Here is a 114,248-nt window from a genome sequence, read left to right as displayed (position 1 = left end):
GGGCTGCGACGCGTGGTGATCGCGGTGACCTGCAGCACCGGAAAGTTCTCGACGGCGTTGTAGTAGCCGGTGTGATCGCCATAGGGCCCCTCCGGCGCGGTTTCGGTGGCCGACACGACGCCCTCGATCACGATCTCGGCGGCCGCCGGCACCGTCAGGGGCACGGTGAGGCATTCGACCAGCTCGGGGCGGTCGCCGCGCAGGATGCCGGCGAAGCGCAGCTCGGAGATGGTCTCGGGCAATGGCAGCACGGCGCTGAGGATGGCGGCGGGATCGGCGCCGATCACGATCGCGATCGGCATGTCGCGCCCCAGCGCCTGCCACTGCTGGTGGTGGCGGGCGCCGCCGCGATGAGCGAGCCAGCGCATGATGGCACGATCGCGGCCGAGCACCTGCATGCGGTAGACGCCGACATTTTCCTGCTCGCCGGTGGATGCGTCCGGCGGGACGGTGATGACGAGCGGCCACGTCAACAGCGGCGCCGGCTCGCCCGGCCAGCAGATCTGGGCCGGCAAGGTGGTCAGGTCGATGTCATCGCCCATGGTGACACATTCATGCACCGGCGCGGCTGATCGCAGCCTCGGCCGGGTCGACAGCGCCGCGCGCGCCAGCGGCAGCTTCTGCAGCGCTTCCCTGATGTCGCGCGGCGGTTGCGGGGCGCGCAGCTCCGCCATCATCTTGCCGAGCTCCGCCAATCGTTCGGGCTGCACGCCCATGCCCCAGGCCACCCGCTCCACGGTGCCGAACAGATTGGTGACGAGCGGCATTGCCGAGAGTGAGCCGCACGCCTTGATCGGCCGTTCGAACAGCAGCGCGGGCCCTTCGGCGGAGATGACGCGGCGATGGATCTCGGTGATTTCGTGGACGACCGAGACGCTGTCGCGAATGCGTCGCAGCTGTCCCCGCTCGTCGAGAAAGCGCAGGAAATCCGACAGCTCGCGGAAGCGAGGGACATCACGTCGCAACGATAGGCTCCGTTCAAAAAACGCCTCGTAGCTGGAACAATCAGTATGATCTTTGTTCCGGGTCAAATACTTCCCCCGCCGATCCGGCCAGAGCTTGTGCCATGAGTTCTCTTCAGGACGCGTCTTCGACCTCACTGCCACTGTTGCCGCCGCTGCTCAGGCAGGCGCTGCGTCCGTTGCCGTTGCTGCCGCTGCAGATTGCGCTCGGCGCTTTCCTGCGCGGGCTTCTGCGCCGACATCCGCATCTGCTCGACCGGCTCGGGTCGCATCGCGGAAAGCGCTTTGGCATCAAGCCGACCGATCTGCCGTTCGCATTCGTGATTCAGGCGGGCCCGCAGCAGCCGCAACTCGTGGCGGTGCGCGAGCTGCCCACCGGCCTCGATGCCTCCATCTCCGCATCGATCGTGAGCCTGCTGGCGCTGGTCGAGGGCCGGCTCGACGGCGATGCGCTGATGTTTTCGCGTCAGCTGGTCATCGAAGGCGATATCGAGGCGGTGCTGGCGCTCCGCAATGCGATCGACGATGCCGGTCTGGATCTGGTCGCTGAGATCGCGACGCTTTCGGGGCCGTTCGGCGTGCCCGCGCAACGCCTGCTCGCGGCCGCGCGCGACTCGCTGCTGAGATTGACGACGAACGAAAGCGGGATGCGACGATGGAGCTGATCTGTCCGGCAGGGACGCCGGCGGCGCTGAAGAGCGCGGTCGAAGCCGGTGCCGATGCCGTCTATTGCGGCTTCGCCGACGAGACCAACGCCCGCAACTTTCCCGGGCTGAATTTCAGCCGCGCGCAGATGCGCGAAGGGATCACGTTCGCGCATCGGCGCGGCGCCAAGGTGCTGGTCGCGATCAACACCTTCCCGCGCGCCGGCGCCGTCGAGCTGTGGCGTCGCGCGGTCGATGATGCCGTCGAGGCCGGGGCTGACGCGCTGATCCTTGCCGATGTCGGGCTGATGGACCATGCCGCGCGGCGCCATCCCGAACAGCGACTGCATGTCTCGGTGCAGGCGGCGGCGGCGAATGTCGACGCGATCGCGTTCTACGTCGAGAATTTCGGCGCCCGCCGCGTGGTGCTGCCGCGCGTGCTGAGCGTGCCCGAGATCGCCGAGATCACCCGTGAGACGGCCTGCGAGACCGAGGTGTTCGTGTTCGGCGGACTTTGTGTGATGGCCGAGGGCCGCTGCTCGCTGTCCTCCTACGCCACCGGCAAGTCACCGAACATGCAGGGCGTGTGCTCGCCGCCCAGTCACGTCGCCTATCAGGAGACGCCACAGGGAACGACCTCGCGGCTCGGCGGCTTCACCATCAACCGCTTCGGCCGCGACGAGCCGGCCGGCTATCCGACGCTGTGCAAGGGCCGCTTCTCGACCACGCAAGGCGCCGGCTACATCTTCGAGGATCCGGTCAGTCTCGATGCCACGACCCTGCTCGAGGGTCTGCGCGAAGCCGGCGTCACCGCGCTCAAGATCGAGGGCCGCCAGCGCGGCCGCGCCTATGTCGACAGCGTGGTGCGGCATTTTCGCAGCGTGCTGGCAGCGCTCGATGCCGGCAGGTCCACCGAGGCGGCCGACCTCACGGCGTTCACCGAAGGGCAGGCCACCACGCAGGGCGCCTACCGCAAGACCTGGCGTTAGACGACATGACAATGGCGGATCAAGGCGTAGAGCGAATGCAACTCACTCTGGGGCCCGTGCTCTACAATTGGCAGCCGGAGCGCTGGCGTGATTTTTACTTTCGCATCGCCGACGAGGCCCCGCTCGACCGGGTCGTGGTCGGCGAGGTCGTCTGCTCGAAGCGCGCGCCGTTCTTCGAACCCCATTTGCCTGAAGTCATCGAGCGGCTTATGGCTGCCGGCAAGCAGGTGCTGCTGGGGTCGCTGGTCCTGGTGTCGTTGCGGCGCGAGCGCCGGCAGACGGCAAGCCTCGCCGAGTTCGGCCACGGTCTGGTGGAGGTCAACGACCTCACCTGCCTCAAATCGATCGCCGGCCGGCCGCATGCCATCGGGCCATTCGTCAACATCTACAACGAGGCCAGCGCCGCGTTTCATGCCGCCCAAGGCGCCACCCGGATCTGCCTGCCGCCGGAGCTGCCGCTGTCCTCGGTTGCCGCCATCGCCGGCGCCGTGCCGGAGGTGGCGATCGAAGTATTCGCCTTCGGCCGTGTGCCGCTCGCGATCTCCGCGCGCTGCTATCACGCCCGCCTGCACAAGCTCGCCAAGGACAATTGCCGCTTCGTGTGCGAGCAGGACCCCGACGGCCTCGTCGTAACGACGCTGGACAACCAGGCGTTCCTCACCATGAACGGCGTGCAGACGCTGTCGCATGGGTGCTCAAACCTGCTCGGCGATCTCGATCGTCTGAAGCAGAGCGGCGTGACATCGCTGCGGCTATCACCTCAGGCCTGCGACATGGTCGCGGTGTCCGAGCATTTCCAGGCGGTCCTGGCGGGGCGCGTGGAAGCCGAAGCCGCAACGGGCCGCCTGCGCGAGATCTATCCGGACGTTCCATTCGCCAACGGCTTCCTGCACGGCGCCCCCGGGGCGTCCTACGTCTCGGGATAGGTACTGCCGCGTCCTTTCGAGGTGAACTCAGATGTGCTCAGTCTGCATGTTGACTGACCACGGATGGACGACGTTGCGAGACGACGCGCAGCCCGTTCTTGCCGGCATGCTGCAGATTGCTGACCGCGCCAAGGCGGAAGCCCAGGAAGCCGGGGAAATCGTGGTCTGTCCCCGATTTCCCCTCCCAAGCCGGCTGACGTCCTACACGCCGACCGCAGAGCCCAGCTGACGGCCGGCGCCTCATCCCGACTTGTCGCTGAACGTGGCGGGAAGCGTCGCGAGGAACGCCATGACGCGCTGCGTGCGCAGGGGCGGCCGGCGGTTGGAGGTGCGCAGCATCCATAGGGGCTCCGCCGGCGCCCGCCAGGGCATAAGCACTTCGACCAGCTGGCCGGTGCGCAGGTCGTCATGGAAGAGCCACGCCGGCCCCCAGCCGATGCCGAACCCATTCGCGATCAAAGCGACCGACGCGTGCGCGTCGTCGCAAATGTGCTTGGGCTTGGGCGCGACGCGAACGAGCTTTTTGCTGCGCGGATCGGTGAAACGCCAGGTCAGGATCTGCCCGCTCGCGGGATTGCGGAAGCCGACGTGGTCATGTTCGGAAAGCTCGTATGGAGTCGCCGGCGCGCCGCGCGCGTTCAGATACGCGGGCGAGGCGCAAGCGATCCAGGAGAACGTGCAAAGCCGCCGCGCCAGATGACCGGGCGCGCGATCGAGGGGGCCTGAGCGGATGGCGATGTCGACGCCTTCCGCCGCGAGATCAAGAATCTCGTTGCGGAACTTGATCTCGATCTCGATTTCCGGCCGCTCCCGCAGGAACGCGGGAAGTCTCGGCAGGATGCAGGCACGCGCGAACGAGGCGGGGGCGGTCACTCGCACCCGTCCGCCATCGTTACGCGTGGCTTCGCCGAGCGCGGATTGGACGCGATCGAGACTTTCGGCCAGCGCGCGTCCCGCCGCCATCAGCCGCTCGCCCTCTTCGGTCAGCGCCAGCGAATGGGTGGTGCGATGCAAAAGCCGTATTCCGCGAGCCTGTTCGAGGCGGGCGACCGCCTTGGACATCGCCGAGGTGGTCGTCCCCGCCCGCCGCGCGGCTTCGGCGAAGGAGCCCGCCTCGACGACGCGGACGAAGGCGAGGAGACGCGAGAGGTCGGGAGGCAAGGCTGTTGTGGACATTCAGTCCACATAGTCATGGCGACGGGGTCGCTACAAGAGGCCGTTCCGATGGGCCAAATGGGGAGCGTCAGCGCGCATGCTGCGCCGCTAGAAACCGCGAGAAGTCCCATGAACGCCATCGAAATCACGCTGCAAGCCCTCGACGCCGCCGAGCGCGCGATTCCCCCCGGCCAGCCGGTCTACATGCTCAATCTGCTGCGCTACCGCGCGTATGCGCGTTACGAGGACGGCTTCGACGCCGCGCCCTGTTCGGGCCGCGAAGCCTTCAACGAACGCTATAGACCGGCCTTCCGGCGTCTCGCAGCCGGTAAGCCGCTGGTGCGGATGTTTTCCGTGCCGGTCCTGGCGAGCCTCGTCGGCCCGCAAGGCGAACGCTGGGACGAAGCGGCGATCAATGAATACGGCGATTTCGCCGCCTTCCGCTCGATCGTCGACACCGAGACCTACCAGCGCGAAGTCGCCCCGCATCGGCACGCGGCGCTCGAGGATTTCCGGTTGTTCGCGCTCGCCAAGGCGATGTGAACGCATCGGGGCGCCGGCCTTCATTTGGCATCTCAGGACGTGGTTGGATCGCGCGCAAATGCGGTATTGGCGGACTATCCAACCGCCGCGAGGCCAGTTGGGCCGTTCGCAGGCAAAGAAGCAGAGCTTCCAAAATAGTGGGTCTCGCGATGTAGCGGACCCCCGCTACCCGCTTTCCTCGCATTTCCCTTGCTGGCGTGATATGCCTCTGCGTCGATCAGCAGGTTGAGATGGTGAGACTGAGTCCGTTTCCACCAGGTCCGGATTGCTCCAGTTGGCTCTGAAAATCTTACTTGCCGGCTTTGCCGTGTTTCCCTTGGTGCTGCTCTGGTTCGGAGGTCCAATTGTCTGGACCGCCCTGCGAACCGGGCGGCTGCTCGCTCGTGGAGCCGTCTACGATCGCGAGGTGCAGCCTAAGATGTACTTTTTTGGGTTGGTATTCTGGTTTTGCATATTTTTCGTTATGGCAGGGATTAGCTCATCCGTGCTCGTGCATGTCGACGACTGGATTCTCAATTAGACGCTATCCTGCGATTCTTCGTTCCTTCCGCCGCGCTGCCGCGCATCGCCCCGGAATGACGGCGAGGCACCGAAAAAAAACGGCGGCCCGGGGGGGGCCGCCGTTGGAGTCGAGACCACGCGAAGCTAAGCGTGGTGCTCAGGAGGCTCGGAGCTGGACGCGCTGGATCTTGCCGACGATCAGCAAGTAGGCGCACGCCGCGACCAGGGCGTTGAGGCCGACGAACACTAGTGCGCCGTTGAAGGAGCCGGTGGCCGACAGGATGTAGCCGATCACGATCGGAGTGGTGATGCTGGAGAGGTTGCCGAAGGTGTTGAACAGGCCGCCGGAGACGCCGCCGGCTTCCTTCGGCGAGGTGTCGGAGACCACAGCCCAGCCGAGCGCGCCGATGCCCTTGCCGAAGAACGCCAGCGCCATCAGGCCGACCACCAGCGCCTGGCCGTCGACATAGTTGCAGCCGATGATTGCCATCGACAGCAGCATGCCGCCGACGATCGGGATCTTGCGGGCGAGCGTCAGCGATCCCGTCTTGCGCAGGATGGCGTCGGAGATGAAACCGCCGAGCACGCCGCCGATGAAGCCGCACAGCGCCGGCAGGGTGGCGACGAAGCCGGCCTGCAGGATCGACAGGCCGCGCTCCTTGACCAGATAGACCGGGAACCAGGTCAGGAAGAAATAGGTCAGCGTGTTGATGCAGTACTGGCCGATATAGACGCCGAGCATCATGCGGTTCGACAGCAACTGTCCGATATGCGACCAGGTCGGACCACCGGAGGTAGCCTTGGCGTCCTTCGCGCCCTCCATGTCGACCAGCGCGCCGCCGTCCTTGATGTAGTCGAGCTCGGCTTGGTTGACGCTCGCGTGCTCCTTCGGTCCGTACATGGTCCTGATCCACATCAGGCCCATGAGGATGCCGAGCGCACCCATCACTGTGAAGACGTGGCGCCAACCGAACGCATGCGCGATCCAGCCCATCAGCGGCGCGAAGATCACGGTCGCGAAATACTGGCCCGAGTTGAAGAAGGCCGACGCCGTGCCGCGCTCGTTGCTCGGAAACCAGGCGGCGACGATGCGGGCATTGGCCGGGAAGCTCGGCGCTTCGGCGAGACCGACCAGGAAGCGCAACGCGAACAGCGCGGTGACCGCGGCGGCGCCGGAAAAGAAGCCGATCCAACCCTGCATCATGGTGAAGATCGACCAGATCACGATGCTGCAGGCATAGACCCAGCGCGAACCGAAGCGGTCGAGCAGCCAGCCGCCCGGCACCTGCGCGAGCACATAGGACCAGCCGAAGGCGGAGAACACATAGCCCATCGCGACGGGATCGAGATGCAGCTCCTTGGACAGCGAAGGTCCTGCGATCGACAAGGTCGCCCGGTCGGCGTAGTTCACGGTCGTGACCAGGAACAGCATGGTCACGATAAACAGCCGCACGCGTGATCGGCGCAATTCGGCCGTGGTTACGATAGCGCTCATGCGCTCCACCTCTCTTGTACGTTCCTCGATGACTGTCCTAGAGGAGAGGGAGGGCCGGGGTCCAAACCGAAGCCTGTATCAATCGATGCAAATTTTGGATCGATCCCCGGGGTCTCCATGCCGGTTGAAGCCTGGGGCTCGTCACCAGCCGCGGCTTGCGATGCATGAGCTGGTCAGGCTTGCGCGCCGAGGTTTTGCAGATTTCGTGGCGCAGTCGACCGCCGTCGCGGCGGATCTCTCCCCACATCCACCGCGCCTCACGCGCCGGATCGCCTGGATCCCGACGCACTCGCTGCCGAGAAGATACGATGCACAGCGTACCGTTCCGCCGGTTGGAAGCTGCCGGCACGGACCGATCGACGTGCGAACCATCCGTGCTTGTATCCGTCGTGACTGCGTGCACAATCGTCGGTGCGAGCGAACAGGAGCCATTGCGCGTGAAGGCCGTCTACACCGAGCTGCATCGCAGCCATGATCCGCAATTCTATCTGGTGCGTGGCGTCGTCAAGCGCACCACCGAGCAGCCCGAGCGGGCGGATCGTTTGCTTGCGGGATTGAAGGCCGGCCATCACGAGTTGGTCGCGCCGCTTCATTTCGGCCAGGAAGCTCGCGCGCGCGTGCACAGTCCGGAATACCTCAATTTCCTGGAAGAGGCGTGGGACGCCTGGGCCGCGCTCGGCGATGCCGGTGCGGAAATGATCCCGAACATTCATCCCGTTCGCAATGCCGCCACCTATCCGACGCACATCGTCGGGCGGCTGGGCTGGCACACGACCGATACCTCAGCGCCGATCGGGCCGGGGACGTGGGAAGGCGCCTGCGCCGCGACCGACGTGGCTGCGACCGCAGCGCAACTGCTGCTCGACGGCGAGGATGCGATGTACGCACTGTGCCGGCCGCCGGGCCACCATGCGTATCGGGACATGGCCTCGGGCTTCTGCTTCATGAACAACTCCGCCATCGCGGCCGCGCATCTGCGTCAGCGCCACGAGCGCGTCGCCATCCTCGACGTCGACGTCCATCACGGCAACGGCACGCAGGGCATCTTCTACGAGCGGCCCGACGTGCTGACCATCTCGATCCACGCCGACCCCACGCATTACTATCCGTTCGTCTGGGGCTATGCGCATGAGCGCGGTGCAGGCGCCGGGCTTGGCGCCAACCTCAACATTCCGCTGCCGCTCAAGAGCGGCGACGACACCTATCTCAAGGCGTTCGAGACCGCGGCCAAGACGATCCATGCGTTCGCGCCCGGTGCGCTCGTGGTGGCGCTCGGCCTCGATGCCTCCGAGCACGATCCGCTCAAGGGGCTCTCCGTGACCACGCCGGGTTTCCGTCGCATCGGCGGCGCGATCGCGCGGCTCGGCCTTCCCACGGTGTTCGTGCAGGAGGGCGGCTATCTCTCGGACATTCTCGGGCAGAACCTGACCGCGGTGCTCGGAGGCTTCGAAGCGGCGCGGTAGGCCTTCATCTCGTCCTCGCGATCTCTTCCTGGTGTGCCTGCAGAACGCCATCGCAAATCATTCGCATGGCGGCGCTTGACGTGCGGAGGCGAGCCGCGACGCGACCACGCGAGGCTCGACAGAGCAGGTGACTGGCGAAACATCCGGCTCCAATTGCTGCACCATTTAGCAAGTGCTAGGCTTTGCGAACTACCCTCGGCTGTAGTCGGCTCGGAGGGACGTGATGAAGCGGCGAATGATCGGCCTGGATACCCTGGTCGGGGGACCCGAAGAGGCATTGGCCCAGCCGACGGCCAAGCTGACCCCGTCGGAGCTCAGCTCCGCAGCCTCGGCCGGCCGGCCATCCCGCCGAAGGCTGCTGGCCTCAGCCGGCCTCGGCGCTGCGGCATTTTCTTTTTCCTCCGGCCCGTCTTTCGCGCAGCCACGTGACGGCGCAAGCCTCGGCCGGCCGGTGCGCGTCAGCAAGGATCGGCTCGATGCGCTCGCAGCGAAGCTTCACGCCGTCTTCAATGAGCAGAATATCTTGCCGCCATTCTCGGCCGACAAGCACGGGGCGCGGGTCGACGTCGAACTGCGCCGGCTGACGACCTACACGCGCATCCCCGGCACCGGTGAGCGCGTCAAGGTCAGCGGCCTGCTCGCGCTTCCCGCCGATCACAAGGGCGCACTGCCGGTCGTGTCGTGGCAGCACGGCACCATCCTGTCGTTCGACCAGGTCCCGTCCAATCTCGTCAAGCTGGCCGATCCGAACTACGAGCCGCGCGACAATGTCGATTCGATCGAGACGCTGTTCAACGTCCAGCGCCTGGTCGGCAACGGCTTTGCGTTGATCGCGGCCGACTATCTCGGCAAGGGACCGTATCGCCAGGGGCGCGGCGAGGCCTATGCGGTGAAGGACGCGACCGTGCAGTGCTGCCTGGACGTGTTGAACGCGGGTCTGCTCGCGCTCGATCACCTCGGCCTGCGAAAGACCGGGCTGTTCCTGAACGGCTGGTCGCAGGGTGCCTTGAACACGCAATGGCTGCGCCAGGAGCTGCAGCGGCGGCGCGTCGCGGTGGCGGCGAGCGCCACGCAAAGTCCGTTCAACAATCTTGCGGATTCGATGCGCTATTGGGTGTCCGCCCAACCGGGCAGCGCGTCGACCGACAGCACCTATCCGAAGCAGCCGATCTGGATCACGCCGTGCGTCATCGTCCTCCTGGGCAGCTATCGCCAGTATTACCGGCTCGGCGACCTGTTCAAGACTGCGATCAAGCCGCAGCACGTCGCGCTGGCCGAGAAATACTGGGCCGGCTATAGCATGGACGAGACGTTCGGCAAGTCGGTGCCGCAGCCCTCGGATCTGCTGGTCGACGGCTTCTTCGAGCGCTTCACCCACGAGACCAACAGCCGCTTCCTCCGCCGCCTGGCCGGCAACAGCTCGACCTATTGGGACTATGACGCCCCGATGCGGTTCTACTACGGCCTTCTCGACGAGGCGCTGCCGCCGAGCCTCGTCAAGATGCCGCTGGCGGCCGACGGGCGCTTTGCGCAAGGCATCGCGGTCGCCGGCGCCAGCCATCGCGGCACGTTCCTGGCAAGCCTCTATGGCGGCGGCGACGTCATCGGCGGCGCTTCGACCGTGCTGGACTTCTTCAAGACCAGTTCCTGAATTTCGGCGATGATCAGCTTGCCAGCGCCTGCGGCCTGTGGGTCGCGAGCTCCCGCTCGGCGGTGCGGACGATCTCCATGGTGCGCACGACGCTCGCCGGATTGACGCTGATCGAATCGATGCCGAGTTCGGCCAGATAGCGCGCGACTTCCGGATAGTTGGCCGGCGCCTCGCCGCAGATGCCGACATGGCGATGGTTGCGGTGCGCGCCCTCGACCGCCATCCGCAGCATCGCCAGCAGGCCGGGATCACGCTCGTCGAAATCGAAGGCGACGATGTCGGAGTCGCGGTCGACGCCGAGCGTGAGCTGGGTGAGATCGTTGGAGCCGATCGAGAAGCCGTCGAAATGTTTGGCGAACTCGTCGATCAGGATGACGTTGTTCGGGATCTCGCACATCATGTAGATCTCGAGCCCGTTTTCGCCTCTCACGAGGCCATGCCCGGCCATCGCCGCAATCACCCTGCGTGCCTCCTCCACGCGGCGGCAGAACGGGATCATGATCTTCAGATTGGAGAGCCCCATCGTGTCGCGCACGCGCTGCAACGCCGCGCATTCCAGCGCGAAACCGGCGGCGTAGGCGGGATGCGCATAGCGCGAGGCGCCGCGGAAGCCGAGCATCGGGTTCTCTTCCTTCGGCTCGAAATCGGAGCCGCCGATCAGGCTGGCATATTCGTTGGTCTTGAAGTCCGAGAGGCGCACGATCACCGGCCGCGGGTAGAATGCCGCGGCGATGGTGCCGACGCCTTCCGACAGCCGCTCGACGAAGAAGTCGGCGGGCTTCTTGTAGCGCGCGGTCAGGCGCTTGATCGTCGCGCGATCTTTTGCCGTGGTTACCTTTGCGGGCGTCGCCAGCGCCATCGGGTGGATGCCGATCGCCTGGTTGATGATGAACTCCATACGCGCAAGGCCCACGCCATCGTTCGGCAGCAGCGCGGTCTTGAAGGCCAGTTCGGGGTTGCCGAGATTGACCATGATCCCGGTGCGCGGCTTCTCCAGTCTGTCGATCGCCAGGCGCTCGACATCGAACGGCAGTGCGCCGTCGTAGACATGGCCGGCATCGCCCTCCGCGCAGCAGACGGTGACCGTCGTTCCGGTCTTCGCGCGCTTGCTGAAATCCTCCGTGCCGACCACGGCCGGCACGCCGAGCTCCCGAGCGACGATCGCGGCATGGCAGGTGCGGCCGCCATGATCCGTGACGATCGCCGCCGCGGTCTTCATCACCGGCTCCCAGTCCGGACTGGTCGACGCGGCGACCAGCACCTCGCCGGGGCGGAACGCGTTCAGATCCTTGGGATTGCGGATCAAGCGGATCTTGCCGGTGGCGATCTTTTCGCCCACGGCGCGGCCGGTTGCCAGCGTCCTGCCGGTCTTCTTCAGAACGTAGGTCTCGATCGCCTCGGGCCGCCGCTGCGAGGCCACCGTCTCCGGCCGCGCCTGGATGATGTAGAGCGCACCGTCGCGACCGTCCTTGGCCCATTCGATGTCCATAGGTGTCGGCCTGCCGGCCTTCTGCGAGTAGTGCGCCTCCACGACGATGGTGGCCTGCGCCAGCTCCAGCACGTCGGCGTCGCTGATGCAGAATTTCGCCCTGTCGGCCGGCGGCGTCGTCTCGGTGCGCGTCGTGGGGCCGCGGCTTCGTGCGCCGGCCTTTACGCCGGCTTTGGCATAGACCATCCGCTTGTCCTTGGCGCCGAGCCGGCGCGACAGCACGCTGCGGAAGCCGGCCGCGAAGGTCGGCTTGTGGACGTAGAACTCGTCCGGATCGACCGTGCCCTGCACGATGGTCTCGCCGAGGCCATAGACCCCGGTGATGAAGGCGACGTCGCGAAAGCCGCTCTCGGTGTCCAACGAGAACATCACGCCGCTCGCGGCGCGGTCCGAGCGTACCATCTTCATCACCGCCACCGAAAGCGCGACCTTGTCGTGGTCGAAACCGTTGTCGATGCGGTAGGAGATCGCGCGGTCCGTATAGAGCGAGGCGAAGCAGCGGCGGCACGCCTCGAACAGGTCCTTGGCGCCGCGAATGTTGAGAAAGCTCTCGTGCTGGCCTGCGAAGCTCGCATTCGGCAGGTCCTCGGCGGTGGCCGAGCTGCGCACGGCAACCGCGACGCCGCGGCCATACTCCTGCTCCAGCTGCTTGTAGGCCTCTGCGACCTCGTAGCGCAGGTCGTCACGGTCGGTCGCCGCGAAAACGATCGCGCGCGCCTTCGCCGCGCGTTTGGCGAGATCGGCGATGCGGCGCTTGTCGAGGCCTGCGAGCAGCTTGCGCAGCTCGTCGTCAGCGCCGGTCGCGCGCAAGGCATCGCGATAGGCGGCGGCCGTCAGTGCGAAGCCGTTGGGTACGCGCACGCCCTGCGACGCCAGCGCCGAATACAGCTCGCCGAGCGAGGCCGTCTTGCCGCCGACCCCGGGCACGTCCTCGATACGAAGGTCCTTGAACCAGCGGATGTAGCCGGGTGCCGTCATCGGTGATCTCCCGCATCGCAGCGCGAGCTTCAGTTTGTCGCGACGGGCGGCGGCTGCCTTGCGCAAGATCAAGCAGGGCGCTCCGCGAGCCCCTTAAATCGCGAGATGACAACGGTTCCACCATAGGCAAGGATGTTTGGTAAGACGCATCAATCGCACCCATCCGGATCACCAATGATCTCCGACGACGAGAACGAGGACGGCAATCGCGAATGGTCGCGGTTCTGGCTCACGGCGCGGCAATTCTGGCTCGGATCGACGGCATGGCGGGTCTGGCTGCTCTGCGTCGCCCTGATCGTCCTCGTGGTGCTTCAGCTCTACGTGCAGTTTCGGTTCAATTACTGGAACAGGGATTTCTTCGACGCATTGGAAGGCCGCGATCCGACGCGGCTGCGGCAGCAGGCCACTCTGCTCATTCCGCTCTGCCTGGCGAGCGTCGTGCTGGCGATCGTCTCGGTGTGGGGCCGCATGGTGATGCAGCGCAACTGGCGGCAATGGTTGAGCACCAAGGTGATCAACTATTGGGTCGAGAACGATCGCTATGCGCGGCTCGCGACGGTGCAGGGCGATCTGAAGATTCCGGAGTATCGCATTGCCGAGGACATCCGCATCGCCACCGATGCACCGATCGACTTCGTGGTCAGTGTGATCTCCTCGCTGCTGACGGCGGTCGTGTTCGTCCAGGTGCTGTGGCAGGTTGGCGGATCCATCGGTTTTGCCGTAGCCGGGCACCAGTTGTGGATTCCAGGCTATCTGGTGGTCAGCGTCGTCATCTATTCCGGGCTGGTGACCGGGGCGATGCTGTGGGTCGGTTCGCCGCTCACGCGCGTCATCCAGACCAAGAACCAGGCCGAATCGGAGCTGATTACCGCAGCACATCACTTGCGCGACATCGGCGAAGGCATCGCGCCCAAGCAGGAAGAGCGCAGCGTCATTGCTGGGCTGTGGATGGCGCTCGACCGCACGATCCGGCAATGGAAGCGGCTGTGCTGGCAGCTGATGCGCAATACCCTGGTGTCTCATCTCAATTCGCTGCTCGCGCCGATCATCGGTCTCGTGCTGTGTGCGCCGAAGTTCCTCGATGATCAGATGACGCTGGGCGAACTCACCCAGGCTGCCGCCGCGTTTACGCTGGTGCAGGGGTCGTTCAATTGGATGGTGGACAATTTCAACCGCCTCGCCGAGTGGATGTCGTCGCTGGAGCGCGTCGGCGGGTTGCTGCTCTCGCTGGATCGGCTCAACGGTGATACGGCGAGCGATGTCACGCCGTCTCGAGCCGCACATCAGCCAGCAGACGGCTGACGTCGGCGGGATCGGACAGCGCGGTGCCGGTGCGCAGCAGCGCCGCCGCACCTGCGGCGACTGCAAAGCGAAACGCTTCGTCCAGCAGCTCGCCCGCGGCGAGCTTCGCGACCAGCGCGCCGAGAAAACTGTCGCCGGCGCCGACTGCGTTGACCGGCACCATCGTCAGCGGCTGAGCGCGCAGCACGCGGTGGCGGGTGACCAGCAGGGCGCCGAGATGACCCATGGTCAGCGCGACGGCGCCGGCCTTGCCGCTCGCGACCAGCGCGTGGGCGGCTTTCTCCCAGGCCGTTGCATCGGGCAGCGCGCCGCCGACCAGCTCTTGCATCTCGTGCAGCGACGGCTTGATCAGGTCGACCCCGCCGGCAACCGCCGCAGCCAAAGCTGGTCCCGAGGTGTCGAGCACGAATTGCGCGCCGTGTGATCGTGCAAGCGTCGCAACGCGCGCGTAGAAGTCGGCCGGCACGCCACGCGGCAGGCTGCCGCTGCCGACGACGAACCGGGGGAACGGATCCTGGGCCGCGAGCAGGGTAAGGCCGGCCTGCCACTCGGCCTCGGTCAGCGTCGGACCCGGCAGGATGAAGCGATAGGGCTGGCCGCTGACGCGCTCCTGGACGAAGAAATCCTCGCGCGTGTCCTCGGCCGTTGCCCAGGTGTGGCTGGCGACGCCTTCCTTCTCGACGAGTTGCTTCAGCAGCAGGCCGGTCGGGCCGCCGACCGGATAGAGCGCAGTGACGTCGCCGCCGAGTCGGGCGATGACGCGGGCGACGTTGATGCCGCCGCCTCCGGGATCTCGCTGTTGCGTCGTGCCGCGCAGCTTGGCCACCGGCACGATTTTCTCGACGGTCGTCGAGACGTCGACGGCCGGGTTCGGCGTGATCGTGACGATGTCGCTCATTCGATCTCAGTGCGTCGGGGAGCCGCCGCTCGCGGTGATGCCGGCCTCGAAGAACGATTTGAGGCCGAGAAAGCTGATGTCGGGCTTGGTGACGAGATGAACCGGGATCGGACGCAGATAGCTGTCATAGCGCCCCTTGCTCTCGAACTGCCGGCGGAAATCGGATCTGGCAAAGTAGTCCGGAAACCGCGGCGGAATGCCGCCGGCGATGTAGACGCCGCCGCGGGCGCAGAAGGTGAGTGCGAGGTTGCCGGCGACAGCGCCGAGCCAGGCGCAGAACATGTCGAGCGTCGCGCGGCTGGTGGCGCAGCTGCCGTCGAGCGCGGCGTGGGTAATCGCTGCGGCATCGCGCGGCGGCACGTCGACGCCATCCACCGCCGCGACGGCTCGATAGACATTCTCGAGGCCCATGCCGGACAATGCGCGCTCGATCGAGACATGGCCGAAGCGCTCGCGCATCTTCGCCAGCACGGTGGCCTCGCGCGCCGTCGTCGCCGGCAGCGTGGCATGACCGGCCTCGGTCACGGCAACCATGGGGTGGCCGTCGCCCGGCAGATAGCAGGCGGCGCCGAAGCCAGTGCCCGGGCCGATCACCAGCATCGGCGCGCCGTCGACCGCGGCGCTTCCGCCAAGCGAAAACAGGTCGTCGGGATGTAGCGCTGGCAGCGACCAGCCGACCGCCTCGAAATCGTTCAGGAGCTTGGCCGAGCGCAGCTTGAACCGCTCCGCCAGTTCGGCGCCGTCGATCACCCAGGTCGAGTTGGTCAGCATGCCGCGATTGCGTTCGATCGGGCCGGCGACGTCGAGCACGGCCGCGTTGGGCGCTCCGCCGGTTGCTTGGCGCGAGAGGAAGTCGGTGATCGCGTCAGCGATGGTCGGAAAATCCGCGACCTTGAGATGAGCAACCTCGCCGATGGTGCCGCCGTCAAGCAGCGCGAAGCGCGCATTGGTGCCGCCGATGTCGCCCAGAAGAACGCGTTCGCTCATCCTCACTCTTCCGCCCGGTTGTGCCGCCCGGCGGGATCGTCGGATGCCCGGTGAGCCGCAATCATGTTCGAATACCACCGCGCCGACGCCTTGGGAATGCGGCGCTGGGTGGCGCGATCGACATAGACAATGCCGAAGCGCTGCGAATAGCCTGCCCCCCATTCAAAATTATCCAGCAGCGACCAGACGAAATAGCCGCGCACGTCGGCGCCCGCCGCGATCGCCTGTTCCATCGCGGTCGTATACGCCTTGAGATAGCCGATCCTGCCGTCGTCCTGGATGCAGCCGGATGCATCGATGGTGTCATTGGCCGCCGTTCCGTTCTCCAGGACGTAGATCGGAAGCCGGAACCGGCTGTGGATGTCCAGGAGCGTATCGCGGAACGCCTCGGGCACGACAGGCCAGCCGATTGCGCTGCGCGGCACTTCCGCGGGAGGCGGTCCGAAGCTGGCGCCCATCAGGTTGCTGCCCGCCTTGACGTAATGCGGCGAATAGTGATTGAGGCCGAACCAGTCGACGGGGCGAGCGATCTGCGCCATGTCGCCGGCTGCGATATAGGGTGCGACGGCCTCCTGAAGCTCCGGCGGGTAGCAGGCAAAAGCCTGCGGAAACGGGAAGGCATCGTTCCAATAGGCGGCGAGCCGCAAGGCGGCCGCGGCGTCCTCCGCACTGTCGCTCGCAGGGTAGCAGGGCTGCCGATTGTGGATGGCGCCGATCGAGGCGCCGGCCACGTCCCTGCGCAGCACGTCGACGGCGCGGCCATGGCCGAGATTGACGTGATGAATGGCCTTGTGCAGGGCCGCGCCGTCGGCGATCCCCGGCGCGTGCCAGCCGAGGCCGTAGCCGAACAGGGTGAACACGCACGGCTCGTTGAAGGTCGCGAAGCGCTTGACCCGGTCGCCATAGCGCCGCGCGACCAGCGCGGCATAGTCGGCGAACCAGCCGGCGATGTCGCGGTTCTGCCAGCCGCCGAGCGCCTCCAGCGCCTGCGGCAGGTCCCAGTGGTAGAGACAGAGCCACGGCTCTATCTCAGCGGCAAGCAGGGCGTCGATCAGGCGGTCGTAGAAGGCGAGACCGGCTTCGTTGGCCGCGCCGCGGCCCTGCGGTAGCAGCCGCGGCCAGGCGACCGAGAACCGATAGGCATTGAGGCCGAGATCGCGCATCAGCGCTACGTCCGCAGCGTAGCGATGATAGTGATCGCAGGCGGTCTCGGCGGTGTCGTTGTGGCTCACCCGGCCGGGGGCGCGCAGATAGACATCCCAGATGCTGTCGGCGCGGCCGTCGAGGTGCGCTGCGCCCTCGATCTGGAAGGCCGAGGTCGAGGCGCCCCAGAGAAAGCTCGGACGGATGGTCATGATCGAGATGGGCCCTTGCGTTGTTGCGATCAGCCGCATGATGGCGGTCGCCGGCGCTCCGCCGTTGACCGGGATCAAGCGGGCGATACCCCGGCCGGTGCGGTGTGCGAAGGTGCCTGCGTCGGGCAATGGCAATCATGCAGGCAACGGGCTTGCATCGGAGCCGAAAGCTGTGGAACGTGCGGCCGCCGAAAACTGGAGTCCCGGCGCGAATGAGCGTTTTTCTGCTGCGGCGCTTCCTGACCCTGCTGGCGACCCTCGTCGGCGCGTCGCTGATCATATTCCTGGTGCTCGACGCGCTCCCGGGTAACGCCGCCCAGATGCTGATGGGCGCGGATGCCTCGCCCGATGCGGTGAGGGCGCTGACCGTCAAGCTCGGGCTGGATCAGCCGCTGGCCTGGCGCTACCTGCACTGGATCGGCGGCCTGCTGACCGGCGATCTCGGCAACAGCTACGCCTATGGAACGCCGGTGGCCGAACTGATCCGCGAGCGGCTGGCGATGACCATTCCGCTCGCGATCCTGGCCATGGGACTCACGACCGTGCTGGCGCTCGCGGCCGGCATCTACACGGCCGCCAATCACAACCGCCTCGGCGACGTCGGCGTGATGTCGCTGACCCAGATCGGCATCGCCTTGCCGAACTTCTGGTTCGCGATCCTCCTCATCCTGTTGTTTGCAGTGAAGCTGCAATGGCTGTCGGCCGGCGGCTTCCCCGGCTGGGAGGACGGCATCTGGCCGGGCCTGCGCGCGCTGCTGTTGCCGGCTGTGGCGCTGGCCGTGGTGCAGGCCGCGATCCTGGCGCGGGTGACGCGCTCGGCCGTGCTCGACGTGCTGCGCGAGGATTTCGTGCGCACCGCGCGCGCCAAGGGCCTGACCAAGCGCGAGGTGCTGTGGCAGCACGTGCTGCGCAACGCGATGATCCCGGTGCTCACCGTGATGGGGCTGCAATTCGCCAATCTGCTCGCCGGCACCATCGTGATCGAGAACGTGTTCTATCTGCCCGGCCTGGGGCGCCTCATCTTCCAGTCGATCGCCAACCGCGACCTGATCGTCGTGCGCAACTGCGTGATGCTGCTGGCGGCGATGGTCATCATCGTCAACTTCGTGGTCGATGTGCTGTATGCGGTGATCGATCCGCGCATCAAGGTGCACGAGTTGTGAGTTCTGCCGTGGTCGTTCAAACGGGCGCTGCGCCTGCGTCCAATGCGTTCTGGCGCCGCGCGCTGCGCCATCGCAGCTTCACGGTCGGCGCGCTGCTCTGTCTGCTGGTGCTTGGCGCCGCACTGCTGTCGCTGGTATGGACGCCATGGTCGGCCTATGAGATCGACGTCGCATCCAAATTGCGGCCGCCATCAGCAGCGCATTGGCTGGGCACCGACGTGCTCGGCCGCGACATCGTCTCGTTGTTGCTGGTGGGTGCGCGGGCGACCATTCTGGTCGGCATCATCGCCGTCGGCATCGGTCTCACCTGCGGCGTCTGCCTTGGCCTGATCGCGGCCGCCCGGCGCGGCTGGACCGAGGAGTTGATCATGCGCTTCAGCGACTTCACCTTCGCCTTTCCCGCGGTGCTGTCGGCGATCATGCTGGCGGCGGTGATCGGGCCGGGCATGGCGACGTCGATCGCCGCGATCGGCATCTTCCAGATCCCGGTGTTCGTGCGCGTCACCCGCGGCCAGGCCGGCGCGATCTGGGCGCGCGAGTTCATCCTGGCGGCGCGCGCCGCCGGCAAGGGCCGCTTCCGCATCACCATCGAGCACGTGCTGCCGAACATCCTGTCGATCCTGATCGTGCAGGCGACGATCCAGTTCGCCCTGGCGATCCTGGCTGAGGCGGCGCTCTCCTATCTCGGCTTGGGCACCCAGCCGCCGCAGCCGTCCTGGGGACGGATGCTGAACGATGCGCAGACATTGCTGTTCCAGTCGCCGAGCCTCGCCGTGTATCCGGGCGCCGCCATCGCGCTCGCGGTGCTCGGCCTCAACCTGCTCGGCGACGGCTTGCGCGATCTGCTCGACCCACGGCTGGCGAGGCAGCGATGATGGCGAGCGATCAGCCTCTGCTCGATGTGTCGGGTCTCGGCATTCGGCTCAATACCAGCCGCGGCTCGGCGCAAGCTGTGCGCGAGGTCTCCTTCGCGCTCCGGCGCGGCGAGACGCTCGGCATCGTCGGCGAGTCCGGCTGCGGCAAGTCGATCACCGCGCTCGCTCTGCTTGGGCTTCTGCCCGACAGCGCCGTCGTTAGCGGCAGCATCAAGCTTGATGGCCGAGAGCTGGTCGGTCTCGGTGATGCCGATTATTGCACGCTGCGCGGCAACCGCATCAGCATGATCTTTCAGGAGCCGATGACCGCGCTCAACCCGATGCACACGATCGGCCATCAGGTGGCCGAGCCGCTGCTGCGGCATACCGGCTGCACGACGACCGAGGCGAAGCGCCAGGCGATCGCGCTGCTCGACCGCGTCGGTCTGCCGGACCCCGCCCGACGCTACGACGCCTATCCGCACCAGTTCTCCGGCGGCCAGCGCCAGCGCATCACGATCGCGATGGCGCTTGCCTGCAAGCCCGACGTGCTGATTGCCGACGAGCCGACCACCGCGCTCGACGTCACCATCCAGCGCCAGATCCTCGATCTCATCGCCGATCTGGTCGCCGAGCGCGGCATGGCAATGATCCTGATCTCGCATGATCTCGGCGTGATCGCCGAGAACGTGCAGCGCATGATCGTGATGTATGGCGGCACGGTGGTCGAGAGCGGCACCACGGACGCGGTGTTCTCGCGCATGGGTCATCCCTACACGCAGGGCCTGTTCAGGGCGCGGCCGCGGCTCGGGGCCCGCAAGGGCACGCGCCTCTCGACCATTGCCGGCACGGTGCCGGAGCTGGCCGATCTGCCGGCCGGTTGTCCGTTCGCAGATCGCTGTGGGCTGGTGATCGACGCCTGCCGCACCGCGCTGCCGTCTCTGGGCGAGATCGGCGCCGGGCACGGCGTCCGCTGCATCCGCGCCGATGCCGCGCTCGCGCGTGACCCGGTGGGAGTGGTCGCTTGAGCACCGCCGCGCAGATGTCGGCCGAGACGCCGCTGCTCGAGGTCACGGATCTCGTGCAGCGCTATGCGCTGCCGCGCGAGAGTCTGCTGCGGCCGCCCGGCGAGGTGCTCGCGTTGAACGGCGTGTCGCTGTCTTTGATGGCGGGCAGGAGTCTCGGCATCGTCGGTGAGTCCGGCTCCGGCAAATCGACCTTGGCGCGGCTGATCATGGCGCTGGAGAAGCCGTCATCGGGATCGGTGCTGATGGCCGGACGCGACCTCCACCGCCTTTCGGCGGATGAGTTGCGGCGCGCCCGCCGCGAATTCCAGATGGTGTTCCAAGACCCGTACGGATCGCTCGATCCGCGCCAGACCATTGCGCGCATCGTCGCCGAGCCGCTGACCGCTCTGGAGTCTCCTGATCGCGAAGTCCTGCGCACGCGCGTGGCCACGGTGCTGCGGCAGGTCGGATTGCGCGATGCCGACATGGACAAATATCCGCACGAGTTTTCCGGCGGCCAGCGCCAGCGCATCGCGATCGCGCGGGCGTTGATCACCCAGCCCAGGCTGATCGTCGCCGACGAGCCAGTCAGCGCGCTGGACGTGTCGGTGCAGGCGCAGGTGCTCAACCTGATGCAGGACCTGCAGGAGCAGTACGGCCTCAGCTACGTGCTGATCAGCCATGACCTCGCGGTCGTCGACTATCTCTGCGACGAGGTCGCGGTGATGTATCTCGGCCGCATCGTCGAGCGCGGGCGGCCGGAGGACCTGTTCGGCCAATGCGCGCATCCTTATACGCGCGCGTTGCTCGACGCCGTGCCTCGCGCGCAGGCTGGCGCTGTCAGGCGCCGGCGTACGGACGTTGCGATCGCCTCGCAGTCATCGGGAGCCGCCGGGTGTGCCTATGCGCCGCGCTGTCCGCTCGCCGATGCGCAGTGCCGCACGACGGCCCCCGCATTGCGAACGCTCACGGGAGCGCATTCGGCCGCCTGCCATAAAGCGGAAAGCGTGATGACGCTGCCGGCGCTCGTCGCAACGGAACAGCAGCCACTTGTCTCGAAGCCGCTTTGACGCGTAATTTGGTTTCCTCAGGGAGAAACAAACAATGTTGAAAAGACTATCGATCATCGTCTTGGCCGCGCTCGTTGCGGCCGCAGCGCCGGCTCTCGCGCAGAACAAGAAGGACAGCGTCGTCGTCGGCATGACCTTGGAGCCGCCGGGGCTCGATCCGACCAGCGCGGCCGCGGCGGCCATCGCCGAGGTGACGCTCTACAACGTCTATGAGACGCTGACCAAGATCAACGAGGACGGCTCGGTTTCGCCGCTGCTGGCCTCGAGCTGGCAGGCCTCGTCCGATCTGAAGAGCTACACCTTCAAGCTCGCCAAGGGTGTGAAATTCCAGAACGGCGAGGCGTTCGACTCCGCCGCGGTGAAGTTCTCGTTCGAGCGCGCCGGCGCCGCCAACAGCACCAACAAGGACAAGGCGCTGTTCCAGGCGATGGAGTCCGTGACGGCTCCCGACGCCGAGACCATCGTCGTCAAGCTGAAATATTCTGAGCCCAACCTGCCGTTCCTGCTCGGACAGGCCACCGCATCGATCGTCGAGCCGAAGAGCGCACCGACCAACGCGACGCAGCCGGTCGGCACCGGGCCTTACACGCTGGGCGCCTGGGCCAAGGGCTCATCGCTGACCTTGAACAAATGGCCCGAGTATCGCAACGCCGCTGCCGTGAAGCTGTCCAAGGTGACGATACGCTTCATCTCCGATCCGGCGGCGCAGGTCGCGGCGCTGCTGTCCGGCGACGTGGACGCCTTCCCGCGCGGCACAACGGCGCGCACCTTGCCCCAGTTCAAGTCCGACCCGCGCTTCACCGTGCTGATCGGAGGCTCCAAGGCGAAGACCATCGTCACCATCAACAACAAGAAGAAGCCGCTCGACGACGTTCGCGTCCGCCGCGCGATCCTCGCCGCGATCGATCGCAAGGCGATGATCGAAGGCGCGGTCGACGGCTTGGGGACGCCGATCGGCAGCTTCTACGTGCCGGGCTCGCTCGGCTATGTCGACACCACCGACATCAATCCCTACGACCCGGAGAAGGCGAAGAAGCTGCTCGCCGAAGCCGGCGTGACCACGCCGCTGCAACTGTCGTTGCGGCTGCCGCCGCCGGCCTATGCGCGGCAGGGCGGCGAGGTGCTTGCGGCTCAGTTGGCCAAGGTCGGCATCGTCGCCAAGATCGAGAACCTCGAATGGGCGGCGTGGCTGTCACAGGTGTTCAACGGGCCGCATGATTTCGACCTGACGATCGTCTCGCATGTCGAGCCGTTCGATCTCGTGAAGTTCACCGAGAAGAACTACTATTTCGGCTATCAGTCCGAGGCCTTCGACAAGCTCTATCAGAAGATCGTCGATACGCCTGATGAGACCGGGCGTGCCAAGCTGCTCGGCGACGCCCAGCGCATGCTGGCGACCGATGCCGCTGCGGGCTTCCTGTTCCAGCCGCAGTGGATCACGATCATCAACAAGAAGCTCAAGGGCGTCTGGAAGGACGTGCCGCAGTTCGAGAATGATTTCTCGAGCTGGTCGTGGGAATGATTGTCGCCGCTCTTCGTATAACACCGCAGTGAAGCTGCACGATACAGCGCCCTCTCCCCTTGTGGGAGAGGGCATCGCCGGCCTATCCGCGTGCGCGGTAGGGTGAGGGGTATTGCTAGCGGTATTGCTGCGAATACGGCTCTCGCGGCGGGAGACCCCTCACCCAACCGCGTTTGCCGCTCTGTCCTACTTGTCTCTCCCACAAGGGGAGAGGGCGTATAAGCAGCCGCCGTGCTTTCGCAAATGATTGTCTGGTGGCTTCGATGAGCCACACGATCCTTGTCCAAATCAGTTCGGCCAATCGATCGGCGTGAAGCGCAACTGCCGCCGCCGCATCTCGGCCTGGAGCTCCTGCGCATACTGCTTGGCCCGATCACCGATCAGGCGGTAGGGGCCCCCGATCCGGCTGTCGGCGGCCACCTGCTTTCGGACACTTTCGTAGTACGCCATCAAGCTTTCATCGGTCGAATTTACAAATCGCATCCACGCGCCCTCGCAACAAATCCCCCTCGCTGCCAAGTTTGCACGGCTTTTCCGCCGCGGCAGCGACATAAGTTAACACTCGATGGCCGTGAATGGTTCCATTCTTGTTCCGGCGTCTCCGCCAGTTGACAAGAGGATCAGGAACCGTTCCGCCTCCCGACATTTGGTTCCGTTAGTTGAACGAGAGCGACAATGCACACCGAAGTACTTATCATCGGCGGCGGTCCCGCAGGCCTGATGGCCGCGATCTACCTCGCACGGTTCCGGCGCCGGGTCGTGATCGTCGACAGCGGCGCGTCGCGGGCGGCGCTGATTCCCCGGAGCCATAACCTGCCGGGTTTTCCGAACGGCATGCCTGGAAGCGAGCTGCTCGTACGGATGCAGCGGCAGGTCGAAGAACTTCACGTTCCGATCATCCGGAGCACGGTGAGCGCTCTCGACACGCGCGATGCAGATCTCGTTGCGACTCATGAGCGCGGAACGGTCACCGCAAAGCGCGTCATCCTCGCAACGGGGATTGTCGACAAGCAGCCGCCGTTGGCCGATTGGCGAGCGGCGGTCGGTGACGGCGAGCTGCGCTATTGTCCCGTCTGCGACGGCTTCGAAACCATCGGCCACAAGATTGCGATCGTGGGCGAGCTCGCCGATGCCGCCGGCAAGGCGCTGTTCATGCGCGTCTACAGTTCGGACGTCACCTTGATCCCGATCGATGATGCGCAGGATGCGGCCAAGCGGCAGGAGCTTGCCGCCGCCGGCGTTCGGGTGACGCCGCAGCTTCATGCGTTGCAGCGCCGGGACGGTGCGCTCGAAGCGTCGTTCGTCGATGGCAGCCGCGCGCGGTTCGAGATCGTGTATCCTGCGATGGGGGCCGATGTCCGCTCCGACCTCGCCATCCGGCTCGGCGCGCGGCATACGACTGAGGGCTTTCTCGAGGTCGATGCCAAGCAGCGCTGCGGCGTCGCAGGACTCTATGGCATCGGCGACGTCGTCACCGACCTGCATCAGATCGCGGTGGCGTTCGGCCATGCCGCGGTCGCCGCCTGTCACGCGCATCATTCATTGCCGATGCGCCATGCGGAACCATAGCGGCAAGGCGGCGTGGAATTGATCACAACCTGAAATCGCGATATCCCATGTGAGTGCCGTTTGCGTTGATGTGTCGGACCATGATCTTATGGACAGAAGATCGGCATGCATGACTGCGGCATTGAGTTGTCGCGAGGAGGCCGAACGCGATCCGGCCCGCCGCGATCAGTGGTTGCAGCAGGCGTCGAAATGGATGGCGCTGGCGGGCGAGCAGGCGGGGCATGCCATGATCGTCTGCGAGCATGGTGCCGCGGCTCGTCACGACGCTAGCCGTTGACCATAGCTATTGCAGCGTCGGGTCGAGCCGGTCGCGCAGCCAGTCGCCGATGACGGACACGGCGAGCGTCGTCACAACGATCGTGACCGCTGGCGCCAGCATGATCCACGGCGCGCGCGTCAGATACTCGCGACCATAGCCGACCATGTTGCCGAGGCTCGTCATCGGCGGCTGCACGCCGAGCCCGAGAAAGGACAGGCCGGACTCCAGCAGGATGACTTCCGGAAACACCAGCGTCATCGACACGATCAGAGTCGAGGCGATGTTCGGCAGGATGTGCCTGAGATAGACCCGCTGCGGCGTCGCGCCGAGCTGGCGCACGGCGGCGGCGTAGCCTTGCGCATTGGCGGAGATGGCGAGCCCGCGCGCGATGCGTGCGTAGCGTTCCCAGCCGAACAGGCCCATCAATCCAATCAGCAACGGCAGCGAATTGCCGAAGAAGGCGAGCACGGCGAGCGCCAGGATCAGGAACGGCATGCTGGCCTGGAAGTCCGCCAGCATCAGGACCGCCTGCTCGACGAGGCCGCGGAAATGCGCGGCGAGAAAGCCGAGCGTGGTGCCGGCGATGGCGGAGATCGCGGTGGCGCCGAATGCAATCAGCAGCGAGATCCGGATCGAGACGATCAGCCGTGACAGCACGTCACGGCCGAGCTCGTCGGTGCCGAGCCAATGCGCCGGGTTGCCGGGCAAGGACAGGCGATTGCGCAGATCGAACTTGGTGAAGCCGTATGGCGCGAGCTGATCGGCGAAGATCGCCAGCAACAGCATCGCGACGATCCAGCCGACGGCGATGGTCACGGAGACGGGAATATTCGGCCAGCGCGGCCGCCGCGCGGCGGGCGATTTCAATGCAAGGTCGGTCATGCCTCTGCTCCCTTGCTGCGCAGCCGCGGATCGAGCAGGCCGTAAAGGAAATCGACGATCAGGTTCGACGTGACCATCGTCATCGCCACCAGCAGCAGGATGCATTGCACGACCGCGAGGTCGCGGTTGGCGACGGCGACGACCAGCAGACGGCCGACGCCGGGCCAGGAGAACACGCTCTCGACCACGACAGCGCCTGCGATCAGGCTGCCGACCATGAAGCCGAGAATGGTGACGGTGGGGATCGCCGCGTTGGGCAGCGCGTGATTCGTGATCACCCGGCGCCACGGCACGCCCTTGGCCGACGCCGTTCTGATGTAGGGCTGACCGAGGATTTCCAGCATGGCGCTACGCGTGAACCGCGCCAGCACCGCGGCGCCGCCGAAGCCGAGCGTCACGATCGGCAGGATGGCATGACGCCACGAGTCCTGTCCGCCCGAGGGCAGCCAGCCGAGCTGCACCGCGAAGATCAGCACGAGGATCAGCGCCAGCACGAAGCTCGGCACCGTGAAGCCCGCGACCGCTGTGATCATCACGGCGCGGTCGATCGCCGATCCCCGATGCAGCGCGGCGTAGACGCCAGCGGGAATGCCAAGCAGCACTTTCAACAGGAACGCCGGGGCGGTCAGCGCCAGGGTCGCGGGGATGCGCTCGATGACGAGCTGGATCGCGGGCCGGCCATCACGCATCGAGCGGCCGAGCTCACCCTGGCCGATCGCCCTGAAGTAGTCGAGATATTGCATCCAGATCGGATGATCGAGGCCCCAGGCCTTGCGGAACGCTTCGATGACCTCGGGCGGCGCTTCGGGCCCCATGATCATCAGCGCGGGATCGCCCGACAGCCGGAGCACGATGAAGGCAAAGGTAACGACGAGCGCGATCGTCAGCAGCGCACGCGCCAGGCGGATGGCGAAATAGCGCAGCATCACGCGGCGTCCTGGGTCTGCGATTGCTGCCCCGAGACGAGATGACAGGCCACCTGGCGCTGCTGATCCAGCGCGGTGAGCACGGGCACCTCGTGGGCGCAGCGGGCGGTCGCGTGGCTGCAGCGCGGATGGAAGGCGCAGCCGGCGGGACGCGCCGCCGGATTGGGCGGGTCGCCCGTCAGCACGATGCGGTTGGTGCTGCGGCGTCCCGGAGCAGGGGAGGCTGATACCAGCGCCTGCGTGTAGGGGTGCTGAGGCCGCGCGAACAGATCGTCGGCGTCGCCATACTCGACGATGCGGCCGAGATACATCACCGCCACCTTGCTGCTGATCTGCCTGATGACGCGCAGGTCATGGCTGATGAACAGCATCGTCAATCCGAGCTGGGCCTGCAGGTCGACCAGCAGGTTCACGACCTGCGCCTGGATCGAAACGTCGAGCGCGCTGACCGGCTCGTCGCAGACGAGGAAGTCTGGCTTGGTCGCCAGCGCGCGGGCGAGCACGATGCGCTGACGCTGACCGCCGGACAGGGCGCCGGGATAGCGGGCGCCGTGGCTGTCGTTGAGATCGACCGCCTGGAGCAACTCACGCACGCGCGCGTCGCGCTCGGCTTTGGTGCCGATGTCGTGGATATCGAGCGGCTCGCGGATCTGCAAGGCCACGGGAAGTCGTCGATCGAGCGCGCCGAGCGGATCCTGGAAGATCATCTGCATGCGCGCGCGCTGGGCGCGCCACGCCGCCGAGCCGGGGGCAGCGATCGGCGCGCCGTCGAAGCGCACGCTGCCGCGGTCAGGCGGCTCGAGCCCGAGCACCATGCGGCCGGTGGTGGACTTGCCGGAGCCGGATTCGCCGACAATGCCGAGTGTCTCGCCCTTCTGGATGGAGAAGCTCAGGCCATCGACGGCGTGGACGGATGCGGGACGCCCGAACAGGCCGGACCGCATCCGATAGGTGCGCGAGATCCCGGAGACCTCGACCAGCGGCGCTGTCATTCGGCGGCGAGCTCCACCGGCAGGCGCTGCGGCCGCAGGCAGGCCACCGCGCGGTCTGGCTCCACCGGCGCCAGCGGCGGCACGCCGGCGTGGCAGCCGTCGCCGGCAAACGTGCAGCGCGGCGCGAAGGCGCAGCCGCTCGGCAGCGCGCGCGGATCAGGCACCGTGCCGGGGATCGCCTGTAGCCGCCGCCTGATGCCATCGAGCGGCGGCAGCGCGCCGATCAGGCCCTGCGCATAGGGATGCCAGGGATCGTCGAACAGCCGCGTGGCGGGTGCGCGCTCGACGATGCGGCCGGCATACATCACGCAGACGCGGTCGCAATTCTCGGCGACGACGCCGAGGTCGTGGCTGATCAGGACCATCGCCATGTTGAACTCGCGCCGGATGGCCGACAGCAGATCGAGGATCTGCGCCTGGATGGTGGCGTCGAGCGCAGTGGTCGGCTCGTCGGCGATCAGGAGGTCGGGCTGGCCGGCGAGCGCCATCGCGATCATGATGCGCTGGACCTGGCCGCCGGAGAATTCGTGCGGATAGGCCGACAGCCGCCTGACAGCATCGGGGATGCCGACGAGATCGAGCAGCCTCAGCGCCTCGATGCGCGCGGCCTCGCCGCGCAGGCCGCGATGCAGCGCCAGGCTTTCACACAGCTGGCGCCGGATCGTGAGCACCGGATTGAGCGCGCTGGCGGGATCCTGGAAGATCATCGCGATGCGGCGGCCGCGCACCTGGTCGAGCACCTTGCCGTCGGCGCCGAGCAGCTCGCGGCCTTCGAGCCTGGCCGAGCCTGATACTTGCGCTTTGCCGGGCAGGAGACCCAGCGCCGCGAGCCAAGTCACCGACTTGCCGGATCCGGACTCGCCGACGAGGCCGATGGCCTCGCCCTTGCCGATGTCGAGATCGATGCCGTGCAGCACAGGCGTGCCGTCGAAGGCGACCTTCAGGCCGGAGATGCTGACCAGCGGCGCCACGGCGTCACGCTCCGTAGTTGCCGGTGCGGAAGTCCATCGCGAAGGCCGGCGAGGCCTTCCATTTGATCGACTTCGGCTTGGCGGTGAAGGTCGCGTTCTGGTGCAGCACCGTATAGGCGGGGTCCTCGCGCTCGGCGATCTCCAGCATGCGGCGGAACGCCTTCTTGCGCGCCTCGCGATCGGTCGAGGTTTCCAGGAACTCCGACAGCCGGTTGAGCTCGTCGTTGCTCCATTCGCCGACCTGCTGCTGCTGGCCGTTGGGGCCGTGCTGGGCGACCAGCGACGACACCGGATCGTTGAAGGCGGCCGAGTTCGACCAGTCGCGCACCGCGCGGGTCGGGCCGCGCTCCAGGATCTGCGACCAGTTCTCCTTGGTCTCGATCTGAACGTTGAGGCCGACCGCCTGCCACATCTCGACCAGCACCTGCGCGGTCGCGACCTGGTTGGTGTAGTAGTTGTTGAGCAGGCGATAGGGGATCGGGTCACCCTTGTAGCCGGCCTGCTTGAGCAGGTCCTGCGCCAGCTTCGGATCGAACGCCGGCACGCTCCAGTCGGCGATGAACATGTCGCCGTAGAACTCCCATTGCAGGCCCTTCGGCACCTGCGTGCGGCCGGCCCACAGGCTGTCGACGATGGCCTGGCGATCGATCGCATGGGTGAAGGCGCGGCGCACCAGGGGATTGGCGAGCTGCGGATGGTTCTTGTCGAACACGGTGAGACGGTGATTGAGGATGGTGCCGCCCTGGACCTCGAACGCCGCGTTCTTCTCGATGCCGGCGATCTGGTCCGGCGGGATGTCGCAGGCGAACTGGTATTCGCCGGACAGCAGGCCGTTGATGCGGCTCGCGACCTCCGGCACTTCCAGGAACCGGATGCGCTTCAGCGGCGGTCGGCCGCCCCAATATTCGTCATGAGCCTCGAGCGTCAGCGACACGTCGGGCTTGAATTCGACGATCTTGTAGGGACCGGTCGTGATCGGCTTGCGCGCCCAGTCGAGATAGCTCGCAGCCTCCTCCCAGCCGCGCCGGCTCATGATGTCGGAGCCGTAGCGCATCAGGCGGCCCTCGATGGTCACATCGGGCGTCGCGTTGACGAAGCGCACGGTGTATTTGTCGACGGCGTCGACGCGGACGAGGTCCGGCCACATCCGGCGCGCCACGCCGATCACGTCCGGCGGCAGCTCCTTGCCGGGGCGCGGCGTCGGGATCTTCTCGAACGCCTTGATGGTGGTGCGGCTCTTGGCTTCGCTGTCGCCGAACATGCGCTCGCGGCTGAACGAGAACACGACGTCCTCGGACGTCATCTCGTCGCCATTGTGGAACTTGACGCCCTGGCGCAGCTTCAGCTCGACGGTCTGGTCGTCGATGCGCTTCCACTCGGTGGCAAGGCCGGGGACGGCTTCGAGATTGCCGCGGAAGTTCTTCGAGATCAGGCTTTCCCACAGCGACGAGTAGAACACGCGCTCGCCGACATTGGACTGCTCGCGCAGCACGTCGAGCACGTTCGAGTTGGTCACCTTCTGTACGGCGATGGTGACCGAGGGACGGTTGTCGGCTTGCGCGATCGACACGCGCGGCAGGATGAAGCTGCCGCCGATCGCGGCGCCGGCGCCGAGCAGGCCGCGGCGGGTGAGCTTGGTCATGGCAATCTCTCTGTGGTCTGAGGTCGTCTGAAAGCGCGAACGTGGTGGCTTACTGAGCCAGCTCGAGCGAGGCGAGATACGCCGCGCCGGCCTTGACATGATCGTGGTTGCGCAGCTCGAGGATCAGGCGCGGATTGGAGGTGAGGCGGGCCAGCGCGCGAAACACCGCCACCCAGCGGATGTTGCCTTCACCGGGCGCCCAGTGGCGGTCGGCATAGCCATCGGTGTCCTGGAGATGCACGTGGGTCAGCATGTCGCCGGCGGCGTCGACGTAGTAGTCGACCGGCGGTGCGCCCGTCGAATGATGCGCGTAGTTGGCATGGCCGGTGTCGAGCGAGACGCGCACCTTGCTGCTGCCCAGCGCCTTCGCCAGGCCCACGCGATCGAGCGGATCCTTGTCCTCGATGTTCTCGATCACCAGCTCGCAATTGGCCTGTTCGGCGGAAGCGATCACATCGGAGAGCGTCGCCCTGACACGCTCGATCAGCGCCTCGCGGTTGTCCGGCAGCATGTCGATGTTGTTGTAGTCCCAGGTCGTGTAGGGCGAGTGGATCACCATCTGCGTGGCGCCGAGGAACTCGGCGACCTCGAGCCCCTGCAGCAGGCGCTTGGTGACGGCGCGGCGGATCATCGGATCGTGGCTAGCGATGGTGAAGCCCCAGAACGGCCCGTGGATGCCGAGCCGGCCGGTGTGGCCCGACAGCATCGACTTGATCTCCTTGGCGGTGCTGCGCCAGTCGCTGTCGAGCAGGTCCGCCCGGAAGAAGTCCTGGATTTCGAGATCGCGCTGGCGTTCGAGCAGCCAGTCGCGATGTGCGGGAATGGACTTGACGGAGAGGGCGGCGCCGAGCACCGGCAGCGTGGTAGTCATGTCGAGGAAACCCTTTCGAGGAAGCCCTTGGCCTGCGTGAGACCCGGCAAGCGCTAGCGGAGTTCGATGACGCTCCCATGAAGGGCTGTGGAGGACGACCGCGACATGTTGTGCCTGCGCCTGCACGAAGCCGGTCAGCAGATCAATCCCTGGGGTAGTCGCGCATTCGTCGCTGCTACTTGACGTAGCCGCGGGAATTGCAACAATGCGGCGAAAACGGGGAATTGGGATGACGGTGCGGCGGGCGATCCTTGGAACGGTACTTTCACTTCTGGCGCTGACGGCGATATCTGCGTTGAACGAGACTGCGCATGCGAAGGGGCCCTACGGCTCCGTCTCCGTGGCCGGTTGGTCGGGCGGCGCCTACACCGACGACAACACCGGGAAGTTCTCGAGCTGCATCGCATCCGCCAGCTACAAGAGCGGCATCAATTTCGGCGTCCTCGCGCTGCCGACCTACAACTGGGCTCTCGCCTTCATCCATCCTGGCTGGTCGCTCTCGCAGGGGCAGAAGTTTCCCATCGTGCTCAGCTTCGACGGGCGCAATTCCTACAATGTCGAGGGCTCGGTGTGGTCGGCCAACATGGTCGTCGTGCCGATGCCGAACGACTCCAGCCTGATCAAATCGTTCAGGGCGGCTCGGACGATGTCGGCCTTCGCGCAGGGCAACCTGTTCCAGTTCGATCTGAACGGCACGTCGGTGCTGCTGCCGTCGCTGGCGAATTGCGTGCGCATGATCAATGCCGGCGGATTGGCGGCAGCGACGAATTTCACGGTGCAGCCCGGTGCTCACTCGGCGCAGCGTCAGGCAGCTCCTGCCGGCGCCGCGCCCGCCGCAACCGCCAGCACGCAGCCGTCACGTGCCGCGGAGGATTCTCCCGAGCTGCAGTTGGAAGCGATGCAGATCGCCTCCAACTTCATCCTCAAGGCCTCGCTGTCGCATCCGGCCATTCTGGGCGGAGGCGAGCGGCCGGTGTGGCTGACATCGGGCGGGGTCGCCTGGAAGGCGGACAACGCCACCGGCTTCGTTCGGATCGTGCCGCCACAGCGCAATGTCGACGGCCTGGAAGTCGCTGCCACGATCATCGGCAACGACGCGCGCGACTGCAAGGGCAAGTTCATCTCGGCGCGCAACAGCGAGCTGGTCGACAGCGCCGTGGTGTTCCGCGGCATGTCCTCCTGCGAGGACAGCGAGAAGTCGGATATCGCCGAATACTTCATCTTCCCGCGCAAGGCCGGCGGCTTCGTGCTGTTCTCGGTGGTCACGCCCACCAGGCCGGTCGGTGGCGGCGGTGGCCAGCAGCTGCAGACGCGCGAGGAGGCCAACGCCAATTTCCGCAAGGCGGCCTACACCTCGATCGGCAAGTAGGCCACTTCCTGTCGCGGAGCCGTCAGCGGCTCACCCTCGCGCCCGCTTCGGCCGCCTGATCGCGCGCACCTTGCCGCTGTCGCCGCCGCCGCAATACAGGGTCTCTTCGCCGTCGGATTCCATGCCGGAGACGCCGGTGCCGGCGGGCATGTCGAGCTGGTCGAGCACCTCGCCGGTGGCGGGATCGATGCGCCTGATGTCGCTGACGTCGTCCTCCCAGGTGCCGTGCCAGAGCTCGCCGTCGACCCAGGTGACGCCGGTGACGAAGCGCGTGCACGGAATGCTGCGCAGGATCTTTCCGGTCGCAGGGTCGATCTGGTGGATCTTGCGATCGCGATAGGCGCCGACCCAGAGCGATCCCTCCGCCCAGGCAAGTCCGGAGTCGCCGCCACCCGAGGGCGCCGGGATGGTCGCGAGCACGCGGCCGTCGTCGGGATCGACCTTGTGAATGCGATCTTCCGCGATCTGATAGAGATGCCGGCCATCGAACGCCGTGCCGGCGTGAGAGGGGAGATCGATGGACGTCCGCACCGTGCCGTCGGCGGGATCGAACGCCTTGATGCTGCTGCCGGTCGCGATCCACACCTGCCGGCCGTCATAGCTGACGCCGTTGACGCGCTCGGCGCCGTCGAAGGGGCCGTACTCGCGAGTGATCTCCGCGGCTGCTCGTGTCATGTCTGCCATCCTCTGCTTCCGATGGACCCACGCTAGTCGAGCGACGACCACGCGGGGAGTAACAACGCCGTCGCGAATTCCCGCACGACCGGACAGGTCCAGCGTTGCGCGCGGCCGCGGCCGAACGACTGCACCTTCCCAGACGATGCGAGTTCGTCGAGGGCACGCTGCACCGTTCGCTGGCTTGCGCCCAGCGCCAGCGCGAGGCCGGAGCTCGACCAGGCCTCGCCATCGGCAAGGCAGGCGAGCACGGTGGCGTTGTCGTCCTCGATCGGCTGCGCCAGCACGACGACCTCGCGATCGTCACACGGCACCAGGGCGAAGCCGTCGCGCGTGGCATGGATCTCGGCGAGGCCTTGGAGCAACTGGCGCAGCCGTCCGATCTCGACGCGCAGGCGCGCGCGGTGCGACTCGTCGGCCTCCTTGCCGCGGAACGCATGCGCGATCAGCTCGGCCCGCGGCACGTCGTCGGGCGCTCCCTGGGCCAGTCGCCGGGCGAGTGCAAACAGCACCGGGCGCCGCGCCAGCGGCACGATCTGGCTCGCCTGGCGTACCGCCAGGCGGCAGGCATCGATGATCAGCCGGTCCGACCGCAACAGCCGCTCGACGTCGTCGAGCTGCAGCAGGCGTTCCTCGCCACGCCGGATCATCCGCGCCGCCGGTGCCGACAGCGCCGACGAGGCCCGCTCGATCTCCGCCCGGAGCTCGGGAATGCGGGCCTGCCGCGCCGACCGCGCGGCGCGTTCGAGCGCCGATCGCGCGGTCTTCGTTTGCAGCCGGCGCAAGGCCAGTCCGGCCACGATCAGTTCGTAGATCGTGCGGGCCGCCGGCAGCAGTGGCGAGGGATCGAGATCGGCGAGGCCACGCTCGGCGTCATCGAGGTGCCCGACCAGCACCATGCGCCTGATCTCGAGGCTGCGCGCATAGGCAGCGTTGGCGCGGTCGCCGTGCTGCTCCAGGGTCTCGCGCGCCGCCGCGAGCGACTTCGTCGGCCAGCCGAGGTCGCGCGCTGCAAGGGCGATCTCGGCCTCGGCGACGGCGCAGCGGGCGCGGGCCAGAACCGCCTTGGGACCGAAGCTTCGCGCGGCCTGCCGGAGCAGCGCCTTCGCGCGCCCGAAATCGCCAAGCCGCGCCATCGCGATGCCGCGCAGCGCCAGCGCCGGGGGATCATCGCGCAACGCGACCCGGTTCAATGCGCCGAGCGGATCGCCCGCGGCGAGCGCCTGCGCCGCCGCCGAGATCAGCGAGTCCATGCAAATCCCGCCATACTTGTCACTCCCGGTCGCTCTCCTGCCGATCCTAGTCTGAGCTGCGGTCAACACGCAAAAGGATGACGACCATGACCATGCATATCACCGGAACGCGCGAAGATTGGTTGAAGGCCCGGCTCGACCTGCTGCAAGCCGAGAAGGAACTCACCCGCCGCAGCGACGAGGTGGCGGAACGCCGCCAGGCCCTGCCATGGGTGCGCGTCGACAAGGCCTATCGCTTCGACACCGAGGACGGGCCGGCGACGCTGCCAGACCTATTCAAGGGCCGCTCGCAGCTGCTCGTCTATCACTTCATGTTCGGCCCCGACTTCCAGGCGGGCTGCCCGTCGTGCTCGATGATTGCCGACGGCTTCAACGGCTTCCAGGTCCATCTCGCCAATCACGACGTGATGCTGTGGGCGGTGTCGCGCGCACCATTGGCGAAACTGAAAGCCTACAAGGCGCGCATGGGCTGGAGCTTTCCCTGGGCGTCATCGGCGAGCAGCGACTTCAATTTCGACTTCAACGTCGCGATCACCGAGGAGCAGCAGCGCCAGGGCGGCAGCGAGTACAATTATCGCACCAGTCCCCCGCTCGGGGCGTCCGATGTGCCGGCGATGGTGGCGGAGATTGCCGCCGGCGCCGGGACCGACGGCGCGACCTTCATGCGCGACCGGCCGGGCATGAGCGCCTTCGTCCTCGAGGATGGTGTCGTCTATCACACCTATTCGAGCTATGCCCGCGGCCTCGACGGCCTCTGGGGCGCCTATCAATGGCTCGATCGCGCGCCCAAGGGGCGCAACGAGCAGGGCGTCTGGTGGCGGCGCCACGACGAATACGGCACACGCTAAGGAGCAGAGCCATGGCGTTCTTCCCGACCAGGATGCGCGTGATGCCCGACATCGCCAATGGTCTCCGCTACGCTGCGGCGCCGACCTTCGCGCTGATGGCGGTGCTGAACGCCATGGCCCGCGACGGCCGATCAGACGTGATCTGCTCGGCCATGCCGGCGGGTGCGCCGCTCGGCGACATGACCGTGATGTATCTCCTGATGAGCGCGTTCCATCTGGTGCCGTGGTTGAAGCGAATTGGAGGAAGCCTCCATAGGAATCGATGCGATGTGAGCTGATCGTCGACGCAGCAGTGAGCTATGCAGCTAAGAGTGTCCTTGCGGAGAGAGACCCTCACCCAAGCGAGTGTATGGATGAGCCGGCGATGCCCTCTCCCACAAGGGGCGAGGGCACTGCATTGTGCAGTCTTGCCGCGGCCCCAATTGGAACGCGTCGCTCGAGATCGCTTCAAGCGCGGTGGCCACTACTGCGCCCTCCCCTTGTGGGAGAGGGCATGTACGACAGAGCGGCAAACGCGCTTGGGTGGGGGTCTGTCTCCGCGATCCCGCTCGCAGAGGCGGCGCTGAGCGAGGCCACTTAGCTGGCGGCCACTTCTCACGCCTCCGCCGCCACCTTCAGCGCTTCCGCGCGAATTTCTTCCACCAGCCGCTCCTTGAGCGCTACGAATTCCGGCGAGGTCTTGACCTTGTAGGAGCGCGGATGCGGCAGCTCGATCTTGATGTCGGCCTTGATGCGGCCGGGCCGCGCGCTCATCACCAGCACGCGGCTGCCAAGGAAGATCGCCTCCTCGATGTCGTGGGTCACGAACAGCACCGTCTTCTGGTCGCGCTCCCAGATGCCGAGCAGCATCTCCTGCATCAGCACGCGCGTCTGGTTGTCGAGCGCACCGAACGGCTCGTCGAGCAGCAGGATCTTCGGATCATTGGCGAGCGCGCGGGCGATCGCGCAGCGCTGCTGCATGCCGCCGGAGAGCTGCTTGGGCCAGTGGTTCTCAAAACCCTTGAGGCCGATCTGCTGGATGAAGCGGTCGGCGATCGCGTTGCGTTCACTCTCCGGCACGCCGCGTTCGCGCAGGCCAAAGGCGATGTTTTCGCGCACGGTGAGCCAGGGAAACAGCGTGTAGGACTGGAACACCATGCCGCGATCGGCGCCGGGCCCTGTCACTTCACGGCCATCGAGCAGCACCTTGCCGCTGGTCGGATGATCGAGCCCGGCGACGATGCGCAGCAAGGTCGACTTGCCGCAGCCGGAGGGCCCCAGGATCGTGACGAAGTCGTTGTTGCCGATCGTGAGTTCGACCGGCTCCAGCGCGCGCGTCGGCGCATGTCCCTGGCGGGCCGGGAAGATGCGCGTGACGTTGTCGATGACGAGCGTGGTCATGCCAGCTTCCACGGGAACAGCCAGGCGTTGAACGCCTTGAATAGGAAGTCCGAGATCAGCCCGATCAGGCCGATGACGATGATGCCGAACATGATCTGCCCGGTGTTGAGCAGCGCCTGGCTGTCGGTGATCATGTGGCCGATGCCGGAGGACGAGCCGATCAGCTCGGCGACGATGACGTAGGTCCAGGCCCAGCCCAGCACGAGCCGCAGGATCTCGGCGATCTCAGGGGCCGCTGACGGCAGCAGCACCCGGCCGATGATGCCGCGATCGCTGGCACCGAGCGTATAGGCGGCTTCGACGAGATCGCGCCGCGTGTTGCCGACGGTCACCGTGATCATCAGGATGATCTGGAACACCGAGCCGATGAAGATGATCAGCAGCTTCTGCAGTTCGCCGATGCCGGCCCACAGGATCAGCAGCGGAATGAAGGCCGATGCCGGCAGATAGCGGGCGAACGAGACGAACGGCTCCAGGAACGCCTCGACCGGCTTGTAGGCGCCCATGAGCAGGCCCAGCGGAATGGCGATCACGGCCGCTAGCACGAAGCCGCCGACGACGCGCCAGACCGTCATGCCGATATCGTAGAGGAAGCCGAACTTGACCAGCAGATCCCAGCCCTCGTGCAGCATGGTCAAGGGATCGGCCAGGAAGGTCTTCGGCACGTAGCCGCCGAACGTCGCCAACGCCCACGCCGCGACGAACACGACGAAAAAGGCGAGGCCGAGCGCTGTTCTGGACCGGGCGCTGACGGGATCGAGAGGACGGATCACGGATCGGGCTTTCGGGTTGGATGCGGCCCGCGAGGTGACGCGGGCTGCGGATGGTGACCTCGAATGAGTGGGCTCAGGGGGCGGCGCCAATGCTGCGCACGATGCATCAAGCTCGTCATTGCGAGGAGCGAAGCGACGAAGCAATCCAGGGTCTCACCCTGGGCCCAGGATTGCTTCCGCCTTCGCTCTACGAGCTTCGGCGGACACGTCGCTTCGCTCGCAATGACGAAGTCACCCAGATCGCGCTTCTACTTGATGAAGCTCGCATCATAGAGATCCTCGATCTTCGGGATCTGCTTGATGATGCCGACCTCGAGCAGGAGCTCGGCCGCGTCCTTGTTGAAGGTCTTGAACTCGGTCTCGAAGAACTTCTGGCTCGCAGCCTTGTCCTGCCAGCGCAGATATTTGGCGGAATTGCCGAACTGATCGGCCGTCTGCTTCACATCGGCGCCCATGATCTCATAGGCCTTGGTCTGGTCCTTGGCGATCATGTCGAGCGCCTCGAAATAGCTGTCGGCGAGCGCCTTGGCGGCCTTCGGGTTCTCGGACAGGAATTTCGGCGTGCAGCCGAACGTGTCCATCACCATCGGATAGTCGAGCGTGGTGGCGATGATCTTGCCCTTGTCGGGGGCGGCGCGGACCGTCGAGAGATACGGCTCGTAGGTCATCGCGGCGTCGTTCTGGCCGGCGACGAAAGCCTGCGCGGCCGGGCCCGGCTCCATGTTGACGACGGTGACGTCCTTGATGCTCAGGCCGTTCTTCTTGAGCATCCAGGCCAGCCCGAAATAGGGCGAGGTGCCCGGCGCCGATGCTGCCACCGTCTTGCCCTTCAGGTCCTTGATCGAGGCGATGTCGTTGCGTACGGCCATGCCGTCGGCGCCGTAGCTCTTGTCGAGCTGGAAGATCTGCTTGGTGGCGACCCCGTTGGCGTTCCAGGAGATCCAGGTCTCGACCGTCGTCGCCGCGCACTGCACGTCGCCGGCGGCAATGGCGAGGTGGCGATCCTTCTGCGGGATCTTCTTGATGGTGACGTCGAGCCCGTTCTTCTTGAAGATGCCGGCCTCCTTCGCCAGCGTCAGCGGCGCGAAACCGGTCCAGCCGGAAATGCCGACGCCGACCTTGACGTCGTCGGCGTAGGCGGTCGTCGAGGCCAGGAGCGCGGCCGTTACTGCGAGAAGCCCTAGTCTGCGCATCGTCATCGTCCTTTGCTGTGAGAGGAAGCTTGTCGTGCGGCTCGCAGCCGTGATGGCTGCGATCTCCGCTTGTCTTTGCATGCGTGCTTGCAAATCCCGTGCTCAGATCGGGCGCGCATGAGCCGTCTCATTCGCTGCCCCTGAATCGTGCTACCAGGCGGTGCTGCTCGCCGGGATAGATCAGCCTGACAGCCGTGAGCGGCTGCCCCTTGCGCCAGGTGTGGCGCTCGATCACTAGGCAGGGTGCGCCGGTCGCGATGTCGAGACCTTCGGCAATTGTATCGTCGGCGACGATGGCGCTGATCGCGTGCTCAGCCTCGGTCCAGGGCACGTGATGCAGCAGCCATGAGCCTGGCGGATCGATCTTGAAGTCGGCCTTGGCTGCATCGGGCACCGCGTCGAGATCGATCAGGCGATCCTCGATTGCGAACGGGACGTTGTCGGCGCTGTGCCGGCAGCGGATCGCAATCACCTTGCACGGTTTCTTGACGCCGAGCCGCTCGCGATCGGCAGCATTGGCCGTGCGGCGGGTCGAGGAGATCAACTGATAGCCGTAGGCGCGGCCGAGCGCGCCGATCTCGGCGCGGATGTCGGGGATCTTCAGCACCGCCGACAGGAATTGCGGACGCCGCACGAACGTGCCGGCGCGACGTCGTCGCTCGATCAGGTCGGCCTGGGCGAGCTCTGAGAGCGCCTTGTTCACGGTCATGCGCGAGCAGCCGTAGCGCGCCATGATCTCGTGCTCGAACGGGATACGATGTCCGGGCGGCCATTCGCCGGTGAGGATGCGGCGCTCGATGTCCTGGCGGATCGTCTTGTAGAGCGTGCCGGCGCCCGGCTTGACGCGATCCTCGGCGAGGCTCATGCGAGCAGCCTCCGCACCGCCGTGTTGAAGCCGCGCCGGGCGGCCTCGCGCGAACGATGATGGCCGCCCTGGACGACCTTGGCGCCGCTCGCCCAGACACAGTCGATGGCGTCGTGCGATGTCGCGAAGATCCAGCCGTCGAGCAGCGCATCCTGCGTCCGCCCTGCGAGCGACGGATGCGACAGATCGAGCGTGACGATATCGGCACGGCCTCCGACCTGGAGCCCGGCGTTGGATTGCGCCAGCGCCTGAGCGCCGCCGGCGAGAGCGGCATCAAACAGCGTTCGGCCCGTCGACGCATGCGGGCCCGACGTCAGCACGTTGCGCTCGCGATGCGTCAGCCGCTGACCGTATTCGAGCTGGCGCAACTCGTCGCTGACGCCGACCAGCACGTTCGAGTCAGTGCCCACGCCAATGCGCCCGTGCGCGCGCAGATAGTCGCGCGCCGGGAAGATGCCGTCGCCGAGGCTGGCTTCGGTGATCGGGCAAAGGCCGGCCGTCGCGCCGCTCCGCGCGAGCGCCGCCGTTTCGTCGGCCGTCATGTGCGTGGCGTGGATCAGGCACCAGCGCGCATCGACGGTGTGGTGATCGAGCAGCCATTGCACCGGACGCCGGCTCGACCAGGCGAGGCATTCCTCGACCTCTTTGACCTGCTCGGCGGCATGGATGTGGATCGGGCCGCCGTCCGCGAGCGGCAGCAGCGCGCTCAACTCATCCGGCGCGACCGCGCGGAGGCTGTGCGGCGCGATGCCGAGATTGGCGCCGGGGAGCGCGCTGATCGCCTTGCGCGAGGCCGTCAGCAGCTTTGCGAACTGATCGACATCGCAGATGAAGCGCCGCTGGCCGTCATGCGGCGCCGCGCCGCCGAAGCCGCCATGCGCATAGAAGCTCGGCAGCAGCGTCAGGCCGATTCCGGATGTCTGGGCAGCCGCGGCGATGCGCACCGCCATCTCGGCGATATCGGCGTAAGGCGTGCCGTCGCGATCGTGGTGCAGATAATGGAATTCGCCGACCCGCGTGAAGCCGCGCTCGAGCATCTCGACATAGAGCAGCGTCGCGACCGCCTCGACATCCTCGGGACGCATCGACAGCGCGAAGCGGTACATCGTCTCGCGCCACGTCCAGAACGTGTCGGTGGAATGTCCGCTGACCTCGGCAAGCCCGGCCATGCCGCGCTGGAACGCGTGGCTGTGCAGACTGGCGATGCCGGGGATCGCGACCTCGTGTTGCTCGTCTTCTGAGGTCGGAGGCACGCCCGCCGAGACCTGCGCGATCGCGCCGTTGCTGATGACGACCTGCACGTCCTCGGCCCAACCCGTGGGCAGAAGCGCGGATGCGAAGTGCAGTGACGCCATGTTTGATAAGCCCGCTGGACAGAACGGCGGAAGCGAGTTTATGTATAGACATATCGCCCGTCAAGCTTTCGTGAAGGTGGGAGGCAACATGGCCGAGCGTTTCGACCGGATCTGGCGCAATGCGCGGCTGGCAACGCTGCGCGAGAGCGCGGCTGGTCTTGGCGTGATCGAGCAGGGCGTGGTCGCTGCCCGCGACGGCCGCATCGTCTTTGCTGGTCCGCAATCGGATTTCCCGGCCGACGCTGACGCGCCTGAGCTGATCGAATGCGACGGCCGCTGGATCACGCCGGGCCTCGTCGACTGCCACACGCATCTTATTTACGGCGGCGACCGTGCTCACGAGTTCGAGTTGCGTCTGGCGGGCGCAAGCTATGAGGAGATCGCGCGGGCGGGCGGCGGCATCGTGTCCACCGTGGCCGCCACGCGCGCCGCGAGCGAAGAAGCGCTCATCGCCAGCGCGATGCCGCGGCTCGATGCGCTGATCGCCGAGGGCGTCACCACGATCGAGATCAAGTCCGGCTACGGCCTGGAGACCGCGACCGAGCTGCGGCAATTGTCTGCAGCCCGCGCGCTCGGTGGCAGGCGGCCCGTCTCCGTGCGCACCAGCTTTCTCGGCGCTCATGCGCTGCCGGTCGAAGCGGATGGCGACAGGGATCGCTATATCGATCTCGTCTGCAACGAGATGCTGCCGGCAGTCGCCAAGTCCGGGCTCGCTGATGCCGTCGATGCCTTCATGGAGACCATCGCCTTCTCAGCGGCGCAGGCGACGCGTGTCTTTGCCGCGGCCAAGATGCACGGTCTGCCGGTCAAGCTACATGCCGATCAGCTTTCCAATCTCGGCGGCGCGGCGCTTGCGGCCGAGTTCGGCGCGTTGTCGGCCGATCATCTCGAGCATACCGACGAGGCTGGCGCGGCCGCGATGGCCCGGAGCGGCACTGTCGCCGTGCTGCTGCCCGGCGCGTTCTATTTCATCCGCGAGACGCAGAAGCCGCCAGTCGATCTGTTCCGCAAGCACGGCGCGAAGCTCGCGCTCGCGACCGACTGCAATCCCGGCTCGTCGCCGCTGACATCCTTGTTGCTGGCCATGAACATGGCGGCGACGCTGTTCCGGATGACCGTCGACGAATGCATCGCCGGCGTGACGCGCGAAGGCGCGCGTGCCTTGGGCGTATTGGGCGAGACCGGCACGCTCGAAGCCGGCAAGCGGTGCGATCTGGCGATATGGGACATCGGCCGTCCTGCTGAACTCGTCTATCGCATGGGCTTCAATCCCCTTCATCAGCGCGTCTGGAGAGGGCGATGAGCACGATCGTTGCGGCGCCCGGCCGCGTCGGCCTCGACGACCTCGCGCACGTCTACGCGGGCGCGCCGCTTGCGCTCGATCCGTCCTATTGGCCGCGCGTTGACGCTGCCGCGGCCATCGTCGCCAAGGCGGCGCAGGGCGCCGAGCCGGTCTATGGTATCAACACCGGCTTCGGCAAACTCGCCTCGAAACGCATCCCGCCGGAGCAGACCGCACAGCTCCAGCGCAACCTGATCCTGTCGCATTGCTGTGGTGTCGGGCCCGCCACGCCAGAGCCGGTCGTGCGGCTGATGATAGCGCTTAAAATCATCTCGCTCGGCCGCGGCGCCTCTGGCGTGCGCCGCGAGATCATCGAGCAATTGCAGGCGATGCTGGCGCAGGGTGTGTGTCCGTTTGTGCCACAGCAGGGCTCGGTCGGTGCGTCCGGCGATCTCGCGCCGCTCGCGCATATGACGGCGGTCATGATCGGGGAAGGCCAGGCCTTTCTTGACGGCCGGCTGGTGCCCGGGCGCGAGGCGCTCGCGTGTGCCGGACTTGCGCCGCTCACGCTCGGACCGAAGGAAGGGCTCGCGCTCATCAACGGCACGCAGTTCTCGACGGCCTATGCGCTCGCCGGCCTTTTCCGCGCGCATGATCTGCTCGACGCGGCGCTGGTGACGGGCGCGCTGTCGGTCGATGCCGCGATGGCCTCGACCGCGCCGTTTCGTCCCGAGATCCAGGCGCTGCGCGGCCATCCCGGGCAGATCGCGGCTGGCCGCGTTCTGACCGTGCTGCTCGACGGCAGCGATATCCGCTTATCGCATCTCGAAGGCGACGAGCGCGTGCAGGATCCGTATTGCCTGCGGTGCCAGCCGCAGGTCGCCGGCGCGGCGCTCGATCTGCTCACCCAGGCGGCGCGCACGCTCGTCACTGAAGCCAACGCCGTCACCGACAATCCGCTGGTGCTGGTCGAGACCGGCGAGATCATCTCGGGCGGTAATTTCCACGCCGAGCCGGTGGCGTTTGCCGCCGATCAGATCGCGCTGGCGCTGTCCGAGCTCGGCGCGATCAGCGAGCGGCGCATCGCGACGCTGGTCGACCCCGCGCTGAATTTCGGCCTGCCGCCGTTCCTGACGCCGGAGCCCGGACTCAATTCCGGTTTCATGATCGCGGAGGTGACGGCGGCAGCGCTATTTGCCGAGAACAAGCAGCGTGCGCTGCCCTGCTCGATCGACTCCACGCCGACCAGTGCCAATCAGGAAGATCACGTCTCGATGGCCGCGCACGCGGCGCGGCGGCTGCACGACATGGCAGACAATCTCGCTGCGATCATCGGCATCGAGCTGCTCGTCGCCGCCCAAGGCATCGAGCTGCGAGCGCCGCACAGTACCAGCGCGGCGCTGTCTGCTGTCATTGCCGCGCTTCGCGCGCATGTGCCGGCGCTGGAGCACGACCGCTACATGGCCGACGATCTCGCCAAGGCCGCCGCGCTTGTCAGCGGCGGTGTGCTGGCCGGGGTTGCGACGCATGCACTCGGACGCGATCCGTTCCCCAAGCTTGGATGAGAGGGACCCATGAACCGACGCCTGGACAATGAGCGGGTGATCCGCGCGCCCCATGGCAGCGAGATCAGCGCCAAGAGCTGGCTCACCGAAGCGCCGCTGCGCATGCTGATGAACAATCTCGATCCTGACGTGGCCGAGAAGCCCAGCGAACTGATCGTCTATGGCGGCATCGGCCGCGCCGCGCGCGACTGGGACAGCTTTGATCGCATCGTTGCCTCCTTGCGCAAGCTCGAGGCGGACCAGACGCTGGTCGTGCAGTCGGGCAAGCCGGTCGGCATCTTCCGCACCCATCCCGATGCGCCGCGCGTGCTGATCGCCAACTCCAACATTGTGCCGCATTGGGCGACGCTCGACCACTTCAACGCGCTCGATAAAATGGGCCTGATGATGTACGGCCAGATGACGGCCGGCTCCTGGATCTACATCGGCAGCCAGGGCATCGTGCAGGGCACCTACGAGACGTTCGTCGAGGTCGGCCGCCGCCACTACAATGGCGATCTCGCCGGCAAATGGATTCTGACAGCTGGCCTCGGGGGTATGGGCGGTGCGCAGCCATTGGCCGCGACGATGGCTGGCGCTTCGATGCTCGCGGTCGAATGCCAGCCGAGCCGCATCGAGATGCGGCTGCGCACCGGTTATCTCGATCGCCAGGCCGCCTCGCTCGACGAGGCCCTGGCGCTCATGGCCGAGGCTGCCAACATCAAGAAGGCGGTGTCCGTCGGCCTGCTTGGCAACGCCGCCGAGATCTTCCCGGAGCTCGTGCGCCGCGGCGTCCGCCCCGACATCGTCACGGATCAGACCAGCGCGCACGATCCGATCAACGGCTATCTGCCGAAGGGTTGGACGCTTGCCGAATGGGAGGCCAAGCGCGCGTCTGATCCCAAGACGGTCGAGCAGGCGTCGAAGACGTCGATGGTCGGCCACGTCCAGGCCATGCTGGATTTTCACGCCATGGGCATTCCGACGCTCGACTACGGCAACAACATCCGCCAGATGGCCAAGGACATGGGCCTTGCCAATGCGTTCGACTTTCCGGGCTTCGTGCCGGCCTATATCCGTCCGCTGTTCTGCCGCGGCATCGGCCCGTTCCGCTGGGCGGCTTTGTCCGGCGATCCCGAGGACATCTACAAGACGGACGCCAAGGTGAAGGAGCTGCTGCCCGACAACAAGCATCTGCACAACTGGCTCGACATGGCGAGGCAGCGCATCAAGTTCCAGGGCCTGCCGGCGCGGATCTGCTGGGTCGGGCTCGGCGACCGCCATCGCCTCGGGCTTGCCTTCAACGAGATGGTGGCCCGCGGCGAATTGAAGGCGCCGATCGTGATCGGCCGTGACCATCTCGATTCCGGCTCGGTGGCGAGCCCGAACCGCGAGACCGAGGCGATGAAGGATGGCTCGGACGCAGTGTCGGACTGGCCGCTGCTCAACGCACTGCTCAATTGTGCCAGCGGCGCCACCTGGGTGTCGTTGCATCATGGCGGCGGCGTCGGCATTGGCTATTCGCAGCATGCCGGCATGGTGATCGTCGCCGACGGCACGGCGGACGCTGCGCGGCGGCTGGAACGCGTGCTGTGGAACGACCCGGCGACCGGCGTGATGCGCCACGCCGATGCCGGCTATGAGGACGCCATCGCCTGCGCCGAGGCCAATGGTCTCGATCTGCCGAGCCTCGTCCGTTAAGCGCTGATGGGTTGAAGAGCGGCCCCTGATTGTGGTCTCATGCTGGCAACGCGGCGGGAACGCGTCGCGGCGCAGGGGACGCTCATGGGAATCGCCTTTCCGTTCTCGGCCATCGTCGGCCAGGACGAGATGAAGCTGGCGCTGATGATCGCTGCCGTCGATCCGAAGGTTGGCGGCGTGCTGGCCTTTGGCGATCGCGGCGCCGGAAAATCCACCGCGGTGCGCGCGCTCGCCGCGCTCTTGCCGCCGATGAGCGCCGTGATAGGCTGTCCCTATCAATGCGATCCGGCCGACGTCGCCGCGCAATGTGCCGCGTGTCGCGCGCGCTCCAAGCCGAGCGGCAAGACAAAGAAGCCGGCGGCGTTGAAGGTGCACCAGGTGCCGGTTCCGGTCATCGACCTGCCGCTCGGCGCCACCGAGGACCGCGTCGTCGGCGCGCTCGATCTCGAGCGTGCGCTGGCGCATGGCGAGAAGTCGTTCGAGCCGGGGCTGCTCGCGCGCGCCAATCGCGGCTTTCTCTATATCGACGAGGTCAATCTGCTGGAGGATCATCTCGTCGATCTCCTGCTCGACGTCGCCGCGTCAGGCGAGAACGTGGTCGAGCGCGACGGTCTCAGCATCCGCCATCCCGCCCGCATCGTGCTGGTCGGCACCGGCAATCCGGAGGAGGGCGAGTTGCGGCCGCAATTGCTCGATCGCTTTGGCCTCTCGGTCGAGGTCAAGACGCCCAATGATCTGCCGACGCGCATCGAGGTGATCAAGCGGCGCGATGCCTTCGAGACCGATCCCACCGCCTTCGTTGCGCATTGGGAGAAGGAGGAGGCGAAGCAGCGCAAGCGTATCCTCGCGGGCCGTGAGCACATCGGAGCGGTCAAGGTCGCCGATCGTGAACTCGAGCAGGCCGCACGCCTCTGCATGGCGCTCGGCACCGATGGCCTGCGTGGCGAACTCACCTTGATGCGGGCGGCGCGCGCGGTGGCGGCGCTGGAGGGCGCAAGGGCGATCGATGACCGCCATCTGAAGACGGTCGCGCCGATGGCGTTGCGGCACCGTCTCAGGCGCAATCCGCTCGATGATTCCGGCTCGTCGGTGCGGGTCGAGCGCGCGCTCGACGAGCTGTTCGCGCCGTGAGCGATGGCGCCGCGATCTGGGCCGATGCGATGATCGCGGCCGCTCTGGCCGCGATCGACCCGTCCGCATCGGTGCTGCTGCGTGCGGGCGCAGGTCCGGTGCGCGAGCAGTGGCTGGAGCTGTTGCACGAGCTGATGCCGTCGTCGACACCCCTGCGCAAGCTGCCGCCGTCGATCTCGGACGATCGCCTGCTTGGCGGCCTCGATCTCGCCGCGACATTGCAGGCGGGGCGGCCGGTGCTGCAACGTGGGCTGCTCGCCGATGCCGACGGCGGCGGGCTGATCGCCATGATGGCCGAGCGCATGTCGCGGTCGACGGTCGCACATCTCTGTGTTGCCGTCGACACCGGGGCTATCAGCATCGAGCGCGATGGCATGTCGCTGCGCGCACCGGCTCGGCTCGGACTGATTGCGCTCGACGAGGGCATCGGTGATGAGCGCGTGTCGCCTGCCTTGGCCGACCGCCTGGCCTGCCATCTCGATCTCAGCAAAGTTGCGCGCGTCGATCTTGGCGAGAGCCTGTTCAAATCGTCCGACATTGCAGCAGCGCGTGCGCTGCTGCCGCAGGTCCGTTCGTCGGACGAGGCGATCGCGGCGCTGACGATGACGGCGTGCGCGCTCGGCATCGACTCGCTGCGCGCGCCGCTGCTCGCCTGTCGCGTCGCGCGCATCGCAGCGGCGCTTGATGGCAAGGTCGAAGTCGCAGACTCGCACGTCGCCTGCGCCGCGCGGCTGGTGCTGGCGCCGCGCGCCACCCGGCTGCCTGCAGCGGATGACGAGACCGAGAACAGCGAGGCGCCGGAGCCCGAGAATGAGTCGGCCGAGAGTGAGGACGACGACCGCAGCGAGAACGGTCCGCTCGAGGATCGCGTGCTCGAAGCGGCGCAGGCGGCCATTCCACTCGACCTGCTGAAGCGGCTGCAGGAGGAGCGCGCGACCCGAATCCGCAGCAGCAGCGTCAGCAAGCAGGGCACCGCTCAGAAGGCGCCGAAGCGCGGCCGTCCGATCGGCGCGCGACGCGGCGAATGGCGCGCCGGGGCGCGGCTCAACGTGCTCGAGACCTTGCGCGCGGCAGCGCCGTGGCAGCCGCTGCGGCGGCGGACGCAACGTTCCGGCAAGAGCGGCCGGCTGATCGTGCACAAGGACGACATTCGCATCACCCGCTTCAAGCAGCGCTCGGGCACCACGACGATCTTCGTCGTCGATGCCTCCGGCTCCTCGGCCTTGCAGCGGCTTGCGGAAGTGAAGGGCGCCGTCGAGCTGCTGCTGGCCGAATGCTACATTCGCCGCGACGAGGTCGCGCTGATCGCGTTTCGCGGCAAGGGCGCCGAGCTCCTGCTGCCGCCGACGCGCTCGCTGACGCGCGCCAAGCGCAGTCTCGCGGCGCTGCCCGGCGGCGGCGGCACGCCGCTGTCGGCGGCGATCTTCGCCGCGACCGAGCTCGCGCTCGCCGTGAAGGCCAAGGGCCAGGCGCCGACCATCGTGCTGATGACCGACGGCCGGGCCAATGTCGCGCGCGATGGCGGCGGCCGCAGTGAGGCCGAGGCGGAGGCGCTGGTCGCCGCGAAGCAGCTCGCGCTGACCGGCATTCCGGTCGTGCTGGTCGATTCCTCGCCTCGCCCGCAGGACAAGGCCGCGCAGCTCGCCGGTGCGATGCAAGCGCGTTACGTCGCGCTGCCTCATGCCGATGCCGCACGATTGTCGCAGGCCGTCATGGCGCAAGCCGGCCGCGGCTGACGGCGCTGGAACCCGCGGCGTCAAGCGGCGTTCCAACGGTGACTGACAAGACGTTCGGTCATCGCTATGCTCGTCCCGGTCGGTCGGCAGTGGTGGACTCTGCTATCCGCAGGAAAAAGCCAGACAGGAGCACGCCATGCAGGTCGCTTCGACCACACAGAGTGATCATGCCTCTGCTCCGGGCGTGGTCACGATGCCCCCGCCGTTGTCCGCGCCGCGCTTCGAACTTACGGATGCGCGCGTCGGACGCATCACCTGCTATGGCGATGGCCCGGCGGCGCCGAGCGATCGACGGCCGCTGTTGCTCATTCACAGCGTCAACGCCGCGGCGACGGCCTACGAGATGAAGCCGCTGTTCGAGCACTACCGCCAGACGCGTCCCGTCTATGCGCTCGATCTGCCGGGCTTCGGCCTGTCCGACCGTGTCGATCGCATCTACACACCGCGCATCATGACCGACGCGATCCTGCTCGCGGCGAACGAGATTCGCCGCCGTCATGGCGACGCCGCGATCGACGCCATCGCGCTGTCGCTCGGCTGCGAGTTCGCCGCGCGCGCCGGCACGGAGGCGCCGAACCTGTTTCGCACCTTGGCGCTGCTCAGCCCGACCGGCTTCGATCGCCGCGCCGAGGCCGCGGCCAAGACGGCTGGCAACAAGGACACGACCCGCGCCATGCCGTGGGTGCGCAACATCCTCAACGTCCCCCTGTGGAAGCATGGATTCTTCACCCTGCTGACCTCGCGCGCCAGCATTCGCTTTTTCCTGCAGAAGACCTTTGGTCGCAAGGACATCGACGAGGGCCTTTTGGAATACGACTACATCACCACGCACCAGCCCGGCGCCGAGAACGCGCCGTATTCGTTCGTCTCCGGCTATCTGTTCAGCACCAATGCCGTGAAGCTCTACCAGGCACTGGCGATGCCGGTCTGGATGGTGCATGGCGTGCGCGGCGATTTCGTCGACTATCACGGCAAGCACGCCGTCGAGGCTCTGCCCAACTGGCGGATCGAGGTGATGCAGACCGGGGCAATGCCGCATTTCGAACAGCTTGATAAAGTCGTCGCCAGCTACGATGATTTCCTGACGCGCGCGGCCGATCGTTGACGGTGCCGGCGGCGTCCAACCGCGTGGGCCGGCATGAGCGACAAGCCGAACTGGAGCGTCGACGGCAGCGACTGGCCCAACCGGGCGGCCAGCCGCTTCGTCGAGGCCGCGGGCCTGCGCTGGCACGTTCAGATCATGGGCGAGGGGCCGGTCGCGCTGCTCGCCCACGGCACGGGAGCCGCGACCCATTCCTGGCGCGATCTCGCGCCGCTGCTCGCCAAGCACTTCACCGTCGTCGCGCCGGATCTCTCCGGCCACGGCTTCACCTCCACGCCGCATTGGCGCCGGCTGTCGCTCGACGGCATGTCGCGCGATCTCGCTGGCCTCTGCGAGAAGCTTGCGATCGCGCCTGAAATCGCGATCGGCCATTCCGCGGGCGCGGCGATCCTGACCCGCATGACGCTCGATGGCCTGATCACGCCGAAGCTGATCGTCAGCCTCAACGGCGCCTATCTGCCGTTCGGCGGCGCGGCCGCGCAGTTCCTGTCGCCGCTCGCCAAGATGATGGCGCTCAATCCGCTGGTGCCGCGGCTGTTCGCCTGGCGGGGCCGCGATCCGGCGGCGGTGCATCGGCTGCTGAAGGGGACCGGCTCGACGATCGACGCGACAGGCGAGCGGCTGTATCGGCGGCTGGTCGGCAGCCCCGGCCATGTCGGCGCCGCGCTCGAAATGATGGCGAACTGGGACCTGCATCCGCTTGGGCGCGAGCTGCCGCGGTTGAAGACCGCGCTGCTTCTGGTCGCGGCCGCGCATGACCGTGCCATTCCGCCAGACGTCGCGCGTCGCGTCCAGCAATCGGTGCCTCAGGCGCAGCTCGAACTCATTGATGGCCTTGGTCATTTGGCCCATGAGGAGCAGCCGGCGAGGATTGCGGGCCTGATCGTCAACGCCGCCGAGCGCGCCGGCGTGCTCGCAGTGCAGCAGGAAATGTCAAATTAGATTGACATTTTTTGGCTGGCGGAAGCGTCAATTTCAATTTACGCTTTCGGCATGCTCGACGTCTCCACCATCAAGGCCGCTGTCCCGGCTGCGCTCGGAGACCGGCCGCATGCGGTCGTGATCGGCTCCGGCTTCGGCGGCCTCGCCGCAGCGGTCCGGCTCGGTGCGCGCGGCTATCGCGTCACCGTCTACGAGCAGCTCGACGCGCCCGGCGGCCGCGCCTACGTGCATCGCCAGGACGGCTTCACCTTCGATGCCGGCCCGACCATCGTCACCGCGCCGTTCCTGTTCGAGGAGCTATGGCAGCTGTGCGGTCGGAGGATGTCCGACGACGTCACGCTCAAGCCGATCTCGCCGTTCTATCGCATCCGGTTCGACGACGGCACCGTGTTCGACTGCTCGGGCGACCCGGCCGAGATGCGCGCCGAGGTGGCGCGGCTGTCGCCCGGCGACGTCGACGGCTACGAGCGCTTCATGAAGGCGAGCGAGGCGATCTTCAGAAAGGGCTTCGAGGAGCTTGGCGACGTGCCGTTCCTGTCGTTGATGGACATGGCCAAGATCGCGCCGGCGATGATCAAGCTGCAGAGCTTTCGCTCGGTCTATGGCCTCGTCTCGCACTATGTCCGCGACGAGCGGCTGCGCGTGATCCTGAGCTTCCATCCGCTGCTGATCGGCGGCAACCCGTTCACGACCACGTCGATCTACTGCCTGATCGCCTATCTCGAGCGGCGCTGGGGCGTGCACTTCGCGATGGGCGGCACCGGTGCGCTGGTGACGGGTCTCGTCGGCTTGATCGAGGGGCAGGGCGGCAAGGTGCGCTGCTCGGCACCCGTCGCCGAGATCACGACCAGGAATGGCGTCGCCACCGGCGTGCGGCTGGCGTCGGGCGAGACCATCGCCGCGGATGTCGTGGTGTCCAATGGCTGCGCGGCCTGGACCTACAAGCATCTGCTGCCGAGCATGCGGCGCCGGCGCTGGACCGATGCGCGCATCGACCGTGCGCGCTATTCGATGAGCCTGTTCGTCTGGTATTTCGGCACGAAGCGCCGCTACGACGACGTTCAGCATCACACCATCCTGCTCGGCCCGCGCTATCGCGAGCTGCTCGACGACATCTTCCGCCGCAAGGTCCTGGCGGATGATTTCAGCCTCTATCTGCACCGGCCGACCGCCACCGATCCGTCGCTGGCGCCCGATGGCTGCGATGCCTTCTACGTGCTGTCGCCGGTGCCGCATCAGCAGAGCGGCATCGACTGGTCGGCGACGGCCGAGCCGTTCCGCAAGCGGATCGAGACCGCGCTGAGCGACACGCTGCTGCCGGATCTTGCCGGCGAGATCGTCACGTCGCGGCTGCTGACGCCGGATGATTTCGAGCATCGCCTGTCGTCCTATCGCGGCGCGGCGTTCGGGCTCGAGCCGGTGCTGATGCAGAGCGCCTGGTTCCGGCCGCACAACAAGAGCGAAGAGGTCGAGCGGCTCTATCTGGTCGGCGCGGGCACCCATCCCGGCGCCGGCCTGCCGGGCGTGCTGTCCTCGGCGCGTGTGCTCGATGATCTCGTGCCCGCGCCGCATGAGCTGGAGCGGCGATGAGCTGGCAAACGGACATTGCGATCTGTCGGCGGATGTTGCGGGGCGGATCGAAGACGTTCTTTGCCGCCTCGAAAGTGCTGCCCCGCGCGGTCGGCGATCCCGCCATCGCGCTCTACGCGTTCTGCCGCGAGGCCGATGATGCGATCGACGGGCCCGGCCGCCGCGTCGACGCCGTGGAGCTGCTGCACGAACGGCTCGACCGGATCTATGATGGCACGCCGGACGACAGTCCCGTCGATCGCGCGCTGGCCGGCGTCGTGGCGCATTTCACGATTCCGCGCGCGCTGCCGGAGGCGCTGCTCGAAGGTCTCGCCTGGGACGCCCAGGGCCGCCGCTACGAGACGCTGAGCGACGTGCTCGCCTATGCCGTGCGCGTCGCCGGCACGGTCGGCGTGATGATGTCGCTCTTGATGAACCGGCGTGAGGCCGGGACGATCGGACGCGCCTGCGACCTCGGCATCGCCATGCAGCTCACCAACATTGCCCGCGACGTCGGCGAGGACGCGCGCGCCGGCCGGCTCTATCTGCCGCGCCAATGGCTGCGCGAGGCGGGTCTCGATATCGAGACCTGGCGTGCCGCGCCGTTCTTCGACGACCGCATCGGGCGGGTCACCGCGCGACTGCTCGCAGTCGCCGACGTGTTCTATGCGCGCGCTTCCGCAGGCATCGCCGATCTGCCGTGGAGTTGCCGGCCCGGCATCCATGCGGCGCGGCTGATCTATGCCGAGATCGGCCGCGAGGTCGCACGTGCCGAATTCGATTCGCTGTCGCGGCGCGCATTCGTCTCGATGCCGCGCAAGCTGCAGCTTCTCGGCAAGGCCGCGGTGATGTCGCTGCTGCAGGAGCAGCCGTCGCTGGCGCCGCCGCGGCCGGAGGCGCGCATTTTGATCGAGGCGGTCGTCGCGGCGGATGCGCAGCGCCCGCACGCGATCGCGCCGCCGCGCCGGACTGTTCACGATCGCGCGCTGTGGGTGCTCGACCTGTTCGAGCGCCTGGAGCGACGCGATCAGTTGTTGCGCTCGGGGCGGTCGTCGTAGCGAGGCGAGGTCGTCGGCATGACGGTAAGGCGGCCGGCGCGGATTGCAGCGCTCGGAAAGCCGCGCGTGAGACGCTCAGATGCGGAAGGCCAAGGTCAGACCCGCGAGTGACGCGCCATGAGCGAGATGGGGGGCCTGCTCGAATTCGTCGTCGTCGCGATGTGCATCGCCGGCTGGCTCGTGCTCGAATGGCAGGGCCGCCGCCTCGACCGCCAGCGCGCCGAGCGCGAGGCCAGGGAGCGCGAAGCGGAGAAGCGGTAGGGTGGGGGAGGCGGATTCACGTCTCAAACAGCGATCGACATAGCTTCGCGTTCTCGCGGCAGATGTTGCCCGAGCTTTGCGATCAGGTCGTCCCTCGCGAGAGTGCAGAGGGCGCAGGGAATGCCGGGTGAAGGCCCCACCCATGGCCCGCCTGCAGAAAAAATGCAGGCGGCAGGTACCACAGGCAAAGCCGGTTCAACCGGCATTCCCTGCGCGACGGTCTTCACGCTTATACGCAGTCTCCCTGGTGCGCCGGGCTTGTTGGCCACCATCACCACGCGGCACATCAGCGCCATCGCGGCTTGATACCAGCGTCGGGGTATCAGGACGCTGCGATTTCACGTCCGCAAGCTGCCGTTCGTCCGCGCATCCGAAGACACGCTGCGGCAACATCGCGGCCATCGCATCCCCACCTCGCGTGTCGTGACGATCGCGCGCTACGCCCCTCTGCGGTGAGGCGGGATGCGCGGAGATAATCATGATTCACGAAAAATCGCAAGAGATTTATTTTTATCGGAAGTCGGCGCCATGTTCTCAGTCGTCGTCCCGGCGAACGCCGGGACCCATACCCCCAGGGAGCGGTTTGAGGCAGGCTGGCTATTGGCATTTTGCCCATCATTAAGGCCGCGGCGTATGGATCCCGGATCGGCGCCGTGACGCGCTGGGGCGCGTCACGGCTTGTCCGGGACGACACCTGTTGGTTTGTCACGAAAGCACACGCCCTGGGGCGAAGCGTTTGCGTTCTTATCGGCCTCTTGATCAACCTCGTCCTCTCCAGCCCTCACCACCGCGGCATCCGGAACGGCAGCATGGCCTGTACGATCGGCATCTGGAAGCGGTCGAGCGACAGGCTCTCATGCATCACCGCGACATCCTCGCCGTGCAGACGGGCGGCGAGATGGGAGCGGGCGTAGAACGGGGCGTCCTCCAGCGTGTTCACGACGCGCACCGGTGCGTCGGCGTCGGCGCGGGCGCTGCGGGCGACGCGCCACAGCGTCTTGCGCAAAGGCGCCTCCGTGAGCGGCGTGATCGATTCCAGACGGCCCGCGGGGTCGACGTGCAGCGCGAGCGACGTATCGGCGCCGTCGCGTGCGATCGTGTCATAGGAGATCACGGCGCCGCTGCGCGTCGCCGCGCGCGACCATTGCCAGCTCTGGAAGTCGCGCTCCAGCGGCGCGTCGCCATGGTTGATGTCGAAATAGCCGTCGCCGCGCCAGCGCAGATCCGGGTGATCGAAATCGACCGACACGCGGCAGCATGGCGCGATCGGCTGCCAGCGGTGGCGTCCCTCGGCATCGAGCGTGAACGCGATCTCGTTCAGCGCCGTCGGTACGACGCGGACGCGACCGCGCAGCGGCAGCGGCCAGGGCACGCTGACCTCGCTGATCTCGATGGTGAGCTCGCGGCCGTTCCAGGCGAGGCTGCTCGGACCGAGCCCGAGGCTCGCAGGCTCGCGCATGATTGCGCCGCGTCCGCGCTCGGTCATGGCCCAGCGCCGCGCGCGCGCGCCATAGAGCGCAACGTTGAGCGCACAGTGATTTTCGGGATCAGCCGCTCCCCGCCGCCGCACCCACGCGTAGTACGGCGAGAACACGCTGCCGACGAAGGCGATGAGCGTCATGCCGAAGCGGCCGTCATCGCTCAGCGCGTCGACATACCACCACGCATAGCCGTGGTCCGGGACAATGCGGTCGAAGCGAGGTCCGCGGTCGCCCGTGCAGCGGCCATCCGGCCCGACAGCGCCGCCATCGGCACGCCCGGTCCCGGATGCGCGCTGCCCCCCGCCACGTAGAGCCCCGGCAGCCTGGTCGGCGCGCCCGGCCGCTGGAACGATGCCATCCAGCCGTGCGAGCTGCGGCCGTACAGCGCGCCCCCCGTGCCCGGAAACATCCGGTTGAAGTCCGTCGGCGTTGTCACGCGGGTCAATTCCGGCGTCGTCGCGATGCTGAGGCCGCAGCGCTGCAACAGGTCGAAGGTCTGGCGGGCACATTGGCTGATCTCCGAGGGAGCGAAGCGATGATGATCACCTGACGCGGGCGCGTTGATCAGGACGAACAGCGGCTCGTTGCCGCCGGCCTCGCGCGGCTGGTCGTCGCGATCCTGCGCGCAGACATAGACGGTGGGCTCGGCCGGCATCGCGCGGCGGTCGATCAGCTGATCGAACTCGGCGCGGGAATCGCGCGAGAAGAACACGTTGTGCCGCACCAGCGGAAAGCCGTCGGCCCGCGCGAGGCAGCTCCAGGTCATCGCCGAGAGCGAGCGCGCGGCCTGCGGGATCGCCGGTAGCGCGCGCGCGGCGTCCACACCAAACAGCCCCTGCGCCAGCGCGGCGACATCGGCCGTCGCGATGACGGCGTTGGCGGTGATCTGCTCACCGGTCGCGAGCCGTACGCCCGCGGCGCGACCGGCGCTCGTGACGATGCCGGCGACCTCGCTGTCGTAGCGGATGCTGACGCCGTGGCGCCGCGCCAGCGCGGCCAGGCACGCGGCGAGCTCGTGCATGCCGCCGTCGATCAGCCACACGCCGGCCTGCTCGACATGGGCGACCAGCATCAGCGTCGCGGGCGCATGGAAGGGCGACGAGCCGCAATAGGTCGCGTAGCGGCCGAACAACTGCTGCAGTCGAGGATCGCGAAAATAGTCGCCGAGCGCCTTCCACAGCGTCTGGAACGGACGGATCGCGGTGAGATCGCGGAAGCCGGCATTGCGCAACAGATGCGTCATGCTCGGCGCCGGCGTGCGGATGAAGGGATCCCTGAGCACCTCGAAGATGCGGCGGGCGTCGCGGCAGAACGCGCGATAGCCCTCGGCCTCGCTGCGTCCGGCGAAACGACCGATGGCGTCAGCGGACCGGTCCTCGTCGGCGAACAGATCGAGCGTGCGGCGATCGGTCCAGGCGTGGCGGGCGAGAACGTCGAGCGGGGTGAGGGTGAGGTGATCGTCGAGCGATGTGCCGATGTCGGCGAACAGCTCGTCGAACACCCAGCGCATCGTGAACACGGTGGGGCCGGAGTCGATCCGGGCAGAGCCGATCGCGATCTGGCGCATCTTGCCGCCAGGCGCGGCGGCGCGCTCGATCACGGTCACCTCGGCGCCACGCGCGGCGAGGGTGAGCGCGGCGCTGAGGCCGGCGATGCCGGCGCCAACCACGATCACGCGGTGATCGGCCATTGCTTTGCACTCCTGTCCGCCCGGCCTGACGCAGGAATGTCTAGCATGATTTACAATGTTGGTGTAAGTTGAAATTTACATAGGCGAGGGCCGGCATGGGCCTCGCGGCAGGGGAGGCTGGCATGGACGTGATGGCCCGGATCGAGAAATCCCTCGTCACAGCGGTCGCCCTGGCCGACCGGCCCGGATGCCCGCCGCGCCTCTCGGCCGCCATGCAGGCCGCGGTGTTTCCCAAGGGGGCGCGGGTTCGTCCGCGGCTCTGTCATGCGGTGGCCAGCGCTTGCGGCGACGACGAGCCGGCCGCGACCGATGCGGCAGGATCCGCGATCGAGCTGCTGCACTGCGCCTCGCTGGTGCATGACGATCTGCCGTGCTTCGACAACGCGGCGCTGCGACGCGGGCGGCCCTCGGTGCATGCCGCGTTCGGCGAGCCGCTCGCGGTGCTCGCCGGCGATGCGCTGATCGTGCTCGCTTTCCAGACGCTCGCCAAGTCCAGATGCTCGCCGCTGCGGCTGGCACAGCTGATCGCGACCATCGGCGATGCCGTCGGCGTGCCGCATGGCATCTCGGCCGGGCAAGCCTGGGAATGCGAGCCGCAGATCGATCTGTCGCGCTATCACCGCTCCAAGACCGGCGCGCTGTTTGCGGCGGCCACCGTGTCGGGCGCCGCTGCGGCAGGGCATGAGAATCCGGAGGCGTGGCGTACGCTCGGCGAGACCATCGGCGAGGCCTATCAGGTCGCCGACGACATCCGCGACGCAGCCAGCGACGAGGAGGAGGCGGGCAAGCCCGTCGGCCAGGATGCCGCGCATGGCCGGCCCAACGCTGTGCTGATCTATGGGCTCACCGGCGCCGTCAGCTATCTGCACGATCTCGTCGCCGACGGCATCCGCACCATGCCGCCCTGTGCCCACGCGCACGAGCTGCGCATGCTGATGGAGCAGGAAGCCAAGCGCCTGGTGCCGCGCCGCCTGGCGGCGTCGGCGGCGTGATGTTTCGGCCGCGTTGAATGGCAACGCTCGCGCCGCGCGCACAGTGCCCACCCTCCCCTGGAGGGGGAGGGGCGCCGAGCATGCGCGCAGCGGCATGCGCGGCCGGGTGGGGTGACGGACTGTCCGCGCCTGTGGTGCTGATGGCTTCGCGGGCGCCGGTGCCGGCAAACCTGATGTTGCCTCGACCCATCCTCACCTGTTTCCGGGCTCACCCCACCCCACCGCGCGCGTTGCGCGCGGTGACCCTCCCCCTTCAGGGGAGGGCAATCGCATGTGGAAATTCCGGGCTGTCGCGACGAACGATCCTGCAAGTTAGTTACTCCGTCATGCCCGGGCTTGTCCCGGGCATCCACGTCGTTCTCAGCATGCCGGCCGACGTGGATGGCCGGGACAAGCCCGGCCATGACGACGTGGAGAGAGACGAGCACAAAACGGCGATCGCCACATGCGATTGCCCTGCCCTCCAGGGGAGGGTGGGCAGTGGTGCGCGTCGATGCGCTATTGCCCGCCGACTGGAGCATTGATCCGTGTCGACCGTCGTCCGCCACGACACTCCGCCCCCGATCAGCCTCATTGATCGCTGGCGCGGCTGGCGCGACGCGCTGCTCGCGAGTGCGGCGTTCCAGCGCTGGGCGGCGGCGTTTCCGTTGACGCGGCCGATTGCGCGCAGGCGGGCGGCGGAGCTGTTCGACCTGTGCGCAGGGTTCGTCTATTCGCAGACGCTGGCGGCTTGCGTGCAGCTCGATCTGTTCGAGACGTTGCGCGCCGGGCCGTGCGATCTCGCGGCGCTGGCGTCGCGCGCGGTGGTGCCCGAGGCCGCGATGGAGAGCTTGTGCGAGGCGGCGAGCGCGCTGCAATTGCTCGAGCGTCGCGGTGCGGCGCGCTACGGGCTCGGGCCGCTCGGCGCGGCGCTGCTCGGCAATCCCGGCATCGCCGCCATGGTTCGACATCACGCCGCGCTGTATGCCGATCTCACCGATCCCGTGGCGCTGCTGCGCGGACAGGACCGCGAGCGCCGGCTCGCGCAGTACTGGCCGTATGCGCTGGACAAGACCGGCGATGCGCTGACACGCGACAGCGTCGCGCCCTACACGGCGCTGATGGCGGCGTCGCAGCCGATGATCGCGGACGTCGTCCTCGCAGCCTATCCCTTGAGTGGCCACCGTTGCCTGCTCGATGTCGGCGGTGGCGACGGCAGCTTCCTGACCGCCGCCGCGCGGGCTGCGCCGCAGCTGCAGCTCAAGCTGTTCGATCTGCCGGAGGTCGCCGCGATCGCGCAGGAGCGTCTCGCCAAGGCCGGGCTGGCCGATCGCGTCACGATCACGGCCGGCAGCTTCTACGACGATGCGCTCCCGACCGGCGCGGACGTGATCTCGCTGATTCGGGTCGTGCACGATCACGACGACGAGGCCGTGGCGCGGTTGCTCGCGAAGCTGCGCGCCGCGCTGCCTGACGATGGCGTGCTGCTGCTGGGCGAGCCGATGCGCGAGGCGGCCGGCGGCAGCGATGGCGTCAGCGCCTATTTCGAGATCTATCTGCGCGCGATGGGGCAGGGGCGGCCGCGCAGCCCCGCCCGCTTGCGCGAGCTGCTCCACGCGGCGGGTTTTTCGCAGGTGCGAGTGCTTCGCACCCGGATCCCGCTGATCGCCAGCGTGATTGTCGCGAAAAGCTGACACTCAAACTGTAAATATATATTGACACTCTCCATAGTCGGACTAACCTCACATCCGTAACTAAGCGGGCGTCGCCGGGGAGTTGGGCTATGGACGCGATCGCCGTCGTACTGGGGAGGCCGAGGGAGTTGTCGCTGCAACAGCTGCAGCTGGCGGATGCCCCGGACTGCCTGACCGTCGACATCGAATGGAGCGCGATCAGCACCGGCACCGAGCGGCTGCTGTACGAGGGACGGATGCCGTCCTTCCCGGGCATGGGCTATCCGCTCGTACCGGGCTACGAGGCGGTGGGCCGCGTCGCGCGCGCCGCGCCAAACTCCGGTTTTCGCAAGGGCGAGCGGGTGTTCGTGCCGGGCGCGGCGCGCTGCTTCGGCGAGGTCAGGAGCCTGTTTGGCGCCGCCGCCTCGCGTCTCAACGTTCCCGCACAGCGCCTTGTTGCGATCGATGAGACGACGGGCCAGCGCGGCGTGCTGCTGGCACTGGCGGCCACCGCCTATCATGCATTGCAGATCGGTGGTGACGGCCAGGCCGAATGCGTCGTCGGCCATGGCGTGCTCGGCCGTCTGCTGGCGCGGCTGATCGTGGCGATGGGCGGCGATCCGCCCGTGGTGTGGGAAAGCAATCCGGAGCGCGCCGTTGGTGCGACGGGCTATCGCGTCATCGATCCCTCAGAGGACAGCAGACCCGACTATCGGCTGATCTTCGATGCCAGCGGCGATGCCGGGCTGCTCGACAGCCTCATTGCTCGCCTGGCGCCACGTGGCGAGATCATCCTCGCCGGCTTCTACAGCGCGCCGCTCTCCTTCTCCTACCCGCCGGCCTTCATGCGCGAGGCGGCGATCCGCGTCGCCGCCGAATGGACGCACGAGGATCTGCTCGCGGTGCGCAATCTCATCGACACCGGTCGGCTGTCGCTGGACGGGCTGATCACGCACCACGCCGACGCCTTGTCCGCGGAGAGTGCCTACCAGACCGCGTTCGACGATCCCTCATGTCTCAAGATGGTCCTGGACTGGAGAGCTGCCGCATGAACGCCCCGACCAAGATCACCGCCAATCTTGCCGCGATGACGGATGCCTTGCGTGCCGAGGCCGCGATCGAGCCGGATGCGCCGGTGACGGCTGCGCCGAAGAAGGCCACGCAGATCATCGCGATCTACGGCAAGGGCGGCATCGGCAAGAGCTTCACGCTCGCCAACCTGTCCTACATGATGGCGCAGCAGGGCAAGAAGGTGCTGCTGATCGGCTGCGATCCGAAGAGCGACACCACCTCGCTGCTGTTCGGCGGCCGGGCCTGCCCGACCATCCTCGAGACCTCGTCGAAGAAGAAGCTCGCCGGCGAGGAGGTCAAGATCGGCGACGTCTGCTTCAAGCGCGACGGCGTGTTCGCGATGGAGCTTGGCGGGCCCGAGGTCGGCCGCGGCTGCGGCGGACGCGGCATCATCCATGGCTTCGAGCTGATCGAGAAGCTCGGCTTCCACGATTGGGGCTTCGACTATGTGCTGCTGGACTTCCTCGGCGACGTCGTCTGCGGCGGCTTCGGCCTGCCGATCGCGCGCGACATGTGCCAGAAGGTGATCATCGTCGGCTCCAACGACCTGCAGTCGCTCTACGTCGCCAACAATGTCTGCTCGGCGGTCGAGTATTTCCGCAAGCTCGGTGGCAATGTCGGCGTCGCCGGCATCGTCATCAACAAGGACGACGGCACCGGCGAGGCTGCGGCGTTCGCGGAAGCCGCCGGCATTCCGGTGCTGGCCTCGATCCCGGCCGACGACGACATCCGCCGCAAGAGCGCGAGCTATCAGATCATCGGCCGCCCCGGCACGCCCTGGGCGGCGCTGTTTGAGCACCTCGCCCAGAACGTCGCCGAGGCGCCGCCGCGGCATCCGCATCCGCTGACGCATGACGGTCTTCTCGGGCTGTTCAAGGCCTCGGAGGTCGGGCGCGACGTGGTGCTGGAGCAGGCGACGCTCGAGGACATGTGCGGCAGCACCGCGGTGGCCAAGCCGTCGCTCGAAGTGATCTACGACAGCGTGTGATGGGATCGGTCGGCGAGCGGAATGTAATGCAATGAGCGATCCTGTGGTCCATCAGGCAATCAGCGCGCAGAGCGGCGCAGCGGCAGCTCTTCTGCCGGCGCAGCCCGAGGCGCTCGGCTGCCACGCCGGCAAGGCCGAGTTCAAGCGTGCGGCCGATGCCGCCGGCAAGAGCGAGGTGCTGGCGCGCTACGCGGCCGACTATCCGGCCGGGCCGCACGACCAGCCGCAGAGCATGTGCCCGGCGTTCGGCTCGCTGCGCGTGGGCCTGCGCATGCGGCGCACCGCGACGGTGCTGTCGGGCTCGGCCTGCTGCGTTTATGGCCTCACCTTCACATCGCACTTCTACGGCGCGCGGCGCAGCGTCGGCTACGTCCCGTTCAATTCCGAGACGCTGGTCACCGGCAAGCTGTTCGAGGACATCCGCGAGGCCGTGTTCAAGCTGGCGGACCCCGCCAACTACGACTGCGTCGTCATCATCAATCTCTGCGTGCCCACCGCGTCGGGCGTGCCGCTGCAGATTCTCCCGAAGGAGATCAACGGCGTCCGCGTCATCGGCATCGACGTGCCCGGGTTTGGCGTGCCGACCCATGCCGAGGCCAAGGACGTGCTCGCCGGCGCGATGCTGAGCTACGCGCGCCGCGAGGCGGAGCAGGGTCCGGTGCAGGCGCCACGCGTGCCGCGCGGCGATCGGCCGACCATCGCGCTGCTAGGTGAGATGTTTCCGGCCGATCCCGTCGGCATCGGCATGATGCTGGCGCCGCTTGGTCTCGCCGCGGGTCCCGCGGTGCCGACGCGCGAATGGCGCGAGCTGTATGGCGCGTTGGACTGCGCGGCCGTGGCGGCGATCCATCCGTTCTACACGGCCTCGATCCGTGAGTTCGAGGCGGCGGGCCGCCCGATCATCGGCTCGGCGCCGGTCGGCTGGGATGGCACGGCGGAGTGGCTGGAGGCCGTTGGCGCGGTCTGCGGCGTCGGGCGCGCGCAGATCGATGCGGCCAAGAACGCGGTGCTGCCGGCGATCCGCGGCGCGCTTACGGCGACTCCGATCCGCGGCCGGATCACGCTGTCGGGCTATGAGGGATCGGAGCTGCTGGTCGGGCGTCTGCTGGTCGAGAGCGGCGCCGACCTGCGCTATGTCGGCACGGCCTGTCCGCGCACGCGCTGGTCGGAGGCCGACTGTGCCTGGCTCGAGAGCCGCGGCGTGCGCGTGCAGTACCGCGCCTCGCTGGAGCAGGATCTCACGGCGGTCGATGAGTTCGCGCCGGATCTTGCGATCGGCACCACGCCGGTCGTGCAGAAGGCCAAGGCGCGCGCGATCCCGTCGCTCTACTTCACCAATCTCATTTCGGCGCGGCCGCTGTTCGGCGTCTCCGGCGCCGGCTCGCTGGCGCAGGTCGTCAACGCGGCGATCTCAGGCAAGGCCCGCTTCGACGAGATGCGCGACTTCTTCGAAGGCGTCGGTGAGGGCGACACCGCGGGCGTGTGGCAGGGCACCCCTGTCGCGCGTCCCGACTTCCGCGACAAGTACCGCAAGGCGGTCGCGGCGCAGGCCAAGGCGCGCAAGTCCGAGGAGATGGTGTGATGCTGATCCTCGACCACGATCGCGCCGGCGGCTATTGGGGGGCGGTCTACGCGTTCACCGCGATCAAGGGCCTGCAGGTCATCATCGACGGCCCCGTGGGCTGCGAGAACCTGCCGGTGACCTCGGTGCTGCACTACACCGACGGCCTGCCGCCGCATGAGCTGCCGATCGTCGTGACGGGGTTAGGCGAGGACGAGCTCGGCCAGAAGGGCACCGAGCAGGCGATGAAGCGCGCCCGCGCCGCGCTCGATCCCGACCTGCCGGCGGTGGTCGTCACCGGCTCGATCGCCGAGATGATTGGCGGTGGCGTCACGCCCGAAGGCTCCAACATCAAGCGCTTCCTGCCGCGCACCATCGACGAGGACCAGTGGCAGAGCGCCAACCGCGCGTTGAGCTGGCTGTGGAGCGAATACGGCCCACGCCGGATTCCTGAGCGCAAGCCGCGCGCCGACGGCGAGAAGCCCAGGGTCAACATCATCGGTCCGATCTACGGCACCTTCAACATGCCGTCGGATGTCGCCGAGATCCGCCGCCTGGTCGAAGGCATCGGCGCCGAGATCAACATGGTGTTCCCGCTCGGCAGCCACCTCGCCGACGTGCCGAAGCTGGTCAATGCCGATGTCAACATCTGCATGTACCGCGAGTTCGGTCGCCTGCTGTGCGAGACGCTGGAGCGGCCTTATCTGCAGGCGCCGATCGGGCTGCATTCGACGACGAAATTCCTGCGCTCGCTGGGCGAGATGCTCGGCCTCGATCCCGAGCCGTTCATCACCCGGGAGAAGCATACGACGATCAAGCCGCTGTGGGACCTCTGGCGCTCGGTGACGCAGGACTTCTTCGGCACCGCGAGCTTCGGCATCGTCGCCTCGGAGACCTACGCACGCGGCCTGCGCAATTTCCTGGAGATGGAGCTCGGGCTTCCCTGCCACTTCGCGATCTCGCGCTGTGCCGGCGCCAAGACCGATAATGATGCCATCCGCAAGGCCATCCACGAGCGGCCGCCGCTGGTGCTGTTCGGCAGCTACAATGAGCGCATGTATGCGGCGGAGGCCGGCAACCGGTCGATCTACGTCCCGGCCTCGTTCCCGGGCACGGTCATCCGCCGCCACACCGGCACGCCGTTCATGGGCTATGCGGGGGCGACCTACGTCGTGCAGGAGGTCTGCAACGCGCTGTTCGATGCGCTGTTCAACATCCTGCCGCTCGCAACCCAGCTCGACCAGATCGCGGCGACGCCGGCGCGGCTCGAGCGTGAGCTGCCATGGGATGACGGGGCCAAGCTCGCGCTCGACCAGATCATCGAGACCCAGCCGGTGCTGGTGCGGATCTCGGCGGCCAAGCGGCTGCGCGACGCCGCCGAGCGCGGTGCGCGCCAGGCTGGACTCGACAAGGTGACGGAGGACGTTCTCGCGCATGCGCGGTCGCAGCTCGCAACGGGCCACGCCGCGTAGGCACGGGGATAGCGGAGAGGGAGAGGACGATGTCGTTATACGAACGCATGGATCGTGACGTCGCACCGAGATCGCGCGAGCGCATCGACTATCTACTGGTCTACGCGATGTGCTTCGCCGTGCTGATGGTCGAGGGCGTGCTGCGCCGGATCGGCTCCATCATCACCGGCCACCGGCCCGCGCCGCTCGGCGCGATCGTCGGTGAAGCAAGGATCAAGGCCGCGAACTGCGCGACCTCGTCCTTCATGGGACTTTGAGTTCGAGAGCGGTCAGTGCGCTCTCCGGATTTGCAAGGAGTTCGTGCGGCTCGCCGCACGGATGTCATCCCGGCGACGGGATGACACTTCGACGCCGCTCATCTCGGTGGGTGGCATCCGGCCGAAAGGCCAACACCAGGAGGTACCACTATGGTGGACGTACCAAACAAGGGAGGCTCTCTGTCGGGGCTGACCGAAGCGGAGGCGAGGGAATTCCATAGCATCTTCATGACGAGCTTTGTGGTCTTCACGGCGGTTGCGATCGTCGCCCACATTCTCGCCTGGATGTGGCGTCCCTGGCTGCCCGGGCCGACTGGCTACAAGGCGGCGATGGATGGGGCAGCCCACTACGCCACTCTCGCGCTCTCCTACCTGACCTGATCGAAAGGAGAAAACTATGTGGCGCTTGTGGTTGTTGTTCGATCCCCGCAGGGTTCTCGTGGCTCTCGGCGTGTTCCTGTTCGGACTGGCATTGGTGATTCACTTCATCCTGCTCAGCACCAACCGGTTCAACTGGCTGGAGGGGCCGCGTGCAGCGAAGACGTCGTCGATCTCCGATCCGGCAACGCCGGTGAAGCTCAGCTAGCAGCTCGACGACCAGAGGGAAGCGGACGGGCGACGGCGGCAGACCCCGTTCGCCCGCTTCCCAAATCCTCTCGTCCAACGAATTCACGACACGACACGTAGCATATCGCGCGACGGGCAGCGGAGGCAGGACCGATGGCAATGCTCAGCTTTGAACGAAAATACCGCGTCCGCGGCGGCACGTTGATCGGCGGCGACCTCTTCGATTTCTGGGTCGGACCGTTCTACGTCGGCTTCTTCGGCGTGACGACGATCTTCTTCACCTTTGTCGGCGTGGCGCTGATCCTCTACGCCACGGCGCTCGGACCGACGTGGAATCTCTGGCAGATCAGCATCAACCCGCCCGATGCCAAATACGGGCTGTCGTTCGCGCCCCTCACCGAGGGCGGCTTCTGGCAGCTCATCACGGTGTGTGCGCTCGGCGCCTTCGTCTCATGGGCGCTGCGCGAGGTCGAGATCTGCCGCAAGCTCGCGATCGGCTATCACGTGCCGTTCGCCTTCGGCTTTGCGATCTTCGCCTATTTTACGCTGGAGGTGATCCGGCCGGTGCTGATGGGCTCATGGAGCTACGCCTTCCCCTACGGCATCATCACTCACCTCGATTGGGTGTCGAACACCGGCTATCAGTTCGGCAACTTTCACTACAATCCCGCGCACATGATCGCGATCACGTTCTTCTTCACGACGTGTCTTGCGCTCGCGCTGCACGGCTCGCTAATCCTGTCGGCCGCCAACCCGGGCAAGGGCCAGGAGATGAAATCGCCGGAGCATGAAAACACCATGTTCCGCGATCTCCTCGGCTACTCCATCGGCACGCTCGGCATCCATCGCCTCGGTCTGTTCCTGGCGCTGTCGGCGGTGTTCTTCAGCGCCGTCTGCATCGTCATCTCCGGTCCCGCCTGGCTGATGCCGGAAGGCAATGCCTGGTCGGACTGGTGGGACTGGTGGCGCCACGTCCCGATCTGGTCGCCGCCGCAATGAGTTCAAGGAGAGGTCGTCATGGCCCAATACCAGAACATCTTCACGCAGATCCAAGTTCGTAGTGCGATCTATCCGGGTATCCCGATCGAGCCCGGCGTCTGGGAGCGGATCGGCAAGGGCAGCTTCAACTATTGGTTCGGCAAGCTCGGCGATGCCCAGGTCGGCCCGGTCTATCTCGGCTTTCTCGGCCTCGCGTCGCTGATGTCGGGCTTCGTTGCGATCGAGATCATCGGTCTCAACATGCTGGCATCGGTGAACTGGAGCCCGCTCGAGTTCATCCGCCAGTTCCCGTGGCTGGCGCTGCAGCCACCCGCGCCGGAATACGGCCTGCAGATCTTCCCGCCACTGCAGGAGGGCGGCTGGTGGCTGATGGCCGGCTTCTTCCTGACGACGTCGATCCTGCTGTGGTGGGCGCGCACCTATCGCCGCGCCCGCGCGCTCGGTCTCGGCACGCATGTGTCGTGGGCGTTCGCGTCGGCAATCTGGCTCTATCTGGTGCTCGGCTTCATCCGGCCGATCTTCATGGGGAGCTGGAGCGAGGCGGTGCCGTTCGGCATCTTCCCGCACCTCGACTGGACCAACAACTTCTCCATCACCCACGGCAACCTGTTCTACAATCCGTTCCACATGCTCTCGATCGCCTTCCTGTACGGGTCGGCGCTGCTGTTCGCGATGCATGGCGCGACGGTGCTGGCGATCAGCCGCTACGGCGGCGAGCGTGAGCTCGAGCAGATCGTCGACCGCGGCACGGCCTTCGAACGTGGTGCGCTGTTCTGGCGCTGGACCATGGGCTTCAATGCGACGGCCGAGTCGATCCATCGCTGGGCCTGGTGGTTCGCCGTGCTTTGCACCTTGACCGGCGGCATCGGTATCCTACTGTCGGGCACCGTGGTCGATAACTGGTTCGACTGGGGCGTGAAACACGGGCTGGCGCCACCGCGCTGAGTCCTGCAGGTCGAGAGATGTTGGACAGAGTTGAACAGATCGATATGGCCGGGCGCAGCACGCGTCCGGCCAGTCTTTTGCAGGCGATGCGGGAGCGGACCAAGACGCTCCACGTCACCGCGGAGCGGGCCGGCATCGTGGCCGAGCTGTTGCGGGGGCGCGGTACGCGACAGGCCTACGCGTTGTTGTTGCGCAATCTGCTGCCGGTCTACGAGACGCTCGAAGCGGAGCTGCTCCGCCATCAGGGCACGCCAGTGACGGGCCGCATCGTGCGGCTGGAGCTGCATCGCAGTGCTGCGATCAAGGCCGATCTCGCCGAGCTCGAAGCGCGCAATCTGCCGTTGCTGCCCGAGGCGATCGCCTATGTTCGTGCTATCCACGAGGCAGGCTCCGGCTCCGGCCATCCGCTGCTGGCGCACGCCTATACGCGCTATCTCGGCGATCTCAGCGGCGGCCAGATCATCAAGAAGATCCTGGCGCGCTCGCTCGAACTGAAGCCCGCGGCGCTGTCGTTCTACGAGTTTACGGAGATCGCCGATATTCCGCGCTTCAAGGATGATTACAGGGACGCATTGGAGCAGGCCGGCGCGGCGATGGCCGAGCATGATGCGGTCATCGAGGAAGCCGCCACGGCCTTCCAGCTGAACATCGCGCTGTCGCAGGCGCTCCAGCAGGCGGCTGGGCTCGCTGGCTGAGGCGGCCGAGGTCCAGCTCAAATCGATCTCGTCCGACAGGGCACTGCGTTGGAGCCGATGTGTTTCCGCCGGCGACGGCCGGCTCCCCTCCCCGCAAGGGCAGGGCCATCGCATATGACCCGGCCCTTGTTAGGGGCCTCATGGTTCGAGACGCGCCGAAGACGGCGCTCCTCACCATGAGGATTGAGAATCCTGCCGCGAAACTGGCCTCGTCCTGAGGAGCCCGCCGGAGGCGGGCGTCTCGAAGGACGGTAGGAGGCGTGCTGGCGGCTACGAGCTTTTCTCATATGCGATAGCCCTGCCCGCAAGGGGGAGGGGAGTAGACCGAGAGCGTGGTGAGATATCGGGCGATATCGTCAAAGTACGAGCTACGTGGTCAAAGCGGGTACGGGACGGCATCCATCAACGACGTACCGCAGACCCTCTCCCTCGTCTCACTCCTCGCTCTGCGAGCGATACCACACCAGGTGCTCGAGGATCTCCAGCGTCCGCGTGGTCGAATTGCGGATGCTCTCCAGCATCTCCGGCATGCTGCCGGCCTGCGCGCCGTGCGTCACCTCCAGCGCGGCGAGCTGCGCGTTCTCGACGGTGGACGCGGCGAGCTCCTTGTAGATCAGGCTTGCGCTCTGATCGAGCCGCAGCGTCGGCCGGCGGGCGCCGTCGATCTCTTCCTGGAAGCGCGCCCGGGCCGCCTCGGCGGTCTTGCGCTCGGTCAAGTCCGAGAAGATCAGCACGAAGCCGAGCACGCGATCATACGGCGCGATCACCGGGTCGGCGCGCACCATCAACGGCCGTTGCGGCGAGGCGCCGCCCGTCAGCGTCAGCTCGCCGCGCCAGCTGCGCTTGTTGCGCATGAGGTCGTCGAGATTGGCGCGGAATTCCGCCGGCGCCGTGCAGTAGCTACCGAGATCGCGCAGATACGGGATGTGCGGATGCGAGGCGCGCAGCTGCTGCTCGAAGGCTTCGTTCATCAGCAGGATGCGGCCCTCGACATCGGCGATGATCACCGGCTGCTCCGAGCGCAGCACCTGGGCGCTGATCGTGGCGAGCTGGTCCTGCGCGATCACCATGCGCACCGAACGCAGCTGCAGCGCCACGTCGGCGACCGTCTCGCTGACGACGCGGGCGGAGGCGAGCTCGGCGCTCGACCACGGCTCGGACTTGCCTTCGACCAGCTGATGCCATTTCGCAAACGAGCGCCGCGGCGACAGATCCGACGGATCGTCGCCGATGATGACGGCCTTGAGCGGGTCGCCGCCCCAGGTCACCGTCCGCACCTGCTCCGGCCGGAACCACAACAGATACTCGCCCTCGCTCGCCGACAGCGGTGCGGCGATCAGGCCGCTGGCGATCGAGCGGATGTCGGCAAAGGACGGTTCGTCGAGCGTCAGCGAGCTGGTCGCCGTCAAGCCCTCGGGGGCTGCTCCCGGCGTGTTGCGCCGGCGATCGAGCCAGGCGGCGAGATCGCGGATGCGCTGCGTCGACGGGACGTCGCCGGCGGTCGTGACCTGGCCCTCGAACAGCAGCGCCGCGCCGCTCGCACCAAGCGGCTGCAGCAGCGACTGCGAGCCGTCGAACAGCGCCGCCTGCCATTCGCCGTCGCGCGACACCGCTTCGACCAGCCGCTGCTCCAGCCGGCGCACGACCAGCTCGGATTGGCTTTGGGCAAAGCTCTCCAGCGCCGCGATCCGGATCGCGCAGGTCTCGGCCAGCGCCTCGCCTGCCGCGCGAATGTCGAACGGCACGAAGCGCGGCTCATAGTGATGGCAGGCGATCAGTCCCCACAGCCGTCCGCTGACTATCAGCGAGCACACCAGCGTCGCGCCGACGCCCATGTTCTGCAGGTATTTCTGGTGGATCGGCGACATGCTGCGCAGGCAGCTCAGGGACATGTCGAGGTCGCGGCCGTTGAGCGGCGAGATGCGCGGCTGCAGCGGCACTGGCGTGTAGTTGACGTCGACCAGGAGGCGCACGCGGTTGCGCTCGTAGAGCCGGCGCGCGATCTGCGGAATGTCGGATGCCGGATAGCGGTTGCCGAGAAAGGCCTCCAGATCCGGCCGCCGCCGCTCCGACAAGACCTCGCCATGGCCGTCCTCGTCGAAGCGATAGACCATGACGCGGTCGTAGCCGGCGATCTCCCTGAAGATGGTCGCCGTCTCGTCGCACAGGCCGAGCAACGATGAGGCCGAGGTGATGCGGTGGAAGGCGCTGTCGAGCGCAGGCGCGATGTTGGTCGTCTTCGTCGCCGGCTCCAGCTCGACGATCAGCCCGCCATTCGAGGGGCGGTGAAGCGTGCAGTCGACCCGGCGCGGCGGCGCCCCGGCGGTGCATCGCAGGGTCATCGGAGCCAGATGGAGGGGGCTGTTGAGATGCGGCAGTATCTGCAGGGCCAGGTCGCCGCCAAGATCGCGCAAGGGACGGCCGACCACGGAGCCGGTGTTGAGGAAGACGGCCGCATTGGTGCTGGCCTGGATGACGATGTTGTCGGGCTCCTTGACCGCCAGGAGAATGCCGTGCGGCTGGATCGAGCCTGCGAGATGAATCTGTTCACGCTCGCAATCCGCAAGAGTAGCGTGGCCGAAGGCCGGCGTTGTCAGCGGAACGGGCAACTATCTCCCCTTTTCGGTTTCCTCGTCGCTTTCTTCGAGTTGGCTCAGATTATACCGATCGAGCTTGGCGTAAAGACTCTGGCGGCTGAGGCCGAGAATTTCGGCAGCCGACGTCCGGTTCCCGTTGGCGAGCTCGAGCGCAGCGCGGACGTAATGCTGCTCGACGACTTCGACCGTGCTCCTCACCAGGTCGCGCAACGGTGTCTTGCCGACGGATTCATTGAGGCCCGCGAGGGCGACCCGCAGATTGTCATGCTCCGCCGCGGGCGACAACCGCCTGGCGATGTTGCGCAACACCAGGCCGATCCGGCGCTGGCCGTCGAGGCCGTGGGCGGCAGCCGAGATCTCGACCTCGGTCTCGGTCCCGAGCTCGCCCTGGATCGTGGTCGACAGCAGCCGGACGGCTCCATGGCGCTCGACGTTGGAGATCAGCACCGAAAGGTCGGCGCCGGGGCGCGTCAGCCACCGGCTCAGCTTCTCATCGATCAGCGCCTCTTTCGATCCGACCTCGACCAGCTCCAGGAAGGCCCGATTGGCCCGCTTGATGGCACCGGTGCCATCGATGCTGATGACGGCATCGGGAAGATTGTCGATCAGTGCTTCGGGATCGTCGGGGAGCGGGCCCGGCTGCGCGGCCTTGCCGATCGGCGCCATCTGCAGCAGGAACATCGGCGCGGTCTCGCTGGTCATCAGCGATCCCCGGAGCATCCAGGGTGCGGTGTCGTGGCCGAGGTGAATCACGATGCCCGGCGCCTTGCCCTGGTCGCGGACGCGCCTCAGCATCAGCTCTACCGGCTCGCGATCCTTTTGCGGGATCTCCTGCAGGAACTCGCGGCCCACCAGATTGTCCCGGCGACGGCTTGAAACGCCGAGCGCGGCCGCCGCCGTCCGATTCGCTTCGACGATGCGCAGATCTGACACCTTCGTCAGCAGCACAGCCTCGTTGGAGTCCTCGATGACCAGGCGGTAGCGCGTCTCGATCTCGCGCAGCTTCCAGTAGTCGCGCTCGATGGTCTGCTGGGCCGAGATCAGCCGGGCCTGGAGCTCCGCGACCGCCTGCAGATTCTTGCCGATCGCCAGCATGCCGGCCCGGCCGCCGAGCAGCACGGTCGTGAATTCCATCGGCAGCTCGAGACCGCTCGGGAACCGCTGCGTGATCTGTCGGAACGCGGAAATGCCGGTCCGCTTGGTGTCCTGCATGATGCGCTCGATCTTCTCGCTCGCATCATCGACGATCTCGGACCAGGGACGGCCGAGCCAGATGTCGACATTCTCGGCTGACATGTTCGGCGACAGCGTCGCCTCACGGATCACGCCGTCCATGTCCAGCAGCAATGTAACGTCGGGTCGTGGACCGTGAAACTCGGCCATGGTCTTGGCACCCGTTATCTTTGGCACCCTCTTGAGACGCTCGGGGGATCGCGGCCAGTTCATTTGGCGCGCATTTTGAAGGTGTTGCGCCCCATCCCGCTAACGTATTGAGAGTCTTGAGAATGTCGTTAGCCCATGCAGGGCGCTCGCTGTCAAGGCTTATTTCAGAGCATCCTTCTTTCGTTGGTATCCCTGCGCCTATTGCATGTTCGAGCTGCGACTTATTCGCTCACTTTCGCCTGAACCAGGCATGACAAGATCACGTGACACTGTTACCTGTAAGGAGCAAATCACATGGGCTAACAAAAACGACGCATCGGGAGGTCGCATATGCTTCGATCGGGTTTGGTTGCAGCGGTCATGACTGCCATGTCGGCGGGCGCCGCGTTCGCGTTGGACGGCGGGGACGCTGCCAAGGGCGAGCAGGTCTTCAAGCAGTGCATGACGTGCCACCGGATCGGACCGGAGGCGAAGAACGCCGTCGGTCCGGTACTCACCGGCGTCGTCGGCCGGCCCACCGGGACCTATCCGGGCTTTGCCTATTCGGAGCTGAACAAGCATGCCGGCGAGGCGGGGCTCGTCTGGACCGAGGACAATATCTTCGCATACCTCCCGGATCCCAACGCCTTCCTGAAGAAGTTCCTCACCGACAAGGGCAAGGCGGATCAGGCGACCGGCTCGACCAAGATGGTATTCAAGCTCGCCAACGAGCAGCAGCGCAAGGACGTCATCGCGTATCTGAAGACGTTCTCTGAGAAGAAGTGAGCGGCGTCGGTACCGCGCTCAGGTTCTGAGCGGTTGCCCGCGCACCATCCGCACGCACCCGTGTCGTCCCGGCGAACGCCGGGACCCATACTGCGTGATCTCCCTTGGGGCACGCTGCGCGTTGAGCCTTCTGTGAAACCGATAGTTGCCGGTGGCTATGGGTCCCGGCGTTCGCCGGGACGACAGCTGTGGGTGCCCTTTGCGTCAGCGGGGTTTGCGCGGGCCGAGCGCATGAGTCATTTGAAGAGGCGATATGCCTCAACGCCACCGCTGCCTGAGATCAGCCGCGTTGGCGAGGCCGGAGGCGGCGAGGCAGCCGGCGAGCCAGAACCACGGCGCCCCGGTCAGCGCGCAACGTACAGCCAGCAGCAGGAACACCCCGGCGAGCAGATTGGGCAGCAGCGCGAGCGGGCTGATGCCGCGGCGGTGGCGCTGCCAGATCCACGTCACGGCCGCAAGCTCCACCGCGACCACCGCCAGGATCAGGTCGACCAGATGCGGGCTGTGAAACAGCTCATCCATCGCGCGAGCCGCTACGCCGCCCTCGCGAGCCCGGTGAGGTGCGCGATGTTCTTGAAGAAGATGCGCACATGCGACAGCGGCTTGGCGCGGACCAATTCCTTGTTCATGTAGGCGTCCCAGGTCAGCTGCTGGACGTCCTTGTCACGGCAGATCGCGACGAAGCGCTCGCGGCGGGCATCGTTCGTGTACCAGTAGCGCTGCATCAGACCGAGGATGAAGAACACGGCGCCATGCCTGCGCATGAAGGATCTGCGGGCCGTCGCCAGGGCGGCTGCATCGCCGGTCTTAAGGAACAAGGCAACGGCGTCGGCGGCCGCGCGGCCGCCAGCCATCGCGTAATAGATGCCTTCACCGGAGGCCGGGGCCACCACGCCCGACGCATCGCCGGCCAGCACGACGTCGCGGCCATTGTCCCAGCGCGACAGCGGCTTCAGCGGGATCGGCGCGCCTTCGCGGCGGATGGTGTCGAGATCGTCGAGCGCGGCGGCCTTGCGGAACTCGGCGACTGAGCCCCGCAGCGAAAAGCCTTTATGCGCGCTGCCGGTGCCGATGCTGGTGGTCGGTCCGTGCGGAAACACCCAGCTGTAGAAGTCCGGCGACAGCCGGCCGCGATAGACGACATCGCACCGCGCGGCATCGAACACCGGATGGCTGCGGTCCGGCGAGCGGATGATCTCGTGATACGCGAACACGTAGCGCATCTCGCTGGCTTCGGGGATGCACTGGCGCGCCACGGCCGAGACCGCCCCGTCGGCGCCGATCACGGCGCGCGTCCGCACGCTGTCCTCGCGCACGCTGCCGTCGTCCATGCGCCGGACGTAGTGCACCACCGACCTGCCGTCGTCGTCGCGCGCGATATGGCTGAAGGTTCCGTTGCGGCGGATCGCGCCGCCTTCCGCCGCGCGTGCGCGCAGCCACTCGTCGTAATGCTCGCGATCGACCATGCCGACGAAGCCGCCGTCGATCGGCATGTCGACGTCGCGGTTGCTCGGCGACACCATGCGGGCGGACGAGATTCGGGCCACCAGCAGATGGTCGGGAATCTCGAACTCGGCGATCAGCCGCGGTGGAATGGCGCCGCCGCACGGCTTGATGCGGCCGGCTCGGTCGAGCAGCAGCACGTGATGGCCGTGACGGGCCAGATCATTCGCGGCCGTTGCGCCGGCCGGTCCGCCGCCGATGATCACCGCGTCGAAGGTCTCGGGGCTGGAGGAGGGGCTCATCGGTCAGGCTCCCCGGTTGGCCGGCTGTGGCTGAAGCGCCGAAGTCTGCTCGCGCGGACGCTTGATCCAGATCGCGAGCCAGGCGGAAAGGACGAACAGCGCCGCTTCGGCGGCGAACACCGCGGCATAGGCCGAGGCGGTCGAAGGCATGAAATGACGCGCAGCGTCTGCTGCCGCGGTGCCGACGAAGCCGCCGATGCCGAACGAGATCGCCTGCGAGGCGCCCCACAGGCCCATGCGCGTGCCCTCGCGATTGTCGCGGCCTTCGCTGACCATGTTCATCATCGCGCCGATCGCGGCGATGGCGTAGACGCCGTTGGTGATGCCGAGCAGCAGCACGGACGCGCGTAGCGGCCAGGCCGGGCCGACGGTGGCGGCGGCGACCAGGCTGAGCAGCGCCAGCGCCGAGGCGAGGCAGCCGCCGATGATCCAGGGCTGCGGGCGCGTCCGCCAGTCGGCATGCAGGCTCGCCATCGCCGGCATCAGGATCATGCCGATCAGCGCGCCCATGTGCTGCACCGAGGAGAGCTGCGTGGTCTGGCCCGGCGTCATGCCGAACACGCTGCCGGCGAACGGCTCCAGGATGAGGTCCTGCGCGCTGTAGGCGAGCATCGAGACGAAGATGAAGATCGCGAACCGTCGCGCCTGCGGCTCCCGGCAGATCTCGCGGAAATCCTCCATGAAGCCGGAGCGATTCGCGGCGCCGGAGGTCGTGCGAGGAGACGCGTCGGGCTGCTCGATCCCCCAGACGCCCAGCAAGGTCAGCACCATGGCGATCGCCGACACCGTGCCGGACACCAGCATCAGCCGCTCGCCGGAGAACGGATCGAGCGCCTTGCCGGCGACCGCGGTCGTGACGATGAAGCCGGTGATCATCATGATCCAGGCGATCGAGGCGGCGGCGCTGCGCCGCGCCGGCGCGGTGCGCTTGGCGAGCAACACCAGCAGCGAGGTGCCGGCGGCGCCGACGCCGATGCCGATCATGATGAAGGCGACCACGGTGATCGCGAGACCGAGAGCGAGATGCGTCGCCATCAGCGCGGTGGCGGCGGCGGCCAGCAGGCCGCCGGCGGCGAGCACGGCCATGCCGCCGACGATCCAGGCGAAACGACGCCCGCCGACGTCGGAGCCATGACCGAGCCAGGGCCTGAGCACCTGCATCGCGTAATGGATCGCGACCAGGAGGCCGGGGATCATGGCCGGCAGAGCGAGCTCGATCACCATCACGCGGTTCAAGGTCGAGGTAGTCAGCACCACGACCGCGCCAAGCGCGGTCTGCACCAGGCCCAACCTGACGATGCCGAACCAGGACAGAGGAGCGGGCGCAGCGTTGCTCATGCCGGCAACCCCGCCAGCGCGAAGGCCGTGACCAGCATGCCCAGCACGTAGAGCAGCACGCCGGTCCCGTTGTACCAGGGCGCGAGCTCGCGCGGATTCGTCATCAAGCGCCGCATGAGCACCAGCTGGGCCGCGATCAGCGCTGCGACGATGGTGGCATGGGCCGGTCGGCTCCAGACGATAAGCAGCACGAGCACCGCGACCTGCGCCAGCGCCATCGTGATGCAGGCGAGGCGGGCGGCGCGCTCGGGCCCGAGCAGCACCGGCAGCGAATTGACGCCGCTGACGCGATCGCCATTGATCGACTTGAAGTCGTTCAGGGTCATGATGCCGTGCGCGCCGGCGCTATACAGCAGGGCGATCGAGAGCACCGGCCAGGACGGCGCCTGCGCGCTCATGATCGCCGCCGCGGTGATCCAGGGCAGTCCTTCATAGCAGAGGCCGACGGCGCTGTTGCCCCACCAGCCGTTCTGCTTCAGCCGGATCGGCGGCGCGCTGTAGGCCCAGGCGAGCGCAAGGCCGAGCGCCGCCGCGGCAAAGCCCCAGGTGCCGAGCAGGGTGGCGACGCCGAGCGACAGCACCGTCCAGATCAACGCGATATGGAGACCCCAGCGTCCGGGAATGCGGCCCGACGGGATCGGGCGGTCCGGTTCGTTGAGCGCATCGACATGGCGGTCGAACCAGTCGTTGACGGCCTGGCTGGTGGCGCACACCATCGGCCCGGCGAGCACGAGGCCCGCAATCACGATCGGCCAGCGCGACGCCAGCGGCGCGCCTGACGACACCACACCGCAGCCGAACGCCCAGATCGGCGGAAACCACGTGATCGGCTTCAACAGCTCGAGAACGGCCGAGGGCTGAAGCCTTGATGGAATCCCTGGAGCGAGCGGGACGGGCGCGATCTCGGTCATTGCAACTGTTCCACCTATTCCAACTGACTGTCTTCTTCGCTCGGCTCGGCAAGGCCATAGCGCCGCAGCTTGACGTAGAGGCTCTGTCGGCTGAGGCCGAGCATCTCGGCAGCGGTCGCGCGGTTGTCGCCGGTCAGCTTGAGCGCGGTCTCGATGCACATCCGCTCGATCACGTCGGTGGTCTCGCGCACCAGCTCCTTGAGCGGCACGCGGCCGATCAGCTCGGCGAGCTGCTCACGGGAGCGTGGAATATAGCCGTGGTCGCCGCCGTCGCTGGAGATGCGCGGGCCGACATTGCGGATGGTGAAGCCGAGCCTGGCCTGGCCGGGCGCCCCGACCGTGCTGGCGGAGATCTCGACGTCGACCGGCGAGCCGTGCTCGCCGCGGACGACGCTGGAGAACAGCTTCACGCTGCCATGCTGGCGCAGATTGGTCAGCATGACCGAGAAATCGATCGCCGACTTGCCGATCCAGCGGTCGATCGTCTCGCCCAGGATCTGGTGCATGTTCTCGATCTGCGCGAGCTGCAGGAAGGTGGCGTTGGCGTGCAGCAGGCGGCCGTCCATGTCGGTGATGACGAATCCGTCGGGGGCCGATTCGACGAACTGCACGAGCTGGGTGTTGACGTCGGAGCTCTTCGGGAGTGCAGGCTGCGTGGCCAGCGGCGAGAACCGCAGCAGGAACAGCGACGCGTTGTCCTGCCGGAAGAAGGTGCCGTCGAGCAGATAGTCGCGGCCGCCGTCGAGCCGGATCCTGGCGCGTTCGATCTTGCCCTGCGAGCGGATCGCCAGCGACAGGGATTGCGACATCGCCATGTCGTCGAGCAGCAGCGCATCGGGGAACAGCTTGCCGATCAGATTGGCGGCGCCGTGATCGAGCAGGGCGGCCGCGGCCGGGTTGGCCTCGACGATGCGATGGCTCACCGCATCGACGATGAGGACCGGCTCCGACGTGATCTGGAACAGGATCCGGTAGCGCGATTCGGCGTTGCGCATGCGCGAATAGTCGCGCTCGATGGCAACTTGCGCCTCGATCAGCTTCTGCTGGAGCGCGGCGGTGGCGCGCACGTCGCGGCCGACCGCGATGAAGCGCGCCGCGCCCTTGATCGCCACCACCGCGAACAGGATCGGGATGTCAGGCCCGCGCGCGGCCGGATAACGCACCTCGCGCCAACGCGACACCTTGCGCTGGGAGGCCTCCGTGAGCAGCAGCTCTGGCTTTGTCTGGCTTTCCTCGGACACTGTTGCTTGCCAGGATCGGCCGATCCACGCGTCTGTGTTTCTCAGTTCAAGCGGCAGGCCGGCTTGTTGAAAAGCCAGGTCCTGAATGTTGCCGTCGGCGTCGAGCGCGAGCGCAATGTCGGACGCTGCGGCGACCAGCATGCCCGCAACATCCGCATTGAGGTCGCCAAGCGACTCTTTCGGAGCTCTGAACGCCCTCACCAACGCCGTTGTCCTCCCAGTCAAGGAGCCTTCGCGCGGCAAGTCTCGTTCCAGCATTCATCTTCACTGCACCCTCAGCTATCGCCGTTCGGTCAGAAGACTGACGACGTGCCGGGCTTGCGAAGCCTCTCTGCTCGGATCGGAGACGACACCGTCGCCACCGACCAGGAGAACGAGTTCAGGCCGTTCAATAAAAGCAGGACCGCAGACCAGCACGCCGACGTCCTGGTTGGAGGACTCGCGCCGGACCATCCTTATGTTTGAGGCGAGATCGTCAAGCTTCCTGTCGCTGGTGGCGAAGAACTCGACGACATTGAACCACTGCGAGCGAAGCGTCTCGACGAAGCCGCGATCGGCCGTGTCGGGCTCGATCCAGGTGTCGAAGCCGTCGCGACGGAAGAACTCGCCCGCCAGCACGAGACCGAACATCATGTGGCCCAGCTCGCGCCTGTCGCCCGGCGCCGTGGTCAGCAGCACGCGCAGTCCTGCGGGCGCGACCGCGAGCTCGGCGCAGAAGGCCGGGCTGAAATGCCGCAGCAGCTGCTGCAGCCGCCACAGCGCGAGCGTGACGTCGGCGAAGTCGCGCTCGTCGTCCGCCCACAGATGGCGCAGATGGTTCGCGGTGGGGACCAGGAGATCGAGATAGATGCGCTCCAGGGTCTCGCCGTGATCGCGATGCGCCTGGATGCAGGCCACCGCGCCAACATCGTCCGCGTCCAGCACGAGCTCGGCGAAATCAGCCGCCTCCTGCGCCGAGGCCGTGATGATCGCCGGGACGCGTTCCAGCGCGGAGGCATGGGCCATCACGAGCCGCGGAATGATCTCGGCTTCGATCGCGTCGTTGAGTTGGGGATGGCGTGTGGTGCGCAGCGGCGCGACGATGCGCGGCGATGCCGGCGAATGAAAACCGGGCTGCCCACGCTTCGTCCGAAAGCGGGCTCGCGGAAATCGGGCTGTCTCATTGAGCTCGGTCATAAGCGCCTCCCCTCCATATGAGCGCACGTCACTCGTTGCGTCAATATTATTTGACGTCAATTTTGATTGACACTCTTCCTGCCCAGGTCTAGCGTTTCCCCATCGGGCTCGCACTCGGGGATTTGCGATGCGCCACCTGCGAACTGCACAACGTGACGTTGATCAGACCGAGTGCGGTGCACCACCAATCCCCCTGTGGTTGTCGTCATCGCATCACTGGGCACCGATGTTGTCAAATCATCTTTACACATCGTGTGATGCGCAGTTCACATCCGCCACTGATCCGTCGCTCTGGAGCCAGCTCTGCTTCACGCCTGACCCGGCGTCGCGTGCAAAGCGGCAAGCGCTTTACACGGCTGAGGAAAAGCGCCGGCGCGACGCCACGCCATGGACTCTGGTGCAGGGCATTCTGGCGCCGCTGCAATTTCTCGTCTTCCTGATCAGCCTCGGCCTCGTGGCGCGCTATCTCGCGACCGGCGAGGGGCTGTGGCTCGCGACCGCCTCCGTCGTTCTCAAGACGGCGCTGCTCTACACCATCATGATCACCGGCTCGATCTGGGAGCGGGTCGTGTTCGGACGTTATCTGTTCGCACCGGCCTTCTTCTGGGAGGACGTGTTCTCGATGCTGGTGATCGCGCTGCATACGGCGTATCTCGCCGCGATCATCGGACATATCGGCAGCGCCCAGCAGCAGATGCTGCTCGTGCTCGCCGCCTACGCAGCCTACGCGATCAACGCCGCGCAATTCCTGCTCAAGCTGCGCGCGGCGCGGCTGCAGGACGAGGCGATGGCGGCGACGTCCCGTGCGGAGCGCGCGTCATGAATGCTCATGCACAAGCCTGTGCCGTGAAACCACCTGCTTCGCCGGACGGCGTGCTGCGTGAGCGCGGCCAGCGCGAGGTGTTCTGCGGCCTGACCGGCATCGTCTGGCTGCACAGAAAGATTCAGGACGCGTTCTTCCTCGTCGTCGGCTCGCGCACCTGCGCGCATCTGATCCAGTCGGCCGCCGGCGTGATGATCTTCGCGGAGCCGCGCTTCGCCACCGCGATCATGGAGGAGCGCGATCTCGCCGGGCTCGTCGACGCCAATGACGAGCTCGACCGCATCGTCGGTCAGCTGCTGGCGCGCCGTCCCGAGATCAAGCTGCTGTTCCTGGTCGGCTCCTGCCCATCGGAAGTGATCAAGCTCGACCTGTCACGCGCGGCGCTGCGGCTGTCGCAGCGCTTCTCACCTGATGTGCGCGTGCTCAACTACTCCGGCAGCGGCATCGAGACGACGTTTACGCAGGGCGAGGATGCCTGTCTCGCGTCGCTCGTGCCGGTGCTCCCGGCAGCCGATCAGGCTGCGCGGCCATCGCTGCTCGTGGTCGGCGCGCTCGCCGATGTCGTCGAGGATCAGTTCAGGCGGACTTTTGCCGCCCTCGGCATCGACCAGGTTGCGTTCCTGCCGCCGCGGCGCTCGTCGGAGCTGCCGGCGATCGGCCCGCAAACGCGGGTGCTGCTGGCGCAACCCTTCCTCGGCGACACCGCACGCGCATTGGAGGAACGTGGCTGCCGCCGCATCGCTGCGTCATTTCCGCTCGGCGGCGAAGGCACGGCGCTTTGGCTCGCAGCCGCGGCCGACGCCTTCGGCGTGTCGCGCGCCCATGTCGAGCGGACCATCGCGCCGCTGAAGGCGCGGGCCGAGCGCGCGCTGGCGCGCTACCGCGCGCAGCTCGCCGGCAAGCGCGTCTTCCTGTTTCCGGATTCGCAGATCGAGATCCCGCTGGCGCGTTTCCTGGCGCGCGAGATCGGCATGGAGCTGATCGAGGTCGGCACGCCCTATCTGCACCGCGAGCATCTCGACTCCGAGCTGGCGCTGCTGCCTGATGGCACGCAGCTCAGCGAGGGCCAGGACGTCGAGCGGCAGCTCGATCGTTGCCGCGAAGCCCGGCCCGACCTCGTCGTTTGCGGACTCGGCCTTGCCAACCCGCTGGAGGCCGAGGGCCTGACGACGAAATGGTCGATCGAGCTGATCTTCACGCCGATCCAGGGTTTTGAGCAGGCCGGCGATCTCGCCGAGCTGTTCGCGCGGCCCTTGCTGCGGCAAACCCGACTGGCGGTGTGAGATGCAGCTGTCGGTCTGGACATATGAGGGTCCCCCGCACATCGGCGCGATGCGCATTGCGACCGCGATGCGCGACGTGCACTACGTGCTGCATGCGCCGCAGGGCGACACCTACGCCGATCTCCTGTTCACGATGATCGAGCGGCGCGACCGCCGGCCGCCGGTCACCTACACCACGTTCCAGGCGCGCGATCTCGGCGGCGACACCGCGGATCTCCTGCAGAGCGCGGCACGCGCGGCCTATGAGCGTTTCCAGCCGCAGGCGATGCTGGTCGGCGCGTCCTGCACGGCCGAGCTGATTCAGGACGATCCCGGCGGTCTTGCGCTGGCGTTGAAGCTTCCGATTCCGGTGATCCCGCTCGAGCTGCCGGCCTATCAGCGCAAGGAGAATTGGGGCGCTTCGGAAACGTTCTACCGGATTGTACGGGCGTTGGCTGCGTCTTCCGCTGATGGCTCCCCCCGCCGTGAAAGGAAGACAGGCGCCCGTCCAGTCTGCAACCTGCTTGGTCCGACGGCGCTCGGCTTCCGTCATCGCGACGACCTCGCGGAAGTGACCAGGCAGGTTGTGGAGCTCGGCATCGAGATCAACGTGGTCGCGCCGTGGAATGCGACGCCATCAGATCTCGCTCGTCTGCCACAAGCCGATTTCAATATCGTGCTCTATCCCGAGATCGCGCTGACGGCGGCGCAATGGTTGAACCGGCAGTTCGGCCAGCCCTATACGCGCACGATCCCGATCGGCGTCGGCGCGACGCGCGACTTCATCAAGGAGGTCGCGAGCCTTGCCGGCGTCGATGCGGAGCCCGTGCTGGCGCGGGCTGAGAGCCGGCTGCCGTGGTACTCGCGCTCGGTCGACTCGACCTATCTCACCGGCAAGCGCGTCTTCATCTTCGGCGACGCCACCCATGCCGTCGCCGCGGCGCGCGTGGCGACTGAGGAGCTCGGCTTCGAGGTCGTCGGCCTCGGCACCTATGCGCGCGAATTCGCCCGCGAGATCCGCGAGGCCGCGGCGATCTATGGCGTCGAGCCGCTGATCACCGACGATTATCTCGAGGTCGAGGCCCGCGTCGGCGAGCTACGGCCGGAGCTCGTGCTCGGCACGCAGATGGAGCGCCACATCGCCAAGCGGCTCGGCATTGCCTGCGCTGTGATCTCGGCGCCGTGCCACGTGCAGGATTTCCCGGCGCGCTACTCGCCGCAGATGGGCTTCGAAGGCGCCAACGTGCTGTTCGACACCTGGGTGCATCCGCTGATGATGGGTCTCGAGGAGCATCTGCTCGGCATGTTCCGCGAGGACCATGAGTTCGCCGATCACGCGCCATCCCATCTCGGCGCCGCGCCGGCGGCTCCGCCACAGCAGCCGCACCTGCGCGTCGTTGAAACCGTCGCATCCGTTGAACTCGCCTGGGCCTCCGACGCCGAGCGCGAGCTGACCAAGATTCCCTTCTTCGTGCGCGGCAAGGCGCGCCGCAACACCGAACGGTTCGCGCGCGAGCGCAACGTCAACCTGATCACGCTCGAGACCTTGTACGATGCCAAAGCGCATTTCGGTCGCTGACGTCACACCCATCCGGGTGGTGATCGTGACGATGGACAGCCATCTCGCCTCGGCTGCCGTGCGTGCACGCACGACATTGCAGGCGGAGCTGCCCGGTCTCGATCTCAAGGTTCACGCGGCCGACGAGTGGGGCTGCAATCCGAACGCGCTCGCGCACTGCCTCGACGACATCGCCACCGGCGACATCGTGGTCGCCACCATGCTGTTCATGGAGGACCACATCCAGCCGGTGCTGCCCGCGCTGGCGGCGCGCCGCGACCACTGCGACGCCATGATCGGCTGCCTGTCGGCCGGCGAGGTCGTGCGCCTGACCCGGCTCGGCAAGCTGACGATGTCGGGCTCGGCCACCGGCGTGCTCGGCCTCTTGAAGCGGCTGCGCGGCAGCAACCGCTCAGGCTCGTCCAGCGGCCAGGGCCAGATGAAGATGCTGCAGCGGATGCCGCGGCTGCTGCGCTACATCCCTGGCACCGCGCAGGATCTGCGCGCCTACTTCCTGACGCTGCAATATTGGCTCGCCGGCTCCGAGCAGAATTTTGCGAACATGGTGCGCTTGCTGGTCGGCCGCTACGCCGACGGGCCGCGCGCCTCGCTGCGCGGCAGGCTGAATGCCGCCGAGCCGGTGACCTATCCGGATGTCGGCCTGTATCACCCGCGGTTGTCACAGCGGATCATCGAGCGCGCCGATCAACTGCCCGCAATTGCCAAGCCGGCAGGCCGCGTCGGGATCATCCTGATGCGCTCCTATCTGCTCGCCGCAAACACCGGACATTATGATGGCGTGATCGCCGCGCTGGAGGCGCGCGGGCTCGCGGTCGTGCCGGTGTTCGCCTGCGGACTCGATTCGCGTCCGGCGATCGAGCGCTATTTCCAGAAGGACGGCGTCGCCACCGTCGATGCCGTGCTCTCGTTGACCGGTTTCTCGCTGGTCGGTGGCCCCGCCTACAACGACGCGCGCGCCGCCGAGGAGGTCATGGCTGGCCTCGACGTGCCGCTGATCGCGGCGCATCCGCTGGAGTTCCAGACCGTCGAGCAGTGGCACGACGATGCACGCGGCCTGACGCCGGTCGAGGCGACCATGATGGTCGCGATCCCCGAGCTCGACGGCGCGGTCGGTCCCACCGTGTTCGGCGGCCGCTCGGCGTTGGCCGATGCCGGGCGCGACATGGCCTCGTTGCCGGAGCGTGCCGCGCAGCTCGCCGCGCGTGTCGCCAGGCTGGTCGAGCTGCGCCGTTCGTCGCGGGCGGAACGCAAGATCGCGGCGGTGCTGTTCAACTTCCCGCCGAACGGCGGCAGCGCCGGCACCGCGGCCTATCTTTCGGTGTTCGAGTCGCTGCACAACGTCATGACCTCGCTGCGCGCGGCGGGCTACACGATCGACGTGCCCGCCACGGTCGATGAGCTGCGCGCCCGCGTGCTCAAGGGCAATGCCGAGCGGTTCGGCACCGCGGCGAACGTCGCCGTCCGCATTCCCGTCGATCAGCACGTCCGCCGCGAGCGGCATCTCGCCGAGATCGAGAAGCAGTGGGGCCCGGCGCCCGGCCGTCACCAGACCGACGGCGCCAGCCTGATGGTGCTGGGCGAGCAGTTCGGCAATCTGTTCGTCGGCCTGCAGCCCGCCTTCGGCTACGAAGGCGATCCGATGCGGCTGCTGTTCGAGCGCAGCTTCGCGCCGACGCATGCGTTCGCAGCGTTCTATCGCTGGCTGCGCGAGGACTTCCGCGCGCATGCCGTGCTGCATTTCGGCACCCATGGCGCGCTCGAATTCATGCCGGGCAAGCAGGCCGGGCTGTCCGCAGAATGCTGGCCGGAGCGGCTGATCGGCGACCTGCCGAACTTCTACATCTACGCGTCCAACAATCCGTCCGAGGGCGCGCTCGCCAAGCGCCGGGGCGGCGCGACCCTGATCAGCTATCTCACGCCCTCGATCACCAGCGCCGGCCTCTACAAGGGTCTCGCCGACCTGAAGTCCTCGCTCGATGCCTGGCGCAATCTGTCGCCTGACGCCACTGATCAATTGAGGGAGGACAGTGCGGCGCTGATCCAGGCGCAGGCGGCGACCGTCGATCTCGCCGCCGCGGAGCCGGCCTGGGGCGATGAGCGCAACGCCAGGATCACCGCGCTGTCGGCCAGCGTGCTGGAGCTGGAATATTCGCTGATCCCGCACGGCCTGCACGTCGTCGGCTCGCCGCCGCCGGCGGAGCAGCGCGCCGAGCTGCTCGATCTCGCAGGGATCACCGACACAGCCAAGCGTACCGAACTCGACCGCTTGCTGGCGACTGACAACGAGACGCCCGCGATCGTGCATGCGCTCGACGGCGGCTACATCCGCCCGGTGCCGGGCGGCGATCTCTTGCGCAACACCGACGTGCTGCCCACGGGGCGCAATCTCCACGGCTTCGATCCGTTCCGCATTCCCAGCGTCTTCGCGCTCAAGGATGCCGAGCGCCAGGTGGCGCGGCTGCTCGCCCGCCATGCCGGCGAGGGTCATAAGCTGCCGGAGACGATCGCGCTGGTGCTGTGGGGCACCGACAATCTCAAGACCGAGGGCGGGCCGATCGCGCAGGCGCTGTGGCTGATGGGCGCCGAGCCGCGCCACGACAGCTATGGCCGCCTCTGCGGCGCGAAGCTGATCCCGCTGGAGCAGCTCGGCCGTCCGCGCATCGATGTCGTGATCACACTGTCCGGCATCTTCCGCGATTTGATGCCGCTGCAGACCAAGCTGCTGGCCGAAGCCGCGCTGCTCGCGGCATCGGCGGATGAGTCGGCCGAATTCAATTACGTGCGCAAGCATGCGCTGGCGTTCCAGGCCGCGCATGGCGGCGAGATCGCCGATGCCGCGCTGCGTGTGTTCGGCAATGCCGAGGGCGCCTATGGCGCCAACGTCAACCATCTGATCGATTGCGGCGCCTGGACCGATGAGGACGAGCTTGCCGACGTCTATACACGCCGAAAAGGATTTGCCTACGGCACCGACGGCCGTCCCGTCAGGCGGGATGCGCTGCTCGGCCATGTTCTGGCCGGCGTCGACGCCGCCTATCAGAACGTCGACTCGGTCGAGCTCGGCGTCACCACCATCGATCACTATTTCGATACGCTCGGCGGCATCAGCCGCGCGGTGAAGCGCGCCAAGGGCGAGGCCGCGCCGGTCTATATCGGCGACCAGACCCGCGGCGAAGGCACGGTGCGCACGCTGTCGGAGCAGGTCGCGCTGGAGACCCGCACCCGCACGCTCAATCCGAAATGGTACGAGGCGCTGCTCGCTCACGGCTATGAGGGCGTGCGCCAGATCGAGTCGCACGTGACCAACACGGTCGGCTGGTCGGCCACCACGGGCCAGGTCGCGCCGTGGGTCTATCAGCAGATCACGACGACCTTCGTGCTCGACCCCGCGATGCGCGAGCGGCTTGCCTCGCTCAATCCGGCCGCGTCGGCGAAGATCGCCAATCGCCTGATCGAGGCGCATGAGCGCAATTACTGGACCCCGGACCCCGACATGCTCGACGTGCTGCGCAAGGCCGGGGAAGAGCTCGAAGATCGCCTCGAAGGCGTGGGAGTGGCTGCATGAACGTGACCTTGAGACCTCCGCTGACGACGGCGCCGCGCCGACCTGACGGGGCCGGAAGCGTCCAGGTGCAACTCGACCCGAACGTGGTCATCGACACCGCGAAGGTGTTCTCGGTGTACGGCAAAGGCGGCATCGGCAAGAGTACGACATCGTCGAACCTCTCGGTCGCGCTGTCCAAGCTCGGCAAGCGCGTGCTGCAGATCGGTTGCGATCCGAAGCACGACTCGACCTTCACCCTGACCAAGCGGCTGGTGCCGACGGTCATCGACATCCTCGAGCAGGTCAACTTCCACGCCGAGGAGCTGCGCCCCGAGGACTTCGTCTACCAGGGCTACAATGGCGTGATGTGCGTCGAGGCCGGCGGGCCGCCGGCCGGCACCGGCTGCGGCGGCTATGTCGTCGGCCAGACCGTGAAGCTGCTCAAGGAGCATCATCTGCTCGAAGACACCGACGTGGTGATCTTCGACGTGCTCGGCGACGTCGTCTGCGGCGGCTTCGCCTCCCCGTTGCAGCATGCCGATCGCGCGCTGATCGTCGCCGCCAACGATTTCGACTCGATCTTCGCCATGAACCGAATCGTCGCCGCGATCCAGGCCAAGTCGCGCAACTATCCGGTGCGGCTCGGCGGCGTGATCGCCAACCGCAGTGCCGCGACCGACCAGATCGACAAGTTCAACGAGCGCATCGGCATGAAGATGCTGGCGCACTTCCCGGACCTCGACGTCATCCGGAAGAGCCGGCTGAAGAAGTGCACCTTGTTCGAGATGGAGCCGTCGCCGGACGTCGAGCGCGCCCAGAACGAATATCTGCGCCTCGCCGCCTCGCTGCTGGCCGGCGTCGAGCCGATCCAGGCCTTGCCGCTCAAGGACCGCGACATCTTCGATCTCCTGGGCTTCGATTGAGGCTGGCACATGACGACAGCGCAATATCTTGCCCGCCGCAGTGAAGTGGAGACCTATTTTGACCGCACCGCGGTCGCCGCCTGGACGCGGCTGACCTCGGATGCGCCGGTGGGCCGCATTCGCGCCACGGTGCGTGCCGGCCGTGACGAGATGCGGCGGACGCTGCTGTCGTGGCTGCCGCTCGATCTGCGCGGCGCGCGGATCCTGGATGCCGGCTGCGGCACCGGCAGCTTTTCCATCGAAGCCGCGCGGCGCGGGGCCGAGGTGGTCGCGGTCGATATCTCGCCGACCCTGATCGAGATCGCCCAGCGCCGGCTGCCGGACGACATCAGCCGCAGCGCCATCCACTTCGTCGCCGGCGACATGCTGGATCCCAAGCATGGCGGTTTCAACTTCGTGGTGGCGATGGATTCTTTCATCCACTACCGCGCCGAGGACGCCGTGCGCATCGTCGCGGGCCTCGCCGCGCGCACCTCCGAATCGATCCTGATGACCTACGCGCCGCGCACGCCGTTGCTGGCCGTCATGCATGCGGTGGGCGGCGTGTTTCCGCGCGGCAATCGCGCGCCGGCGATCGAGCCCGTGACGGAACAGAAGTTGTATCGGCTGATCGCCGACCATCACGATCTCGCCGACTGGCGCTGCGCGCGCAGCAGCCGCATCGCCAACGGTTTCTACATCTCGCAAGCGCTGGAGCTTCGCCCGTCATGAGCGCGCGCGCACCATCGGTCCTGCAACTGTGGACGCGGCTGTCGTCGCGTTATCTGCCGTTTGCGGATGCCGCCTCGACCGAGCTGCCGCTGTCGCGCCTGATGCGGCTGTCGCTGTTCCAGGTCTCGATCGGCATATCGGTGGTGCTGCTCAACGGTACGCTCAACCGCGTCATGATCGTCGAGCTCGGCGTTCCCTCATGGCTCGTCGCCACCATGGTGGCGTTGCCGCTGGTGTTCGCGCCGCTGCGGGTGCTGATCGGCTTCAAGTCCGACCATCACCGCTCGGTGCTGGGTTGGCGCCGCGTGCCCTATATCTGGATGGGCACGCTCCTGCAGTTCGGCGGCCTCGCGATCATGCCGTTCGCGCTGCTCCTGCTGTCCGCGGCCGACGCGCCGGGCCAGGTCATCGCCGGTCGCGTTGGCGCCGCGCTTGCTTTCCTGCTGGTCGGCGCCGGGCTTCACACCACGCAGACCGCCGGCCTGTCGCTTGCCACAGACATTGCGCCTGAGCAGTCGCGTCCTCGCGTGGTCGCCTTCCTCTACGTGATGCTGATGTTCGGCATGATGGCGAGCGCGCTGACCTTCGGCGGGCTGCTCGCCGAGTTCAGCGAGATGCGGCTGATCCAGGTCATCCAGGGCGCGGCGCTGACCGAGATGGTGCTCAACATCATCGCGCTGTGGAAGCAGGAGGCGCGCGATCCCTCGCGCACGTCGGCTGCACGTGAGCGGCCGCGCTTCGGCGATTCCTGGCGGCAGTTCCGCGAGGCCGGCGGCTCGATGCGGGTGCTGGTCGCGGTCGGGCTCGGCACGGCCGGCTTCACGATGCAGGACATCCTGCTCGAGCCGTATGGCGCGGAGATCCTTCACCTCACGGTCGGCGAAACCACGGCGCTGACCGCATTGTTCGCAGCCGGCACGCTCGCAGGCTTCGGCCTGTCGGCGCGCCAGCTGGGCAAGGGCTCCGATCCCTATCGGATCGCGGCGCTCGGCGGACTCGTCGGGCTGTTCGCGTTCTCCGCGGTCATCTTCTCGGCGCCGCTCGCCTCGCCCCTGCTGTTCCGGATCGGCACGACGCTGATCGGATTCGGCGGCGGCCTGTTCGCGGTCGGCACGCTGACGGCGGCGATGGCGCTGGTGCAGAACGGTGAGAGCGGGCTCGCGCTCGGCGCCTGGGGCGCAGTGCAGGCGACGTCAGCGGGTGTAGCCATCGCCGGCGGTGGCGCCATTCGCGATGTGATGTCGCAGCTGGCATTGAATGGAAGCCTCGGCGTCGCGCTCGCCGGGCCGGCGACCGGCTACAGTATCGTCTACCACGTCGAGATCGCGCTGCTGTTCGTCACCCTTGCGGTGATCGGGCCGCTGGTGCGGCGGCGGGCGGCGGAGCCACAGCAGCTTCAATTCGGAATCGTTGAATTTCCAGGTTAGCCCAGTCGGGGAGGAAGCCATGACGTCTTTCACGAGCTACATCGATGTCGCCCAGGTGGTGCTTTACGGGTTCTGGGTGTTCTTCGCAGGCCTGATCTTCTACCTGCGCACCGAGGACAAGCGCGAAGGCTATCCGCTGCAGTTCGAAGGCCGGATCGGCCGGCAGACGGCGTCGAGCGGTCACGGCTTCCCGACGCCGCCGTCACCCAAGACCTATCATATGCATGGCGGGCGCACCGCCACTCTGCCGAACTGGGACAACGACCGCGCCGATGCGCCGGTCACGCCGATGTATCCCTGGCCCGGCACGCCTTATCTACCGACCGGCAATCCGATGCTCGACGGCGTCGGCCCGGGCTCCTTCGCCGCGCGCAAGGACGAGCCGGAGCTGACCATGGACAACATCCCGGCGATCGTGCCGCTGCGCGTCGACGGCAGCATCTTCATCGCCTCGGAGGACCCGGATCCGCGCGGCATGCCGGTGATCGGCTGCGACGGCAGGCTCGGCGGCAAGGTCCGCGAGGTCTGGGTCGACCGCGCAGAGATGCTGATCCGCTATCTCGAAGTGGAGGTTGACGGCATCGTCGGCCGCCACGTGCTGCTGCCGATGACCATGTGCGTGGTCGACAAGTCGCGCAAGGCGGTGCTGGTCGATGCCATCCTCGGCTCGCAATTCGCCAGCGTGCCCGGCCTCGCCAGCCCCGATCAGGTCACCAAGCTCGAGGAGGACAAGATCGTCGGCTACTATGGCGGCGGCCATCTCTATGCGACCCCTGCACGCCAGGAGCCGCTGCTGTGAGCACCCGTCGGGACCAGGATCAGCTGATGCTGCCGGCAGGCGAGCGCCTGTTGTGGCAGGGACAGCCCACGGTGAAGGCGCTGCTGCTGCGCGTCTTCCACCTGCGCCTGGTGCTCGCCTACTTCGCCGCGCTGTTCGGCGCGCGCGTGGTAACGGGCACGCTGGATCACCAGCCGCTCGCAACTTCGCTCGCCAGTGCGTCGTCGCTGGCGATGCCGGTGGCGATCGCTACGCTGCTGCTCATCGGGCTCGCGGTGCTCTACAGCCGTACCACGCGCTACACCATCACCTCCAAGCGCGTGCTGCTGCAGTTCGGTGCCGTGCTGCCGATGACCTTGAACGTGCCGTTCAAGCAGGTCTCGCGCGCCGACGTGAAGCTGTTCTCCGACGGCTCCGGCGATCTGCCGCTCGGCGTCACCGCCCAGCAGCGGCTGTCCTATCTGCTGCTGTGGCCGCATGCGCGTCCGTGGCGGCTGAACGAGGTCGAGCCGATGCTGCGTGGCGTGCCTGATGCCCGCGAGGCGGCCGAGATCCTCGCAAAGGCGCTGGTCGCGGCCTCGGACGGCGCGGTCGCGGCGCAGCCGATCGCCGCGGGCAACGGACAGCCGCAAGGCGCGTCGCCTGCGGGTGCGGTCGCCAGCGCGGCGTGATCAGGAGGATGTCATGAGCCAAGCCGAGAGCCATGTCGATGTTCACGCCGAACCTGAGATCGTCATTCCGAAGGGCGCGCTGCGCGCGGCCTTCGCACTGGTTGCCTTCACCCTGGTTGCGGCCGGCGTCGGCCGCTGGACGGGTGTAGGCACTGTCCACATCGATCACGCTGTCGCCGTGCAAACGGTGGCGCTGCGGTTCGAGGACCGTCCCGATGGCGGCATCTCCGTCGTGTCGCCCGACAGCGGCAAGGTGGTCGGAGTCGTCGAGGCCGGCGGCGACGGCTTCCTGCGCACGGTGCTGCGCAGCATGGCGTTCGACCGCCAACGTCACGCGATCGGCTCGGGGCCGGCCTTCACGATCAACCGCTGGTCCGATGGACGCATGAGCCTGGACGATCCGGCGACCGGACGGCGCGTCGATCTCGGGTCGTTCGGCAACGACAACAAGCGCCGGTTCACGGAGCTGATGACGATGGGAGAAACGCGATGAGAGGATTATGGGCCAACGAGCCGCGCCGCTTCGAGATCGGCTGCAGCATCGAGGTCGAGCAGACCTCGGAAACGCTGCACGCGCATGTCACTCTGGACCGCGATGTCGGCATCCGCCCGGGTGACGAGGTCGTCATTCATGGCGAGCCGATCACGGTCAAGTTCGGCGAGCAGCTCAACTTGCGGCGCACCGCTACCGTGGTTCGGGCCGGTCCCTTGAAGCGCGCGATGATGCATGTCGCGGGCTATCTCGAGCTCACGGAACTGTACGACGTCAGCTTTTCGGACGGGAGGGTCAGATGATCGCAATGGAAGGCGGATCCGGCAATATCTCCACCAAGATGGCGCTGGAGGACACGATCCTTACGCCACGCTTCTACACCACCGATTTCGCGGCGATGGACCGGCTCAATGTCGACCTAGTGCGCCGCGAATGGGATGCTGTCATGGCCGAGCTGCGCGCCGACCACAACCGCAAGCACTTCGTGCGCACGGCGGAATTCGACAAGGATCTCAACGATCTTCCGGAGGCGCTTCGCGCCGAGTTCAAGGACTTCCTGGTGTCGTCGCTGACCGCCGAGTTCTCCGGCTGCGTGCTGTATGCCGAGATCAAGAAGCGGATCACCAATCCCGACATCCGTGAGCTGTTCCAGTTCATGAGCCGCGACGAGGCCCGCCACGCCGGCTTCATCAACGAAATCCTCAAGGATCACGGCATCGGCGTCGATCTGAGCTTCCTCACCAAGACCAAGAAGTACACCTACTTCAGGCCGAAGTTCATCTTCTACGCGACCTATCTGTCGGAGAAGATCGGCTATGCCCGCTACATCACCATCTATCGGCAGATGGAGCGGCACCCGGAGCGCCAGTTCCACCCGATCTTCAAGTGGTTCGAGCGCTGGTGCAACGACGAGTTCCGCCACGGCGAGGCGTTCGCGCTGCTGATGCGCGCCGATCCGAAGCTGCTGAGCGGCCTCAACAAGCTCTGGATCAAGTTCTTCCTGCTCGCGGTGTTCGCCACCATGCATGTCCGCGACCACATGCGCCCCGCCTTCTACGAGGCGTTGGGCATGCCGGTGGACGAGTACGACATGCGGGTGTTCCGCATCACCTCGGAGATCTCGCGCCAGGTCTTCCCGGTGATGCTCGACATCGACAATCCGCGCTTCTGGGACGGCCTGAAGCGGCTGCGCGAGATATCGGAGGCGATTGCGGATGCCAAGGCGCAGGGCGGCATCATGGGCACGCTCAAGCGCGCCGTGCTGCCGCTCAAGGCGGCGCTGACCTTCGGCCGGCTCTACATGCTGCCGGCCAAGAGCAACGCGCTGCCACGGGAGATCAGGCTGCAACCCGCCTGGTGACAAGGAGCCGGCCATGGGCGCGACCGCGATTGCCATTCCCTATGTCGTGTTCGTCTGGTGGTTCTCGACCGGCGCCGTGCTGGCGTTGGTCGGGCTCGCCGCCCGCCATCCGGCCGCGTTCAAATGGGGCACGGCCGCGGCGTTCGTCGCGGCCCTGTCGGGCGTCGCGGTGTCGAGCCAGGCCGCCGAGGATGCCAACGCCTATTGCGCCTTCACCTGCGCGATCCTGTTGTGGGGCACGGTGGAGATGTCGCTGCTCGCCGGCTGGATCACCGGCCCGCGGCCGGAGCCGTGCCCGCGCGACTGCACGCCGGCCTCGCGCGTCGGCTTCGCGCTGCAGGCGATCGCCTATCACGAGCTGGCGCTGATCGCGACCGCTGGCCTCGTCTTCGCGGTGACATCGGGCGCGCCCAACCGTTTGAGCTGGTGGACCTTCGCCGCGCTGCTGGTGCTCAGGCAGAGCGCGAAGATCAATCTGTTCCTCGGCGTGCGCACCTTGAACGACGAACTGCTGCCGCAGCAGGTCCGCTTCATGCGCAGCTATTTCGCCAAGAAGTCGACCAACCTGCTGTTCCCATTCTCGATTGCCGCGGCGACCACCGCGACCGTGCTGGTCGCTGCTGCCGCGCTCGGCGCCAAATCCTCTTTCGACGGCGTCGCGCTGTCACTGCTCGCCTCGTTGATCGCGCTCGGCCTGCTCGAGCATGGCTTCATGGCGCTGCCGATGCCGGTGATCAATCTGTGGCGCTGGAGCGCGCCAGTCGAGCCCGCGATGGCGACCGTCGCTGCCATCCCTGCACCGGCGCCCGTGATGCCGATGGCGCGTCCGGTGCTGGCCGTCGTGCCGGCCACGTCTGAGGTGGAGCGCCCCATGCCTGCGCCAAAGACGTCGATGTCGGCGCAGAAGACTGCTGCGGCCCTGGCGCGGCAGCGGCTCGAAGAACAGTTTCGCCAGGCCTATCGCCAGGCCCGCGCTGACGCGCAGGCGCAAACCATCACGGGACTGGCCGCGGTGTCGGTCACGCCGCCGGTCGATCCGAACACAGCACAGGGGGGAGTACCATGAACTACGAAGACTATTTCCGCCGCCAGCTCGACGGTCTCAGGCGCGAAGGACGCTACCGCGTGTTCGCCGACCTCGAGCGCAAGGCCGGCGCCTTCCCGCGTGCGACCTATCGTGGCCCCCATGGCGAGCGCGATGTCGCGGTGTGGTGCTCCAACGACTATCTCGGCATGGGCCAGCACCCCAAGGTGCTGGAGGTGATGCACGAGGCGCTCGACCGCTGCGGCGCCGGCGCCGGCGGCACCCGCAACATCAGCGGCACCAATCACTATCATGTGCTGCTGGAGGAAGAGCTCGCCGATCTCCACGGCAAGCAGGCCGCGCTGCTGTTCAATTCGGGCTACGTCTCGAACTGGACCTCGCTGTCGACCCTGGCGGCGCGCATGCCCGGCTGCGTGATCCTGTCCGACGAGCTCAACCACGCCTCGATGATCGAGGGCATCCGTCACAGCCGCTGCGAGACCCGGATCTGGCGCCACAACGACGTCGCCGATCTCCGCGACAAGCTGTCGGATCTCGATCCCAAGGCGCCGAAGCTGATCGCGTTCGAGAGCGTCTATTCGATGGACGGCGACATCTCGCCGATCTCCGATATCTGCGACGTCGCCGACGAATACAACGCCATGACCTATCTCGACGAGGTCCACGCCGTCGGCCTGTACGGTCCGCGCGGTGGCGGCATCTCGGAGCGCGACGGCGTCGCCGATCGCCTGACCGTGATCGAGGGCACCCTCGCCAAGGCGTTCGGCGTGATCGGCGGCTACATCACGGCATCCAGCACCGTCTGCGATTTCGTCCGCAGCTTCGCCTCCGGATTCATCTTCTCCAGCTCGCTGCCCCCCGCGGTCGCCGCCGGCGCGCTCACCAGCATCCGGCATCTCAAGGCGAGCAATGTCGAGCGTGCAAGGCATCAAGACCGCGTCGCGCGGCTGCGCCGCCGGCTCGACGAGGCCGGCGTCAGCCATCTCGACAATCCCAGCCACATCGTGCCGGTGATGGTGCGCGACCCCGTGCTGTGCAAGCGGATCAGCGACGTCCTGCTCGACCGCTACGGAATCTATGTGCAGCCGATCAACTATCCGACGGTGCCGCGCGGCACCGAGCGGCTGCGCATCACGCCGTCGCCTTATCACTCCGATGCGGACATCGAGCATCTGGTGTCGGCGCTCTCGGAGATCTGGGCCGAGATGGGCCTCGCGCTGGCGGCCTGACGGAAGAGGAATCGCACGGCGTTTGAGCCATATCAATTTGTCAATCTAACTTGACGTTATGATTGTTGGACAAATTGATAATCGGGGAGAACGCCGTGCGGATCTTGTTGCTGCATCCGAATTATCACTCCGGCGGCGCCGAGATCGCCGGCAACTGGCCGCCGGCCTGGGCGGCCTACATCTCCGGCGCGCTGAAGGCCGCGGGCTTCACGGACCTTCGCTTCATCGATGCGATGACCAACGATCTCTCCGAGGATCAGGTCCGCGCCATTCTGCGCAGCGAACAGCCTGACGTGATTGGCTGCACCGCGATCACACCCTCGATCTACAAGGCCGAGCGGCTGCTGGAGATCGCCAGGGAAGAGCATCCCGACGCGCTCACCGTGCTCGGCGGCATCCACGCCACCTTCATGTACCAGCAGGTGCTGACCGAGGCGCCGTGGATCGACGCCATCGTGCGCGGCGAGGGCGAGGAGATCATCGTCGACCTGATGCGCGCCCGCGAGGACGGCCGCTGGGACAACGACCGCCGCAGCATCAGGGGCATCGCCTATCGCGACGGCTCGGAGGTGGTGGCCATGGTGGCGGCGCCGACGGTGAAGAATCTCGATGCGATCACGCCCGACTGGAGCGTGCTCGAATGGAGCAAATACATCTATATCCCGATGAACAAGCGCGTCGCCATCCCCAACATGGCGCGCGGCTGCCCGTTCACCTGCAGCTTCTGCTCGCAGTGGAAGTTCTGGCGCGACTATCGCATCCGAGACCCGAAGAGGGTGGTCGACGAGATCGAGACACTGATGCGCGAGCACGATGTCGGCTTCTTCATCCTCGCCGACGAGGAGCCGACCATCAACAAGAAGAAGTTCATAGCCTTCTGCGAGGAGCTGATCCGCCGCGACCTCAAGATCCTCTGGGGCATCAACACCCGCGTCACCGACATCCTGCGCGACGAGGCGCTGCTGCCGCTGTATCGCAAGGCCGGCCTGATCCACGTCTCGCTCGGTACGGAAGCCGCCGCACAGATGAAGCTCGACCGCTTCAACAAGGAGACCACGGTCGCGCAGAACAAGAAGGCGATCCAGCTCTTGCGCGACGCCGGCATCGTCGTCGAGGCGCAGTTCATCGTCGGCCTCGAGAACGAGACCCGCGAGACCCTGGAAGAGACCTACCAGATGGCGCGCGACTGGAGGCCGGACCTCGCCAACTGGGCGATGTACACGCCGTGGCCATTCTCCGACCTGTTCCGCGACCTCGGCGACAAGGTCGAGATCTTCGACTACGAGAAGTACAATTTCGTCACGCCGATCATGAAGCCCGACGCAATGGATCGCGGCGAGCTGCTCGACGGCGTCATGAACAACTACCGCCGCTTCTACATGCACAAGGCGCTGTTCTCGTACCCGTGGGCCGGCTCGGGCGAGCGCAGGCGCTATCTGCTCGGCTGCCTCAAGGCGTTCCTGAAATCCGGCTTCGAGCGGAAATTCTACGATCTTGGCCGCGTCAATTACTGGGGGCCGCAGTCCAAGGGCAAGGTCGATTTCGGCTTCGATACGTCGCGCAAGCGCGCTGATCCCGGCAAGATCGAATGGAAGACGAGCCATAATCGCAAGCTGAGCGGACCGCAGCAGGCGCAACTGATGGCCTGCGGCGGCGGCACCGAGCAGATGAGCGAAGAGGCCGAGACGAGGGTGCACTGACATGCACGGCACGTGCGCTCAGCAACTTCAGTTGCCGCGCGCTTCGGCGGCAGCCAGTCACGCCTCGTGCGCTGCCGCAGGAACTTTGAAGTCGGCGCCGTCCCGGGCCTCATGGTTCTCAGGGCGATGCGAAGGCATCGCCCGAACGCGCCGCAAGCGGCGCTCCTCACCATGAGGGTCTCTCATGGCGCCTCGCAAACAGCCCTCGTCCTGAAGAGCCAGCCGGAGGCGGGCGTCTCGAAGAACGGTGGAAGGCACGCCACTGACCCAGGACGTGAGCAAGACGCCGATGATCTCCACCAGGCCGGGCGCATCGGCCCCAATGCGATCATCCAGACCGCGGAAGCCTTGCGTCTGCTGCACGGCGAGGAGGCCGCGCGCTGCGTGTTCGCGGCCGCGCGGCTCGACACCTATCTCGCGACGCCTCCAGCGGCGATGGTCGACGAAGCCGAGGTCTCGCGGCTCCATCGTGCGCTTCGGACCGAGCTCGACGACGAGACCGCGCGTGCCGTCAGCACCAGGGCAGGGCGGCTGACCGGCGCCTATCTGCTTGCGCATCGCATCCCCGGCGCGGCGCAACATGTGCTCCGGCTGCTGCCGGCCCGGCTCGCGAGCCGCGCGCTGACGCGGGCGATATCCGCGCATGCCTGGACGTTTGCCGGGACCGGCACCTTCACCGCACGCCCGGGCCGGCCCACCATCTACCAGATCAGCCATTGTCCGCTGTGCCGCGGCCATCACGGCGATCACGCCATCTGCGACTTCTACGCTGCGACCTTCGAGACGCTGTTCGCAACGCTCGTGCACCCCGACGCCCATGCGCGTGAGATCGCCTGCGAAGCCTGGGGTGACGAGGCCTGCCGGTTCGAGATCGATTGGTGAGACGGCGCCATGCGAGACGCGACGCCGCCTTGGCACCGGGTGCGGCGCTCAGCTCGGCAGAAATCGCGCGCCTTCCTTGCCGAGGAAGTCCAGCATCGCCTGCGCCGGCGGCAGCAGCAGCTTGTCGGCACGCCGCACCGCGTGCCACTGCCGGATGATCGGCAGGCCCGCGACCTTCAACGTGACCAGCCGCCCCTCGCTGAGCTCATGGGCGACCGTGTGCTGCGAGATGAAGGCGATGCCGAGGCCGGCGATGACGGCCTGCTTGATGGTCTCGTTGCTGTCCATCTCCATGCTGGTCTTTGGCTTCAGACCATGCTTCTCGAAGAATGCCTCCATCAGCAGACGGGTGCCTGATCCCGGCTCCCGGGTGATGAACACCTCGCCGGCGAGATCCTCGGCCGCGATCCGCTTGCGGCGCGCCAGCCGGTGGTTGGCGGGGGCGATGATGATGTGCGGGTGCTTGCCGAAGGGCCGCATATCCACGGGAACGTCGGCCGGTGGCCGGCCCATGATGGCAATGTCGAGATCATAGCCGCGCAGCGCCTCGCGCAGGCTGTCGCGGTTGCCGATCCGCAAGGTGACGTCGATCTTGGGGAAGCGCCGCGAAAATTCCGCGATCGCAAACGGCACGAAATATTTCGCGGTGCTGACCGCGCCGATCGCCACGCGGCCGCCGCTGCGTCCGGCGAGAATGTCGAGCGCCTGCTCGCAATCCTGCAAGGCGGCCTCGACGCGTTCGGCCAGCGCCAGCACGCTGCGCCCGGCCTCGGTCAGGATCATGCCGTCGGTGGTGCGCTGGATCAGCGGCAGCCCGGCGAGCTCCTGAAGATTGCGGATCTGCAGGGTGACGGCAGGCTGAGTGAGGTTCAAACGGCCGGCCGCTGACGTCACCGACCCCGAGTTCTGCACGGCGGCCAGCGCCCGAAGCTGGCGGATGGTGAGATCGCGCGAGAAATGCCGGCTCATGGAACCCTCGATGAGATCGTTCACATAAGGAAAACTTTGGTCTATCCAAAGATATTGAAATTTCCCTAATTAGGCAAATCGAGTGTTGATAGCAGCGCGGCACGACGCATTCGTGCGGCTTCATCAAGTTCCCGGCAGAGGATCTGATGGCGAGGGAGTGGCCCATGGATCACCAGATGGATCATCATCAGACATTGCAGGCACATCTGGCGGCGCAGGGTGCCGACGCCGATTGCGCCGCGGTCATCGCGGCTCTGGCCGGGGCGGCGCGCGAGCTCGCGCGGCAGATCGCGGTGGCGCCGCTGTCCGGCGTCGACGAAGGCGCCGCCACCGTGAACGCCGACGGCGACGTCCAGAAGGCGCTCGACATCGTCGCCGACAACCTGATGCGGGATGCGCTGCGCCGGGCTCCAGTCGCCGGCATCCTGTCCGAAGAGGGCGACCGGCCGGAAACGGTCAATGCTGCTGCCCCACTTTGCGTGGCGATAGATCCGCTCGACGGCTCGTCGAACCTGCAGAACAACATCTCCGTCGGCACCATCTTCTCGATCCGCCCGCGGGGGCGCGACGTGCTCTCCAGCTTCTTCGAGCCCGGCACGGCACAGCTCGCCGCCGGCTTCTTCGTCTATGGACCGCAGACCTGCCTGGTGCTCGCGATCGACCATCGCGTCGATCTCTACGTCCTGCATCCGACCTTGCACGAGTTCATGCTCGCCAAGTCCGGGATCCGCATCCCGCAGGATACGCCGGAGTTCGCCATCAACGCGTCGAACCGCCGGCACTGGAGCGGGACCGTGCGCAACTATGTCGACGAATGCCTGTCGGGCGCCGCCGGCCCGCGCGGCCGCGACTTCAACATGCGCTGGATCGCCTCGCTGGTCGCCGAGGCCTATCGTATCCTGATGCGCGGCGGCGTGTTCCTCTATCCGGCCGACTCCCGCCCGGGCTATCGCGAGGGCCGGCTGCGGCTGGTCTACGAAGCGCATCCGATGGCGCTGATCATGGAATGGGCCGGCGGCTCGGCCTCGAGCGGCCGCGCGCGCATCCTCGAACTGTCGGCGCGCTCGCCGCATCAGCGCGCGCCGCTGATCATGGGCGACGTCCGCCTCGTCCGCGACGTCGACCAACTGCATGAGGGCATCGAGCCGCTGTTCGAAACCAGCGATGCGCCCCTGTTCGCGCGGCGCGGCCTGTTCCGCTGAGCCTGCCTGCCGAACGCGCCTTCCGGAGAAAGTTCATGTCACGTCGTCATCCCATCATCTCGATCACCGGCTCGTCGGGCGCCGGCACCACGTCGGTCAAGAAGACCTTCGAGAACATCTTCCGCCGCGAGAACGTCAAGGCGGCCTATATCGAGGGCGATGCCTTCCATCGCTACAATCGCGAGGAGATGCGCCGCAAGATGGTCGAGGAGGCCGAGCTCGGCAACAAGCACTTCAGCCATTTCAGCCCCGACACCAATCTGTTCGAGGAACTCGAGAAGACCTTCCGCGACTACTCCGAGACCGGCACCGGCATGACGCGCCACTACGTCCACGACGAGGAGGAGGCGCGGCTCTACGACACGAGGCCCGGCAACTTCACCGAGTGGAGCCGGCTGCCGGAGGACTCCGACCTGCTGTTCTACGAAGGCCTGCACGGCGCGGTCGTCACCGAGAAGGTCAACATCGCGCAGCACGCCGATCTGAAGATCGGCGTTGTTCCGGTGATGAACCTGGAGTGGATCCAGAAGCTGCACCGCGACCGCGCGTCGCGCGGCTACACGACCGAGGCGGTCACCGACACGATCCTGCGCCGCATGCCAGACTACGTGAACTACATCATCCCGCAGTTCTCGGAGACCGATATCAACTTCCAGCGTGTGCCGACGGTCGACACCTCGAACCCGTTCGTTGCCCGCTGGATCCCGACGCCCGATGAATCGATGGTCGTGATCCGGCTGAAGAACCCGCGCGGCATCGACTTTCCCTATCTGCTCTCGATGATCCCGCAGAGCTTCATGTCGCGCGCCAATTCGATCGTGATCCACGGCGCCAAGCTCGATCTCGCGATGCAGCTCATTCTCACCCCCATGATCATGCAACTGATGGACCGAAAGAGGCGCACGCTATGACCGCCAACGCCGTGCAGACGCTGGCTCCGAAAGCCGATCCCAGCCATGCCGAGATGGCGAACGCCATCCGCTTCCTGGCAATCGACGCCGTCGAAAAGGCGAAATCGGGTCATCCAGGCATGCCGATGGGCATGGCCGACGTGGCAACCGTCCTTTTCTCGCGCTTCATGAAATTCGATCCCGCCGATCCGGCCTGGCCCGATCGCGACCGCTTCGTGCTGTCGGCCGGTCACGGCTCGATGCTGCTCTATGCGCTGCTGCATCTGACCGGCTACGAGGCCGTCACGATCGATGAGCTGAAGCGGTTCCGGCAATGGGGCGCCAAGACGCCGGGCCATCCGGAGTATGGCCACACGCCCGGCGTCGAGACCACCACCGGTCCGCTCGGGCAGGGCATCGCGACGGCGGTCGGCATGGCGCTCGCCGAGCGCCTGATGAACGCGCGCTATGGCGACGATCTGGTCGATCACTACACCTACGTGATCGCCGGCGACGGCTGCCTGATGGAGGGCATCAGCCACGAGGCGATCTCGCTCGCGGGTCATCTCAAGCTGAATCGCTTGATCGTGTTGTTCGACGACAACGGCATCTCGATCGACGGCTCGACCGATCTCGCCTGCTCGGATGATCAGCTCGGACGCTTCGCCGCGTCGGGCTGGGCGACGTCCCGCATCGACGGCCATGATCCCGAAGCCATCGAGGCTGCGATCGCTGCGGCGCGGCAGAGCAACCGCCCCAGCATGATCGCGTGCCGGACCACGATCGGCTTCGGCTCACCCGGACGGCAGGGCTCGGAGAAGGCGCATGGCGCGCCGCTCGGGTCGGAAGAGGTCGAAAAGACCCGCGCGGCACTGCACTGGCCGCACCGTCCGTTCGAGGTCCCGGCCGACGTGCTGGTGAGCTGGCGCGAGATCGGCGCGCGCGGCCGCAACGTGCGCCAGGCCTGGAAGGAGCGTGCGCGCAGGCTGTGCACCGCGGACCGGTCGCCCTGCCATGACGCGCTGAACAGGAAGCTGCCGGCCGCCTATGCCGAGCGCATGGCGCAGTTCATCGCGCAGCTCACGGCCGAGCGGCCGAAGATCGCCACCCGCCAGGCGTCGCAGAACGTCATCGATGTGATCGCGACGGTGCTGCCGAACCTGCTCGGCGGCTCGGCGGACCTGACCCACTCCAACCTGACCAAAGCGAAGACGCACAAATCCGTCACACCGGCCGCGATGGATGGCAACTACATCCACTATGGTGTGCGCGAACACGCGATGGCTGCGGCCATGAACGGCATCGCGCTGCATGGCGGCTTCATTCCCTATGGCGGCACCTTCCTTGCCTTTGCCGACTACAGCCGGCCGGCGATTCGCCTGGCCGCGCTGATGGGCATCCGCGTCATTCACGTGATGACGCACGATTCCATCGGCCTCGGCGAGGACGGCCCGACGCATCAGCCGGTCGAGCATGTCGCGAGCCTGCGCGCCATTCCGAACCTCCTGGTATTCCGCCCGGCCGACGCGGTCGAGACGGCGGAAGCCTGGGACTGCGCGCTGCGTGCGGAGACCTCGCCGTCGGTGCTGTGCCTGTCGCGGCAGGGGCTGCCGGCGTTCCGTACCGAAGCATCTGATCAAAACAAGGTGGCGCTCGGCGCCTACGTGGTCGTCGAGCCCGAGGCTGGGCGCGACGTGACCTTGATTGCGACCGGCTCGGAGGTGGCGATCGCGCTGGAGGCGGCCAAGCTGCTGGCGGTCGAAGGCGTCCAGGCGGCCGTGGTGTCGGCCCCCTGCTTCGAGCTGTTCCGCAAGCAGTCCGCCGAGTATCGCGCCGAGGTGCTCGGCGCTGCGCCACGCATCGGAGTCGAAGCCGCGATCGAGGGTGACTGGGCGCGCTGGCTCGGCGATGCAGGCGAGTTCGTCGGCATGCACGGCTTCGGCGCCTCGGCGCCGGCCGAGGTGCTGTACCGCGAATTCGGCATCACGCCTGCGGCGGTCGCCGATGCGGCGATGCGCAACATCATCCGGGCGCGGGCGTCCTGAGCCGCGCCACCATACAGAACATCGAAACAGGGACGGAGACCAACATGGCGCGGATCACGCTCAGACAATTGCTGGACCATGCGGCCGAGCGCGGCTACGGCGTGCCGGCGTTCAACATCAACAACATGGAGCAGGGGCTCGCGATCATGGAGGCGGCCGCGGCGGTCGATGCCCCCGTGATCATCCAGGCCTCGCGCGGCGCGCGCACCTATGCCGGCGACATCATGCTGTCGAAGATGATCGACGCGCTGGAGGAGATGTATCCGCAGATCCCGCTCTGCCTGCATCAGGACCACGGCAACGACGAGGCGACCTGCGCCACCGCGATCAAATACGGATTCACGTCCGTGATGATGGACGGCTCGCTCAAGGCCGATGCCAAGACGGCCGCCGACTACGACTACAACGTCGACATCACCCGCCGCGTCACCGACATGGCGCATTGGGTCGGTGCCTCGGTCGAGGGTGAGCTCGGCGTGCTGGGCTCGCTCGAGCATGGCGGCGGCGAGCAGGAGGACGGCCACGGCCTCGAGGGCAAGGTCAGCCGCGACCAACTGCTGACCGATCCCGACCAGGCGGTCGATTTCGTCCGCGCCACCAAGGTCGATGCGCTGGCGATCGCGATGGGCACCTCGCATGGCGCCTACAAGTTCTCGCGCAAGCCGGATGGCGAGATCCTCGCCATGAACGTCATCGAGGAGATCCATCGCCGGCTGCCGAACACGCATCTCGTCATGCACGGCTCGTCCTCGGTGCCGCAGAGCCTGCAGGACATGTTCAACCAGTTCGGCGGCGAGATGCCGCAGACCTGGGGCGTGCCGGTCGAGGAGATCGTGCGTGGCATCCGCCACGGCGTCCGCAAGGTCAACATCGACACCGACTGCCGGCTGGCGATGACCGCGATCTTCCGCAAGGTCGGCGCGTCGTCGAAGGTCGAGTTTGATCCGCGCAAGTTCCTGAAGCCGGCGATGGACTCGATGCGTGATCTCTGCCGCGAGCGGTTCGAGCAGTTCGGCGCCGCCGGCAACGCCTCGAAGATCAAGGTGCTGCCGCTGTCGGAGATGGCCAAGCGCTACCGCTCCGGCGCGCTCGATCCGCGAATTGGGGGAATGACTGAAGCTGCCTGACATCAACGGCGATAATGAACATTCAGGAGGAACACATGAACGACCAATCGATCACCGTCCGCGGCAAGGATCGCTACAAGTCCGGCGTGATGGAATACAAGAAGATGGGCTACTGGGAGCCGTCCTACCAGCCCAAGGACACCGATGTCATCGCGCTGTTCCGCGTCACGCCGCAGGATGGCGTCGACCCGGTCGAGGCGTGCGCTGCCGTCGCCGGTGAATCCTCGACCGCGACCTGGACCGTGGTGTGGACCGACCGCCTGACCGCCGCCGAGAAGTATCGCGCCAAGTGCTACCGGGTCGAGCCGGTGCCGGGCTCGCCGGGCAGCTATTTCGCCTACATCGCCTATGATCTCGACCTGTTCGAGCCGGGCTCGATCGCCAACCTGACGGCCTCGATCATCGGCAACGTGTTCGGCTTCAAGCCGCTGAAGGCGCTGCGGCTCGAAGACATGCGGCTGCCGGTGGCCTATGTGAAGACGTTCCAGGGGCCGGCGACCGGCATCGTCGTCGAGCGCGAGCGGCTCGACAAGTTCGGCCGTCCCTTGCTCGGCGCCACCGTCAAGCCGAAGCTCGGCCTGTCCGGCCGCAACTACGGTCGCGTGGTCTACGAGGCGCTGAAGGGCGGACTCGACTTCACCAAGGACGACGAGAACATCAACTCGCAGCCCTTCATGCATTGGCGCGAGCGCTTCCTGTATTGCATGGAGGCGGTCAACAAGGCGCAGGCGGCGACCGGCGAGATCAAGGGCACCTACCTCAACGTGACAGCGGCGACGATGGAGGACATGTATGAGCGTGCCGAGTTCGCCAAGGAGCTCGGCTCGACGATCATCATGATCGACCTCGTGATCGGCTACACCGCGATCCAGTCGATGGCGAAGTGGGCGCGCCGGAACGACATGATCCTGCATCTGCATCGCGCCGGGCACTCGACCTACACCCGGCAGCGCTCGCATGGCGTGTCGTTTCGCGTCATCGCCAAGTGGATGCGGCTCGCGGGCGTGGACCACATCCATGCCGGCACCGTGGTCGGCAAGCTCGAAGGCGATCCCAACACGACCCGCGGCTACTACGACATCTGCCGCGAGGACTTCAACCCGATGCGGCTGGAGCATGGCGTGTTCTTCGACCAGAACTGGGCGAGCCTGAACAAGCTGATGCCGGTGGCCTCCGGCGGCATCCATGCCGGCCAGATGCACCAGTTGCTCGACCTGCTCGGCGAGGACGTCGTGCTGCAGTTCGGCGGCGGCACCATCGGCCATCCCCGCGGCATCGCCGCCGGTGCGACTGCCAACCGCGTCGCGCTGGAGGCGATGATCCTGGCCCGCAATGAGGGCCGCGACTACGTGCATGAAGGTCCTGAGATCCTGGCCAAGGCGGCACAGACCTGCACGCCGCTGCGCGAGGCGCTGGAGATCTGGAAGGACGTCACCTTCAACTACGAATCGACGGACTCGCCGGACTTCGTGCCGACCGTCACCCCCGCCGCTTGAACCACGTTCGATGCGTCGCCGTGCTGCGGGCCGGACATCGGCTCGCCCGGCAGCACAACATCAGGAGATTTCAACATGCGCGTGACCCAGGGTTGCTTTTCCTTCCTGCCCGACCTGACCGACGAGCAGATCACGGCCCAGATCCAGTACTGCCTCGAGAAGAATTGGGCCGTGAACATCGAGTTCACCGACGATCCGCATCCCCGCAACACCTATTGGGAGATGTGGGGCCTGCCGATGTTCGACCTGCGCGACGCCGCCGGCATCATGCGCGAGCTGTCCGAGTGCCGGAAGATCTACGGCGACCGCTACATCCGCATCTCGGCCTTCGACTCCAGCCATGGCTGGGAGTCGATCCGGCTGTCCTTCATCGTCAACCGGCCGCAGCACGAGCCGGGCTTCCGGCTCGATCGTCAGGAAACCGTCGGACGCAATCTGCGTTACTCGACGCGGTCCTATGCGGCCGAGCGCCCTGAAGGCGAGCGCTACTCATAAGAATACCGCGCTGAAGTCCCATCCCGTCGGGGAGGGGACTTCAGCGCCGGCTCTGCCGCATTGATCAAGTCCGATTCGACGGCGTCCCCTGCTTGCCGGAGTTCGCGGGAGGATCTGCCGCCAGCGTGTGCGAACTTCGGCCAAGCGGAGCACCAGCCCATGATGCAGGCCACGCAGGCGGATGCCGACAAGGCCACGCCGGTCGACACCGTCGACCTGCGCCGCGAGTTCGAGAGCGTCGACATCGCACCCGTGCTGGAGCAGCTCGACCGCGAGCTGGTCGGGCTCACCCCGGTCAAGACGCGAATCCGCGAAATCGCCTCGCTGCTGATGATGGAGCGGATCCGCCGCAAGATGGGGCTGGCGACGACGTTTCCGACCTTGCACATGTCGTTCACCGGCAATCCCGGCACCGGCAAGACCACGGTCGCGCTGCGCATGGCCGGCATCCTGCATCGGCTGGGCTTCGTCCGCCGCGGCCACGTCATCAGCGTGACCCGCGACGATCTCGTCGGCCAATATATCGGCCACACCGCGCCAAAGACCAAGGAGGTGCTGAAGAAGGCGATGGGCGGCGTCCTGTTCATCGACGAGGCCTATTATCTCTACCGTCCCGAGAACGAGCGCGACTACGGCCAGGAGTCGATCGAGATCCTGCTGCAGATCATGGAGTCGCAGCGCGAGGACCTCGTGGTCATTCTTGCCGGCTATGCCGACCGGATGGAGAAGTTCTTCCAGAGCAATCCCGGCTTCCGCTCGCGCATCGCCCACCACATCGACTTCCCCGACTATTCGGAAGCCGAGCTGCTGACGATCTCCGAGATGATGCTGGAGGGGCAGAATTACCGCTTCACGCCGGAGGCCCGCGCCGCCTTCGAGAAGTACATCGCCGTCCGGCGCACCCAGCCCTTGTTCTCCAACGCGCGCTCGATCCGCAACGCGCTCGATCGGATCCGCCTGCGCCAGGCCAACCGGCTGGTGTCGCGGCTCGACCGCGTGCTGACGTCCGATGACGTGATGTCGATCGAAGCCAGCGACGTGCTGGCAAGCCGCGTGTTCGCCAAGGGGGCCGACGCGGGAGACGGCAGGGTGGAGGCGCAATCATGAGTCTGGCTCTGGTGAGGAACGCGCCGCTCGACGACCTCCGGCGCCGCATCGCCGACGCCGGCGCACTGATCTTCGACGTCGACGGCACGATGGCCGAGACCGAGGAGATCCATCGCGAGGCCTTCAATGAGGCGTTCGTCGCGGTGGGCATCGACTGGCACTGGGGCCGCCGCATCTACAAGGAGTTGCTGCGTGTCACCGGTGGCAAGGAGCGCGTCCGTGCGTTCGACCAGATGCGGCGCACGGGTCCGCCGCTCAGCGACGCCGTCGTTGCCCGGCTTCATCGCATCAAGACGGAGCGGTTTGCCGCGCTGATGGCCGACAAGGGCTGCCCGTTGCGCCCGGGCGTTCAAGCCTTGCTGGAGGCTGCCTCGGCCCGCGGGCAGCGGCTCGCGATCGCGACGACGACCACGCGCGGCAATATCGATGCCCTGTTGGCGCCCGTGCTGGGCGCCGACTGGGAGGCAGGATTTGCCGCCGTCGTGGCGGCCGACGATGTCGCGCGCAAGAAGCCCGCACCGGATGTCTACCTGGAGGTCTTGTCGCAGCTCGATCTACCCGCGGCCAGTTGCATCGCGATCGAGGACTCCGGTAACGGGTTGATGGCTGCGACCCGCGCCGGCGTTCCCGTGCTGATCACGCGCAGCCTCTACTTTCATGACGACACGTTCGACGGTGCGCTCGCCGTGCTCGATGACCTCGGGGAGTTTGTTGCCTGAGGTATTTTGAGGTGTTTGTGGTGATACGTTGCCGATTATGTACGCCACCATGCGCATAGCCGCGTGGCGTGGTCGTTCTATTGCCGTCTCGACAAGAACGTGTAATCCCTTGACGACATGTCTTCATGTCGAGTCGAGGTCGTTGAGTATGGCCCGCACGCAGGCCAAATTGAAACGTACGGACGTTGCCCGCACGGAAGCGTTTCGCGGGCGGGTGGGACGGCCGCCGAAGGCGCTCGCTGGAAACATCGAGGAGCGTATTCTGGACGCTGCGCGCGCGGTGTTTCTCGAGCGTGGCTTCGACGGTGCCAGCATCGACGAGATCGCTGAACGCGCCCCCGCCAGCAAGCCGACGATTTATGCCCGATACACCGGCAAGGCCGCCTTGTTTGCCGCCGTCGTCGCGCGCTCCATCAACGACGTGATGAATCTGGGATCCTACACGCCGGTGGCCGGCACCGCACAGGAGAAACTGGTCGGACTTGCCATCGCCATCGTCGATCGCGCGCTGAAGGACTCGCTGGGATTGTTACGGGTCACGATCGGGGAGGCTTACCGGTTTCCCGATCTCAGTTGTCAGTTTCATGACGTCTCACGCAAACGGGCCGCCCATGCCGTGGCGGTGCTGCTCGGCGAGACGATCGGCGCCTCGGCCACGACCGCCCGCCGGACGCCGTCGAAGGCGTCGGCCGCCTCTGCCGAGATCTTCATCGATCTGATCGTCATGCCGGTGATCATGCGCTCGCTCATGGGCGAGAGCGAAAGGACGATCCGCAGGGAGCTGCCCGGCTTCGTCCGTGACCGGGTCAAGACGTTCCTGACGCTGCAGCCGAAGGCGTGAGCGGCGCGATCAGCGTCGCCGCAGCGATGACGGTTCGAGCGTCACCTGCTTGAGATCGTTGCCGCTGACGACGACCACGACGAAGGCGAGCTTGCCGTCCTTGTTCATCAGGCCGCCACTGATCGCCCGGCCGGCCGCCGAGCGCTCGGCGATCCGAATCGCATCCGACATCCTGAGCCGGACCGTGGTGAGGGCAGCCAGGCTGTTACGGTCGCTTTCGCTCAGTCCATCCACGGTGGAGAACAGCACGCTGTTGCGCACCTTTGCCGTGGTGCCGTCGATGTCGGATTCCCAGATCCGTCCGCTCTGCAGGGTTCGGACCTTGTAGACGGGGGCGTCGAGCCCACCTTCGAAGCTGATGTCCGCGGTCTTGGAGCCCGGATGAATCCTCTCGGCGATCCGCAGCGCCTGGTGCAGTGACACCTCCGTCCGCCGGAACTTGTCGAGCTCGCGATCGATCGTCTCCTGACTCAGTGCCGGATCGGTGGAGACTTGTGGATCCCTCTCGGTCTGCATGCCGCTGCCGGTCCCGGCGACGGCGTGCGCCAGGGGAGTCCACGACAGCAGGATCAAGCTCAAAAGAATGATTCGTTTCATGACGGCCTGCTGTCTCCGATCTCGGTCGGTGCTTGTAGAGCATTCCCTTGGGAAACGGTTGCGATAAAACGAAACTGTATCGTTTTATAATGACGGCCGGAGGACCTGTCAAGGTTGGCTCCCCCGGGAGGTGTCTGGATCCAGAAGAGACCCATTCCTGCGCGGCTCTCGAGGCCGCGGACGAGCGGAGCGGAGATCGTCGTCGAGGCCGACGATCTCGACGTTGGTGACGCACCCGTCCATGCGCGAACGCGCCCGCGCGTCTCACGCCGCTCTCGCTAAACGAAACCGTATAATAATGCCGGGTGGGCCGAACTCCGATGCGGCCGCAGCCGGGCATCGCGATTTCAGAAGGCGATCGTTGGAACCCGCATGGCGATCGGTTCCGCCAGCGGCGCTGGTGCGCACACAGGCGATGGTCGACGCTCGTTCATCTGCGGCTAATTCCCGCCCGGCTATGATTTTCTTCCATTTCCGATAGGTTGTCGCCGTTGCAAACCGGGGCAGCCGATATGACCGCCGCCAGCGGCGTCCGATGTCCCGCAGGATAATGGTGCGAGCCGCATCGGCGGACGCGACCAGAGGAGTCTGAATGAGCAAACGCCGGGCCATGATCACCTTCACGTTCACCGCCGCGACGCTGCTCGCTGCCTGCGGCGGCGTTGCGCAGGCGGCGCAGTGCGGCTCGTCGCCGGCGGGGTTCGAGGCGTGGAAGCGCGAGTTCAGCGAGGAGGCGAGGGCGAAGGGCGTCGGCGGCACCGCGATATCCGCGCTGATGCAGACCAACTACGCCTCGGCGACGATCGCGGCCGATCGTGGCCAGCGCAGCTTCTCGCTGTCGCTCGATCAGTTCCTCGTCAAGCGCGGCGCTGCTGCGATCGTCGCGCGCGGGCGCCAGCTCAAGCAGTCGCAGGCCGCGATGTTCGCCTCGATCGAGCAGCGCTACGGCGTGCCGCCCGGACCGCTGATCGCGATCTGGGGCATGGAGAGCGCGTTTGGCAGCCAGCGCGGCAATCAGCACATGCTGTCCTCGATCGCGACGCTCGCCTATGACTGCCGCCGTCCGGAGTTCTTCACCGACCAGCTCTATGCCGCGCTCAAGCTGGTCGACCGCGGCATTCTGTCTGGCAACACCCGCGGCTCGATGCATGGCGAGGTCGGGCAGACCCAGTTCATGCCGAAGAACATCCTGGCCTATGGCGTCGGCAATCTCGACGTCGCCGCCAATGCGCTCACCTCGACGGCGAACTTCCTGCGTGCCAATGGCTGGAAGGCGGGCGCCGGATATCAGCCGGGCGAGCCGAACTTCGCAGCCATCGAGGCCTGGAACGCCGCCGGCGTCTATCAGAAGGCGATCGCGCTGATGGGCCGCCAGATCGACGGCGGCGGCTCGGCCGCGGCGCGCTGACAGGCTCGCGACTGATAAGCCTGTTCCATCAAAAAAGCGGCGCTTCATCGCTGAAGCGCCGCTTCTCTGTATGAGCAGTCAGTCGGCGTCTCGCCTCAGGCCTTCAGCTCGAACCGGTCGAGGTTCATCACCTTGGTCCAGGCGGCGACGAAGTCCTTGACGAACTTCTGCTTGGCATCCGAGCTCGCATAGACCTCGGCCAGCGCGCGCAGTTGCGAGTGCGAGCCGAAGATGAGGTCGGCGCGGGTGGCCGTCCACTTGATCGCGCCGGTCTTGCGGTCGCGGCCCTCGAAGGTGTGCTCGCCCTGATCGACCGGACGCCAGGCCACGCTCATGTCGAGCAGGTTGGCGAAGAAGTCGTTGGAGAGCGTCTCGGTCTGCGCGGTGAACACGCCATGCTTGGAGCCGTTGGCGTTGGCGCCGAGCACGCGCAGGCCGCCGACCAGCACGGTCATCTCCGGCGCGGTCAGGGTGAGCAGTTGCGCCTTGTCGACCAGCAGCTCCTCGCCGGACAGCCACTGCTTGCCGCTGAGATAGTTGCGGAAGCCGTCATGGGTCGGTTCGAGCACCGCAAACGATTCGACGTCGGTCTGCTCCTGCGAGGCGTCGGTGCGGCCCGGCGCGAACGGCACCGTCACCTCGACGCCGGCCTTCTTGGCGGCCGCCTCGACGCCGGCATTGCCGGCCAGCACGATCAGGTCGGCGAGCGACACCTTCTTGCCGCCGCTGGCCTGCGCGTTGAACTCCTTCTGGATGCCCTCGAGCGTCGAGAGCACCTTGGCAAGCTCGGCCGGATTGTTGACCGCCCAGTCCTTCTGCGGGGCCAGACGAATGCGCGCGCCATTGGCGCCGCCGCGCTTGTCCGAGCCGCGGAAGGTCGAGGCCGAAGCCCAGGCGGTCGAGACCAGCTGAGACACCGACAGGCCCGAGGCGAGGATCTTTGCCTTCAGCGACGCGACGTCCCTGTCATCCACGAGCGGATGATCGACGGCCGGCACCGGATCCTGCCAGATCAGGTCTTCCTTCGGCACCAGCGGGCCGAGGTAGCGCACCTTCGGGCCCATGTCGCGATGGGTCAGCTTGAACCAGGCGCGGGCGAAGGCGTCGGCGAACTGATCCGGATTCTCCATGAAGCGGCGCGAGATCTTCTCGTAGTCCGGATCGAAGCGCAGCGCGAGGTCGGTGGTCAGCATCGACGGCGCGTGGCGCTTGGACTTGTCGTGTGCGTCCGGCACCGTGTTGGCGCCGGCGCCGTGCTTCGGCTTCCACTGGTGCGCGCCGGCCGGGCTCTTGGTCAGCTCCCATTCATAGCCGAACAGATTCCAGAAGAAGTTGTTGCTCCACTTGGTCGGCGTCGTCGTCCAGATCACCTCGAGGCCGGAGGTGATGGTGTCGCCGCCCTTGCCCGAGCCGTATTTGCTGGCCCAGCCCAGACCCTGCTGCGCGATGTCGGCGCCCTCAGGCTCCGCCCCGACCAGCGACGCGTCACCCGCGCCGTGGGTCTTGCCGAAGGTATGACCGCCGGCGATCAGCGCCACCGTCTCTTCGTCGTTCATCGCCATGCGGGCGAAGGTCTCGCGGATGTCGCGCGCGGCCGCCAGCGGGTCGGGGTTGCCGTTCGGGCCTTCCGGGTTGACGTAGATGAGGCCCATCTGCACGGCAGCGAGCGAGCCCGCGAGCTGACGGTCGCCGCTGTAGCGCTCGTCGGCGAGCCACTTGCCTTCGGGACCCCAATAGATGTCCTGCTCGGGCTCCCAGGTGTCGGCGCGGCCGCCGCCGAAGCCGAAGGTCTTGAAGCCCATCGATTCCAGCGCGACGTTGCCGGTCAGCACGAACAGGTCGGCCCAGGAGATCTTCTGGCCGTACTTCTGCTTGATCGGCCACAGCAGGCGGCGGGCCTTGTCGAGGTTGGCGTTGTCGGGCCAGCTGTTGAGCGGCGCAAAGCGCTGCTGACCGGTGCCGGCGCCGCCGCGGCCATCGCCGATGCGATAGGTGCCGGCGGCATGCCAGGCCATGCGGATGAAGAGCGGACCGTAGTGACCGAAATCGGCCGGCCACCAATCCTGCGAATCGGTCATCAGCGCATGCAGGTCCTTGACCAGCGCGTCGAGATCGAGGCTCTTGAATTCCTTGGAATAATCGAACGCCTCACCGAGCGGATCGGACAGGTTCGAATGCTGGTGGAGGACGGAGAGGTTGAGCTGGTTCGGCCACCAATCCTTGTTCGAAAATCCCTTCAAGCCGCCCGAAAACGGGCACTTGCTGACGTCATCCATGTTTGCCTCCTGACGTGATCGTCATGGTTCCCCCTGGGGTGGGAGCCGGGACCCTACGCGGCTATTTCGATCAGGGGAAATTGAGATTGATGATCCTAACGATAAGATTATCTGATGAGCGCGGTGTGACGCCGTCCAGACGCAGAGCGACGCCGGACCTTGGCGGCGCACCCCAGGATTGTGGTCAGGGAAAATTGACTTCGCGTCGATGAGCGATAAGATAATCTGATGATACATCTGACGATGCGGCAGCTTCGCTATTTTGACGCGCTGGCGCGTCTGGGGCATTTCGGCCGCGCCGCCGAGGCCTGCGCGATCTCGCAGCCGGCGCTGTCGATGCAGATCAAGGAGATGGAGGAGGCGCTCGGCGGCGTGCTGCTGGAGCGCAACGCCCGTCAGGTCGTGCTGACCCGGTTCGGCGAGCAGCTCGCCGAACGCGTCCGCGAGATCCTGCGCTCGGTCGACGAGCTCGGCGACTTCGCCCGCGCCTCGCGCGACAAGCTCACCGGCCGGCTGCGGCTCGGCATGATCCCGACTGTCGCGCCTTATCTGTTGCCCAAGGTGATCGGGAACTTGACGCGCAAGCATCCCGAGATCGACATCCACGTCCGCGAGTCCAAGACGCCGACCCTGATCGAGGAACTGGTCGAGGGCCGCCTCGATGCGGCGATCGTCGCGCTGCCGGTCTCGGAGCCCTCGCTGACCGAGGTCGCGCTGTTCGCGGAGAACTTCCTGCTGGTGCGGCCGCCGGAATATGAAGGCGCTGACGTGCCGAGCAGCGAGATGCTGCGCGAGATGCGGCTGCTGTTGCTGGAGGAGGGGCACTGCTTCCGCGACCAGGCGCTGTCGTTCTGCAACATGCAGGCGCCGCGCGAGATGCTCGATGCCTCCTCGCTGTCGACCCTGGTGCAGATGGTCGGCGCCGGCATGGGCGTGACGTTGATTCCGGAGATGGCGGTCGGCGTCGAGACGCGCTCGGCGTCGGTGTCGCTGGCGCGCTTCGCCGATCCGCAGCCGCAGCGCACGGTCGGCATGGTCTGGCGCAAGACCAGCCCGCTCGCCAAGCAACTGATGCAGATTTCCGAGATCGTCGGCAGCGCGGCCGAGGGTCTGCGCAAGCAGGCCGCGGCAGCGCAGGGCCGCAAGCGGCGCGGCTGAGCGCCGCGCGTGACGACGCCGGCTGACGCCATCCCTGCTGCGTCCCGCCCGCGCCGTGTAGGAACGATCCGTCGTCGTGGCCCGTCACGTGCGGCTTTCCATGGCATAAGTCTTGTATCGATCTCCGCGAGCGGTCGAACGTCCGACGCGCACGCGGGGTGGCGATGCCGCCGGATCGTGATCTCGGTCGGTTGGCTCGCCGCTCGCGCCGATTGCTGATCGAGGCTGCGCACCTGGAGAACGGTCCATGCCTGAGCCGCTTCGACATGAGGGCCTCCGTCATTGCGGGGAGCGACGCGACGAGGCAACCCAGAGTCCCGCCATGGTTCTGGCTTGCTTCGCTGCGCTCGCAAGGAGAGAGCTCGTTCGGGGATGTGGCGAGGAGGTTCGGGTGAAAATTGACGAGCGTGATGATGGCGTCCTGGCCTTTGTCGACGCTGACGGCCGCATCTGGGCGCAATGTGCGCGTCCCTCTCAATATGCCGCCGACACCGACTACGTGATTGAAGGCCCGCTGAGCGGCTTTATCTACGAGGAGGGGACGTTCACGCCGGACAGCGAACAGGCGTTTCGCGCCTGGCTCGACGACCGCTTGATCAGCGACGGGATATTCCATGTCAAGGACAAGGAGACGGCGCTGTCCTTGTGTCGGCGGATCGCGGTGGCCGCGCGCGACATCCTGACCGACCGGTCGGCCTCGTCCCGTTGCCCGCGCTGATCGCTTGATCTTCCGGTAATAATAATTATATTGCGTAATTTCAGAAATTGTGCTTATCTGTGCGTACCCCGCCTCGAGCAGAGGGACGTACGCGTCGTCACGATACGTTGAGGTGGGCTGCGATGGACGTGACGGCTGCGCCAG

The 114,248-nt window shown here is 66.7% G+C and carries 103 protein-coding genes (1 of these 103 running past the window's edge); 69 read left to right on the top strand and 34 right to left on the bottom strand.

Going from position 1 to position 114,248, the window contains the following annotated elements; all coding sequences use genetic code 11:
- Nucleotides 1–965, bottom strand: the 5' portion of a protein-coding gene (locus tag QX128_RS12190; RefSeq protein ID WP_316237554.1) for a UbiD family decarboxylase. The gene continues 562 nt to the left of window position 1, outside the view; the window shows 965 of its 1,527 coding nt (coding positions 1–965); the start codon lies at nt 963–965; its stop codon lies off the left edge, out of view.
- A 143-nt stretch (nt 966–1,108) separates the two neighbouring features.
- Here QX128_RS12190 and QX128_RS12185 point away from each other — a divergent pair, with 143 nt between their 5' ends.
- From QX128_RS12185 to QX128_RS12175, 3 genes are read left to right on the top strand one after another with little or no spacing between them, the layout of a single operon-like run.
- Nucleotides 1,109–1,627, top strand: a complete 519-nt coding sequence (locus tag QX128_RS12185) for an SCP2 domain-containing protein (protein WP_316217443.1) — start codon at nt 1,109–1,111, stop codon at nt 1,625–1,627.
- Complete coding sequence (locus tag QX128_RS12180) at nt 1,618–2,595, top strand: peptidase U32 family protein (RefSeq protein ID WP_316237553.1); 978 nt, start codon at nt 1,618–1,620, stop codon at nt 2,593–2,595. The genes QX128_RS12185 and QX128_RS12180 overlap by 10 nt, the downstream gene beginning before the upstream one ends.
- A gap of 35 nt (nt 2,596–2,630) precedes the next feature.
- Nucleotides 2,631–3,521: a U32 family peptidase gene (locus QX128_RS12175; protein ID WP_316237552.1), complete on the top strand. Its 891-nt coding sequence runs from the start codon at nt 2,631–2,633 to the stop codon at nt 3,519–3,521.
- A gap of 240 nt (nt 3,522–3,761) precedes the next feature.
- On the opposite strand, the gene QX128_RS12170 is transcribed toward QX128_RS12175, so the two are convergent.
- Nucleotides 3,762–4,697 (bottom strand): LysR family transcriptional regulator, encoded by a 936-nt coding sequence (locus QX128_RS12170; RefSeq protein ID WP_316237551.1) that lies wholly within the window; start codon nt 4,695–4,697, stop codon nt 3,762–3,764.
- A 108-nt stretch (nt 4,698–4,805) separates the two neighbouring features.
- Between QX128_RS12170 and QX128_RS12165 the strand changes: the two genes are divergently transcribed.
- The gene (locus QX128_RS12165) at nt 4,806–5,219 is read left to right on the top strand and encodes a hypothetical protein (RefSeq protein WP_316237550.1); all 414 of its coding nucleotides are present in this window, start codon (nt 4,806–4,808) and stop codon (nt 5,217–5,219) included.
- 274 nt (nt 5,220–5,493) lie between these two features.
- Nucleotides 5,494–5,739, top strand: coding sequence for a hypothetical protein (locus tag QX128_RS12160; protein WP_316217440.1), 246 nt, complete (start codon nt 5,494–5,496; stop codon nt 5,737–5,739).
- A 138-nt stretch (nt 5,740–5,877) separates the two neighbouring features.
- Here the strand turns inward: QX128_RS12160 and QX128_RS12155 are convergent, their stop codons facing one another.
- Nucleotides 5,878–7,215, bottom strand: a complete 1,338-nt coding sequence (locus tag QX128_RS12155; protein WP_315803397.1) for an MFS transporter — start codon at nt 7,213–7,215, stop codon at nt 5,878–5,880.
- 437 nt (nt 7,216–7,652) lie between these two features.
- Between QX128_RS12155 and QX128_RS12150 the strand changes: the two genes are divergently transcribed.
- Nucleotides 7,653–8,678 (top strand): histone deacetylase family protein, encoded by a 1,026-nt coding sequence (locus QX128_RS12150; protein ID WP_315803398.1) that lies wholly within the window; start codon nt 7,653–7,655, stop codon nt 8,676–8,678.
- Nucleotides 8,679–8,901: 223 nt separating this feature from the next.
- Nucleotides 8,902–10,329 (top strand): lysophospholipase, encoded by a 1,428-nt coding sequence (locus QX128_RS12145; RefSeq protein WP_316237549.1) that lies wholly within the window; start codon nt 8,902–8,904, stop codon nt 10,327–10,329.
- Nucleotides 10,330–10,342: 13 nt separating this feature from the next.
- Here QX128_RS12145 and ppsA read toward each other — a convergent pair whose 3' ends face one another.
- Complete coding sequence (gene ppsA / locus QX128_RS12140; RefSeq protein ID WP_316237548.1) at nt 10,343–12,796, bottom strand: phosphoenolpyruvate synthase; 2,454 nt, start codon at nt 12,794–12,796, stop codon at nt 10,343–10,345.
- 174 nt (nt 12,797–12,970) lie between these two features.
- Between ppsA and QX128_RS12135 the strand changes: the two genes are divergently transcribed.
- A complete protein-coding gene (locus QX128_RS12135; RefSeq protein WP_315803401.1) occupies nt 12,971–14,098 on the top strand; it encodes an SbmA/BacA-like family transporter in 1,128 nt (375 codons plus the stop codon).
- Here the strand turns inward: QX128_RS12135 and QX128_RS12130 are convergent.
- Genes QX128_RS12130 through QX128_RS12120 form a run of 3 tightly spaced genes read right to left on the bottom strand, consistent with a single transcriptional unit; the run spans nt 14,058 to nt 17,338 of the window.
- Nucleotides 14,058–14,996, bottom strand: a complete 939-nt coding sequence (locus QX128_RS12130; protein WP_315803402.1) for a 1-phosphofructokinase family hexose kinase — start codon at nt 14,994–14,996, stop codon at nt 14,058–14,060. The genes QX128_RS12135 and QX128_RS12130 overlap by 41 nt on opposite strands.
- Before the next feature lie 6 nt (nt 14,997–15,002).
- Nucleotides 15,003–15,983 (bottom strand): glucokinase, encoded by a 981-nt coding sequence (glk, locus tag QX128_RS12125; RefSeq protein WP_316217435.1) that lies wholly within the window; start codon nt 15,981–15,983, stop codon nt 15,003–15,005.
- 2 nt (nt 15,984–15,985) lie between these two features.
- The gene (locus QX128_RS12120) at nt 15,986–17,338 is read right to left on the bottom strand and encodes a GH1 family beta-glucosidase (protein ID WP_315803500.1); all 1,353 of its coding nucleotides are present in this window, start codon (nt 17,336–17,338) and stop codon (nt 15,986–15,988) included.
- Nucleotides 17,339–17,550: 212 nt separating this feature from the next.
- On the opposite strand from QX128_RS12120, the gene QX128_RS12115 reads away from it, so the two are divergent.
- Genes QX128_RS12115 through QX128_RS12095 form a run of 5 tightly spaced genes read left to right on the top strand, consistent with a single transcriptional unit; the run spans nt 17,551 to nt 22,954 of the window.
- On the top strand, nt 17,551–18,501 hold the full coding sequence (locus tag QX128_RS12115; protein WP_315803404.1) for an ABC transporter permease: 951 nt from the start codon (nt 17,551–17,553) through the stop codon (nt 18,499–18,501).
- Between the two features lie 8 nt (nt 18,502–18,509).
- Nucleotides 18,510–19,376, top strand: coding sequence for an ABC transporter permease (locus QX128_RS12110; RefSeq protein WP_315803405.1), 867 nt, complete (start codon nt 18,510–18,512; stop codon nt 19,374–19,376).
- Entirely contained in the window at nt 19,373–20,383 is a 1,011-nt protein-coding gene (locus tag QX128_RS12105; protein ID WP_316237547.1) for an ABC transporter ATP-binding protein, read from the top strand. The genes QX128_RS12110 and QX128_RS12105 overlap by 4 nt, the downstream gene beginning before the upstream one ends.
- Before the next feature lie 14 nt (nt 20,384–20,397).
- On the top strand, nt 20,398–21,432 hold the full coding sequence (locus QX128_RS12100) for an oligopeptide/dipeptide ABC transporter ATP-binding protein (RefSeq protein ID WP_315803501.1): 1,035 nt from the start codon (nt 20,398–20,400) through the stop codon (nt 21,430–21,432).
- A 34-nt stretch (nt 21,433–21,466) separates the two neighbouring features.
- A complete protein-coding gene (locus QX128_RS12095) occupies nt 21,467–22,954 on the top strand; it encodes an ABC transporter substrate-binding protein (RefSeq protein ID WP_316237546.1) in 1,488 nt (495 codons plus the stop codon).
- A gap of 288 nt (nt 22,955–23,242) precedes the next feature.
- Here QX128_RS12095 and QX128_RS12090 read toward each other — a convergent pair whose 3' ends face one another.
- Nucleotides 23,243–23,404, bottom strand: a complete 162-nt coding sequence (locus tag QX128_RS12090; protein ID WP_315714266.1) for a hypothetical protein — start codon at nt 23,402–23,404, stop codon at nt 23,243–23,245.
- 225 nt (nt 23,405–23,629) lie between these two features.
- On the opposite strand from QX128_RS12090, the gene QX128_RS12085 reads away from it, so the two are divergent.
- Together QX128_RS12085 and QX128_RS12080 are read left to right on the top strand one after the other, a co-directional pair.
- Nucleotides 23,630–24,523 (top strand): NAD(P)/FAD-dependent oxidoreductase, encoded by an 894-nt coding sequence (locus QX128_RS12085; protein WP_316237545.1) that lies wholly within the window; start codon nt 23,630–23,632, stop codon nt 24,521–24,523.
- Between the two features lie 109 nt (nt 24,524–24,632).
- Nucleotides 24,633–24,800 carry a hypothetical protein gene (locus tag QX128_RS12080; RefSeq protein WP_315803409.1) on the top strand — a complete coding sequence of 56 codons (168 nt, stop codon included), beginning with the start codon at nt 24,633–24,635 and terminating at the stop codon, nt 24,798–24,800.
- A 6-nt stretch (nt 24,801–24,806) separates the two neighbouring features.
- On the opposite strand, the gene QX128_RS12075 is transcribed toward QX128_RS12080, so the two are convergent.
- Genes QX128_RS12075 through QX128_RS12050 form a run of 6 tightly spaced genes read right to left on the bottom strand, consistent with a single transcriptional unit; the run spans nt 24,807 to nt 31,066 of the window.
- A complete protein-coding gene (locus tag QX128_RS12075; protein WP_315803410.1) occupies nt 24,807–25,664 on the bottom strand; it encodes an ABC transporter permease in 858 nt (285 codons plus the stop codon).
- On the bottom strand, nt 25,661–26,590 hold the full coding sequence (locus QX128_RS12070; RefSeq protein ID WP_316217428.1) for an ABC transporter permease: 930 nt from the start codon (nt 26,588–26,590) through the stop codon (nt 25,661–25,663). Before QX128_RS12070 ends, QX128_RS12075 begins: the two co-directional genes overlap by 4 nt.
- Entirely contained in the window at nt 26,590–27,582 is a 993-nt protein-coding gene (locus QX128_RS12065) for an ABC transporter ATP-binding protein (protein WP_316237544.1), read from the bottom strand. Before QX128_RS12065 ends, QX128_RS12070 begins: the two co-directional genes overlap by 1 nt.
- On the bottom strand, nt 27,579–28,553 hold the full coding sequence (locus QX128_RS12060) for an ABC transporter ATP-binding protein (RefSeq protein WP_315803413.1): 975 nt from the start codon (nt 28,551–28,553) through the stop codon (nt 27,579–27,581). The genes QX128_RS12065 and QX128_RS12060 overlap by 4 nt, the downstream gene beginning before the upstream one ends.
- Nucleotides 28,554–28,557: 4 nt before the next feature.
- A complete protein-coding gene (locus QX128_RS12055; RefSeq protein WP_315803414.1) occupies nt 28,558–30,195 on the bottom strand; it encodes an ABC transporter substrate-binding protein in 1,638 nt (545 codons plus the stop codon).
- A 49-nt stretch (nt 30,196–30,244) separates the two neighbouring features.
- Nucleotides 30,245–31,066: a sugar phosphate isomerase/epimerase family protein gene (locus QX128_RS12050; RefSeq protein WP_315803415.1), complete on the bottom strand. Its 822-nt coding sequence runs from the start codon at nt 31,064–31,066 to the stop codon at nt 30,245–30,247.
- Nucleotides 31,067–31,295: 229 nt separating this feature from the next.
- On the opposite strand from QX128_RS12050, the gene QX128_RS12045 reads away from it, so the two are divergent.
- Nucleotides 31,296–32,435: a hypothetical protein gene (locus QX128_RS12045; protein ID WP_316237543.1), complete on the top strand. Its 1,140-nt coding sequence runs from the start codon at nt 31,296–31,298 to the stop codon at nt 32,433–32,435.
- A gap of 30 nt (nt 32,436–32,465) precedes the next feature.
- Here the strand turns inward: QX128_RS12045 and QX128_RS12040 are convergent, their stop codons facing one another.
- Both QX128_RS12040 and QX128_RS12035 read right to left on the bottom strand, forming a co-directional pair.
- Entirely contained in the window at nt 32,466–33,110 is a 645-nt protein-coding gene (locus QX128_RS12040; RefSeq protein ID WP_315803417.1) for a PQQ-binding-like beta-propeller repeat protein, read from the bottom strand.
- A gap of 32 nt (nt 33,111–33,142) precedes the next feature.
- Nucleotides 33,143–34,363 carry a helix-turn-helix domain-containing protein gene (locus QX128_RS12035; protein ID WP_316237542.1) on the bottom strand — a complete coding sequence of 407 codons (1,221 nt, stop codon included), beginning with the start codon at nt 34,361–34,363 and terminating at the stop codon, nt 33,143–33,145.
- An 86-nt stretch (nt 34,364–34,449) separates the two neighbouring features.
- On the opposite strand from QX128_RS12035, the gene QX128_RS12030 reads away from it, so the two are divergent.
- Nucleotides 34,450–35,211, top strand: coding sequence for a DUF899 domain-containing protein (locus tag QX128_RS12030; RefSeq protein WP_316237541.1), 762 nt, complete (start codon nt 34,450–34,452; stop codon nt 35,209–35,211).
- Between the two features lie 11 nt (nt 35,212–35,222).
- Nucleotides 35,223–35,489 (top strand): hypothetical protein, encoded by a 267-nt coding sequence (locus QX128_RS12025; RefSeq protein WP_315803420.1) that lies wholly within the window; start codon nt 35,223–35,225, stop codon nt 35,487–35,489.
- A 316-nt stretch (nt 35,490–35,805) separates the two neighbouring features.
- Here QX128_RS12025 and QX128_RS12020 read toward each other — a convergent pair whose 3' ends face one another.
- The 5 genes from QX128_RS12020 to QX128_RS12000 all read right to left on the bottom strand — a co-directional run bounded on the left by QX128_RS12020 (nt 35,806) and on the right by QX128_RS12000 (nt 40,777).
- The gene (locus QX128_RS12020) at nt 35,806–36,591 is read right to left on the bottom strand and encodes an ABC transporter ATP-binding protein (protein WP_315803421.1); all 786 of its coding nucleotides are present in this window, start codon (nt 36,589–36,591) and stop codon (nt 35,806–35,808) included.
- The gene (locus QX128_RS12015) at nt 36,588–37,361 is read right to left on the bottom strand and encodes an ABC transporter permease (protein ID WP_316237655.1); all 774 of its coding nucleotides are present in this window, start codon (nt 37,359–37,361) and stop codon (nt 36,588–36,590) included. The genes QX128_RS12020 and QX128_RS12015 overlap by 4 nt, the downstream gene beginning before the upstream one ends.
- A 251-nt stretch (nt 37,362–37,612) precedes the next feature.
- Nucleotides 37,613–38,557 (bottom strand): ABC transporter substrate-binding protein, encoded by a 945-nt coding sequence (locus QX128_RS12010; protein WP_315803422.1) that lies wholly within the window; start codon nt 38,555–38,557, stop codon nt 37,613–37,615.
- A gap of 127 nt (nt 38,558–38,684) precedes the next feature.
- Nucleotides 38,685–39,422: a histidine utilization repressor gene (gene hutC / locus QX128_RS12005; protein ID WP_315803423.1), complete on the bottom strand. Its 738-nt coding sequence runs from the start codon at nt 39,420–39,422 to the stop codon at nt 38,685–38,687.
- Entirely contained in the window at nt 39,419–40,777 is a 1,359-nt protein-coding gene (locus QX128_RS12000; RefSeq protein ID WP_315803424.1) for a formimidoylglutamate deiminase, read from the bottom strand. The genes hutC and QX128_RS12000 overlap by 4 nt, the downstream gene beginning before the upstream one ends.
- An 88-nt stretch (nt 40,778–40,865) precedes the next feature.
- Between QX128_RS12000 and hutI the strand changes: the two genes are divergently transcribed.
- The 10 genes from hutI to QX128_RS11950 all read left to right on the top strand — a co-directional run bounded on the left by hutI (nt 40,866) and on the right by QX128_RS11950 (nt 53,103).
- On the top strand, nt 40,866–42,080 hold the full coding sequence (hutI, locus tag QX128_RS11995) for an imidazolonepropionase (RefSeq protein WP_315803425.1): 1,215 nt from the start codon (nt 40,866–40,868) through the stop codon (nt 42,078–42,080).
- Nucleotides 42,077–43,624 carry a histidine ammonia-lyase gene (hutH, locus tag QX128_RS11990; RefSeq protein ID WP_316237540.1) on the top strand — a complete coding sequence of 516 codons (1,548 nt, stop codon included), beginning with the start codon at nt 42,077–42,079 and terminating at the stop codon, nt 43,622–43,624. The genes hutI and hutH overlap by 4 nt, the downstream gene beginning before the upstream one ends.
- 9 nt (nt 43,625–43,633) lie before the next feature.
- The gene (gene hutU, locus QX128_RS11985; RefSeq protein ID WP_316237539.1) at nt 43,634–45,304 is read left to right on the top strand and encodes a urocanate hydratase; all 1,671 of its coding nucleotides are present in this window, start codon (nt 43,634–43,636) and stop codon (nt 45,302–45,304) included.
- 84 nt (nt 45,305–45,388) lie between these two features.
- Entirely contained in the window at nt 45,389–46,435 is a 1,047-nt protein-coding gene (bchI, locus tag QX128_RS11980; RefSeq protein ID WP_316237538.1) for a magnesium chelatase ATPase subunit I, read from the top strand.
- Nucleotides 46,432–48,171: a magnesium chelatase subunit D gene (locus QX128_RS11975; RefSeq protein ID WP_316237537.1), complete on the top strand. Its 1,740-nt coding sequence runs from the start codon at nt 46,432–46,434 to the stop codon at nt 48,169–48,171. Before bchI ends, QX128_RS11975 begins: the two co-directional genes overlap by 4 nt.
- A gap of 136 nt (nt 48,172–48,307) precedes the next feature.
- On the top strand, nt 48,308–49,276 hold the full coding sequence (locus QX128_RS11970) for an alpha/beta hydrolase (RefSeq protein ID WP_316237536.1): 969 nt from the start codon (nt 48,308–48,310) through the stop codon (nt 49,274–49,276).
- Nucleotides 49,277–49,309: 33 nt separating this feature from the next.
- Nucleotides 49,310–50,215 (top strand): alpha/beta fold hydrolase BchO, encoded by a 906-nt coding sequence (bchO, locus tag QX128_RS11965; protein ID WP_316237535.1) that lies wholly within the window; start codon nt 49,310–49,312, stop codon nt 50,213–50,215.
- A gap of 51 nt (nt 50,216–50,266) precedes the next feature.
- Nucleotides 50,267–51,805, top strand: coding sequence for a phytoene desaturase (locus tag QX128_RS11960; protein ID WP_316237534.1), 1,539 nt, complete (start codon nt 50,267–50,269; stop codon nt 51,803–51,805).
- The gene (locus QX128_RS11955) at nt 51,802–52,842 is read left to right on the top strand and encodes a phytoene/squalene synthase family protein (RefSeq protein WP_316237533.1); all 1,041 of its coding nucleotides are present in this window, start codon (nt 51,802–51,804) and stop codon (nt 52,840–52,842) included. Before QX128_RS11960 ends, QX128_RS11955 begins: the two co-directional genes overlap by 4 nt.
- A 117-nt stretch (nt 52,843–52,959) precedes the next feature.
- On the top strand, nt 52,960–53,103 hold the full coding sequence (locus QX128_RS11950) for a hypothetical protein (RefSeq protein WP_315803434.1): 144 nt from the start codon (nt 52,960–52,962) through the stop codon (nt 53,101–53,103).
- Between the two features lie 781 nt (nt 53,104–53,884).
- On the opposite strand, the gene QX128_RS11945 is transcribed toward QX128_RS11950, so the two are convergent.
- Complete coding sequence (locus QX128_RS11945) at nt 53,885–54,724, bottom strand: hydratase (protein ID WP_316237532.1); 840 nt, start codon at nt 54,722–54,724, stop codon at nt 53,885–53,887.
- Nucleotides 54,725–54,744: 20 nt separating this feature from the next.
- Entirely contained in the window at nt 54,745–56,274 is a 1,530-nt protein-coding gene (gene crtD, locus QX128_RS11940; RefSeq protein WP_316237531.1) for a 1-hydroxycarotenoid 3,4-desaturase CrtD, read from the bottom strand.
- A 122-nt stretch (nt 56,275–56,396) separates the two neighbouring features.
- Here crtD and QX128_RS11935 point away from each other — a divergent pair, with 122 nt between their 5' ends.
- The 12 genes from QX128_RS11935 to QX128_RS11880 all read left to right on the top strand — a co-directional run bounded on the left by QX128_RS11935 (nt 56,397) and on the right by QX128_RS11880 (nt 67,473).
- Nucleotides 56,397–57,266 (top strand): polyprenyl synthetase family protein, encoded by an 870-nt coding sequence (locus tag QX128_RS11935; RefSeq protein ID WP_315803437.1) that lies wholly within the window; start codon nt 56,397–56,399, stop codon nt 57,264–57,266.
- Between the two features lie 527 nt (nt 57,267–57,793).
- Nucleotides 57,794–58,939, top strand: a complete 1,146-nt coding sequence (locus tag QX128_RS11930) for a methyltransferase (RefSeq protein WP_316237530.1) — start codon at nt 57,794–57,796, stop codon at nt 58,937–58,939.
- 89 nt (nt 58,940–59,028) lie between these two features.
- Nucleotides 59,029–59,970, top strand: a complete 942-nt coding sequence (gene bchC, locus QX128_RS11925) for a chlorophyll synthesis pathway protein BchC (RefSeq protein ID WP_315803439.1) — start codon at nt 59,029–59,031, stop codon at nt 59,968–59,970.
- Complete coding sequence (locus tag QX128_RS11920; RefSeq protein WP_315803440.1) at nt 59,967–60,977, top strand: chlorophyllide a reductase iron protein subunit X; 1,011 nt, start codon at nt 59,967–59,969, stop codon at nt 60,975–60,977. Before bchC ends, QX128_RS11920 begins: the two co-directional genes overlap by 4 nt.
- Before the next feature lie 31 nt (nt 60,978–61,008).
- Entirely contained in the window at nt 61,009–62,559 is a 1,551-nt protein-coding gene (gene bchY / locus QX128_RS11915; protein ID WP_316237529.1) for a chlorophyllide a reductase subunit Y, read from the top strand.
- Nucleotides 62,559–64,010, top strand: coding sequence for a chlorophyllide a reductase subunit Z (gene bchZ / locus QX128_RS11910; RefSeq protein ID WP_316237528.1), 1,452 nt, complete (start codon nt 62,559–62,561; stop codon nt 64,008–64,010). The genes bchY and bchZ overlap by 1 nt, the downstream gene beginning before the upstream one ends.
- A 29-nt stretch (nt 64,011–64,039) precedes the next feature.
- Entirely contained in the window at nt 64,040–64,267 is a 228-nt protein-coding gene (locus QX128_RS11905) for a hypothetical protein (protein ID WP_315803443.1), read from the top strand.
- A gap of 150 nt (nt 64,268–64,417) precedes the next feature.
- Complete coding sequence (pufB, locus tag QX128_RS11900) at nt 64,418–64,648, top strand: light-harvesting antenna LH1, beta subunit (RefSeq protein ID WP_315803444.1); 231 nt, start codon at nt 64,418–64,420, stop codon at nt 64,646–64,648.
- A gap of 16 nt (nt 64,649–64,664) precedes the next feature.
- Complete coding sequence (gene pufA / locus QX128_RS11895) at nt 64,665–64,853, top strand: light-harvesting antenna LH1, alpha subunit (RefSeq protein ID WP_315803445.1); 189 nt, start codon at nt 64,665–64,667, stop codon at nt 64,851–64,853.
- 134 nt (nt 64,854–64,987) lie between these two features.
- Nucleotides 64,988–65,833: a photosynthetic reaction center subunit L gene (gene pufL / locus QX128_RS11890; RefSeq protein ID WP_315803446.1), complete on the top strand. Its 846-nt coding sequence runs from the start codon at nt 64,988–64,990 to the stop codon at nt 65,831–65,833.
- Between the two features lie 18 nt (nt 65,834–65,851).
- Entirely contained in the window at nt 65,852–66,778 is a 927-nt protein-coding gene (pufM, locus tag QX128_RS11885) for a photosynthetic reaction center subunit M (protein ID WP_315803447.1), read from the top strand.
- 17 nt (nt 66,779–66,795) lie between these two features.
- A complete protein-coding gene (locus QX128_RS11880; RefSeq protein WP_316237527.1) occupies nt 66,796–67,473 on the top strand; it encodes a biliverdin-producing heme oxygenase in 678 nt (225 codons plus the stop codon).
- Between the two features lie 434 nt (nt 67,474–67,907).
- Here QX128_RS11880 and QX128_RS11875 read toward each other — a convergent pair whose 3' ends face one another.
- Together QX128_RS11875 and ppsR (QX128_RS11870) are read right to left on the bottom strand one after the other, a co-directional pair.
- Nucleotides 67,908–70,082: a GAF domain-containing protein gene (locus QX128_RS11875; RefSeq protein WP_316183305.1), complete on the bottom strand. Its 2,175-nt coding sequence runs from the start codon at nt 70,080–70,082 to the stop codon at nt 67,908–67,910.
- Nucleotides 70,083–71,453, bottom strand: coding sequence for a transcriptional regulator PpsR (ppsR, locus tag QX128_RS11870; protein WP_315803450.1), 1,371 nt, complete (start codon nt 71,451–71,453; stop codon nt 70,083–70,085).
- 330 nt (nt 71,454–71,783) lie between these two features.
- Here ppsR (QX128_RS11870) and QX128_RS11865 point away from each other — a divergent pair, with 330 nt between their 5' ends.
- Complete coding sequence (locus QX128_RS11865; RefSeq protein ID WP_315803451.1) at nt 71,784–72,218, top strand: c-type cytochrome; 435 nt, start codon at nt 71,784–71,786, stop codon at nt 72,216–72,218.
- Nucleotides 72,219–72,476: 258 nt separating this feature from the next.
- Here QX128_RS11865 and QX128_RS11860 read toward each other — a convergent pair whose 3' ends face one another.
- The 6 genes from QX128_RS11860 to QX128_RS11835 form a co-directional block, all read right to left on the bottom strand.
- Nucleotides 72,477–72,740 carry a hypothetical protein gene (locus QX128_RS11860; RefSeq protein WP_316237526.1) on the bottom strand — a complete coding sequence of 88 codons (264 nt, stop codon included), beginning with the start codon at nt 72,738–72,740 and terminating at the stop codon, nt 72,477–72,479.
- An 11-nt stretch (nt 72,741–72,751) separates the two neighbouring features.
- A complete protein-coding gene (locus tag QX128_RS11855) occupies nt 72,752–73,963 on the bottom strand; it encodes a geranylgeranyl diphosphate reductase (protein WP_316237525.1) in 1,212 nt (403 codons plus the stop codon).
- A gap of 3 nt (nt 73,964–73,966) precedes the next feature.
- Complete coding sequence (locus QX128_RS11850) at nt 73,967–75,301, bottom strand: BCD family MFS transporter (protein WP_316237524.1); 1,335 nt, start codon at nt 75,299–75,301, stop codon at nt 73,967–73,969.
- On the bottom strand, nt 75,298–76,212 hold the full coding sequence (chlG, locus tag QX128_RS11845; RefSeq protein WP_315803455.1) for a chlorophyll synthase ChlG: 915 nt from the start codon (nt 76,210–76,212) through the stop codon (nt 75,298–75,300). The genes QX128_RS11850 and chlG overlap by 4 nt, the downstream gene beginning before the upstream one ends.
- A gap of 14 nt (nt 76,213–76,226) precedes the next feature.
- The gene (ppsR, locus tag QX128_RS11840; RefSeq protein WP_315803456.1) at nt 76,227–77,594 is read right to left on the bottom strand and encodes a transcriptional regulator PpsR; all 1,368 of its coding nucleotides are present in this window, start codon (nt 77,592–77,594) and stop codon (nt 76,227–76,229) included.
- A 138-nt stretch (nt 77,595–77,732) separates the two neighbouring features.
- Entirely contained in the window at nt 77,733–78,629 is an 897-nt protein-coding gene (locus QX128_RS11835; RefSeq protein ID WP_316183309.1) for a B12-binding domain-containing protein, read from the bottom strand.
- 229 nt (nt 78,630–78,858) lie between these two features.
- Here QX128_RS11835 and bchF point away from each other — a divergent pair, with 229 nt between their 5' ends.
- The 16 genes from bchF (at nt 78,859) to bchJ (ending at nt 97,056) form a co-directional block, all read left to right on the top strand.
- Complete coding sequence (gene bchF / locus QX128_RS11830) at nt 78,859–79,452, top strand: 2-vinyl bacteriochlorophyllide hydratase (RefSeq protein ID WP_316237523.1); 594 nt, start codon at nt 78,859–78,861, stop codon at nt 79,450–79,452.
- The gene (locus tag QX128_RS11825) at nt 79,449–80,735 is read left to right on the top strand and encodes a ferredoxin:protochlorophyllide reductase (ATP-dependent) subunit N (protein WP_316237522.1); all 1,287 of its coding nucleotides are present in this window, start codon (nt 79,449–79,451) and stop codon (nt 80,733–80,735) included. The genes bchF and QX128_RS11825 overlap by 4 nt, the downstream gene beginning before the upstream one ends.
- Before the next feature lies 1 nt (nt 80,736).
- Complete coding sequence (gene bchB, locus QX128_RS11820) at nt 80,737–82,293, top strand: ferredoxin:protochlorophyllide reductase (ATP-dependent) subunit B (protein WP_316237521.1); 1,557 nt, start codon at nt 80,737–80,739, stop codon at nt 82,291–82,293.
- Entirely contained in the window at nt 82,268–85,858 is a 3,591-nt protein-coding gene (locus QX128_RS11815) for a magnesium chelatase subunit H (RefSeq protein ID WP_316237520.1), read from the top strand. The genes bchB and QX128_RS11815 overlap by 26 nt, the downstream gene beginning before the upstream one ends.
- Nucleotides 85,855–86,760: a ferredoxin:protochlorophyllide reductase (ATP-dependent) iron-sulfur ATP-binding protein gene (gene bchL / locus QX128_RS11810; protein WP_316217397.1), complete on the top strand. Its 906-nt coding sequence runs from the start codon at nt 85,855–85,857 to the stop codon at nt 86,758–86,760. The genes QX128_RS11815 and bchL overlap by 4 nt, the downstream gene beginning before the upstream one ends.
- A 9-nt stretch (nt 86,761–86,769) precedes the next feature.
- Complete coding sequence (gene bchM, locus QX128_RS11805; RefSeq protein ID WP_316217396.1) at nt 86,770–87,471, top strand: magnesium protoporphyrin IX methyltransferase; 702 nt, start codon at nt 86,770–86,772, stop codon at nt 87,469–87,471.
- Nucleotides 87,468–88,898: a BCD family MFS transporter gene (locus QX128_RS11800; protein ID WP_316217395.1), complete on the top strand. Its 1,431-nt coding sequence runs from the start codon at nt 87,468–87,470 to the stop codon at nt 88,896–88,898. Before bchM ends, QX128_RS11800 begins: the two co-directional genes overlap by 4 nt.
- A 19-nt stretch (nt 88,899–88,917) precedes the next feature.
- The gene (puhA, locus tag QX128_RS11795) at nt 88,918–89,697 is read left to right on the top strand and encodes a photosynthetic reaction center subunit H (RefSeq protein WP_316237519.1); all 780 of its coding nucleotides are present in this window, start codon (nt 88,918–88,920) and stop codon (nt 89,695–89,697) included.
- Complete coding sequence (gene puhB / locus QX128_RS11790) at nt 89,694–90,347, top strand: photosynthetic complex putative assembly protein PuhB (protein ID WP_316217394.1); 654 nt, start codon at nt 89,694–89,696, stop codon at nt 90,345–90,347. The genes puhA and puhB overlap by 4 nt, the downstream gene beginning before the upstream one ends.
- 13 nt (nt 90,348–90,360) lie before the next feature.
- Nucleotides 90,361–90,840 carry a photosynthetic complex assembly protein PuhC gene (gene puhC / locus QX128_RS11785; RefSeq protein WP_316183318.1) on the top strand — a complete coding sequence of 160 codons (480 nt, stop codon included), beginning with the start codon at nt 90,361–90,363 and terminating at the stop codon, nt 90,838–90,840.
- Nucleotides 90,837–91,142 (top strand): hypothetical protein, encoded by a 306-nt coding sequence (locus tag QX128_RS11780; RefSeq protein WP_316183319.1) that lies wholly within the window; start codon nt 90,837–90,839, stop codon nt 91,140–91,142. The genes puhC and QX128_RS11780 overlap by 4 nt, the downstream gene beginning before the upstream one ends.
- Nucleotides 91,139–92,200, top strand: a complete 1,062-nt coding sequence (gene acsF / locus QX128_RS11775) for a magnesium-protoporphyrin IX monomethyl ester (oxidative) cyclase (protein ID WP_316217393.1) — start codon at nt 91,139–91,141, stop codon at nt 92,198–92,200. Before QX128_RS11780 ends, acsF begins: the two co-directional genes overlap by 4 nt.
- 13 nt (nt 92,201–92,213) lie before the next feature.
- Entirely contained in the window at nt 92,214–93,266 is a 1,053-nt protein-coding gene (gene puhE / locus QX128_RS11770; RefSeq protein WP_316217392.1) for a putative photosynthetic complex assembly protein PuhE, read from the top strand.
- Nucleotides 93,263–94,474, top strand: coding sequence for a 5-aminolevulinate synthase (hemA, locus tag QX128_RS11765; protein ID WP_316183322.1), 1,212 nt, complete (start codon nt 93,263–93,265; stop codon nt 94,472–94,474). The genes puhE and hemA overlap by 4 nt, the downstream gene beginning before the upstream one ends.
- 95 nt (nt 94,475–94,569) lie before the next feature.
- Nucleotides 94,570–96,174 carry a magnesium-protoporphyrin IX monomethyl ester anaerobic oxidative cyclase gene (gene bchE / locus QX128_RS11760; RefSeq protein ID WP_316237518.1) on the top strand — a complete coding sequence of 535 codons (1,605 nt, stop codon included), beginning with the start codon at nt 94,570–94,572 and terminating at the stop codon, nt 96,172–96,174.
- A gap of 171 nt (nt 96,175–96,345) precedes the next feature.
- Complete coding sequence (bchJ, locus tag QX128_RS11755) at nt 96,346–97,056, top strand: bacteriochlorophyll 4-vinyl reductase (protein WP_316237517.1); 711 nt, start codon at nt 96,346–96,348, stop codon at nt 97,054–97,056.
- Between the two features lie 48 nt (nt 97,057–97,104).
- Here bchJ and QX128_RS11750 read toward each other — a convergent pair whose 3' ends face one another.
- On the bottom strand, nt 97,105–98,025 hold the full coding sequence (locus QX128_RS11750; protein WP_315803474.1) for a LysR family transcriptional regulator: 921 nt from the start codon (nt 98,023–98,025) through the stop codon (nt 97,105–97,107).
- A 146-nt stretch (nt 98,026–98,171) separates the two neighbouring features.
- Between QX128_RS11750 and QX128_RS11745 the strand changes: the two genes are divergently transcribed.
- From QX128_RS11745 to QX128_RS11705, 9 genes are all read left to right on the top strand, one after another.
- Nucleotides 98,172–99,227, top strand: a complete 1,056-nt coding sequence (locus tag QX128_RS11745) for a class 1 fructose-bisphosphatase (protein WP_315803475.1) — start codon at nt 98,172–98,174, stop codon at nt 99,225–99,227.
- 35 nt (nt 99,228–99,262) lie between these two features.
- Nucleotides 99,263–100,138, top strand: coding sequence for a phosphoribulokinase (locus QX128_RS11740; protein ID WP_315803476.1), 876 nt, complete (start codon nt 99,263–99,265; stop codon nt 100,136–100,138).
- Nucleotides 100,135–102,162, top strand: a complete 2,028-nt coding sequence (tkt, locus tag QX128_RS11735) for a transketolase (RefSeq protein ID WP_316237516.1) — start codon at nt 100,135–100,137, stop codon at nt 102,160–102,162. Before QX128_RS11740 ends, tkt begins: the two co-directional genes overlap by 4 nt.
- A gap of 44 nt (nt 102,163–102,206) precedes the next feature.
- On the top strand, nt 102,207–103,289 hold the full coding sequence (gene fba, locus QX128_RS11730) for a class II fructose-bisphosphate aldolase (RefSeq protein WP_315803478.1): 1,083 nt from the start codon (nt 102,207–102,209) through the stop codon (nt 103,287–103,289).
- Between the two features lie 35 nt (nt 103,290–103,324).
- The gene (locus QX128_RS11725) at nt 103,325–104,785 is read left to right on the top strand and encodes a form I ribulose bisphosphate carboxylase large subunit (RefSeq protein ID WP_315803479.1); all 1,461 of its coding nucleotides are present in this window, start codon (nt 103,325–103,327) and stop codon (nt 104,783–104,785) included.
- A gap of 75 nt (nt 104,786–104,860) precedes the next feature.
- Nucleotides 104,861–105,280: a ribulose bisphosphate carboxylase small subunit gene (locus tag QX128_RS11720; RefSeq protein WP_315803480.1), complete on the top strand. Its 420-nt coding sequence runs from the start codon at nt 104,861–104,863 to the stop codon at nt 105,278–105,280.
- A 162-nt stretch (nt 105,281–105,442) separates the two neighbouring features.
- Nucleotides 105,443–106,387, top strand: coding sequence for a CbbX protein (cbbX, locus tag QX128_RS11715; RefSeq protein ID WP_315803503.1), 945 nt, complete (start codon nt 105,443–105,445; stop codon nt 106,385–106,387).
- The gene (locus tag QX128_RS11710) at nt 106,384–107,106 is read left to right on the top strand and encodes an HAD-IA family hydrolase (RefSeq protein WP_315803481.1); all 723 of its coding nucleotides are present in this window, start codon (nt 106,384–106,386) and stop codon (nt 107,104–107,106) included. The genes cbbX and QX128_RS11710 overlap by 4 nt, the downstream gene beginning before the upstream one ends.
- Nucleotides 107,107–107,254: 148 nt before the next feature.
- A complete protein-coding gene (locus QX128_RS11705) occupies nt 107,255–107,947 on the top strand; it encodes a helix-turn-helix domain-containing protein (protein ID WP_315803482.1) in 693 nt (230 codons plus the stop codon).
- A gap of 9 nt (nt 107,948–107,956) precedes the next feature.
- Here QX128_RS11705 and QX128_RS11700 read toward each other — a convergent pair whose 3' ends face one another.
- Nucleotides 107,957–108,544 (bottom strand): PepSY domain-containing protein, encoded by a 588-nt coding sequence (locus tag QX128_RS11700; RefSeq protein WP_316237515.1) that lies wholly within the window; start codon nt 108,542–108,544, stop codon nt 107,957–107,959.
- A 592-nt stretch (nt 108,545–109,136) separates the two neighbouring features.
- Between QX128_RS11700 and QX128_RS11695 the strand changes: the two genes are divergently transcribed.
- Nucleotides 109,137–109,952: a lytic murein transglycosylase gene (locus QX128_RS11695; RefSeq protein WP_316237514.1), complete on the top strand. Its 816-nt coding sequence runs from the start codon at nt 109,137–109,139 to the stop codon at nt 109,950–109,952.
- A 95-nt stretch (nt 109,953–110,047) separates the two neighbouring features.
- Here QX128_RS11695 and katG read toward each other — a convergent pair whose 3' ends face one another.
- Complete coding sequence (gene katG, locus QX128_RS11690) at nt 110,048–112,228, bottom strand: catalase/peroxidase HPI (protein WP_316237513.1); 2,181 nt, start codon at nt 112,226–112,228, stop codon at nt 110,048–110,050.
- A 228-nt stretch (nt 112,229–112,456) separates the two neighbouring features.
- Here katG and QX128_RS11685 point away from each other — a divergent pair, with 228 nt between their 5' ends.
- The gene (locus QX128_RS11685) at nt 112,457–113,386 is read left to right on the top strand and encodes a hydrogen peroxide-inducible genes activator (RefSeq protein WP_315803486.1); all 930 of its coding nucleotides are present in this window, start codon (nt 112,457–112,459) and stop codon (nt 113,384–113,386) included.
- A 391-nt stretch (nt 113,387–113,777) separates the two neighbouring features.
- Complete coding sequence (locus QX128_RS11680; protein WP_316183332.1) at nt 113,778–114,104, top strand: hypothetical protein; 327 nt, start codon at nt 113,778–113,780, stop codon at nt 114,102–114,104.
- Nucleotides 114,105–114,248 lie beyond the last annotated feature (144 nt).

The organism is Bradyrhizobium sp. SZCCHNR1015, assembly GCF_032489875.1.
Lineage (GTDB): Bacteria > Pseudomonadota > Alphaproteobacteria > Rhizobiales > Xanthobacteraceae > Bradyrhizobium.
Note: the sequence above shows the minus strand (reverse complement) of the source record. Positions and strands in the feature narration are given on the sequence as shown.

Bases quoted from the DNA above. Each gene is read 5' to 3' on its own strand.
- hutU (WP_316237539.1), top strand. From the start codon at position 43,634: ATGAACCGACGCCTGGACAATGAGCGGGTGATCCGCGCGCCCCATGGC.
- QX128_RS12080 (WP_315803409.1), top strand. From the start codon at position 24,633: ATGACTGCGGCATTGAGTTGTCGCGAGGAGGCCGAACGCGATCCGGCC.
- chlG (WP_315803455.1), bottom strand. From the start codon at position 76,212: ATGACCGAGATCGCGCCCGTCCCGCTCGCTCCAGGGATTCCATCAAGG.
- QX128_RS11855 (WP_316237525.1), bottom strand. From the start codon at position 73,963: ATGAGCCCCTCCTCCAGCCCCGAGACCTTCGACGCGGTGATCATCGGC.
- bchJ (WP_316237517.1), top strand. From the start codon at position 96,346: ATGAGGGTCTCTCATGGCGCCTCGCAAACAGCCCTCGTCCTGAAGAGC.
- QX128_RS12050 (WP_315803415.1), bottom strand. From the start codon at position 31,066: ATGACTACCACGCTGCCGGTGCTCGGCGCCGCCCTCTCCGTCAAGTCC.
- acsF (WP_316217393.1), top strand. From the start codon at position 91,139: ATGATCGCAATGGAAGGCGGATCCGGCAATATCTCCACCAAGATGGCG.
- QX128_RS11685 (WP_315803486.1), top strand. From the start codon at position 112,457: ATGATACATCTGACGATGCGGCAGCTTCGCTATTTTGACGCGCTGGCG.
- QX128_RS11725 (WP_315803479.1), top strand. From the start codon at position 103,325: ATGAACGACCAATCGATCACCGTCCGCGGCAAGGATCGCTACAAGTCC.
- QX128_RS12000 (WP_315803424.1), bottom strand. From the start codon at position 40,777: ATGGCGTCACTGCACTTCGCATCCGCGCTTCTGCCCACGGGTTGGGCC.
- QX128_RS12105 (WP_316237547.1), top strand. From the start codon at position 19,373: ATGATGGCGAGCGATCAGCCTCTGCTCGATGTGTCGGGTCTCGGCATT.
- QX128_RS12075 (WP_315803410.1), bottom strand. From the start codon at position 25,664: ATGACCGACCTTGCATTGAAATCGCCCGCCGCGCGGCGGCCGCGCTGG.
- bchB (WP_316237521.1), top strand. From the start codon at position 80,737: ATGCAGCTGTCGGTCTGGACATATGAGGGTCCCCCGCACATCGGCGCG.
- QX128_RS11935 (WP_315803437.1), top strand. From the start codon at position 56,397: ATGGACGTGATGGCCCGGATCGAGAAATCCCTCGTCACAGCGGTCGCC.
- QX128_RS11710 (WP_315803481.1), top strand. From the start codon at position 106,384: ATGAGTCTGGCTCTGGTGAGGAACGCGCCGCTCGACGACCTCCGGCGC.
- bchL (WP_316217397.1), top strand. From the start codon at position 85,855: ATGAACGTGACCTTGAGACCTCCGCTGACGACGGCGCCGCGCCGACCT.
- QX128_RS11720 (WP_315803480.1), top strand. From the start codon at position 104,861: ATGCGCGTGACCCAGGGTTGCTTTTCCTTCCTGCCCGACCTGACCGAC.
- QX128_RS12040 (WP_315803417.1), bottom strand. From the start codon at position 33,110: ATGACACGAGCAGCCGCGGAGATCACTCGCGAGTACGGCCCCTTCGAC.
- QX128_RS12100 (WP_315803501.1), top strand. From the start codon at position 20,398: ATGTCGGCCGAGACGCCGCTGCTCGAGGTCACGGATCTCGTGCAGCGC.
- puhA (WP_316237519.1), top strand. From the start codon at position 88,918: ATGACGTCTTTCACGAGCTACATCGATGTCGCCCAGGTGGTGCTTTAC.
- hutH (WP_316237540.1), top strand. From the start codon at position 42,077: ATGAGCACGATCGTTGCGGCGCCCGGCCGCGTCGGCCTCGACGACCTC.
- QX128_RS11970 (WP_316237536.1), top strand. From the start codon at position 48,308: ATGCAGGTCGCTTCGACCACACAGAGTGATCATGCCTCTGCTCCGGGC.
- ppsA (WP_316237548.1), bottom strand. From the start codon at position 12,796: ATGACGGCACCCGGCTACATCCGCTGGTTCAAGGACCTTCGTATCGAG.
- QX128_RS11850 (WP_316237524.1), bottom strand. From the start codon at position 75,301: ATGAGCAACGCTGCGCCCGCTCCTCTGTCCTGGTTCGGCATCGTCAGG.
- QX128_RS11955 (WP_316237533.1), top strand. From the start codon at position 51,802: ATGAGCTGGCAAACGGACATTGCGATCTGTCGGCGGATGTTGCGGGGC.
- QX128_RS11920 (WP_315803440.1), top strand. From the start codon at position 59,967: ATGAACGCCCCGACCAAGATCACCGCCAATCTTGCCGCGATGACGGAT.
- glk (WP_316217435.1), bottom strand. From the start codon at position 15,983: ATGAGCGAACGCGTTCTTCTGGGCGACATCGGCGGCACCAATGCGCGC.
- fba (WP_315803478.1), top strand. From the start codon at position 102,207: ATGGCGCGGATCACGCTCAGACAATTGCTGGACCATGCGGCCGAGCGC.
- tkt (WP_316237516.1), top strand. From the start codon at position 100,135: ATGACCGCCAACGCCGTGCAGACGCTGGCTCCGAAAGCCGATCCCAGC.
- QX128_RS12155 (WP_315803397.1), bottom strand. From the start codon at position 7,215: ATGAGCGCTATCGTAACCACGGCCGAATTGCGCCGATCACGCGTGCGG.
- QX128_RS12120 (WP_315803500.1), bottom strand. From the start codon at position 17,338: ATGACCATCCGTCCGAGCTTTCTCTGGGGCGCCTCGACCTCGGCCTTC.
- QX128_RS12145 (WP_316237549.1), top strand. From the start codon at position 8,902: ATGAAGCGGCGAATGATCGGCCTGGATACCCTGGTCGGGGGACCCGAA.
- hemA (WP_316183322.1), top strand. From the start codon at position 93,263: ATGAACTACGAAGACTATTTCCGCCGCCAGCTCGACGGTCTCAGGCGC.
- pufM (WP_315803447.1), top strand. From the start codon at position 65,852: ATGGCCCAATACCAGAACATCTTCACGCAGATCCAAGTTCGTAGTGCG.
- QX128_RS11740 (WP_315803476.1), top strand. From the start codon at position 99,263: ATGTCACGTCGTCATCCCATCATCTCGATCACCGGCTCGTCGGGCGCC.
- QX128_RS12065 (WP_316237544.1), bottom strand. From the start codon at position 27,582: ATGACAGCGCCGCTGGTCGAGGTCTCCGGGATCTCGCGCACCTATCGG.
- cbbX (WP_315803503.1), top strand. From the start codon at position 105,443: ATGCAGGCCACGCAGGCGGATGCCGACAAGGCCACGCCGGTCGACACC.
- bchY (WP_316237529.1), top strand. From the start codon at position 61,009: ATGAGCGATCCTGTGGTCCATCAGGCAATCAGCGCGCAGAGCGGCGCA.
- QX128_RS12095 (WP_316237546.1), top strand. From the start codon at position 21,467: ATGTTGAAAAGACTATCGATCATCGTCTTGGCCGCGCTCGTTGCGGCC.
- pufB (WP_315803444.1), top strand. From the start codon at position 64,418: ATGGTGGACGTACCAAACAAGGGAGGCTCTCTGTCGGGGCTGACCGAA.
- QX128_RS12070 (WP_316217428.1), bottom strand. From the start codon at position 26,590: ATGCTGCGCTATTTCGCCATCCGCCTGGCGCGTGCGCTGCTGACGATC.
- QX128_RS12085 (WP_316237545.1), top strand. From the start codon at position 23,630: ATGCACACCGAAGTACTTATCATCGGCGGCGGTCCCGCAGGCCTGATG.
- puhE (WP_316217392.1), top strand. From the start codon at position 92,214: ATGGGCGCGACCGCGATTGCCATTCCCTATGTCGTGTTCGTCTGGTGG.
- bchC (WP_315803439.1), top strand. From the start codon at position 59,029: ATGGACGCGATCGCCGTCGTACTGGGGAGGCCGAGGGAGTTGTCGCTG.
- QX128_RS11905 (WP_315803443.1), top strand. From the start codon at position 64,040: ATGTCGTTATACGAACGCATGGATCGTGACGTCGCACCGAGATCGCGC.
- pufA (WP_315803445.1), top strand. From the start codon at position 64,665: ATGTGGCGCTTGTGGTTGTTGTTCGATCCCCGCAGGGTTCTCGTGGCT.
- bchZ (WP_316237528.1), top strand. From the start codon at position 62,559: ATGCTGATCCTCGACCACGATCGCGCCGGCGGCTATTGGGGGGCGGTC.
- QX128_RS11800 (WP_316217395.1), top strand. From the start codon at position 87,468: ATGAGCGCGCGCGCACCATCGGTCCTGCAACTGTGGACGCGGCTGTCG.
- QX128_RS11865 (WP_315803451.1), top strand. From the start codon at position 71,784: ATGCTTCGATCGGGTTTGGTTGCAGCGGTCATGACTGCCATGTCGGCG.
- QX128_RS12090 (WP_315714266.1), bottom strand. From the start codon at position 23,404: ATGGCGTACTACGAAAGTGTCCGAAAGCAGGTGGCCGCCGACAGCCGG.
- QX128_RS11945 (WP_316237532.1), bottom strand. From the start codon at position 54,724: ATGACGCTCATCGCCTTCGTCGGCAGCGTGTTCTCGCCGTACTACGCG.
- bchI (WP_316237538.1), top strand. From the start codon at position 45,389: ATGGGAATCGCCTTTCCGTTCTCGGCCATCGTCGGCCAGGACGAGATG.
- ppsR (WP_315803450.1), bottom strand. From the start codon at position 71,453: ATGGCCGAGTTTCACGGTCCACGACCCGACGTTACATTGCTGCTGGAC.
- hutC (WP_315803423.1), bottom strand. From the start codon at position 39,422: ATGAGCCTCGCCGAGGATCGCGTCAAGCCGGGCGCCGGCACGCTCTAC.
- QX128_RS12025 (WP_315803420.1), top strand. From the start codon at position 35,223: ATGGCGTTCTTCCCGACCAGGATGCGCGTGATGCCCGACATCGCCAAT.
- QX128_RS12130 (WP_315803402.1), bottom strand. From the start codon at position 14,996: ATGAGCGACATCGTCACGATCACGCCGAACCCGGCCGTCGACGTCTCG.
- bchO (WP_316237535.1), top strand. From the start codon at position 49,310: ATGAGCGACAAGCCGAACTGGAGCGTCGACGGCAGCGACTGGCCCAAC.
- QX128_RS12030 (WP_316237541.1), top strand. From the start codon at position 34,450: ATGACCATGCATATCACCGGAACGCGCGAAGATTGGTTGAAGGCCCGG.
- QX128_RS11835 (WP_316183309.1), bottom strand. From the start codon at position 78,629: ATGACCGAGCTCAATGAGACAGCCCGATTTCCGCGAGCCCGCTTTCGG.
- QX128_RS12115 (WP_315803404.1), top strand. From the start codon at position 17,551: ATGAGCGTTTTTCTGCTGCGGCGCTTCCTGACCCTGCTGGCGACCCTC.
- QX128_RS12035 (WP_316237542.1), bottom strand. From the start codon at position 34,363: ATGGACTCGCTGATCTCGGCGGCGGCGCAGGCGCTCGCCGCGGGCGAT.
- katG (WP_316237513.1), bottom strand. From the start codon at position 112,228: ATGGATGACGTCAGCAAGTGCCCGTTTTCGGGCGGCTTGAAGGGATTT.
- QX128_RS12135 (WP_315803401.1), top strand. From the start codon at position 12,971: ATGATCTCCGACGACGAGAACGAGGACGGCAATCGCGAATGGTCGCGG.
- QX128_RS11815 (WP_316237520.1), top strand. From the start codon at position 82,268: ATGCCAAAGCGCATTTCGGTCGCTGACGTCACACCCATCCGGGTGGTG.
- puhC (WP_316183318.1), top strand. From the start codon at position 90,361: ATGAGCCAAGCCGAGAGCCATGTCGATGTTCACGCCGAACCTGAGATC.
- QX128_RS12010 (WP_315803422.1), bottom strand. From the start codon at position 38,557: ATGCGCAGACTAGGGCTTCTCGCAGTAACGGCCGCGCTCCTGGCCTCG.
- QX128_RS12055 (WP_315803414.1), bottom strand. From the start codon at position 30,195: ATGACCAAGCTCACCCGCCGCGGCCTGCTCGGCGCCGGCGCCGCGATC.
- QX128_RS11695 (WP_316237514.1), top strand. From the start codon at position 109,137: ATGAGCAAACGCCGGGCCATGATCACCTTCACGTTCACCGCCGCGACG.
- QX128_RS12180 (WP_316237553.1), top strand. From the start codon at position 1,618: ATGGAGCTGATCTGTCCGGCAGGGACGCCGGCGGCGCTGAAGAGCGCG.
- QX128_RS12175 (WP_316237552.1), top strand. From the start codon at position 2,631: ATGCAACTCACTCTGGGGCCCGTGCTCTACAATTGGCAGCCGGAGCGC.
- QX128_RS11950 (WP_315803434.1), top strand. From the start codon at position 52,960: ATGAGCGAGATGGGGGGCCTGCTCGAATTCGTCGTCGTCGCGATGTGC.
- QX128_RS11780 (WP_316183319.1), top strand. From the start codon at position 90,837: ATGAGAGGATTATGGGCCAACGAGCCGCGCCGCTTCGAGATCGGCTGC.
- ppsR (WP_315803456.1), bottom strand. From the start codon at position 77,594: ATGCTGGTCGCCGCAGCGTCCGACATTGCGCTCGCGCTCGACGCCGAC.
- QX128_RS12020 (WP_315803421.1), bottom strand. From the start codon at position 36,591: ATGACCACGCTCGTCATCGACAACGTCACGCGCATCTTCCCGGCCCGC.
- QX128_RS11825 (WP_316237522.1), top strand. From the start codon at position 79,449: ATGAATGCTCATGCACAAGCCTGTGCCGTGAAACCACCTGCTTCGCCG.
- QX128_RS11750 (WP_315803474.1), bottom strand. From the start codon at position 98,025: ATGAGCCGGCATTTCTCGCGCGATCTCACCATCCGCCAGCTTCGGGCG.
- pufL (WP_315803446.1), top strand. From the start codon at position 64,988: ATGGCAATGCTCAGCTTTGAACGAAAATACCGCGTCCGCGGCGGCACG.
- QX128_RS11860 (WP_316237526.1), bottom strand. From the start codon at position 72,740: ATGGATGAGCTGTTTCACAGCCCGCATCTGGTCGACCTGATCCTGGCG.
- QX128_RS11745 (WP_315803475.1), top strand. From the start codon at position 98,172: ATGGCGAGGGAGTGGCCCATGGATCACCAGATGGATCATCATCAGACA.
- crtD (WP_316237531.1), bottom strand. From the start codon at position 56,274: ATGGCCGATCACCGCGTGATCGTGGTTGGCGCCGGCATCGCCGGCCTC.
- QX128_RS11705 (WP_315803482.1), top strand. From the start codon at position 107,255: ATGGCCCGCACGCAGGCCAAATTGAAACGTACGGACGTTGCCCGCACG.
- QX128_RS12170 (WP_316237551.1), bottom strand. From the start codon at position 4,697: ATGTCCACAACAGCCTTGCCTCCCGACCTCTCGCGTCTCCTCGCCTTC.
- bchM (WP_316217396.1), top strand. From the start codon at position 86,770: ATGACGACAGCGCAATATCTTGCCCGCCGCAGTGAAGTGGAGACCTAT.
- hutI (WP_315803425.1), top strand. From the start codon at position 40,866: ATGGCCGAGCGTTTCGACCGGATCTGGCGCAATGCGCGGCTGGCAACG.
- QX128_RS11700 (WP_316237515.1), bottom strand. From the start codon at position 108,544: ATGAAACGAATCATTCTTTTGAGCTTGATCCTGCTGTCGTGGACTCCC.
- QX128_RS12165 (WP_316237550.1), top strand. From the start codon at position 4,806: ATGAACGCCATCGAAATCACGCTGCAAGCCCTCGACGCCGCCGAGCGC.
- QX128_RS12045 (WP_316237543.1), top strand. From the start codon at position 31,296: ATGACGGTGCGGCGGGCGATCCTTGGAACGGTACTTTCACTTCTGGCG.
- QX128_RS11960 (WP_316237534.1), top strand. From the start codon at position 50,267: ATGCTCGACGTCTCCACCATCAAGGCCGCTGTCCCGGCTGCGCTCGGA.
- QX128_RS11880 (WP_316237527.1), top strand. From the start codon at position 66,796: ATGTTGGACAGAGTTGAACAGATCGATATGGCCGGGCGCAGCACGCGT.